This is a genomic window from Endozoicomonas sp. SCSIO W0465, from assembly GCF_023716865.1.
Taxonomy (GTDB): Bacteria; Pseudomonadota; Gammaproteobacteria; order Pseudomonadales; family Endozoicomonadaceae; genus Endozoicomonas.
Genome location: NZ_CP092417.1, coordinates 6,890,748 through 7,006,090, shown reverse-complemented (window position 1 = coordinate 7,006,090; position 115,343 = coordinate 6,890,748). Strand labels below are relative to the sequence as shown.

Annotated in this window: 85 protein-coding genes, 2 tRNA genes, 3 rRNA genes and 2 pseudogenes (2 of these 92 cut by a window edge); 51 read left to right on the top strand and 41 right to left on the bottom strand. The window is 48.5% G+C overall.

The features are described from left to right. Nucleotides 1-1,186, top strand: partial view of an ABC transporter permease gene (locus MJO57_RS31655; protein ID WP_252021563.1) — the 3' end only. Its footprint begins 1,358 nt before the window's first position; 1,186 of the gene's 2,544 nt are visible here — the last part of the coding sequence; its start codon lies off the left edge, out of view; its stop codon occupies nt 1,184-1,186. Between the two features lie 386 nt (nt 1,187-1,572). Here the strand turns inward: MJO57_RS31655 and fliO are convergent, their stop codons facing one another. Then, the gene (fliO, locus tag MJO57_RS31650; protein ID WP_252021562.1) at nt 1,573-1,962 is read right to left on the bottom strand and encodes a flagellar biosynthetic protein FliO; all 390 of its coding nucleotides are present in this window, start codon (nt 1,960-1,962) and stop codon (nt 1,573-1,575) included. A gap of 538 nt (nt 1,963-2,500) precedes the next feature. Here fliO and MJO57_RS31645 point away from each other — a divergent pair. After that, nucleotides 2,501-6,454 carry a hypothetical protein gene (locus MJO57_RS31645; RefSeq protein ID WP_252021561.1) on the top strand — a complete coding sequence of 1,318 codons (3,954 nt, stop codon included), beginning with the start codon at nt 2,501-2,503 and terminating at the stop codon, nt 6,452-6,454. A gap of 127 nt (nt 6,455-6,581) precedes the next feature. Here the strand turns inward: MJO57_RS31645 and MJO57_RS31640 are convergent, their stop codons facing one another. Then, complete coding sequence (locus MJO57_RS31640; RefSeq protein WP_252021560.1) at nt 6,582-6,977, bottom strand: phnA protein; 396 nt, start codon at nt 6,975-6,977, stop codon at nt 6,582-6,584. A 104-nt stretch (nt 6,978-7,081) separates the two neighbouring features. Between MJO57_RS31640 and MJO57_RS31635 the strand changes: the two genes are divergently transcribed. After that, the gene (locus MJO57_RS31635) at nt 7,082-7,753 is read left to right on the top strand and encodes an N-acetylmuramoyl-L-alanine amidase (protein ID WP_252021558.1); all 672 of its coding nucleotides are present in this window, start codon (nt 7,082-7,084) and stop codon (nt 7,751-7,753) included. Here MJO57_RS31635 and MJO57_RS31630 read toward each other — a convergent pair whose 3' ends face one another. After that, nucleotides 7,754-8,548, bottom strand: coding sequence for a phytanoyl-CoA dioxygenase family protein (locus MJO57_RS31630; protein WP_252021556.1), 795 nt, complete (start codon nt 8,546-8,548; stop codon nt 7,754-7,756). It lies immediately after the preceding gene. A 114-nt stretch (nt 8,549-8,662) separates the two neighbouring features. On the opposite strand from MJO57_RS31630, the gene MJO57_RS31625 reads away from it, so the two are divergent. Both MJO57_RS31625 and MJO57_RS31620 read left to right on the top strand, forming a co-directional pair. Then, on the top strand, nt 8,663-9,850 hold the full coding sequence (locus tag MJO57_RS31625) for a transposase (RefSeq protein WP_252021554.1): 1,188 nt from the start codon (nt 8,663-8,665) through the stop codon (nt 9,848-9,850). 93 nt (nt 9,851-9,943) lie between these two features. Beyond that, nucleotides 9,944-10,168 carry a hypothetical protein gene (locus MJO57_RS31620; protein ID WP_252021552.1) on the top strand — a complete coding sequence of 75 codons (225 nt, stop codon included), beginning with the start codon at nt 9,944-9,946 and terminating at the stop codon, nt 10,166-10,168. Between the two features lie 150 nt (nt 10,169-10,318). On the opposite strand, the gene MJO57_RS31615 is transcribed toward MJO57_RS31620, so the two are convergent. The 3 genes from MJO57_RS31615 to MJO57_RS31605 all read right to left on the bottom strand — a co-directional run bounded on the left by MJO57_RS31615 (nt 10,319) and on the right by MJO57_RS31605 (nt 12,535). Then, entirely contained in the window at nt 10,319-10,666 is a 348-nt protein-coding gene (locus MJO57_RS31615) for a hypothetical protein (protein ID WP_252021550.1), read from the bottom strand. A 402-nt stretch (nt 10,667-11,068) separates the two neighbouring features. Next, a complete protein-coding gene (locus MJO57_RS31610) occupies nt 11,069-11,704 on the bottom strand; it encodes a hypothetical protein (RefSeq protein WP_252021548.1) in 636 nt (211 codons plus the stop codon). A 174-nt stretch (nt 11,705-11,878) separates the two neighbouring features. Continuing rightward, nucleotides 11,879-12,535, bottom strand: a complete 657-nt coding sequence (locus MJO57_RS31605; RefSeq protein ID WP_252021546.1) for an HAD family phosphatase — start codon at nt 12,533-12,535, stop codon at nt 11,879-11,881. A 295-nt stretch (nt 12,536-12,830) separates the two neighbouring features. Here MJO57_RS31605 and rppH point away from each other — a divergent pair, with 295 nt between their 5' ends. After that, entirely contained in the window at nt 12,831-13,319 is a 489-nt protein-coding gene (rppH, locus tag MJO57_RS31600; protein WP_252021543.1) for an RNA pyrophosphohydrolase, read from the top strand. 174 nt (nt 13,320-13,493) lie between these two features. Next, nucleotides 13,494-15,770 (top strand): phosphoenolpyruvate--protein phosphotransferase, encoded by a 2,277-nt coding sequence (ptsP, locus tag MJO57_RS31595; protein WP_252027151.1) that lies wholly within the window; start codon nt 13,494-13,496, stop codon nt 15,768-15,770. A gap of 22 nt (nt 15,771-15,792) precedes the next feature. Here the strand turns inward: ptsP (MJO57_RS31595) and MJO57_RS31590 are convergent, their stop codons facing one another. Both MJO57_RS31590 and MJO57_RS31585 read right to left on the bottom strand, forming a co-directional pair. Continuing rightward, nucleotides 15,793-16,194, bottom strand: a complete 402-nt coding sequence (locus tag MJO57_RS31590) for a hypothetical protein (protein ID WP_252021541.1) — start codon at nt 16,192-16,194, stop codon at nt 15,793-15,795. 66 nt (nt 16,195-16,260) lie between these two features. After that, nucleotides 16,261-17,046, bottom strand: coding sequence for an NRDE family protein (locus tag MJO57_RS31585; protein ID WP_252021539.1), 786 nt, complete (start codon nt 17,044-17,046; stop codon nt 16,261-16,263). Nucleotides 17,047-17,128: 82 nt separating this feature from the next. On the opposite strand from MJO57_RS31585, the gene MJO57_RS31580 reads away from it, so the two are divergent. From MJO57_RS31580 to MJO57_RS31560, 5 genes are all read left to right on the top strand, one after another. Beyond that, on the top strand, nt 17,129-17,935 hold the full coding sequence (locus MJO57_RS31580; protein WP_252021537.1) for a carbon-nitrogen hydrolase family protein: 807 nt from the start codon (nt 17,129-17,131) through the stop codon (nt 17,933-17,935). A 784-nt stretch (nt 17,936-18,719) separates the two neighbouring features. Then, on the top strand, nt 18,720-19,208 hold the full coding sequence (locus tag MJO57_RS31575; protein WP_252018524.1) for a transposase: 489 nt from the start codon (nt 18,720-18,722) through the stop codon (nt 19,206-19,208). Continuing rightward, nucleotides 19,177-19,659 (top strand): IS1595 family transposase, encoded by a 483-nt coding sequence (locus MJO57_RS31570; RefSeq protein WP_252026893.1) that lies wholly within the window; start codon nt 19,177-19,179, stop codon nt 19,657-19,659. The genes MJO57_RS31575 and MJO57_RS31570 overlap by 32 nt, the downstream gene beginning before the upstream one ends. 118 nt (nt 19,660-19,777) lie before the next feature. After that, nucleotides 19,778-20,470 (top strand): hypothetical protein, encoded by a 693-nt coding sequence (locus MJO57_RS31565; protein ID WP_252021535.1) that lies wholly within the window; start codon nt 19,778-19,780, stop codon nt 20,468-20,470. Then, nucleotides 20,455-21,732, top strand: a complete 1,278-nt coding sequence (locus MJO57_RS31560; protein WP_252021533.1) for a hypothetical protein — start codon at nt 20,455-20,457, stop codon at nt 21,730-21,732. Before MJO57_RS31565 ends, MJO57_RS31560 begins: the two co-directional genes overlap by 16 nt. A gap of 220 nt (nt 21,733-21,952) precedes the next feature. Here MJO57_RS31560 and ppk1 read toward each other — a convergent pair whose 3' ends face one another. Continuing rightward, the gene (ppk1, locus tag MJO57_RS31555; RefSeq protein ID WP_252021530.1) at nt 21,953-24,142 is read right to left on the bottom strand and encodes a polyphosphate kinase 1; all 2,190 of its coding nucleotides are present in this window, start codon (nt 24,140-24,142) and stop codon (nt 21,953-21,955) included. A gap of 293 nt (nt 24,143-24,435) precedes the next feature. Here ppk1 and MJO57_RS31550 point away from each other — a divergent pair, with 293 nt between their 5' ends. Then, nucleotides 24,436-25,950, top strand: a complete 1,515-nt coding sequence (locus MJO57_RS31550) for an IS66 family transposase (RefSeq protein WP_252017330.1) — start codon at nt 24,436-24,438, stop codon at nt 25,948-25,950. A 27-nt stretch (nt 25,951-25,977) separates the two neighbouring features. On the opposite strand, the gene hemB is transcribed toward MJO57_RS31550, so the two are convergent. Beyond that, nucleotides 25,978-26,979, bottom strand: coding sequence for a porphobilinogen synthase (hemB, locus tag MJO57_RS31545; protein ID WP_252021520.1), 1,002 nt, complete (start codon nt 26,977-26,979; stop codon nt 25,978-25,980). A 153-nt stretch (nt 26,980-27,132) separates the two neighbouring features. Here hemB and MJO57_RS31540 point away from each other — a divergent pair, with 153 nt between their 5' ends. Both MJO57_RS31540 and MJO57_RS31535 read left to right on the top strand, forming a co-directional pair. Further along, nucleotides 27,133-29,271, top strand: a complete 2,139-nt coding sequence (locus MJO57_RS31540) for an FAD-dependent oxidoreductase (RefSeq protein WP_252021519.1) — start codon at nt 27,133-27,135, stop codon at nt 29,269-29,271. Between the two features lie 38 nt (nt 29,272-29,309). Beyond that, the gene (locus MJO57_RS31535; RefSeq protein WP_252021518.1) at nt 29,310-30,047 is read left to right on the top strand and encodes a hypothetical protein; all 738 of its coding nucleotides are present in this window, start codon (nt 29,310-29,312) and stop codon (nt 30,045-30,047) included. A gap of 54 nt (nt 30,048-30,101) precedes the next feature. On the opposite strand, the gene MJO57_RS31530 is transcribed toward MJO57_RS31535, so the two are convergent. Genes MJO57_RS31530 through nagB form a run of 3 tightly spaced genes read right to left on the bottom strand, consistent with a single transcriptional unit; the run spans nt 30,102 to nt 33,355 of the window. Further along, on the bottom strand, nt 30,102-31,319 hold the full coding sequence (locus MJO57_RS31530; RefSeq protein WP_252021517.1) for an ROK family transcriptional regulator: 1,218 nt from the start codon (nt 31,317-31,319) through the stop codon (nt 30,102-30,104). Nucleotides 31,320-31,362: 43 nt separating this feature from the next. Beyond that, the gene (nagA, locus tag MJO57_RS31525; RefSeq protein WP_252021516.1) at nt 31,363-32,553 is read right to left on the bottom strand and encodes an N-acetylglucosamine-6-phosphate deacetylase; all 1,191 of its coding nucleotides are present in this window, start codon (nt 32,551-32,553) and stop codon (nt 31,363-31,365) included. 1 nt (nt 32,554) lies between these two features. Beyond that, nucleotides 32,555-33,355, bottom strand: a complete 801-nt coding sequence (gene nagB, locus MJO57_RS31520; RefSeq protein ID WP_252021515.1) for a glucosamine-6-phosphate deaminase — start codon at nt 33,353-33,355, stop codon at nt 32,555-32,557. A gap of 250 nt (nt 33,356-33,605) precedes the next feature. Here nagB and nagE point away from each other — a divergent pair, with 250 nt between their 5' ends. The 5 genes from nagE (at nt 33,606) to MJO57_RS31495 (ending at nt 42,208) form a co-directional block, all read left to right on the top strand. Beyond that, nucleotides 33,606-35,420, top strand: coding sequence for an N-acetylglucosamine-specific PTS transporter subunit IIBC (gene nagE / locus MJO57_RS31515; RefSeq protein ID WP_252021513.1), 1,815 nt, complete (start codon nt 33,606-33,608; stop codon nt 35,418-35,420). Next, nucleotides 35,417-37,981: a phosphoenolpyruvate--protein phosphotransferase gene (ptsP, locus tag MJO57_RS31510; protein ID WP_252021511.1), complete on the top strand. Its 2,565-nt coding sequence runs from the start codon at nt 35,417-35,419 to the stop codon at nt 37,979-37,981. The genes nagE and ptsP (MJO57_RS31510) overlap by 4 nt, the downstream gene beginning before the upstream one ends. Before the next feature lie 281 nt (nt 37,982-38,262). Beyond that, entirely contained in the window at nt 38,263-40,701 is a 2,439-nt protein-coding gene (locus MJO57_RS31505; protein WP_252021509.1) for a DMSO/selenate family reductase complex A subunit, read from the top strand. Nucleotides 40,702-40,721: 20 nt separating this feature from the next. Beyond that, nucleotides 40,722-41,357, top strand: coding sequence for a DMSO/selenate family reductase complex B subunit (locus MJO57_RS31500; RefSeq protein ID WP_252021506.1), 636 nt, complete (start codon nt 40,722-40,724; stop codon nt 41,355-41,357). A gap of 2 nt (nt 41,358-41,359) precedes the next feature. Next, nucleotides 41,360-42,208, top strand: a complete 849-nt coding sequence (locus MJO57_RS31495) for a DmsC/YnfH family molybdoenzyme membrane anchor subunit (protein WP_256492923.1) — start codon at nt 41,360-41,362, stop codon at nt 42,206-42,208. 63 nt (nt 42,209-42,271) lie between these two features. Here MJO57_RS31495 and MJO57_RS31490 read toward each other — a convergent pair whose 3' ends face one another. Both MJO57_RS31490 and MJO57_RS31485 read right to left on the bottom strand, forming a co-directional pair. Continuing rightward, nucleotides 42,272-43,765 carry a hypothetical protein gene (locus tag MJO57_RS31490; protein WP_252021503.1) on the bottom strand — a complete coding sequence of 498 codons (1,494 nt, stop codon included), beginning with the start codon at nt 43,763-43,765 and terminating at the stop codon, nt 42,272-42,274. Nucleotides 43,766-44,278: 513 nt separating this feature from the next. After that, entirely contained in the window at nt 44,279-45,793 is a 1,515-nt protein-coding gene (locus MJO57_RS31485) for an IS66 family transposase (RefSeq protein ID WP_252017330.1), read from the bottom strand. Between the two features lie 94 nt (nt 45,794-45,887). On the opposite strand from MJO57_RS31485, the gene MJO57_RS31480 reads away from it, so the two are divergent. From MJO57_RS31480 to MJO57_RS31445, 8 genes are all read left to right on the top strand, one after another. Next, nucleotides 45,888-48,347 (top strand): DMSO/selenate family reductase complex A subunit, encoded by a 2,460-nt coding sequence (locus MJO57_RS31480; protein WP_252021501.1) that lies wholly within the window; start codon nt 45,888-45,890, stop codon nt 48,345-48,347. A 65-nt stretch (nt 48,348-48,412) separates the two neighbouring features. Beyond that, nucleotides 48,413-49,033, top strand: a complete 621-nt coding sequence (locus MJO57_RS31475) for a DMSO/selenate family reductase complex B subunit (protein ID WP_252021499.1) — start codon at nt 48,413-48,415, stop codon at nt 49,031-49,033. Nucleotides 49,034-49,035: 2 nt separating this feature from the next. After that, nucleotides 49,036-49,890, top strand: a complete 855-nt coding sequence (locus MJO57_RS31470) for a DmsC/YnfH family molybdoenzyme membrane anchor subunit (protein WP_252021496.1) — start codon at nt 49,036-49,038, stop codon at nt 49,888-49,890. A gap of 325 nt (nt 49,891-50,215) precedes the next feature. Continuing rightward, entirely contained in the window at nt 50,216-50,536 is a 321-nt protein-coding gene (locus MJO57_RS31465; protein ID WP_252021494.1) for a type I restriction-modification system subunit M N-terminal domain-containing protein, read from the top strand. 48 nt (nt 50,537-50,584) lie between these two features. Then, entirely contained in the window at nt 50,585-52,102 is a 1,518-nt protein-coding gene (locus MJO57_RS31460; RefSeq protein ID WP_252021492.1) for an IS66 family transposase, read from the top strand. Nucleotides 52,103-52,116: 14 nt separating this feature from the next. After that, nucleotides 52,117-53,475, top strand: coding sequence for an N-6 DNA methylase (locus MJO57_RS31455; RefSeq protein ID WP_252021490.1), 1,359 nt, complete (start codon nt 52,117-52,119; stop codon nt 53,473-53,475). Next, nucleotides 53,465-54,796, top strand: a complete 1,332-nt coding sequence (locus MJO57_RS31450; protein WP_252021488.1) for a restriction endonuclease subunit S — start codon at nt 53,465-53,467, stop codon at nt 54,794-54,796. Before MJO57_RS31455 ends, MJO57_RS31450 begins: the two co-directional genes overlap by 11 nt. Nucleotides 54,797-54,898: 102 nt before the next feature. After that, nucleotides 54,899-58,285 (top strand): type I restriction endonuclease subunit R, encoded by a 3,387-nt coding sequence (locus MJO57_RS31445; RefSeq protein ID WP_252021486.1) that lies wholly within the window; start codon nt 54,899-54,901, stop codon nt 58,283-58,285. 9 nt (nt 58,286-58,294) lie between these two features. Here the strand turns inward: MJO57_RS31445 and MJO57_RS31440 are convergent, their stop codons facing one another. Then, entirely contained in the window at nt 58,295-59,521 is a 1,227-nt protein-coding gene (locus MJO57_RS31440) for a hypothetical protein (protein ID WP_252021484.1), read from the bottom strand. 100 nt (nt 59,522-59,621) lie between these two features. Continuing rightward, the gene (locus MJO57_RS31435; RefSeq protein ID WP_252021482.1) at nt 59,622-61,139 is read right to left on the bottom strand and encodes a hypothetical protein; all 1,518 of its coding nucleotides are present in this window, start codon (nt 61,137-61,139) and stop codon (nt 59,622-59,624) included. A 112-nt stretch (nt 61,140-61,251) separates the two neighbouring features. Here MJO57_RS31435 and MJO57_RS31430 point away from each other — a divergent pair, with 112 nt between their 5' ends. After that, nucleotides 61,252-62,310, top strand: coding sequence for a hypothetical protein (locus MJO57_RS31430; protein ID WP_252021480.1), 1,059 nt, complete (start codon nt 61,252-61,254; stop codon nt 62,308-62,310). 446 nt (nt 62,311-62,756) lie between these two features. Further along, nucleotides 62,757-64,274 carry an IS1182 family transposase gene (locus MJO57_RS31425; protein WP_252017502.1) on the top strand — a complete coding sequence of 506 codons (1,518 nt, stop codon included), beginning with the start codon at nt 62,757-62,759 and terminating at the stop codon, nt 64,272-64,274. A gap of 150 nt (nt 64,275-64,424) precedes the next feature. Here the strand turns inward: MJO57_RS31425 and MJO57_RS31420 are convergent, their stop codons facing one another. The 5 genes and pseudogenes from MJO57_RS31420 to MJO57_RS31400 form a co-directional block, all read right to left on the bottom strand. Next, a complete protein-coding gene (locus MJO57_RS31420) occupies nt 64,425-64,802 on the bottom strand; it encodes a DUF2237 family protein (protein ID WP_252021478.1) in 378 nt (125 codons plus the stop codon). 117 nt (nt 64,803-64,919) lie between these two features. After that, entirely contained in the window at nt 64,920-65,459 is a 540-nt protein-coding gene (locus tag MJO57_RS31415) for a hypothetical protein (RefSeq protein WP_252021475.1), read from the bottom strand. 40 nt (nt 65,460-65,499) lie between these two features. Then, nucleotides 65,500-67,071 (bottom strand): annotated as a pseudogene (locus MJO57_RS31410) (IS3 family transposase). Between the two features lie 1,075 nt (nt 67,072-68,146). Further along, nucleotides 68,147-68,713 (bottom strand): transposase, encoded by a 567-nt coding sequence (locus MJO57_RS31405; RefSeq protein WP_371924936.1) that lies wholly within the window; start codon nt 68,711-68,713, stop codon nt 68,147-68,149. Between the two features lie 8 nt (nt 68,714-68,721). Beyond that, nucleotides 68,722-69,255 (bottom strand): hypothetical protein, encoded by a 534-nt coding sequence (locus tag MJO57_RS31400; protein ID WP_252021463.1) that lies wholly within the window; start codon nt 69,253-69,255, stop codon nt 68,722-68,724. 343 nt (nt 69,256-69,598) lie between these two features. Between MJO57_RS31400 and istA the strand changes: the two genes are divergently transcribed. Next, complete coding sequence (istA, locus tag MJO57_RS31395; protein ID WP_252017310.1) at nt 69,599-71,152, top strand: IS21 family transposase; 1,554 nt, start codon at nt 69,599-69,601, stop codon at nt 71,150-71,152. 12 nt (nt 71,153-71,164) lie between these two features. Continuing rightward, nucleotides 71,165-71,920, top strand: coding sequence for an IS21-like element helper ATPase IstB (istB, locus tag MJO57_RS31390; RefSeq protein WP_252017309.1), 756 nt, complete (start codon nt 71,165-71,167; stop codon nt 71,918-71,920). 194 nt (nt 71,921-72,114) lie between these two features. Here the strand turns inward: istB and MJO57_RS31385 are convergent, their stop codons facing one another. After that, nucleotides 72,115-72,747 carry a hypothetical protein gene (locus MJO57_RS31385; protein WP_252021461.1) on the bottom strand — a complete coding sequence of 211 codons (633 nt, stop codon included), beginning with the start codon at nt 72,745-72,747 and terminating at the stop codon, nt 72,115-72,117. A 973-nt stretch (nt 72,748-73,720) separates the two neighbouring features. Here MJO57_RS31385 and MJO57_RS31380 point away from each other — a divergent pair. Then, complete coding sequence (locus MJO57_RS31380) at nt 73,721-75,379, top strand: transposase (protein WP_252017470.1); 1,659 nt, start codon at nt 73,721-73,723, stop codon at nt 75,377-75,379. A gap of 7 nt (nt 75,380-75,386) precedes the next feature. On the opposite strand, the gene MJO57_RS31375 is transcribed toward MJO57_RS31380, so the two are convergent. Both MJO57_RS31375 and MJO57_RS31370 read right to left on the bottom strand, forming a co-directional pair. Next, entirely contained in the window at nt 75,387-76,271 is an 885-nt protein-coding gene (locus MJO57_RS31375) for an NADP-dependent oxidoreductase (protein WP_305881936.1), read from the bottom strand. A gap of 321 nt (nt 76,272-76,592) precedes the next feature. Further along, on the bottom strand, nt 76,593-78,107 hold the full coding sequence (locus tag MJO57_RS31370; protein WP_252017330.1) for an IS66 family transposase: 1,515 nt from the start codon (nt 78,105-78,107) through the stop codon (nt 76,593-76,595). Between MJO57_RS31370 and MJO57_RS32985 the strand changes: the two genes are divergently transcribed. Further along, complete coding sequence (locus MJO57_RS32985; protein ID WP_256492908.1) at nt 78,106-78,228, top strand: hypothetical protein; 123 nt, start codon at nt 78,106-78,108, stop codon at nt 78,226-78,228. The genes MJO57_RS31370 and MJO57_RS32985 overlap by 2 nt on opposite strands. Nucleotides 78,229-78,245: 17 nt before the next feature. Here the strand turns inward: MJO57_RS32985 and MJO57_RS31365 are convergent, their stop codons facing one another. Continuing rightward, a complete protein-coding gene (locus tag MJO57_RS31365) occupies nt 78,246-79,904 on the bottom strand; it encodes a transposase (RefSeq protein WP_252017470.1) in 1,659 nt (552 codons plus the stop codon). 210 nt (nt 79,905-80,114) lie between these two features. Here MJO57_RS31365 and MJO57_RS31360 point away from each other — a divergent pair, with 210 nt between their 5' ends. Further along, complete coding sequence (locus MJO57_RS31360; protein ID WP_252021459.1) at nt 80,115-82,007, top strand: hypothetical protein; 1,893 nt, start codon at nt 80,115-80,117, stop codon at nt 82,005-82,007. A gap of 17 nt (nt 82,008-82,024) precedes the next feature. Here MJO57_RS31360 and MJO57_RS31355 read toward each other — a convergent pair whose 3' ends face one another. The 4 genes from MJO57_RS31355 to MJO57_RS31340 form a co-directional block, all read right to left on the bottom strand. Continuing rightward, nucleotides 82,025-82,324: a type II toxin-antitoxin system RelE/ParE family toxin gene (locus tag MJO57_RS31355; protein ID WP_252021456.1), complete on the bottom strand. Its 300-nt coding sequence runs from the start codon at nt 82,322-82,324 to the stop codon at nt 82,025-82,027. 35 nt (nt 82,325-82,359) lie between these two features. Then, nucleotides 82,360-82,611 carry a type II toxin-antitoxin system Phd/YefM family antitoxin gene (locus MJO57_RS31350; RefSeq protein WP_066015816.1) on the bottom strand — a complete coding sequence of 84 codons (252 nt, stop codon included), beginning with the start codon at nt 82,609-82,611 and terminating at the stop codon, nt 82,360-82,362. A gap of 127 nt (nt 82,612-82,738) precedes the next feature. Then, complete coding sequence (locus MJO57_RS31345) at nt 82,739-84,799, bottom strand: DNA phosphorothioation-associated putative methyltransferase (RefSeq protein WP_252021454.1); 2,061 nt, start codon at nt 84,797-84,799, stop codon at nt 82,739-82,741. Between the two features lie 9 nt (nt 84,800-84,808). Next, nucleotides 84,809-85,381, bottom strand: a complete 573-nt coding sequence (locus tag MJO57_RS31340) for a hypothetical protein (RefSeq protein WP_252021452.1) — start codon at nt 85,379-85,381, stop codon at nt 84,809-84,811. Nucleotides 85,382-85,819: 438 nt separating this feature from the next. Here MJO57_RS31340 and MJO57_RS31335 point away from each other — a divergent pair, with 438 nt between their 5' ends. Continuing rightward, nucleotides 85,820-86,371 (top strand): hypothetical protein, encoded by a 552-nt coding sequence (locus MJO57_RS31335; RefSeq protein ID WP_252021450.1) that lies wholly within the window; start codon nt 85,820-85,822, stop codon nt 86,369-86,371. Nucleotides 86,372-86,419: 48 nt separating this feature from the next. After that, nucleotides 86,420-86,704: a hypothetical protein gene (locus tag MJO57_RS31330; RefSeq protein WP_252021447.1), complete on the top strand. Its 285-nt coding sequence runs from the start codon at nt 86,420-86,422 to the stop codon at nt 86,702-86,704. Between the two features lie 162 nt (nt 86,705-86,866). Here the strand turns inward: MJO57_RS31330 and MJO57_RS31325 are convergent, their stop codons facing one another. Continuing rightward, entirely contained in the window at nt 86,867-87,250 is a 384-nt protein-coding gene (locus MJO57_RS31325) for a hypothetical protein (RefSeq protein WP_252021445.1), read from the bottom strand. A gap of 1,057 nt (nt 87,251-88,307) precedes the next feature. Between MJO57_RS31325 and gmk the strand changes: the two genes are divergently transcribed. Both gmk and MJO57_RS31315 read left to right on the top strand, forming a co-directional pair. Beyond that, nucleotides 88,308-88,922, top strand: coding sequence for a guanylate kinase (gmk, locus tag MJO57_RS31320; protein ID WP_252021444.1), 615 nt, complete (start codon nt 88,308-88,310; stop codon nt 88,920-88,922). A 97-nt stretch (nt 88,923-89,019) separates the two neighbouring features. Continuing rightward, nucleotides 89,020-90,813: a hypothetical protein gene (locus MJO57_RS31315; protein WP_252021436.1), complete on the top strand. Its 1,794-nt coding sequence runs from the start codon at nt 89,020-89,022 to the stop codon at nt 90,811-90,813. Between the two features lie 65 nt (nt 90,814-90,878). On the opposite strand, the gene MJO57_RS31310 is transcribed toward MJO57_RS31315, so the two are convergent. Then, nucleotides 90,879-92,732, bottom strand: a complete 1,854-nt coding sequence (locus tag MJO57_RS31310) for an aminopeptidase P family protein (RefSeq protein WP_256492895.1) — start codon at nt 92,730-92,732, stop codon at nt 90,879-90,881. A gap of 224 nt (nt 92,733-92,956) precedes the next feature. Between MJO57_RS31310 and rpoZ the strand changes: the two genes are divergently transcribed. From rpoZ to MJO57_RS31295, 3 genes are all read left to right on the top strand, one after another. Next, nucleotides 92,957-93,208, top strand: coding sequence for a DNA-directed RNA polymerase subunit omega (gene rpoZ / locus MJO57_RS31305; RefSeq protein ID WP_066016900.1), 252 nt, complete (start codon nt 92,957-92,959; stop codon nt 93,206-93,208). An 86-nt stretch (nt 93,209-93,294) separates the two neighbouring features. Continuing rightward, on the top strand, nt 93,295-95,427 hold the full coding sequence (gene spoT / locus MJO57_RS31300; RefSeq protein ID WP_252021432.1) for a bifunctional GTP diphosphokinase/guanosine-3',5'-bis pyrophosphate 3'-pyrophosphohydrolase: 2,133 nt from the start codon (nt 93,295-93,297) through the stop codon (nt 95,425-95,427). 180 nt (nt 95,428-95,607) lie between these two features. Beyond that, on the top strand, nt 95,608-95,994 hold the full coding sequence (locus MJO57_RS31295) for a RidA family protein (RefSeq protein WP_252021430.1): 387 nt from the start codon (nt 95,608-95,610) through the stop codon (nt 95,992-95,994). A gap of 544 nt (nt 95,995-96,538) precedes the next feature. Here MJO57_RS31295 and MJO57_RS31290 read toward each other — a convergent pair. Continuing rightward, on the bottom strand, nt 96,539-97,402 hold the full coding sequence (locus MJO57_RS31290) for an SDR family oxidoreductase (protein ID WP_252021428.1): 864 nt from the start codon (nt 97,400-97,402) through the stop codon (nt 96,539-96,541). Between the two features lie 176 nt (nt 97,403-97,578). Here MJO57_RS31290 and MJO57_RS31285 point away from each other — a divergent pair, with 176 nt between their 5' ends. Together MJO57_RS31285 and recG are read left to right on the top strand one after the other, a co-directional pair. Then, nucleotides 97,579-98,490, top strand: coding sequence for a hydrogen peroxide-inducible genes activator (locus MJO57_RS31285; RefSeq protein ID WP_252021426.1), 912 nt, complete (start codon nt 97,579-97,581; stop codon nt 98,488-98,490). 20 nt (nt 98,491-98,510) lie between these two features. Continuing rightward, on the top strand, nt 98,511-100,595 hold the full coding sequence (gene recG, locus MJO57_RS31280; protein ID WP_252021424.1) for an ATP-dependent DNA helicase RecG: 2,085 nt from the start codon (nt 98,511-98,513) through the stop codon (nt 100,593-100,595). Nucleotides 100,596-100,674: 79 nt separating this feature from the next. On the opposite strand, the gene MJO57_RS31275 is transcribed toward recG, so the two are convergent. The 3 genes from MJO57_RS31275 to MJO57_RS31265 form a co-directional block, all read right to left on the bottom strand. After that, nucleotides 100,675-101,190, bottom strand: coding sequence for a DUF962 domain-containing protein (locus MJO57_RS31275; RefSeq protein WP_252021422.1), 516 nt, complete (start codon nt 101,188-101,190; stop codon nt 100,675-100,677). A 39-nt stretch (nt 101,191-101,229) separates the two neighbouring features. Beyond that, nucleotides 101,230-102,567: a transposase gene (locus tag MJO57_RS31270; protein WP_252017304.1), complete on the bottom strand. Its 1,338-nt coding sequence runs from the start codon at nt 102,565-102,567 to the stop codon at nt 101,230-101,232. Nucleotides 102,568-102,795: 228 nt separating this feature from the next. After that, the gene (locus tag MJO57_RS31265) at nt 102,796-104,019 is read right to left on the bottom strand and encodes a SulP family inorganic anion transporter (protein ID WP_252021420.1); all 1,224 of its coding nucleotides are present in this window, start codon (nt 104,017-104,019) and stop codon (nt 102,796-102,798) included. Between the two features lie 262 nt (nt 104,020-104,281). Here MJO57_RS31265 and MJO57_RS31260 point away from each other — a divergent pair, with 262 nt between their 5' ends. Together MJO57_RS31260 and MJO57_RS31255 are read left to right on the top strand one after the other, a co-directional pair. Beyond that, nucleotides 104,282-104,935: a DUF6444 domain-containing protein gene (locus MJO57_RS31260; protein ID WP_252021418.1), complete on the top strand. Its 654-nt coding sequence runs from the start codon at nt 104,282-104,284 to the stop codon at nt 104,933-104,935. After that, a complete protein-coding gene (locus MJO57_RS31255) occupies nt 104,857-105,795 on the top strand; it encodes an IS66 family transposase (RefSeq protein WP_252021416.1) in 939 nt (312 codons plus the stop codon). The genes MJO57_RS31260 and MJO57_RS31255 overlap by 79 nt, the downstream gene beginning before the upstream one ends. Nucleotide 105,796: 1 nt before the next feature. On the opposite strand, the pseudogene MJO57_RS31250 reads toward MJO57_RS31255, so the two are convergent. Beyond that, nucleotides 105,797-106,138: pseudogene (locus tag MJO57_RS31250) on the bottom strand (SulP family inorganic anion transporter); the annotation flags it as partial. Between the two features lie 876 nt (nt 106,139-107,014). Between MJO57_RS31250 and MJO57_RS31245 the strand changes: the two are divergent. The 5 genes from MJO57_RS31245 to rrf all read left to right on the top strand — a co-directional run bounded on the left by MJO57_RS31245 (nt 107,015) and on the right by rrf (nt 113,078). Continuing rightward, nucleotides 107,015-108,582: ribosomal RNA gene (locus MJO57_RS31245) — 16S ribosomal RNA — on the top strand. Nucleotides 108,583-108,739: 157 nt separating this feature from the next. Continuing rightward, nucleotides 108,740-108,816 (top strand) — tRNA-Ile (locus MJO57_RS31240). A 41-nt stretch (nt 108,817-108,857) separates the two neighbouring features. Next, a tRNA-Ala gene (locus MJO57_RS31235) sits at nt 108,858-108,933 on the top strand. 338 nt (nt 108,934-109,271) lie between these two features. Beyond that, nucleotides 109,272-112,774, top strand: a 23S ribosomal RNA gene (locus tag MJO57_RS31230). A 188-nt stretch (nt 112,775-112,962) separates the two neighbouring features. Beyond that, nucleotides 112,963-113,078: ribosomal RNA gene (gene rrf, locus MJO57_RS31225) — 5S ribosomal RNA — on the top strand. Together the 16S, 23S and 5S rRNA genes with 2 tRNA genes alongside form the textbook arrangement of a ribosomal RNA operon. Nucleotides 113,079-113,150: 72 nt before the next feature. Here the strand turns inward: rrf and MJO57_RS31220 are convergent. From MJO57_RS31220 to ssb, 4 genes are all read right to left on the bottom strand, one after another. Continuing rightward, nucleotides 113,151-113,411 carry a helix-turn-helix domain-containing protein gene (locus MJO57_RS31220; RefSeq protein ID WP_252021403.1) on the bottom strand — a complete coding sequence of 87 codons (261 nt, stop codon included), beginning with the start codon at nt 113,409-113,411 and terminating at the stop codon, nt 113,151-113,153. Nucleotides 113,412-113,518: 107 nt separating this feature from the next. Beyond that, nucleotides 113,519-114,784 carry a hypothetical protein gene (locus MJO57_RS31215; RefSeq protein WP_252021401.1) on the bottom strand — a complete coding sequence of 422 codons (1,266 nt, stop codon included), beginning with the start codon at nt 114,782-114,784 and terminating at the stop codon, nt 113,519-113,521. Nucleotides 114,785-114,842: 58 nt separating this feature from the next. Continuing rightward, nucleotides 114,843-115,166, bottom strand: coding sequence for a hypothetical protein (locus tag MJO57_RS31210; protein WP_252021399.1), 324 nt, complete (start codon nt 115,164-115,166; stop codon nt 114,843-114,845). 20 nt (nt 115,167-115,186) lie between these two features. Continuing rightward, nucleotides 115,187-115,343, bottom strand: the end of a protein-coding gene (gene ssb / locus MJO57_RS31205) for a single-stranded DNA-binding protein (protein ID WP_252021397.1). 368 nt of this gene lie beyond the right edge of the window; only the last 157 of its 525 coding nucleotides appear in the window; the start codon falls outside the window, past its right edge — the gene reads right to left on this strand; its stop codon occupies nt 115,187-115,189.

Sequence of the window (115,343 nt, the reverse complement as noted above, 5' to 3'; positions counted from 1 at the left end):
GCAACTACTGCTTGCCCATGTGGGCAACCGTCAGAGGCTTTCCTCGTTACCGGTATTCTGGCGCCCTGGCGTCAGCCGGATCATCCAGGGCAAAGGCAAGACATCCGCTCAGCTGCTGGCATTTACCCTGACGTTTATGGCCATGGCAGTGGTATTACTGCTCCGTACGGATTTGCTGGATCGTTGGCAGAATGAGTTGCCGAAAGAGACACCCAACTACTTTGCCATGAACATTCAGCCATCCGAAGTTGAGGCGTACTCGGCGTTTCTCACCGGGAATGATGTGGATACCAGCCAACTCTATCCGATTATTCGTGGTCGCCTGGTCGGTATTAATGATTTGCCGGTCAGGGAAGCAGTGTCCAAGGAGGAACAGAACCACAACGCTCTGAACCGTGAGTTGAACATGACCTGGTCAGAAACACTGCCGGAAAAAAACCGTCTTGAAGCGGGCGATTGGTGGGAACCCGGCAGTGAAGAAGGCCTTTCCATTGAGGCAGAAATTGCTGAAAAGCTCGGGGTTGGTCTGGGTGACCGGCTGACGTTTATTGTGTCAGGGCATGAGTTTACTGAAACGGTAAGCAGTATTCGCACGGTCCAATGGGAGTCTTTCCGGCCAAACTTCTATATGATTTTCCCTGAGGCCGTTCTGCAGGATTTACCCACAACCTGGCTGAACAGCTTCTACCTGGATATTGAGGACAAGCTGTTGCTCAACGCTTTAATCACTCAGTTTCCAACCATGACCTTACTGGACCTGGATGCGGTGATTAACCAGGTTCAGAAGATGTTGGCGCAATCGACCATTGCGGTAGAGGCGATGCTGGCTGCGCTGCTATTGGCAGGATTGCTGGTGATGATGTCGGTGATTGAATCCAGCATTGATGAACGCCTGCACGAGGGCGCATTAATTCGCTCACTGGGAGGAACCCGTCGACAGCTCTTAATGATGCAGGTTGGCGAGTTTGTGCTGTTTGGCATTCTGGCGGGTCTGCTGGCGGCTTGTGGTACCGAGCTTGCCAGCTATCTGCTCAATACCCGGGTTTTTGAGCTGAGTTGGCAGCCGGCCTGGTTTATCTGGTTTGCTTTGCCCCTGTTTGGTGCTCTTGTTCTCGGGTTTGCCGGATGGCTCGGCATTCGCCGGGTGCTCCGAGAGTCGCCGGCAAATATTTTGCAAGCAGGGTGAGTAAAAATGTCTCTGTGCAGAAAATATACAGATGTTGTTCTGCTCAGGAACAGCAGGGGGTAAAAGGTGTTATCCACAGATCATTCAGGGAGTTGATCAGGAAAACTGTGGAAATCTCTATCAAGCTACGCCGGGAAATATTGAGAGACACACTTGCAGTGCTGATTGATATACGGATGCGGTATGCCATGGAAACATAAACAGTCATTTACCGGTTGTATACAGGTTTTTGTGGATAACTTGTGCATGACCTGTATAACTCCTGTTCCCAGTAATGGATAAGTTGTTCATAACCGGGTGTGGAAAGCCCGAAAAACAGCAGCGGCACCCCGGAGATTACAATAGATGGGTCAGATTTGAAGTCCGGGGTTTTTACGAGGTCCCCATCAAACATCCGTTTTTTCAGATGCGTTATCACCATCCGATTTGGAGCGCAGGAGTTTTTTAAACTGCTCTGCCAGATCTGCCTGCCCTTTGATTTGACTTTTATCCACTACCGGGGCATCAAAATCTTTCAGCAGAGTAATTTGGTTTGGCGTTATGCCAATAAGAAGATCTTTACCACTCACCCGAACCAGAGTCAGGCGGGACTGATTCGAGATCGGGGCACTGGATAACAGTTCGATATCCTTTCCCATGGCCGGCAGCCTGGGATTAAACCGTTTGACCAGCCAGGCCAGCACAAAAATCAGGCTGACGACCATCACCATGGGCATGACAACCTGAAACAGGTCCAGTTCACTGACCGGATTGGCAGGTTCTGTTGTCTCTGCCATTAAGCGGGCGGGCAGAAGTAACAGGAAGGTATGATATTTGATTAGTTGTCTCATGCTAATGACTATAAAGCCCTCTTGGCGCAGAGTGCAAGCTTCTGATCTGGTATATTTATTTGTTTAATGAACTATTGTTCTTGCTATTGATCAAAAGGGTTAATAAGAATGCCCGTAAGCAGTTGACCCAATATAACCTGTTATTGCTGATCGGATAATCAGTAATCAAGTCTGAAATCTTGTGTAGCAGGGGATGCCGTGAACCTATAACAGCATTTCTGTATACATAACCTCCATTCCATGGAAGGGGCAAGTGCCGGGCCAAGGTGTTATCTTAACTAACTAACCAGTCAGTGATTGATGCAAAAGAAAATGGTTAGCTGTTCAAAATTTATTCAGACCGAAGATTTATTACCGGATGATTCCAATTATCATAAATTGAGGTAAGCGAAATATTAATTCCTTGTGGACAAGGGACGTTCAAACGCTGCTTTAAACCCCATAAGGTTAATTTGGTCTTTCCTGAGCATTTAAGGAGCTAAAAATGGATTATCGTATTAGACATTCAGGTTATGACACAACCAAGTCTCGTAGTATTGAACAGTCTGGTTCTACAGAACGTAAATATGGAGCTGGTACTGGTGAAAGCAATGAAAGTTATGGTAACCATGGTGGAACAGGAAAACCCGGACAACCGACGGAATTCGCAGGTCATCCATGTTCAAGGCCGTCAGGGTTTTCCAGAGTTATGGGCACTGATATCCGGCAGAATCCGGGATCTCAACGTGCTTCAGCAGCCTTTGCTTCCCGTCAAATAAGATACAAGTGTACCCCTCCTCAGTTACCCTCACCATGCAGCCGAAGTTCAGGCGTTCACTCACCGGAAGATTTTTTAGAGAACATTGCCAGGGCATGTGTTGATATCTTTCGGAATGAAAAAATTATTGAATTGCGTTTCATGAAAAATGTTACTTATCCAGAGATTAAGAATGTTCTGAATAAGTTAGGGATGAAATCAGGCATAGTGTGGAATTTAAAGGGGCTGAAAGCTGATGGGGATTTAAGTCAAGAACAACAACAGGCACTTCGTGATGTTGTCAGGCATTACGAGCTGTCGAAAGTAGGCCAGAAACTTAACGCTGAAAATGTTGAAAGAGCAAAGATGCCTGCGTCTGCCATTAACATAAACAGGCATTACGATAAGCTGACTCAGGCAGTTAAAAAAACTCGGAGGACTCATGAATCACACTCAGAGGCAACTCCTTCACCTCACTCATTACCAGTAAGACAAGGTATAAGCATTAAATCTCCAGTTCATATCCGAACTGAGCCAGCAAAAAGTGCCGAAATTCAAAGTAAGGATGCTTCTAAATTATCCAAAATCATTGCAAATATCAGAGCAGCCTATCCCACTATCGATGATGTGATTCTTTCCAGAATACAGAAAAACTTTAATTATTCCGACTTCGATGCTGAAACTGTTGAATACGCCCTTCACGGAGGAGGTAGCTGGAACGCAAGAGGAGCTCTCGAGGCCATTGTTACGCAATGCCAGATATTGGAAACCAGACTTTTACCCAGCTCAGCTGCGGAAATAAAGCAACATCCTGCTTTTGACTTCAGTGGGGTCGGCGATGATAGTGATGGAGCAGCTGCTGCATGCGTTTCTGGTCCTGTTCGACCAGAAACAAAGGAGAATGAAACTGGCACAATGCTCTCGGATGATGCAAAACAATTGCAATTGAAGATGAAGTTGATTGGTTTAGGAATCGATTTTACTAAAAGTTTTCAAATAATTGCATTAGAACCGGATAAAATGCAAATTGGGCAGCTGGATCATACGTTAAAATATGAAATCGGTTTGGATGATAAACAGGCTCATGGTGTTTTAGAGTGTGTATTCTCTCGTGATGAAATTGATCGTTTAATGAATACCCGTCATAAAGCAGATATGGAAGACCAGGCCATTAGAGCTGAACAAGCTGACCGGTTAAAGCAAGTAAAAGAAAAAGAGGCTAAGATCGCAAAGTTTGATTATGAGAATAATCTAACGCTTGCTTTGGAGTTCAGCCTTCGAGATATAAGCAAGCCCCAATATGATGTGTTGGCCATTGGCTCACAAATAGATGATAGAACGGGTAAATATTTTACAAAACAACGAACAGTCTTTGCCGATGCACAGGGGCATTCAGACCTGAATGGAGATATACACGTAACAGTAGACCAAATCCCACCGGGTAAAAAGTTTAAGGAGATACACTTTACCGGTCTTCCTGGGTATGTGTTTGATGACGCTTCTGCAAATCAATGTCTTTTTCAAAAACTTAACAATTTAATGGAAGATAATGGAAAGCTACTTATCACATTTGGTGAAGGTGCTCATCATAAGTACGATAATAAGAAGTTTATAGAAAGCATATTAATTCCAACAGGTTTTGGTCATTTCAATTACTCAAATAGATATTCTGCAATCCATAAGTATGGTGTCAGGTTGTCAGCATGCAAAGTGCAATCAATGAGTAGTTCGTCACCCAAAGTGGCAGAATCTTCACCTACAAATAGCCCACATACTTTGACAGCAGTGGGTGGTGATTCACGATCAGTTAAAGTGGCTGCTCCGCAAACACACGAAAAAGCTTCAGGCAATCAACTGCTTCAGGAGGTATACTCCTCCAGAAAAGAGCAGCTGATTCATATTATGCAAAGCAGGCATAGGTCTTTCGACCATGGTCTTGTAGAAGAGGTTTTACAAACTCCTCGTAAACCTGAGTTTGATTTGTCGGCTGAGGAGTTTGCCAATCTGAAGGTCAGGTATGACCAATGGAAGGCAGCAGATGGACAGTGTACCGGGCTGCCAGTACCCAGCGATATCACAAATTTTGATCAGCGGTTCCGGGAGGCAAAAAAATGGTTTGAAGCCGATGTTGGAAATGCATTGTTAACAAAACCAGTACCACCTTTAAAGTCTGCTCCTTCATTTAGTAATGGAGCTATTGACAGGCAAATTGATCAAATTGTTGGACATTTAAGTGGCCTGGACGTTGGCACTGAATCTCTTAAGAAGATTAAAACAATTTTCAGGCAACTTCCTATAGATAGAAAAATTATCCAGAATGCAGCATGTGGGAGTATTAGGGACCTGCATAAAATTCAAATGGCATATGCTAAGTTTGCATTCGGCTCTGTTCAATCTTCTCCTGCAGTGACCAGTCGGATGCCAGTTCACGCTGCAGCCAGTCCTACTCATCCCGGAGGCTCAGACGATGTTATTGATGGTGCCACTGCATCGCCACCCGCCAGGTCTGAACGACCAATAGCTCAAGCTCCTGTCCAATGGGACCAGCTACATGAACAGGTTTTTCGCTCGGGACTGAACGCTCTGCTTGCTGCACCGGATGATGAACTACCATTGGATGCAGCTCCCCCCTCCTTAATTGATGCCATAGAGGCCATTCGGGCTCAGAATCAGGCTGGCAGACAGGAAATAGACAGATTAGCTAATGCCGAGTCTTATCCGGTAAAAGGTTACGCCCATGGCCAGGTGTCCGTCATGCAGGGAGCTGGTATCCAGGCAGCCGGAAATAACTGCGCGATAGCTTCAGTATTAATGGGGATGTCACACCAGGGTAGCCTGAGGTTGCTTATTGGACAAATCCAGCAAGCAGTAAAAGAGACACAGCGTCAGTTAGCAAACTTACCTAAATATACGTTTGATGTTAAGGCTGAAAGAGATCACAGAATGGTTCTGGAGGCTCTTGGCAGACTGAAAGACCTGGATAGCGTTTTAGTACAGTACGATTCGCAACGACTTGGGGCGATTCGAGTAAATGATAACCTGAACGACATCCGTACAATCTTTGGTCTTGCCAAAGGAGTAAACCTTGAGCCAGATGAGTTTTTTGAACGGATGATAACCGACTTGAGAACCCTGCAATCTTTTACCCAAAGTAAAGGACTTATCGAAATATTCAACTTTCCTGTGCATAAGCAGAGAGAACTTGCAGGCAAGGATATGAACGACGCATTCAATCTTGTTTACCTGGACGAGATTGCTCGTGACTCTGGTGCACGTGTGGAAGACCCGGACGTTTTGCTACTTTCACCGCCGACATATGGCCGTGACCAGAGGAGTGGTATTTCCCTTTCAGATAAAGTTCAAAAATATCACAGCGATGGTACATGTACTGAATATCAGCTCGCTGGCTCAGTCAATATATCCGAAACACACTATGTCACCTTTCTCAGGGATGATAAGAACGGTCTTCTTTATCTTGCCAATTCGATGGGAATGCATTTGGGAAGTAATGATCATGAACCATTCACGGTACCCACCGTTATAACAATGCCAATAAACGGGACTGCACGTGCCCTGGATGAGGCAATATTAAATACTAAAAATGAAGCTGATGGTGCCCTTATGCGACAGACCAAAGAACAATGGGAAAATTTAAGTAATAATTGTCGTTTAGCTATTTATACGAAAGTTAAACAACACTAAAGCCAGCTTTTGGAATAATGGTAATATCAGGCCCGGATGCTTCCCAACAAGAATCCGGGCTTTTTTGATGAAAAGCTTTCTTGACTGTTAAGTAGCTGGCCATATGGAATCGAATATTTCTGGCTACTTACTCTGAGCCTGCCCACTGCTCAATGTCAGGCTCAATGTATGCCTGTTCCAGTGCTTCAATCGCCCAATCCTGTTTTGCCGATAATTTCCTCAACTGCCTGAGAGAAACCACCTGAACGGCGGGTATCTGGCTCCAGATACTTTTGGTCAGGCAGCGCCAGTGGTTAGGCTCCAGGTGCTTTGGATTCTCCAGTTGCGTTTTACAGGTTTCACAAAGCATCAGACAATGGTCGTAGTCTGGCTCGCCGGGAACGGGCTCTACCTCATAGATGGACAGCGGAACTCCGGAGGCTTCACACAGTTCACATTTTGATTTTGCCCGGCGCGCCAGATCTTTTCCCAACAGACTCAGGGCACTCTGTCGCTCCCGGTGCTTTAATAGCCCTTTGGCCATTGTGTATCCTCCAATAATTTCTTTCTCGTTACGTTGTGACAGCTTGCAGTCTCTGGAGAATCAGACAATGATAAATTGATCGATACCTATCTGGCTGCTTGCTTATGACTTTGAATGTCAACAGGGTAAAAACTGCGAACAGGGATGACTGGTTAATTCCTGTGGATTATCTGGTAATTCATTATACAGCGGTAGACCTGAAAGATACTCTGGCTATATTTACGAACCCCGAATCCTGTGTGTCTTCACATCTGGTGATCGATACTGATGGTGAGATTTATGAGCTGGTAGACTGCCTGAATGGCCATGTACATCGCGGCTGGCATGCGGGGGTTAGTGAATGGGAAGGGGTTCATGGGTTAAATGATTGCTCTATTGGCATTGAGTTGGTGAATTATAACGGCAATGTATTTCCGTTTACTGACGAGCAATATCATTCTCTGCATGGGGTGATGGCCAGATTTAAAGAACATTATCCGAATCTCCGGCACCCTGAGAGAGTCGTTGGCCATGAGCATATTGCTGGCTTTCGTGGCAAAGCGGACCCCGGAATGCTCTTTGACTGGCACCGTTTTTATCGGGAGAACTACCCGGGGTATGAGGCTCCCTTGCGTCCGGCGGTCTGCCCGAAAGCACTGCAAGAGCGTTTGATGCAACTGAAAGCGAGTGAGCCTGAGTCGATAGAAGCCAAAAGCCACTTCTGGCACTCGGTAAGCTTGCTGACAGAAACGACGGTGCGCCTTATTGAAGAGGCTAAGGGAACGGTGGGTTCCTGATCACTGGCTCAGACCCAGAAGCTGTTCTCCCAGTGGCGTCAGTTTAGCAGGCAGACCAGGTTCCGGATCCTGTTGGTAAGGAAGGTTGCGCCAGCGTTCAGGTGCTCTTTTTTCACGCCATAACTGAATACGCGCCTCCCGATTATCTTCGGTACCCGCCGGGAACATAGAGATATATTGAGTAAGACGCGGCTTGGCGTGATGGTTCAGGCTGCTGGCATGGGGGAGTCGTGAGTCCCAGAGAAGGAAGGTTCCGGCCTTTCCCGCCAGGTGGACAATGTCATGACCTTTCAGGTCTTCATCCGTGAAACGTAGAGAGCTGCGATTCAGCGTTGTTTGTTTTCCGCTATAGAGACTGGGAACACAACAGAATGCCCCCTGATTTTCCGCTGTGTCCGTCAGGTAGAGCATGCCCTGGTATCTTGGCTGGAACACCCTTTCCGGGTAACTATCCAGATGGATCTGACTGTCGTCTTTGTCATCCGGATGCTCTGGGCGCCAGGGAGGTTTGAAGGAGGCCCGATCCAATCTTACCCAGAGATCATCTGTCTTGAACAGATCCGCATACAATCGATAAACAGGCTCATACTGGCGGATATTCCAGAGTGCCTGATGGTGATGAATGGGGACAATGCCATTGCTCCCCAGGTTCTTCTGATACCAGGTCGTGGGATCATCCAGATTAACATCCAGAAAGTCGGTAATGGCGTTGATGGCGGGCTGGAGTAACTGCTCAGGAACCAGGTCAGGAACGATGAGGTAACCTTTTTCCTGCAGTTCACTCGGGTCGATCATTATTCAATTACCCCATTCAGTGGTTTTTGATGCGGTTTTGATGCAGTGCTCGACTTTAGAGTTTTAAGAGCACAATAGTTCCGGCGCATAATCTGCTAAAAGCAACCATCCCCAATGACGAAATTCGAGATGGTTGCCATGCTCACTTCAGATCATCAAGTAATCCTCAGGGAGCTCGCTTCATATACAACCTTTCTTGCTGGAGCGCTATCATCAACTGCAGTACCAACGTTCTGCGAACTGCTGTTCGGTTGCATGCTTTCAGCCGACGGCTTTGTTACACAGGCGTTGTTAACAATTGATTTTCATTGTGTGTGGAGCAGCTACCACCACTGGCTATCTCAGGGCAAGTGGCAATGGAAGAACTTGGCACGCCACTTGATCCGTCTGGTCTGCTCCAAAGCTCCTGAGAATCAACCTGTGGTCCTGGGGCTTGATGACTGGGTAATCGAACGGTTTTCCGACAAAGCCCCTGCTTGTCGTACACATCATCAACACAGCAAGAAACGCAATCGGCCGACGTACATCTGGGGGCAGTGTTGGGTTTCCCTGGCCATCATATTTGAGCGGGCTGCAGATGAAGTATTTACCGCCATACCGGTGATCTCATTTCCGACACCAGCTTCAGGTAACACCAGCAAACTGAAAATTGCCGTGGCCATGCTCAGGGTGGTACGCAATGAAGTGAAGGATCGAGTGCTACGCCTGCTAACCGATTGCTGGTATATGAACTGGACACTGATAAAGCCAGCTCTGGAAATGAACATAGAAGTTGTTGGTCAGATACCTTCAAATCGGGCCCTCTATGCTTTGCCGCCAGCACCCACCGTAAAGAAGCGAGGGCGCCCAAAAAAGTACGGCATCAAGATGACGACAGAACAGGTTAAGAAACTGCCGGAAGAAAAAGCAACAGTATGGATGTACGGCAAATTTCGCAAAATACGTTATCGTACCCTGATCTGTCGCGCCAGATTCCTTAAAGGTCGTGAAGTACGCGTCGTCTGGAGTCGCTTTGAAAATGACAAAGGTCTGACCGAAAGCAGAATATTCATCTCGACCAATCCGGAACTTGAGGGACTGGAGGTGCTTCGTGCCTATTCCCGGAGATGGCCGGTAGAGCCAATGTTTCACCAACTCAAACATGCTTTTGGCTGTTGCCATTTATGGCAGCAGAAATTGCGAACACTGCTTCGATGGATGCATTTGAAAATGGCAGGCTATGCATTATTGCAGTGGCTCTATTTGATTTCCGAACTGCTCTGCAGTGAAAATTGGATGTGGACCACGCAATGTAAGGCTTGAGGGCAAATTGCCGAGCAAAGCTCTGAGAGCCTTTAATGATAAGTGCTTCAGCCAGGTTCAATCTGGGAACAGTCTGTAATCCAATAAGAGCCATTGCAGTTATTAACCGTTTGTAAAAATCAGGCATGTCTGAATATTTCTCGGATACCCTGGAGAAGCCCGGATACAACCACTGCAGGCATGATGAAAATTGCTCTTTCAGGAATTATTCCGAGGTTCTCTATTCGCAAGGGCTGGAACAGATATAAGCAAAAATATGAGTTCAATTTTCGCGATCTGATCGACCAGTTAATACCGGATAATTCAGAAGCAGCATAACTAAAGGCTTTTAGGCAAAAAACGGAAGTAATAACGAACTTGGAAAAACAGTTCACTGATTTCGGCTTGCTTCACTATAAAAAGCTGACCGAATTATCGTTTTATACAGACTCTAAAGTCGAGGATGCAGTGGATTTTGATAGAAGGTTGTCAGTGCAGCGTTGTCTCCAGTGTCTGGGCATCATAAGTCTCTGGATGTAGGCTATCTTCAAGGCTATCCAGCAAGGCCAGTACGGTTTTGCGAATAATATCCGTGTTCTTGTTCAGCTCATGATATTTGACAATGCTGACCAGAATTTGTGCCAGGGGGTAAATCCGCAGATTATTTTTAATATCGGCTGGCAACATGTTTCCTGTTGCCAGTTCGACAAAGTCATTGGCTCCCCGGGAAAAGCCTTTATGGGCTGACTCGAGAAGATCCATCATTGAGCGATTATCGGTGCTATCCATCAATGATTGGAGCAGGGTGTTCAGCTGTTCTTCGTTGTAGTGAGACATCGCTACAGCTCCTCGTCATGTACTTTAGTATTAAGCTTGTTAGAGACTAAAGTTCCATCTTTAAGGAGTGTATCCGTATATGCACTGAAGTCATATTAAAAAGTAGCCGACTGGTGTTCGTGATCTTTATGATTAAAGGGCAAAGTTAACGATATCTGCATGGGAGTGGCAGATTTCTTGGAATAGACTGCACGTGTCGATTGTTAATTGGCATCAATAGAACACTAAACTGCATTTCGACAGGCGATATAGATAGGGAATGATCAGCAGATATGAGCCTTATCTTTCAGATAAAGTTTTGCTACCTGCTGCCACTGTAAAGAAACAATTGTTTACAACAGAAGCTCCTCTTTTACCAATAGAGCCCACTATACGGAAGAGATAAGAGCCATGTTTTATTACTCACTTGTGGGAAGCAAAAAAATCCATAAAGTGTTCTAAATTAATGAAATATCCAGCGCGCGGGTTATTTGCCCAAAGGTTGTATCCTTCCATTTCCCATCCAGCAACCTGCCCAATGCCCATTAGAGACGCATCTAATTGATTCATCGCATCGTGCGTGAAGGGGGCATGACTAACCAACAGATTTTCCGGGGAATGGCCGGGACAACCCTGAACCATTCCATGATCGCCTGAATTCCCTCTTTCTCGGGCAGTAAACGACTTTTGCCGGGCGTCTACCGGGAATAATTTGATGTGAACACCATGATCATCAACTGATAGCACCTTGAATCTGCGGTCACCCGTATCTGAGGAATATCTATAGATACCTCCGGGTAGCCAAATGCCTTGAGTTCCGGGCGCTTCAACGGTTAGTACGCTTCTTGCTGCAATTTCTGTATTTACAGCATCTTGTCGGGCATTGTTTCCGGGAAATCCGGTAGTACTATTGTCGGCAGTGGACACCGACGCGCCCTGGAAGGTCACACTTGCACTGCCTCCGGAGCCGGTTGCCGATGGTTCTTCTGTCTGAAGTCGATAGGTATTGTCAACTGATGAATGACTATGGGACAAACCGTACTGCCCACTGTTATCCATAAAATTCTCCAGATCATTGTTATGAAAAAAGAAGCCCAATTAACCTAGCTGATTTTTTATAGCCTTAAAAAGAATCATTCTTCCTATTAACAAGTCAACAGCAGAACAAATGAAGATTTATTGAATTTGTCAACATCTCTCAAAGCGATTGTTGGCCGGTTAACTTTTCCGTGATTAGCGGAAACTGATTATTTTCCAGCCCTGTTTCTCGGCGAATCTTTTGAGTTCCGGATCTGGGTCTACGGCGACAGGGTTATCGACCTTTTTCAGCAGCGGCAGGTCATTTTGTGAGTCACTGTAAAAGTAGCTACCTGCCATAGAGTGTTCAGGATGCTGGTTGAGCCACTCCTGCAGGCGGAGTACTTTCCCCTGCTGGTAGGTGGGAGTTCCGGTAACCTTGCCGGTATAGTGGCTATCGCTGACCTCAAGATCAATGGCCAGCAGGGTATCCACCTTGAATTGTTCAGCTATGCGTTCGGTCACAAAACGGTTGGTCGCAGTGATCATCATAATGTGATCTCCCTGCTGACGATGTTTTGCAATCCGGGTAAGGCCTTTATCCAAAAGGATGGGAATTATTACCTGCTCCATAAACTGGCCATGCCAGCTTTCCAACGCTTCAAGGGGATATTGCGTCAATGGCTTAAGGCAGAAATCCAGATACTCCCAAATGTCCATAACGCCCTGTTTGTACTGTTCATAGAAGCGGTTGTTATCTGCCCTGAAACTTTCAGTATCAACCAGACCGTTGGCGACCATAAACTCTCCCCACAGGGCATCACTGTCGCCAGCAATCAGGGTGTTATCCAGATCAAAGATTGCCAGTGCCATTCTTACTCCAGTTTATTATTCAGGCTGAACTTGAGGATATTATACAGATTTGACCTGCCTGGCTTAAATTGAGAATCACCCCCCTGGTGAAAAGCCGGTTTGCTGTGTTGTATTCGTTTGTGAAACAATGCGTGATAAGTAATAGTTTAAGTGGCCACCGAAAAGTGACTGCGTCTAATCCTATGGTTTCCGGAATAGTCAGCTGCATGCTCCATTTTAGTGTGTGGCTATGGTTATGTTCCCGGATGAGGGGGTATTCGTAACACAGTATGGTGGCCCTAAGGTAGCCATATACGTGATTGACATCGATGGATTCAGGCCAAATGTAGGCATTATCCTGGCGAATCATCACGGTCAGGTATTGTGGGCTCGGCGGATCAGGCAGGATGCCTGGCAATTTCCCCAGGGTGGTATCAACGATGGGGAAACGCCGGAAGATGCGATGTACAGAGAGCTGTTTGAGGAGATTGGTCTCCATCCAGAGGATGTAGAAATCCTTGGCTGTACCCGGGGGTGGTTACGTTATCGTCTGCCGAGACGACTCGTTCGCCGGGATCAGCAACCGCTGTGCATCGGGCAGAAACAGAAGTGGTTTCTGCTGAAGCTGCTGAGCAATGATGACCGTATTCGGGTTGACCACACGAGGTCCCCGGAATTTGATGGCTGGCGCTGGGTGAGTTACTGGTATCCTCTTGGCCAGGTGGTTTCGTTTAAACGGGAAGTATACAGACGGGCACTGAAAGAGTTGGTGCCCAGAATCGGGAAGTTACAGTCCAACGACTGATAACGATGTACTGCTTGTCAGTCAGTGATCCTGTGTTGACATATGGATATATGTTCAAACTGGTGGGCTGCGATAGAAAGAAGGATGTTACAAGACAATATAATTTGCCATGGATTGCTATTGTACTGTTAAAGTAGTTGCAGCAAGTATTATCAGACCGGGGATGTGATAGATATGCTAAACACCCTGCGCAATATCGTACAGGAAGTCAGTTCTGCCTCTGATCTACAGGTGGCACTGCAGATTATTGTGCAGCGGGTTCGTGGTGCCATGAAAACCGAGGTGTGCTCAGTCTATCTATATGACTCTGAGAGTGCCTTTTATACGCTGATGGCTTCAGAAGGTTTGAATCCTTCTGCTGTGGGGCAGGTTACTCTCTCTCACTCCGAAGGTCTTGTTGGCCAGGTCGGGCTGCGTGAAGAGCCCATAAATCTTGAAGAGGCTGCTTCTCATCCGAAGTTTCACTACATCCGTGAAACTGGGGAAGAGCGCTTTACCTCTTTTCTGGGTGTCCCCATCATCCATCATCGCAACACGCTTGGTGTCCTGGTGGTTCAGCAGGTTGAGCAGCGGCGCTTTGATGAGCATGAAGAAGCCTTTCTGGTCACTATGTCTGCTCAATTGGCCGGGGTTATTGCCCATGCTCAGGCAACCGGCTCCATCAATAATGTCGCCACGCCGACCCGAAAAAAACGAATTGCGCGCTTTCAGGGGAGTGCAGGTGCCACAGGGGTAGCGATTGGTGATGCGGTGGTTATTACGCCTCCGGCTGATCTTGGCGCAGTGCCTGAGCGAGCCTGTAAGGATATGGATCTTGAGCTTGCGTTGCTTGACCGCGCGCTGGCTGCAGTGCGGGAAGAAATGAAAGACACCGCTGAGCGGCTTTCTGATCGTTTGCCTGCTGAAGAACAGGCGCTCTTTGACGTCTATCTGAGAATGCTCGATGACCGGGCCCTTGGGCAGGAGATAAGAGAGCGGATTCGGTGCGGTGCCTGGGCGCAAGGTGCCTTGCGGCAGGTTATTGAAGAGCATATCCGCAATTTCGAAATGATGGACGATCATTATCTCCGTGAACGGGCTACTGATGTGAGGGATCTCGGACGCAGAGTACTGTCTCATCTCCAGCAGGGAGAGCATGCGAGAGTTGAATACCCGCAGAAAACGATTCTGATCAGTGAGGAGCTTTCTCCGGTCATGCTGGGTGAGGTTCCGGAGGAGTCCCTGGCGGGTCTGGTTTCCATGCAGGGTTCCAGTAACTCTCATGTCGCTATTCTTGCCCGTGCTTTAGGTGTACCCACCGTAATGGGAGTGGTTGACCTTCCTTTTCATAAGCTTTCCGGTAAAAAACTGATTGTGGATGGCAATCTCGGTCTGGTGTACTCCTCTCCAGCCAAGGAGCTGCTGGATTATTACACTGAAGTACTCGAAGAGGAGAATCAGTTCAGCAAGGGTTTGGAAGCCATCCGGGATCTGCCTTGTGAGACCCCGGATAATTACCGTATTCCGCTATGGGTCAATACGGGCCTGATGACCGATACTATCCGCTCACTGGATCGTGGGGCGGAAGGTGTTGGCCTTTACCGGACAGAAGTCCCTTTCATGGTTCGGGATCGTTTTCCCAGTGAATCAGAGCAGGAAAAAATCTATCGTCATCAGCTTGAAGCGTTTGCCCCGCGACCGGTTACCATGAGAACACTGGATATTGGAGGGGATAAGTCTCTGAGCTATTTTCCTATCAAGGAAGATAATCCTTTTCTTGGATGGCGGGGTATTCGGGTAACACTGGATCATCCGGAAATCTTTCTGGTGCAGGTCAGGGCTATGTTGAAAGCCAGTGCAGGTCTGGGTAATCTCCGGATTATGTTGCCTATGGTGTCCAGTGTTTTTGAAGTCGAGGAAGCGCAACACCTGATTCATCGTGCCCATGCAGAAGTACTTGCCGAAGGTTTACCGGTATCGATGCCACCGGTGGGTGTGATGGTCGAAGTGCCTGCAGCCGTTTATATGGTTAAAGATCTTGCACAACGCGTTGACTTTCTTTCCATCGGGTCTAATGATCTTGTTCAATACCTGCTGGCCGTAGACCGCAACAATCCCCGGGTTTCAGATCTTTATCACTCCTTTCATCCCGCCGTTCTGCATGCCTTGCAAAAGGTTGTGGATGATGCCCATCAGGAAGGAAAGACGGTCAGCATCTGCGGTGAAATGGCTGGAGATCCTGCGGCTGCAGTGCTGTTAATGGCGATGGGCTTCGACATGCTGTCTATGAGCGCAGTTAACCTGTTAAAGGTAAAGTGGGTATTACGGCGCATCGGTATGGATCGTGCCAAGAAGATATTGTCGGATTTAATGAAGCACGATAATGCTCAGGTTATCCGTAGTTCCCTGGAACTATCCCTTTGTAAAGAAGGAATGGGAAAGGTTCTTGGTATCAAGAGTCGCCGCTTCTAGCTGGTCAACGTTAAGCAGACGGCTAGTTTGCAGGAACGCCAAGCAATTCAATAGTGACTGGCCTGGATGCTACCTGCTGTTTTTTAAATTTATAAAATACTTTGATTTTCTTTATGGGACTTTGCTGTGAGACTGTCAGTGGAATTGCTCTGGAGTAATCCTGTCCATCATCGCCATTCTTTTTGCCTTTAATCGTTTTCTGCAGATTGACATTAAATACATCGCCCTTGTTCAGATAGATGTGAGCCTGGTGCAAGATGATATCCCCATGAACGATATGGAAACGAAGTTTGCTGTATGCATCTTCAGTCCGGGGAAAAATCATCAAGGTATTTTCACTGACCCTTGCTTTGGCTGAACCGATTTCTACCCAGCTATCGTCAGCCCAAATACAGGTCAATGGTACCAACAAAGAGAGAAGCATGGCATAGCACAAGCGGGCAAGCATAAGCGAGGTCTCGGTTCTGGCAACTGCTGTTTGAGTGCTTCCCTAGCTTAGCTGATTCTGCTGCAGTTTGATCTTGAACTGACGACTTTCACTGGTGACTCCTTCTTGTAGATAGCCCTGTTCAGCCCATTGCAGCTGATTTTGGTGATCAATCATCAATACGCTGGTATTTCGGGTACCATAGTCTTTGCTGGCAATAAAACAGCTGGAAAGCCGTTTTTCCACTTCTTTACTGACCCCGGTATCCGGTAACTGTTCCTCCGGTGGTTGATAACTATCCTGCATTAGCTCAACAAGCCGTTTACTGTCTGGGGGAATTGATTCTTGCATTGCTCTTGTAAAGCGATGGCGTGCTCTCAACAGCTTTGGCCAGGGTGTGTCCAGCAGATGGTTACTTAAACCATATATCCCGGAAGATAAGGGCGAAATCTTTTGCTCTTTTGCTCGGTTGCTAAAGTAATAAAGACCTGTTGAGTCCTTAACCAGGAGATTGAAGCCAGCCCATTTATCAGTCTGTTGCTGAAGAGTGTGCAGATAGTCAAATGCAGGCTGGGAGCCTGTGACAAAGTTGGCGACCAGGGCACCTCTGGAATATAAGCCAGCAGGGTTGGGGGTTTCCCGGTAGTTGGTCACGGCAGCAAAGCGCCCATTTCGGTTAATGGCCATCCAGCTACCGCCTGCTTCAAGGTCCCGGCCACCAAATACATCGGGCCAGTCTTTCCAGAAGTCAACTGCCTGCGTTGGGCGCCGGTAAAATTCATCTCGATTGGCAGCCAGAATAAGCGGATACTGACTATCGGGCTGCCATGAAAAAACAATAAGACACATGTTTTTTATTATCTGGTAGCTTTATCAGATTCAGCAAAAATAAATTACCATCCATTATGCGAAAAAGCATGGGGAAATAATAATGAGTAGGCTTAAAGCAGCAGTGATTCAGGTTTGCTCGGGACTTGTTGTTTCTGAAAATCTTGCGGTAATTGAACGTCTATTAATGGCTCATCAACAAGAGCAAATAGATATTTTTGTTCTGCCGGAATGCTTTGCCATGCTGGGCGGCCCCCAGGCTGAAGTGGCTTTACAAGCGGATGAGATAAGAGAGTGGATGGCATCAACGGCAAAAACACTGGCTGCCTGGTTTATTGGCGGTGCAGTGCCTATTCGGGATAGTTGTGATGGGCGTCACCATGCTTCCTGTCTTGTTTATAACCCTGAAGGAAAGGAAGTCGCCTGTTACCAGAAAATGCATTTGTTTGATGCAGAGGTATCCGATGGTAAAGGACGGTATAGGGAGTCTGATGATTTTATCCCCGGAGCAGGACCTGAGCTGGTCGATATTGGCCAGGCAAAGGTTGGTCTCTCTATTTGCTATGATCTCCGCTTTCCTGAGCTGTACCGCTATCTGGTGGCGCAGGGGGCAACCGTATTCACCGTACCTTCTGCCTTCACCAAAGTAACCGGTGAAGCGCATTGGGAAGTGTTGCTAAGAGCCAGGGCCATTGAAAGTCAGTGCTATGTATTGGCAGCCAATCAGGCGGGTACACATGCTGATGGCCGGCAGACCTATGGGCGCAGCATGATCATTTCACCCTGGGGGGATATTCTTGCTGAAGCCCCTGCTGAAGGAGCTGGGGTGATTATCGCGGAACTGGATCTGGCAGAGCTGGTGCGAGTTCGCCAGCAAATGCCCTGCCTGAAGTATGTCCTCAAAAACTAATATTTTGAGGAAAATACCGTCTCTACAGTCTACCTTTCAGTTTCATGAATACATTGCCTGATAACCTTTCTACTGAAAAGCTGCTTGCTTTCATAACTCAGCAGCTACAGCACATTGTTCAGCTTCACCAGACACAAACCCGTTGCTCAGATCTACAGGAGGCGCTGGCAGGTCTTGCTGTAATTGAACAGGAATTGTTGATGGTTCTGGATAACCCGGTACTGTCTCTTCATAACAACCTCAGCGAAAGCCGGATAAGAGAACACGTCAAACGGCGTAAAATCAGTGGTGGCACCAAAAGTGAGAGCGGCCGACGGAGCCGGGATAGCTTTGCAAGCCTCAGGAAAACCTGCCGACAATATGGGCTTTCATTCTGGCACTATTTAACTGATAGTCATGCAGGTAGCGGGCATCCCCGAGATTGGCTCAGAAAATCGAGAGTGCTGCACAATGGTTGTCGTGTGAATCAAGTATCGCTTTTTGAGTGCATACTTTTTGAGTGCATACAATGATCCCACTCTATAATCAATCAAGTCTGGCGACGGGGAATGCGAATTCCACAGGATTAACTTCTGGTAGTGATCACACAACATCATCAAGACCATCAAGCTCTTTCTATTCAGGTTGGCACGTATCAAGACAAGAACCCATTGGGAGCAGTCTCCCAACCATCGATAATTATGAGCCCTCTAAAGAAAAAATATCTTTAAAGAGAGGCTCTTTTCGAATTCCGAACTGCTGAACTATCCTTGGTGGATATAATTAGCCATCGCCAGCATTGACCATGAATATAGGCCGAATCTCAGATATCATCAGTAATGACACCTGCTTTGAGATGATCCGTGAGAACCGCTGGCCAGATGGCACTGTTCTCTGTCCGCACTGTGATTCTGAGAATGTCAAAAAGAATGGACACGACAATGTGCAGGTAGAGTGCCAGCACTATTACTGTAAGTCCTGTAAGCGCTACTTCGATGACCTGACAAATACGGTTTTCGCAGGACACCACCGACCACTCAAAGTCTGGATTGCCTGTCTCTATTTAATGGGGCTGAACGTCTCCAACAGCCAGATAGCTCAGGAACTTGATCTGTGTGTCAGTGATGCACACCATATGACCACAGTCTTACGAAATGGTGTTGTTGACCGAAAGCCTGAAGTGATTCTTGATGGCGAAGTTGAATTCGACGAGGTCTACATTGTAGCTGGTCACAAGGGACACCCTGAAGCATTAAAAAAATCTGGATCGTCCACCGAGAAAAAGAAGGCTTAAAGGCGCTCCGGGCCGTGGGACTCTTGAAAAAGACAAACCGCCGGTATTGGGAATGATTCAAAGGGGAGGTCAGGTCATTATCAACATGCTGTCGAACGTTAAGAAGGCGACAATCGAACCATTTATCAAGAAACACGTAGCCCCACAGAGCCAGATTTATACCGATGAATACAACATCTATGATGACCTTGAAAGCTGGGGCTTCAGACATAAAACGGTCTGTCACGGCAAAGGTGAGTATGCTCGTGATGATGACAAAGACGGTATTTACGAGGTGCATGTTAATACTATGGAGGGGTTTTGGTCACTTCTACGCTCGTGGCTAAGGCCTCACAGGGGAATATCCCAAGAGGCTTTACCCCTTTACCTTGGCTTTTTTGAGTTTTTGCATAATATTGGCCGAAGAGGCAAAAGTCTTCTTCAGCCCTTAGTCAACTTGCTGGTTACATAGCAGTCTGGAATTGGAAAAGAGCCTAAAGAGAAATGTTTCTCACATTGAAGATGCAGTACAGGATGAAAAATTAAAAAGAAAACGACCGGTTCGTGGAAATGAGTATCAACAAGATTCATTGATAGCGAATTTAGATCAATTAAAGAGCTTTTGCCAGGAACGCAAAATCACCGTCAAACCAACGCTGGATAAGCTGGTTAATTCTTGCCCGAATGAGTCGAAAGTCCAACTGATATCCAAGCTTGGCATTTATTTTAGCAGTGTGGAAAGAACCGTTAAAAACACGGGTACGATTACCAGCATGCTCTTGAAGGGCGAAGGAAGCTCAAGAACAAAGAAAAACATTAACGAGTTTCTGAGTATTGAAGACCGTGATGTACAAGCAATAGCATGTTATCCATTTATTACATCCATTGCTTCCATCTGTAATGGTAAAGGCTTCCCCAAAGCCGGGGACGTGGACACGCTGCTGAAGCTACCGAGCCTCCAGAAGGATGGCCAGCCTGACCGGCAACTGCTGAGCTCCATTTCTTCCATGATGAGTAGGGGCTTTCCCAAAGCCGGGGACGTGGACGCGCTACTGAAGCTACCGAGCCTCCAGAAGGATGGCCAGCCTGACCGGCAACTGCTGAGCTCCATTTCTTCCATCTGTAGTGGTAAAGGTTTTCCCAAAGCCGGGGACGTGGACACGCTGCTGAAGCTACCGAGCCTCCAGAAGGAGGGCCAGCTTGACCGGCAACTGCTGAGCTCCATTTCTTCATCTGTAGTGGTAAAGGTTTTCCCAAAGCCGGGGACGTGGACACGCTGCTGAAGCTACCGAGCCTCCAGAAGATGGCCAGCCTTGACCGGCAACTGCTGAGTTCCATTTCTTCCGTGATGAGTAGCCGGGGCTTTCCCAAAGCCGGGGACGTGGACACGCTGCTGAAGCTACCGAGCCTCCAGAAGAATGGCCAGCCTGACCGGCAACTGCTGAGGTCCATTTCTTCCATCTGTCATGGTAAAGGCTTTCCCGAAGCCGGGGACGTGGACACGCTGCTGGAGCTACCGAGCCTCCAGAAGGATGGCCAGCTTGACCGGCAACTGCTGAGCTCCATTTCTTCCATATGTCATGGTAAAGGCTTTCCCAAAGCCGAGGACGTGGACACGCTGCTGAAGCTACCGAGCCTCCAGAAGGATGGCCAGCTCGACCGGCAACTGCTGAGCTCTATTTCTTCCATCTGTAATGGAAAAGGCTTTCCCAAAGCCAGGGACGTGGACACGCTGTTGAAGCTACCAAGCCTCCAGAAGGATGGCCAGCTTGACCGGCAACTGCTGAGTTCCATTTCTTCTATCCGTAATGGTAAAGGCTTTCCCAAAGCCGCGGACGTGAACACGCTGCTGAAGCTACCGAGCCTCCAAAAGGACGGCCAGCTTGACCGGCAACTGCTGAGCTCCATTTCTTCCATGATGAGTAGCCGGGGCTTTCCCAAAGCCGGGGACGTTGACACGCTGCTGAAGCTACCGAGCCTCCGGAAGGATGGCCAGCTTGACCGGCAATTGTTGAACTCCATTTCTTCCATGATGAGTAGCCGGGGCTTTCCCAAAGCCGGGGAAGTGGACATGCTGCTGAAGCTTCCGAGCCTCCGGAAGGATGGTCAGCTTGACCGGCAACTGCTGAGTTCCATTTCTTCCATGATGAGTAGCCGGGGCTTTCCCAAAGCCGGGGATGTGGACACGCTGCTGGAGCTACCGAGCCTCTGGAAGGATAGCCAGCTTGACCAGCGACTGCTGAGCTCCATTTCTTCCATGATGAGTAGCCGGGGCTTTCCCAAAGCCGGGGAAGTGGACATGCTGCTGAAGCTACCAAACCTCCAGAAGGATGGCCAGCTTGACCGGCAACTGCTGAGATCCATTTCTTCCATCTGTCATGGTAAAGGCTTTCCGAACGAGAATTTAATTTCACGAATTATAGAAACTATAGGTCTCAAGAATCTGGAACTACCAGGGTATATTGATGAACTCCTCTCATCAGAGAATTTTGATTTATTCGATGAAAACTTTTGGGCGTCACTTTCAATAGACGAAATACCCTGACTCTTATCAAAAATCATCTATTGAGAGTGCATTTAAAATTCTTCCAAAATCGAGCCTGCCACCTATCCATGCAGACCTATCCATGCAGAACAATTGATTAAAGATCAACACCTTCCTTCCACATAAACACCAATGAAAGCTATGATAGACGACTGACCGAAATTATCCTGCTTCCAGCGCTTTTCGAGAACTTACTGCCTGAACCACCGCAGATTATAAGTTAGTCAGTCAACGGTTTGTTGGCGATAATTGCCAGTGTATCCATCAACCGTTCCTGGGCATTACGTCGACGCTGACTCCGAACAGGCCGGTTCTTCTCGTATTCGCCGTCACTTTGCAGCTGCCAGCTCCGGGTGTTATCGGTGAGGTAGTAGTCCAACTCTTTTTTGATCCGGGCGGCCAGTTTTGGGTCTTCTATGGGGAAGCAGGTTTCGATACGCATATCCAGGTTTCGGATCATGGCATCTGCGCTTGAGCAATAGACCAGTGCATCATCGTCGCCATTTTCAAAATAATAGACGCGGGTATGCTCAAGAAACCGTCCGACAATGGAGCGCACACGGATGTTCTCCGAGAGCCCTTCAATGCCGGGTCTGAGGCAGCAGATGCCACGCACGATCAGATCAACTTCGACACCGGCCTGGGAAGCTTTGAACAACGCTTTAATCATGTGAGACTCGGTGAGCGAGTTAATTTTGATGATGATTCGGGCCGGTTTGCCTTCTTTGGCATTACTGGTTTCCTGATTGATCAGATCAATCAGGTTCTTTTTCAGCGTAAAGGGCGCATGGAACAGCTTGCGAACACGAACTGCACGCCCCATGCCCGTCAGCTGCTGGAAGATTTTATGAACGTCGTTGGTCAGTGTCTTGTCACAGGTCAGCAGGCTGTAATCGGTATAGAGACGGGCATTGGCGGCATGATAGTTACCCGTACCAAGATGGGCATAACGCTGAATATGCCGCCCTTCACGGCGAACAATCAACATCATCTTGGCATGTGTCTTATAGCCAACGACACCGTATACGACGACGGCTCCTGCTTCCTGCAGGCGACGGGCCAGCGCCAGGTTTTCCTCCTCATCAAACCGGGCACGGATTTCGACAACAACCGTCACCTCTTTACCCTGCCTGGCGGCTTCTACCAGGGCATCCACCATTTCGGAATGAGCACCTGTGCGATAAAGGGTTTGCCGAATGGCCAGCACATCAGGGTCCTTGGCGGCCTGGCGAAGCATATCCACCACTGGCGTGAAGGATTCGAAGGGGTGGTGCAGCAGGATGTCCTGTTTGGCGACCAGATCAAGCACATTGTTGCTGTGTTTGCGTTTACTGTGTAGCCCTTTTGGATACCCCGGGGTAAAGGGAGGAAACACCAGGTCCGGTTTGTTATTGGTATCGCAAATGGACATCATGCGGGTCAGGTTTACCGGACCACTGACCTGATAAACGTCTTCATTGGTCAGGCCAAACTCATTGAGCAGGAAATCAACCAGTGGTTGTGGACAGTTGTCGGCTACCTCCAGCCGTACCGCTTTACCGTAGCGACGGGAAAGCAGTTCGCCCTGCAGTGCCTTGGCCAGGTCTTCAACCTCATCTTCAAGATCCAGGTCGCTGTTACGGGTCAGGCGGAACTGATAACAGCCTTTGATATCCATGCCCGGGAACAGGTCGCTGACATGACGATGGATGATTGACGAGAGAAATACGTAGTCATTCCCCCGACCATCGCAGATATCTTCCGGCAGTTTGACGATCCGTGGTAAAGACCGTGGTGCCGGGATGATGGCCATGCCGGTATCACGGCCAAAAGCATCTTTTCCTTCCAGGGAGACGATAAAGCAAAGCAGCTTGTTTGCCAGCCTTGGGAACGGGTGGGCAGGGTCCAGTCCAATGGGGCTGATAATGGGCATCACTTCATGGTAAAAGAAGCGCTTGATCCATGCCTTTTGTTTTTCCGTCAGCTCATTGCGGCGCAGAAAGCGAATGCCCTCTTTTCTGAGCGAAGGTAACAGACTGTCATTCAGTATCTGATACTGAAGCTCAACGTATTCTTTGGCCTTCTGGCTGATCTCTTTCAGGACCTGCTGTGGTCCCATGCCATCGAGTCCCACTTGCTCACGGGAGAAGTCGACCTGCTGCATCAGACCCGCAACCCGGATTTCAAAATATTCATCGAGGTTGGAGCTGAAAATCAGCAGAAAACGGAAGCGTTCCAGCAGCGGGTACTCTTCATTTAATGCCTGCTGCAAAACCCGGAAATTAAACGCCAGATGGCTGAGTTCACGATTGATGTAATAGTCCGGGTTCTGGTAGTCACTGACCTTTGGGGGTTTGTTGGCTATTGGCTCGGCAAGCTCAGATGGTTGGGCCTGGGTGTCCTGAACATCCGACTGTTGGGGATTATCCATATGACCTCATTTCTCAGCAAAAATAGCAGCAGTCAGGCTTATGATGACCGGTTTCAGTGGCTTTTGTCATGGATCTTGTGAGAGATTCAACCAATGGCCCGGAAAACAGGCGACTCTCGGAACGGTAATTTAAGTGGCAGGGAGAGTGTCGCATTATTCATTTAATTCTAACAGAAAATAATTAAAGGCCACTCTTCCGGCATAGTAACTGTTCAGCACCCCCACATAAATCTGGAATTTTCTGATTTTTATACCATCCTCTTAAGCACCATTTTTCCACAATATTCGCCAGCATGATTCCAGAACTACCCGCAACTATGTCGGCTGAGATTCTCTTGAAAGAGAATGCAGAGCTGCGGATGAGAGTTGCCTGTCTGGAAGAGCGATGTCGAGAATTGGAAGAAAAGGTTGGCAAGAACAGTCAAAACAGCAGCAAGCCGCCATCGTCTGATGGTTATCAAAAACCTTGTAAAAACAGTAATTCTCCAGATCATTCTGACGACCTTTCCGCAGATAAAGGTACCGATCCATCGGATGAAAAACCCAATCCTAAAAGTCTGAGACAGTCTTCTGGTAATAAAGCCGGTGGAAAGAAAGGGCATCAGGGCACTTGTCTTAAACAGGTCGATATCCCTGACTATATTGAGTACCTTCCGGTTAAAGAATGCAATAAATGTCAGGCGTCTCTTCTTGATAGTGAGCCGGTCAAATATATTGAACGACAGGTGTTTGAACCAGGGAGACCGGGTGAATTTGAAGTAACGGCCCATAGAGCTGAAGTAAAAATCTGCACTTGTGGTTGTCGGAATCAGGCTGAATTCCCGGAAGGTGTTACCGCTGCCGCACAATATGGCTCAGCCACACAGGCTATGGCCGTCTATCTTAACCAATACCATTTCCTGCCTTTTAAGCGCGTGTCAGAGTATTTTAATACTCTCTATAAAATGAGTGTAAGTGCAGGCACTGTCGCCAATTTTGTGGCCAGAACCTATGAAAATCTGGCTTCTACTGAAGAGGTTATTCGTGACGCCTTGCGGGAATCGTCTGTTGCCGGAGCCGATGAAACGGGTATGCGGGCCGAGGGCTCTTTGCACTGGCTACACGTTATGCGGGATGAACAATGGACGCTCTACTACTTGTCTGAAAAGCGAGGTCGTGAGGCCATGGACACGATGGGCATACTGCTAACATTTGCAGGCGTTCTGGTTCATGATCATTGGAAATCCTATTTTGCATATGCGGCAACTCACGTACTTTGCAATGCCCATCACCTGAGGGAGCTTTTGGGTGTTGTTGATAGGGACAGCAATCAACTGGCGTTGCGATTGATGAAGCTACTGAGGCTTTCCTGGCATTACTGCAAGGGCTTTAAGACCATAGGTATGCTACAGATGCCAAGTGTTGTCTGTGAACGAATCGAGAAGATTTATGACCGGTTGCTTCAGCGGGCTCTAATGAAAGAAGTCGTCTATATGGAGAAGCAACGAGAGGAGCTTAAGCGCAAGAAAGTCAAGAATACTAAAGCTTACAATCTCTTCAAACGACTCACTGAGTTCAAGGCTGAGACACTGCGCTTCATGTCAGATTTTACCATTCCCTTCGATAACAATGGCAGTGAGCGGGATGTTCGAATGGCCAAGTTAAAGCAGAAAATCTCAGGCTGCTTCAGGAGTGCAGACGGTGGTTCTATGTTTGCACGGATTCGCAGCTATTTGTCGTCTGCCAGAAAACAGGGAATGGACATATATCAATCACTTCATAGAGCTGTTCGGAATTACTGTAATATGCCTTTGCTCAGTGCTGAATAGTTACCCGGCATGAACGTTTATCTATTGCTATGAAGCGGCCAAAAGCCTGGCGGCATCTTTTGCAAAGTAAGTCAGAATGGCGTCAGCTCCGGCTCTGCGAAAACAGATCAACGATTCCATCATAACGGCATCGCCATCGAGCCAGCCATTGGCAGCTGCGGCCTTATGCATGGCGTATTCGCCACTGACCTGGTAGGCAAAGACGGGCACCTTGAACGCCTCTTTAACGCGATGAACGACATCCAGGTAGGGCATGCCTGGTTTGACCATCACCATATCCGCACCTTCTGCCAGATCTGCAGCGACCTCGTGCAGCGCTTCATCACCATTGGCAATGTCCATCTGGAAGCTGAATTTATTGCTTTTGCCAAGGTTGCCGGCTGAGTCCACAGCGTCCCGGAAGGGGCCGTAGTAGTTGGAGGCGTATTTGGCAGAGTAAGCCAGAATACGGGTATTGATGTGGCCTTCCGCTTCCAGTCGTTGGCGGATGGCACCAATCCGACCATCCATCATGTCCGATGGGGCAACAATATCGGCGCCTGCCTCTGCATGAGACAGTGCCTGACGGACAAGGGCTGCAACCGTTTCATCATTGATCACATAACCATCCTCATTGGTCAGGCCATCAAGACCATGGGAGGTAAATGGATCCAGCGCAACATCGGTAATCACACCCAGCTCCGGGAACTGGTTTTTCAGTGCCCGAACCGCGCTCTGGGCAAGGCCTTCCGGGTTCCAGGCCTCTTCCGCCAGCGCGGATTTCTTGTCAGCCGGGGTGACCGGAAACAGTGCTATCGCTGGAATACCCAGCTCGACCAGCTCAGCGGCTTCCTCAAGAAGCAAATCAATGCTGAGGCGTTCAACACCCGGCATGGATGCAACCGGTTGACGCTGCTGGTTACCGTCAACGATAAACAGTGGGTAGATGAGGTTGTCGACGGAAAGTTGACTTTCGCGCATCAGGCGGCGGGAAAAGTCGTTGTAACGCATACGCCTTGGGCGGGCAGCAGGAAAAGGGCGCTGAATCATAGGGGTTATCCTTCAGAGCTGTTAAAAAACAGCCCCGTTTTCAAATTTGACGATTTTTCTTTCTGCAATGGCGGTGGCATTATACGGGAAAGAACGTATGAGTTTGCAGGAATTGTCGTATCCAACTCAAGGTGTTAGCTACTGGAAGGCGTTATGAATAAAAAGAAATGGCTGTTACTGGCAGTGCTTGTCGCAGTAATTGGTGCGTTTTACCTCCTGAACGGCCAGCAATATCTGACCCGTGATTTCTTTCAGGGCCTTTATCGTGATGATCCGGTACTGACGGCTGCCGCTTTCTTTGTTATTTACGTTGCTGTGACCGGCCTTTCACTGCCGGGAGCGGCGCTGCTTACGGTGGTGTCCGGTGCCATTTTTGGCCTGTTCCAGGGGCTTTTGCTGGCCTCTTTTGCCAGCACACTCGGTGCTACTCTGGCTTTTCTGTTGTCAAGAACCTTATTAAGAGACTGGGCCACACAAAAGTTTGCTGGCTATCTGGACACCATTAACCAGGGGGTAAAAAAGGATGGTGCCTTCTATCTTGTCACGCTCAGGCTGATTCCGGCGGTCCCTTTCTTCGTCATCAATCTGGTGATGGGGCTGACCGCTATGCGGGTCCGAACATTCAGCTGGGTTAGTCAGTTGGGGATGCTGCCGGGAACGGCCGTTTACGTCAATGCCGGTGCCCAGCTTGGGTTGGTGGAAGAGCTCTCTCTCAAGGGTATTTTAACGCTGCCATTGATCGCCTCTTTCATTCTTTTGGGTATTTTTCCCTGGATTGCCAGAATGTTAATGGAATGGCTGAGACGACGCCGGTTATACGGTCGCTACCAGCGGCCGGCACGGTTTGATAATAATCTGACAGTGATTGGTGCTGGCTCTGCCGGACTGGTCAGCAGCTATATTGCTGCAGCGGTTAAGGCCAGGGTATCGCTGATTGAAAAGCATAAAATGGGGGGAGATTGCCTGAATACGGGTTGTGTGCCCAGTAAAGCCCTGATTCGCTCAGCCAAAATGGCGCATTACCTCAAGCGGGCCGATGAGTTTGGTATTGACCAGGTATCCGGGAAGGTCAATTTCTCCGTGGTGATGGAGCGGGTTCAGGAGGTGGTTCGCAAGGTTGAGCCACACGATTCTGTAGAGCGCTATTCCGGTCTGGGGGTTAACTGCATCAGTGGCTCTGCGCAGCTGATCAGCCCCTGGGAGGTGGAGGTCGATGGTAAAGTAATCACCTCCCGAAATATTGTCATTGCCAGTGGCGGTCGACCCTATGTTCCCCCTCTGGCGGGTCTTGATAAAATCGAATACTACACATCGGACACCATTTGGGATTTACGAAATAAGCCCGGTCGGATGTTGGTGATTGGCGGTGGCCCTATTGGCTGTGAGCTGACTCAGGCTTTCACCAGGCTGGGTATCCAGGTCATTCAGGTGGATCATGGGGCCCGGCTGTTGCATCGTGAAGATGAAGATGTCTCGACAGTGGTGATGGATCAGTTTATCAAGGATGGAGTCGACTTGAGGTTGAAACACGAAGTCCGCTCGTTCCAGAAGCTTCAGGATCCAGACACCGGAGCCGAACGCCAATTTCTGGAAGCTGGCTTTAACGGTCAGAAAGTAGAAATTGATTTTGATGTTGCCCTGTTTGCCACGGGCCGAAAAGCCAATACGGCCAATCTTGGCCTGGAAGCACTGGGTATCGGGTTAACTGAGCGGGGAACCATTGAGGTGAATGACTATCTGCAGACCCGTTACCCCAATATCTATGCCTGTGGTGATGTAGCGGGACCTTACCAGTTTACCCATACGGCGGCACATCAGGCCTGGTACTGCGCCGTGAATGCACTGTTTGGCCGATTCAAAAAGTTCAAAGTGGATTATTCAGTAATTCCCTGGTGCACATTTACTGATCCTGAGGTGGCCAGAGTGGGGCTGAATGAGCGGGAGGCACGGGAGCAGGGTATTGCCTGTGAAGTGACTAAATATGGTATTGATGACCTGGATAGAGCCATTGCTGATGAAGAAGCCCGGGGCTTTGTGAAGGTACTTACCGTGCCGGGAAAAGATAAGATCCTGGGAGTCACCATTGTGGGTTATCACGCCGGGGAGCTGATTACCGAATATGTCAGTGCGATGAAGCATGGTCTGGGGCTTAATAAAATTCTGGGTACCATTCATATCTATCCAACACTGAGCGAGGCCAACAAGTATGCCGCTGGTGAGTGGAAGAAAGCCCATGCCCCCCGGGGGCTATTGTCACTTGTGGAAAAATACCACACATGGATGCGCCATTGACTATCCTTACTGGATCATAATAGACCTAAGGATGCTTAATGAGTGACCCGGACCCGTCTGATGGTGGCCCGATAGAGGATTTATCAGATCCTGTAAAGAGACCGGTAAGTAACTGTTCACAGTTTGAGTCGGCTGCCATCAGTGAAGATAAGAAGCTCTTTAAAGAGCTGAAAAAAATCCTTGAAAATCGCAGTGTCATATTGGCTGAGCCCTCTTCTCGCCAGAGTCTCAAGATCAATAACAAGAGCTTTAGAGCCAGAATAAAAAACTTCCTGCCGACGTTCATCTATAAGATGGTTTCCCGTCTCAAACCCATTCATAAGCTGAAAAAAATTGGTGCAATGATTGCGCTGGTTCAGCAGAAAAATCAAATGGCTTGGCAGCGCCTGGGAGAAGGTAAAGCGGAGGGCGCCTGTAATCAGGCGTTGAGAAAGCTGCAACTGGAGTGCGAGCAATCGCAGCTCTGGCTGGACCTTCTGGAGGGCAGAGAGCAATCGAGGGTTACCGAAGGCCGGGCGCGGGTTGTGGACTGCCTCAAAGACTGTGTTGCTGCAGAGGTTACCGGTGACTTCAAGCAGGCTGATAAAGCCTACGTTGAGGCTGTTCACGAACTGAAGTTATCGATCATCCATGAAAATGACCTGAAAATTGAACTGCAAACCCCCAAAGTGTCATCTCCTCTGGAAGGGGAGCGTAAGCAGTTTGAGAAAATGCTGGTGGATGAAGCTTTGGCCCTGGAAGCCTACCGGCTCTATGGTCATAATCGGCAGCTATGAACTGGTCACATTTTGCACTGGATCCAGAAAACAACCACAAAGAAGCAAAGGCGTTCAGTGTATAAGCTTCAGCAGCAGGCCTTCTTCCAGTAGCGCCCTTCTCACTAAAGTAAAGCCCCCATACCATGGGCTGTCATAAAGCGTTGAATAAACGACTATGGTTTCAAGGTTTTCATTAACTGAAACTGTCTGTGTTTTCAGGCAGTGCTTGATTACAGGGTGGATTATCTTTGCAGCCCCACAGATTTCACCAGCAAGCACTACCCGATCTGGCCGAAGCAAATTGACACTCATGGCAATGGCCCTGCCGAGATTACCTGCGGCTTCTTTCAATAGGTCATTTGCCAGCTGATCACCATCGTTAGCGGCACTGCAGATTGCAGTGATATCCACCTTTTCGTTAGGGCTCTTATTTAAAAGACTGGGAACACCCGACGCCAGCAGCTTATGACAGCGCTTTTCCAGGACCGGATTACAGACCAGTGTTTCCAGGCAACCAAAGTTACCGCAGTAACAGCGTTCTCCCAGCGGGTCGATCTGAATATGCCCAATCTCTCCAACGGCGAGGGTGCTGCCTTCATAGAGCTTGCCGTCCAGAATCATGCCTGCACCCACACCGTTATGGATGCTGACAAAGAGGCTGTTGTTAAATCCACGGCTGGCGCCAAAGTGTGACTCGGCCAGCGCCATGGACGAAATAAAGTTGTTGATAAAGCAGGGAATCCCCAGGGCGTCAGACACCTGCTCTGCCAGAGGGAGATTACTGACAGATAGGTGAGGCATGAAAGAAATAATCCCTTTGGCTGAATTAACCAGGCCTGGTGTCGTTATTCCTACACCGGCAAGACACCGAATATGCTTTTTATGTGTTTTAAGGAATTTTCTGAGGGTTGAAATCAGCTGTTCGGTAAATTCAACCTGATTCAAAGGTTGAACAGGCTCTGAGTATTTTGCCAGCAGCGTTCCTGACAGGTCACACAAGCCAAGGTGCAGCCTGGTTCTGCCTGCCCTTGCTGCCAGAACCTGGATCTGTCCCTGCCCGGGAGCCAGCGATGTAGCCCGACGCCCACGTTCAGAGGTCTGTTGCTCCTGCTCAACAATCAGACCGGCTTCCATCAGTTGCCGGGTGATACGGGTAACGCTACCGGCAGCCAGACGACATTGTCTGGCTATCTGAATTCTCGAGATGGAGCCATGGTCAACAATCGCTTTGTAAACCGCAGAAATGTTCCGCTCTTTTACGAAGTCCAGATTGGCAATTACAGTGGTCATTAAGTTTCGTTCTCACGCTCTGGGAGAGTCGTATAAGGTAGAGTTATTGTTTAAGTTTCAATTCTCCGCCGCTGACCGTACCCTGCAGGGTAAAGCTGTCATCAAAGATGGCGAAGTTGGCAAATTGCCCAACGGCAATGCTCCCCATCTTATTGTCAACATGAATGGCTTTTGCTGCATTGACGGTAGCCATGCGAATCACAGACTGGGGCTCAATTCCTGCGCGAATGCTATTGGCCACCGCTTCAATCATGGTGAGTGCGGAGCCGGCAAGGGTGCCATCAGCATTGGAGCACTTGCCATCCTTGTGGTAGATGGTTTGTCCCGAGAAGACAAAGGTTGCCATATCAGTGCCAGCCGGTGTGGTCGCATCGGTCACCAGCACCAGTCGGTCCAGCATCAGGCGGTGGGCGATGCGCAGGTTCTCCCATGACAGGTGATGACCATCAGCAATGATACCGGCTCCGATGGAATGACTATCAAAAATGGCACCTACCACACCAGGCTCGCGGCTGCCCAGGGGACTCATGGCGTTATGCAGGTGAGTGGCAAAGGTTGCACCGGCCTTTTCTGCCGCTTTGGCCTGCGCACAGGTGGCATTGCTGTGGCCGATGGAAACAATAATGCCCGCGTTACTCAGCCTTTCAATGGTTCCTTCCGGGCAGACTTCCGGTGCCAGTGTCACCATGGCAATGGCATCTGCATTGTCACAGAAAAAGTCGATCATTGCAGAAGATGGCTCACGGATGTAGTCCGGATCATGAATGCCTTTGCGCTGAAGATTCAGGTAAGGACCTTCCAGGTGAACACCGGGTACACGATCCGGATGCATGGCCATGTAGTCACGGGTGATATTAACTGCTTGTCGTATATCCTCATCACTGCTGGTAATTAGCGTAGGAAGAAATGCAGTGCAACCTGAGCGGAGATTGGTTTCATGCATGATATCAAGCGTATTAATGGAGATATCACTGTTAAAAAGCACACCGCCACAGCCGTTTAATTGCAAGTCGATAAAACCGGGGCTTAACGTAAGACCACTGATGTCTACTTTTTCCAGACTGTCATCACCCTGATGATCACCGGCAATATCCTCTGCCCTGCCAATGGCCGAAATTCGGCCATTCTCTATGATGATGGTATCAATCGACGCCTGCCCCGGATTAACGGTTAACGGTTTGAAATTAACCAGGGCATAAGTCTTTTCCGGGCTGATGATAAGCTCCGCAGACATATCAAAAGTCCTTGATATTCTCAGATTCGATATCCTGGAAGTAGCGCAGAGTGCGAACTTTCAGGTCCAGAGTTGCAGGATCATCACAGATCATCATCGCTTTTGGATGAAGCTGGAGGGCTGAGATCGTCCACATATGGTTCACTGATCCCTCAACCGAGGCCTGAACCGCACGGGATTTATCAGAACCCGTGGCAAGAATCATCAGCTCACGGGAGTCCAGAACCGTTCCCACGCCCACGGTAAGCGCCAGTTTTGGTACGTGGCTGATGTCCTGATCAAAGAAGCGAGCGTTCGCTTCACGGGTTTCAGTGGTCAGCGTCTTCAGGCGGGTACGGGAGGCGAGTGAAGAACCGGGTTCATTAAATGCGATGTGCCCATCGTGTCCGACACCACCCATAAACAGCTCAATGCCGCCATAACCTTTAATCGCTTCTTCATAGCGCAGACACTCAGCTTCCAGGTTGTCTGCATTACCATCCAGAAAGTTGATGTTCGCTGCCGGGATATCCACATGATCAAAGAGGTTGCGGTGCATGAACATCCGGTAGCATTCAGGGTGATTGGCTGGCAGGCCAACGTATTCGTCCATGTTGAAGGTAACAACATTGGCAAAGCTTACTTCCCCTTCCTGATGCAGACGAACCAGTTCCTGGTAAGTCGGGATTGGCGTACCGCCGGTAGGCAGACCAAGCACAAAGGGTTGCTCAGGCGTCGGATTAAATGCCTTGATACGGTTGACGATGTATCGGGCAGCCCAACGGCCAACTGCGGGTTTGTCTTTCAGAGGTATAAAGCGCATGTCGTAAACTCCGGGCTTCTCTCAATCTGCTCAGGAGGAATTGTGATGTTTTAGATCATAGCTTATTTATTTTTTGATGAAAAATAACTGCAATTGGCAAGGCGGTAAATGGGCAGAAAATGTCTTGAAATAATGATCTGGATCAACTTTCCCAGGGTTTTTATTTTGTTTAAAAAAATAAATCAGTAAGATTTAGCGGCACACAGAACTAGACATACTCTCACTATAAAGAATTAATGGTTGATCAATCATGAACATCCTTGGTTACTTGCAGAAACTCGGTAAGGCGCTGATGCTGCCTATTGCCGTTCTTCCTGTCGCAGCCTTGCTGCTTCGTCTGGGCCAGCCTGATTTGCTGGATATTCCCTTTATGGCGCAGGCGGGGAACGCGATTTTCAGTAATCTGGCACTTTTGTTTTCTATGGGTATAGCGGTAGGCCTGGCGTTTGATGGTGCCGGCGCTGCAGCCATTGCCGGTGCTGTTGGCTTTTTCATTCTGAAAGCAACGACGGCAACCATTAATCCTGACATCGATATGTCCTTCTTCGGTGGTATCATCAGCGGTATGGTTGCCGGTCATTCCTATAACCGTTTTCATGCGGTGTCGTTGCCGACTTACCTTGGCTTCTTCGGTGGCCAGCGTCTGGTACCGATCATGACCGGTCTGTTCATGCTGGCAATCGGCTGGGCATGTGGTCACATCTGGCCTGCCATTCAAAATGGTATTGATGTTTTTGGTCACGGTGTTGCTGATTCTGGTCCTGTTGGCCAGTTTGTTTACGGTACTCTGAACCGTGGCCTGATTCCTTTCGGACTTCATCACGTTCTGAACTCTTACTTCTGGTTTGGTCTGGGTGACTTTACCAATGCTGCCGGTGAAGTCGTCAACGGTGATCTGCATCGTTTCTTTGCTGGTGATCCAACGGCCGGGATGTTCATGACCGGTTTCTTCCCGGTCATGATGTTTGGTCTGCCTGCAGCAGCTCTGGCCATGTACCTGACTGCCCATAAGAGCCGTCGTACACAGGTGGGTGGTGTGCTTTTCTCGGTTGCCCTGACGGCGTTCCTGACCGGTATTACCGAGCCTCTGGAATTCATGTTCATGTTCCTGGCTCCTGGCCTGTATGCTGCTCACGCTGTGCTGACCGGTGCTTCTCTGGTGGTTACCAATGCCCTGGGCGTTCTGAGTGGTTTTGGTTTCTCCGCCGGTCTGTTTGACATGGTGCTAAACTGGGGACTGGCAACTAAACCATGGACCCTGATTGTTATTGGTCTGGCATTTGCCGCCATCTACTTCTGCGTTTTTTACTTTGCCATCAAACTATTCAACCTGAAAACGCCTGGTCGTGAAGATGAAGACGGTTCTTTGGCAGAGAGTGCTTCAGAAGTGTCGGCAGTGGACAAACAGGGCATGAGCGACAACGCTTATCAGGCTCGTCAGTTCACCAGGGCGATTGGTGGTCTGGATAACGTCACCAACATCGACGCCTGTATCACCCGTCTGCGTCTGACACTGAAAGACCCCTCTGTTGCTGATGAGAGTGTCATCAAGGCTCTGGGTGCCAGCGGTATGATTCGTGTAGGTGAGAAAAACCTGCAGATTATTCTTGGTCCACAGGCAGAAATCATTGCTGGTGAAATGAAGGAAATTGCCGCTGATGAAGATCTGAATGCTATCCAGTTGCCTGGTCAGGCCCGGGAATTAGCAGCTGCTGTTTCCCGGGAGGCTGTTTCCCCGGAAACAGTGAAGAAAGAAATGGACGTAAATTCTGTTGAACCGGTGAATAGCGCACTGTTCGCTCGTCAGTGCCTGAAAGTGCTGGGTGGACATCAGAACGTTACTCAGATTGATGCCTGCATCACTCGCTTGCGTCTGACGCTGAAAGATGCTGTCGGCGTCAGTGATGACAGCATTAAGGCCCTGGGGGCAGCCGCGGTGGTACGTGTGGGCGAGAAGAACCTGCAAATTGTCGTCGGTCCCCAGGCTGAGATGATTGCTGAAGAAATGAAAAAGATTCCGGTGACGGATGATCTTTCCTGTAATGTAGTTGAGGTTTCTGAATGACGCTCTCCGATCGAGATGTCAAAAAAGAGGGCAAGTTTTGCCAACTGTCACTTGTTGCTCCTTTGTCTGGAATGCTGTTGTCCATCGAGGAGTCGGCCGACCCGGTATTTGCCGGACGGTTGATTGGTGATGGTGTTGTGATCAACCCAACGGATTCTGTGGTTCTGGCGCCTTGCGCCGGGACCATCAGTCAACTCCATGACTCCAGGCATGCCGTGGCTATCAAAACAGATTCCGGCGTGGAAGTATTGATCCATGTAGGTATCGATACCGTTGTTCTGCGTGGTGAAGGCTTTGAGACCAATGTCAAAATAGGCGACAAAGTGTCTGTTGGTCAGGAGCTGCTGTCCTTTGATCCCGGGGTTGTGGGAGGGAGGGCAGCCAGTCTGCAGACAGCGATGATGATCACTACCGGTGAGACCGGTATGGTTGTTAATCCCAGTACCGAAGTCAAGGCGGGGCAGGATACCGTATTTGCCATTGGTGCCGAACCCGAAAAGGTCATGTCCACCCAGAGCAAGTACAGTCGTCAGGACAGCGTAACCCTGACAGAAGGTTTTGTGCTGAAGAATCCACTGGGTCTGCATGCACGTCCTTCTGCCACTCTGATTCAGATCATCAAGCGCTTCAATTCGGAAGTCATGATTCTGAACAAGGACAATGGCAAGGAAAGCAAAGCCAACAGCCTGACTGCTTTGATGGGGTTGCAGACCGTACTGGGCTCTAACCTGCAAATCACCGTTACCGGCCCTGATGCCAAAGACGCGATGGCAGCAATCCTTGATGGTTTCCGCAGTGGCCTGGGTGAAGCCGTTGTCGATGTTCTTCCGGGCACAGATGACGTCATGGAAGAAGAAGCACCACTGCTTGGCCCGGTAGAAGGCTCAGATGGTCGTTTACCCGGTGTTAAAGCGGCACCGGGTATGGCCATTGGTAAGCTGTACCATCTGGTTCATGAGCTGCCCAGCTACCCGGAAGAGGGGGTTGGTGTCTGTGACGAACTGGGTCAGCTTGACTACGGTATTCAGAAAGCCCGGGAATCCCTGCAGCAGCTGGTTGCCAAAATGGAAGCGGATCAGGTGGGTGGTCATGCTGAGGTATTTGTTGCCCATCAGCAGCTGCTGGATGATCCGGCAATCAGTGAGCGTGCCCGTGAACTGATTGAAGCTGGCAAGAGTGCCATGTGGGCATGGCACCGGAGCTTTCTGGCTGAAGCGGATGAAATGCGCAAGCTGGATAACCCGATGCTGGCGGCCCGGGCCATCGATGTAGAAGACGTTGGTCTTCGGGTTTTGCGCTACTTGATGGGCATTCAGGGCGGTACCGATCAGCTGCCGGAAAACACCATCCTCTGTCTGGAAGACATTACACCTTCTGAAGTGGTTACTCTGGATCGCCAGCGCGTGATTGGTATCGTGACCCTGCATGGTGGCGCTACCTCCCATGCGGCGATCCTGGCAGGCTCCTTGGGAATTCCTTACCTGGTCAACGTACCGGCCAGCGTTCGTCAGTACGAGAACGGTACCGATGTCATCCTGAACGCCAACAAGGGGTACGTGCTGGTGAATCCTACTCAGGAAGAGATTGCCAGAACGATTGCCCGGCAGGAGCGTGCGGCGGCTGAACAGGAAGCTGCGCTGAAAGTGGCGGATCAGCCTGCGGTGACTATAGATGGTCACCATGTTGAGATTGCTGCCAATATCGCCAACCAGGACGACGCTGAAAAAGCAGTCAAAATGGGTGCTGAAGCAGTCGGTCTGCTGCGTTCCGAGTTCCTTTATATGGAGCGGGCCACCGAGCCAACCATGGATGAGCAGGTAAAGGCTTATGAAGGCATCCTGGGCGCTATGGGTAAAGATCGTCCGGTCATTATCCGTACGTTGGACGTAGGTGGTGACAAGCCTCTGGCTTATCTGCCGCTGCCAAGAGAAGAGAACCCATTCCTGGGTGAGCGTGGTGTGCGCATCGGCATTAACCGTCCGGCCATGCTGCGCAAGCAGATTCGTGCAATCCTGAAGGCGGCTCATGCCGGTCATGCCCGCATCATGTTTCCGATGATCAGCTCGCTGGATGAATTCCGTGCCGTGAAAAAGCTGGTGCTGGAAGAGCAGGAGAAGGCGGGCGTAACCGTTGACGTGGGCATCATGATTGAGGTGCCTTCTGCGGCGCTGCTGGCTGATCATTTTGCCAGGGAAGTGGATTTCTTCTCCATCGGTACCAATGACCTGACCCAGTACACACTGGCCGTTGATCGTGGTCATCCAAAATTGGCGGCACGTATTGATGGTCTTCATCCTGCGGTATTACGCCTGATTGATATGACGGTGAAAGCAGCCAACAGAGAAGGCAAGTGGACGGGGATCTGTGGCAGCCTGGCCAGTGACCCGAATGCAGTGCCTATTCTGGTTGGCCTGGGTGTTCAGGAACTGTCCATCAGTGTGCCTGCCATTCCGATTGTTAAAGCCCGTGTTCGCAGCCTGAACTATGAGCATTGCCAGAGTCTGGCTCGTGAAGCGCTGACACTGGATTCAGTAGAAGACGTAAGACGTTTGACTGACTGATCGAAGGCAGTGGTTTTCTGATAGCCTCCTGGTTTTGGCCAGGAGGCTTTTTTATTGCCATTTGACTATGTAGATTTCCCATACTGATCAGTAATTGAACGTAAAGTACGCGCTTCTTGATTCCAGTCATCCACTGGATGATTAATACCCAGCTATCATGCCCGCCATTTGGCTGGTGATACTTTTTGTTCACACCGATATGAATGCCGAGAAAGCAGAATTTGATAATTGTTTGAGCAGCCTGTGATCACGGCCAGCATTTATGATGGGACTGGATATCGATGAAAGAGACTGTGGATAAAGTGCTTGTTTCTGCGGTGAAGCGAAGAACGTTTATGAAGTGGGGAACCGCTGCGGGCAGTGCGGCAGCGGTTGCTGCGCACACACTGCCTGTGAAAGCTTCTGCGACAGAGGCCAAACCTGCGGTTGAAGAGATCAAGTCAGTGTGGTCTGCCTGTACGGTCAACTGTGGCTCCCGCTGTGCACTGCGTCATCAGGTAAAAGACGGTGTGATCATTCATACCGAAACCGATAACACCGGTGACGATACCTATGGTGACCACCAGGTTCGGGCCTGTCTCCGTGGTCGTTCATTTCGCAAGCGCGTCTACAATCCTGACCGTCTGAAATACCCGATGAAGCGTGTGGGTATGCGTGGTGAAGGTCGATTTGAGCGCATCAGCTGGGATGAAGCGTTTGACACCATCGCTGATAACCTGAAGCGCATCAAAAAAGAGTATGGCAATGAAGCCATCTATCTCAACTATTGTACTGGTACGCTGGGAGGCACGGTTTCCAAATCCTGGCCGCCAGCCGCCACACCGATCGCCCGTCTGATGAACTGCTGGGGCGGTTATCTTAACCACTATGGTGATTACAGTACGGCCCAGATTGCTGTGAGTTTACCGTATTTGTACGGCGGCAGCTGGGTAGATAATAACTGCACGTCAGATGTTGTGAATACCAGGCTGGTGGTCAATTTTGGCAACAATCCGGCGGAAACCCGGATGAGTGGTGCCGGTATTGTTTATCAGCTGTCCGAAGCCCGACAGCGCAGTAACGCACGTATGATCACCTTTGATCCGCGCATGACCGATACGGTCCTGGGTGCCAACGATGAGTGGGTTCCTCTACGACCGGGCACCGATGCCGCACTGATAGCCGGTATGGCGTGGGTGATGATTACCGAAAACCTGGTGGATAATGAATTCCTGGGCAAGTACACCATCGGCTACGATGAAAACTCACTGCCTGCCAGCGCACTGAAAGGTGCTTCCTGGAAATCCTATATTCTGGGCAAAGGCGATGATGGCGTTGCAAAGACCCCGCAATGGGCGGCAAAAATTACCGGTGTTCCGGCAGACACCATCATCCGTCTGGCCCGTGAAATTGCCATGACCAAACCCTGCAACATTATGCAGGGCTGGGGTCTGCAGCGCACCGCCAATGGTGAGCAGGCCAGTCGGGCGATCTGCATGCTGGCGGTGATGACCGGTAATGTGGGTATTCCCGGTGGTGGTACCGGTGCCCGTGAAGGCAGCTACTCCATGCCCTTTGCGGTCTTTCCGACACTGACCAACCCGGTATCAACGTCCATTCCCATGTTCCTCTGGACCGATGCCATTTACCGTCATGAAGAAATGACTGCGTTAACTGCTGGTATTCGTGGTGCCGAAAAACTGACCCAGCCCATCAAGTTTATCTGGAACTACGCGGGTAACTGCATTATCAACCAGCATTCGGACACCAATCGCACCCATGACATTCTTCAGAATGACAGCCAGTGTGAAATGATTGTGGTGATCGACAACCACATGACGCCCAGTGCCCGCTATGCGGATATTCTGTTGCCCGATTTGACCGCGGCTGAACAACCGGATTTCGCCCCTAACGGGTTCTGCGGCAATATGGGTTACACCATTTTCTGTGATACTGCGGTTGAGCCGTTGTATGAATGCCGTTCGGTTTACGACATGTGCACAGGTATTGCAAAACGCCTTGGGGTAGAGGCGCAGTTCACCGAAGGTCGGGACCAGGAAGCCTGGTTGCGTCATATTTATGCAGAATCCCAGAGAATGAACCCGACACTGGTGGACTTGGACTTTGCAACCTTCCGTGAGCAGGGCATTGTCAAGCAGAAGAACCCCGGTGAACCCCATGTTCAATTCCGTGAGTTCCGGGAAAACCCTGAAAACCATCCACTGGATACCCCCTCCGGTAAAATTGAGATCTATTCTGAACGCCTGGCAAATATTGCCTCCAGCTGGACACTGGGAGAGAACGATATTATTCGGGCACTGCCTGAATACGTCTCTTCCTGGGAGGGGCATGAGGCAGATCATGCGCAGCAGTATCCGCTGCAGATGTTTGGTTTCCACTTTAAGGCCCGTACTCACTCCACTTATGGCAACGTGGATGTGCTGCGGGAAACCAACCGTCAGGAAGTGTGGATCAACCCGGTTGATGCCAACAAGCGCAAGATAAAAGACGGTGACATGCTGAAGGTCTGGAATGACCGTGGCGAGATCCGTGTTGCTGCGAAAGTGACCGAGCGCATTATGCCTGGCGTGGTCGCCATGGGGCAGGGCAGCTGGTACGCACCAGACCGCAGTGGTGTGGATCGTGGCGCGTGTATGAATACCCTGACCACCCAGCGCCCATCGCCACTGGCCAAGGGTAATCCCCAGCACAGTAACCTGGTTGACATTGCCAGGGCATAACAGGACAGGAATAAAGTTCGATGAAGCAACCCTCGATAAAACAACTGGGATTTTACGTCGACACGGCCAAGTGTACGGGCTGCAAAACCTGTCAACTGTCGTGCAAAGATAAGAATGACCTGAAAGTAGGCGTGAACTGGCGCCGGGTCTATGAATACGGCGGTGGTAGCTGGATTCAAAATGAAGACGACACCTACGTCCAGGACGTGTTTGCCTATTACACCTCCATCAGCTGTAACCACTGCGCTAAACCCGCCTGTGCCAAGGCGTGCCCAACCGGTGCCATGCATAAGCGTGACATGGACGGCCTGGTGCTGGTCAATGCCGACGTCTGTGTGGGCTGCCGCTACTGTGAAATGGCCTGCCCCTACGGCGCGCCGCAGTTTGATGCAGAGAAGAAAGTCATGACCAAGTGTGATGGCTGTTTCGACCGCGTTGAACAGGGCAAGAAGCCAATCTGTATCGAATCCTGCCCGATGCGGGCCTTGGATTTTGGCCCGATGGAAGAGCTGCGTGCCAAATACGGCACCGAAGCGGATCTCGCCCCACTGCCGGACTCGTCCTTGACTGAACCTTCGCTGGTGCTCAAGGCGAACCGTCATGCCAAACCTTCCGGTGACCGGACCGGACGCATTATGAATACACGGGAGGTATAACCATGCACGAGTTGCCACTGGTCTTTTTTACGGTGCTGGCCCAGGGAACCGTTGGCCTTTTCCTGGTAATGGCCTGCCTGCTGATGGCGAACAGCGATGCCAACCGTCAGCAGCTGCTGAATAAACTGCTGATCGTCGTTCTGGTGCTGCTGGGTATCTCCGGCGCTGCAGCCATGACTCACCTGGGTCAGCCATTGCGTGCCATAAACGTGATCTTTGGCCTGGAACATCTGTCGGCACTGAGCGTTGAGATCATCACCACTTCTCTATTCGGTGGTGCAGTTTTCACCTACATGGCTATGGTGCATTTCGGCATCCTGGTCAGGCTGCAAAAGCTGGTACTGGCGGGAGCCATGGGTCTGGGCGTGCTGTTACTGCTGGCCATTGCCAACGTTTACACCCTGTCGACGGTACCGGCCTGGAACAGCGGCTGGACCATCTTCCAGTTTGTCATGACTGCTTTTGTGGTGGGAGTCCCGGCGGCGGCGTTGCTGTTGAGATGTCAGTCGGTCACTCTGGGCACATTCCAGAAAAACACTGATCGTGCACTGGCCACTCTGGGCTTTATCACTCTGGGTCTGGTGCTGGTGGGTTACCCGCTGTACCTGTTCTGGTTGGGTCAGGTTGACCTGCCTGCTAACCCGCTGGGTCTGTTTGACTACCACAGTCGTCTGATGCTGGCCCGTCTCGGTCTGCTGTTTGCCGGTTTGGGCGTTTGGGTGATGGCTGCCACTCGTGGAAATAACTCAGCGGTAGGTCTGGCAGGGGTGAGTACCATCATGGCGCTCACGGCTGAGCTGTGTGGTCGTATCTTCTTCTATGACATGCATATGTTTGCAGGTGGCATGTAAATAAGTATGAAGTTCCTCCTTCGCAAATGAAAGGAGGAACTATTCAGAATGATATGGGTCCTGTTATTCAGTTAATAGATCCGTTGCGGGCGGCGTCGGGGAGGGCTTGTCAACGCGCTCAATACCCCATTGTGCGAGCTTCTCTTTCCAGATTTTCCGAAAATCAGATGAAACTTTGATCTTTCCCAGTGTCAATACCGGTTCAGGCATTCCTTTTCTCAGACACTCACCAACCAGATTCATAAACCATGCTGAGTTTTCAGCGGCTTTTGCAAGGGTTTCAAACCCGGCAAGACTTGTGCCGAGGTCCTGCAGATACTGAAGATCATCCAAAGTTGAGTCCCTCATTATTTGCTCCTGCGCATACCGGGAAGAAAACAGTAGTGACTTGACTAACCTAAAGGATATACGGGAATGTTGTGCTGGCTGACCCAATATTTCATCCGCTTCAGTTTTTACCTGTGCCACGGAATAACGGTTATTAAACCGAACCAATGGACGCTGATCCAATAGACTGGGAAAACTCTCCCATAATATCGCTATGTATTCCTGCAACTTGCGATTCTTAAACTTAAGCGATTCCTCCTCAGCTGAGAGCATTTCCAAACTGAGTGTTGCAAGATTATCAGCGGAGCTATCAACCTGAAACTCCCTGTAATCCTGAACTCTCTCAGGCTTTTGCCAACATGAATCAAAACGAAAATGCGCCTCAGCAACACGTTTGGTTATTGTGCATTTATCAAATGCGAGCCCATTTTCCTGACGTAGCTTCTTAATGTTATCCATCAAACCCTTTTTCAATTTTTCTTCTTCTATTTTGTTGTTTTCTATCTTTTTATTTCTTATTGCCTCATCGCTGCCTGAGCGTTGAAAGTAACGTTTTCCTGGCTGGGTTTTTGCTTCACAAGCAGCCTCAGGCTGCACTGCGGAATCAGCAGTCTCTGGCGCTTTCATATGCACTGACCAAGTTCTGTTTATCATTGTTGGGGACAGCGACAAACCCAAGGGCCCAAGACTTTTTATTAACGCCTTTCCCAACGTTCCGCCCGGTCCATGCCCCTTCAGTAAACTGGCTATTTCATCTGCAAATTGTTTAAATGTTGGCTGCATTTCTGTCACTATAACGGACAGCACACCCTCAGGACTTTCCTGCAATTTGAAGACAAAACCAGCCGGATTTTCGGCCAGGTAGCCTTGAAGGTATCGGTAATGCTTGCAGTCTTGCTTCACGTAGACATTCAAGGCTGCTTGATAGCCCCGGCAAAAATCACTGATTAATTTCTTATATAAACGGTCAGCAGCTGCCGGATCCAGGTAACCCTTGTTATAAAGCTTCTTTAGTCCGTGTTTACCCATTGACCGGGATTGTTTCAGTGCTGATAGTTCTATATTGCCATTATCTTGTGTCCGCTTCCTGGCACGGGACATTGCTTTTGCAACCTTTCCTTTAAATCTCCCTTTACCCTGTTTAGCCTTCTCTCCTGATTGAGCATCCAGTATCTGTGTAGAGGTATTGGTACTTGATGCCGCCTGCTGGCTTTGTGATAGGTTATTCATAAACTCCGGATTCGTTAACACACAAGAAACGAAACCAGCTTTTGTTGCCAGCTTCGCCTGTTTAGGCCCTGATGATGAATACCTAAGATAGTCAGGAAAAAAGAAGACGTCCATATTTCCCAGGAAGAAACAGGAGGAGCTTTATTTTTTGGAATCAATGTAAGAAAAAACACAAAAATCACAAGGTTCTGGCACCATAACCACGGTGATTGTCAACCATGGTGATTGTCAACATAGTTGCCACGCTCCTTAACTCAACAAAGAATCATTATCAATTGCACAGTGCGCCTTGCTATGAAGCGTGCTCGATAAGTTCCTAACCGCTTCAGTAATTGCCCCAAACCCTACCAAAAATTGACCCGGGTCAATCGGTTGTTTATTGACCAGTGCGTATCATCGGCACTTTTTCACCAGTTCATTATTTGTACAAAAGTACATTTTAAAGGGGTATTTAAAACTACCTGGTTGAGTACTGGTTTCCGGTTTTAGTGATAACGGTAAGATAAATGGTAACTATTCAGCACTGAGCAAAGGCATATTACAGTAATTCCGAACAGCTCTATGAAGTGATTGATATATGTCCATTCCCTGTTTTCTGGCAGACGACAAATAGCTGCGAATCCGTGCAAACATAGAACCACCGTCTGCACTCCTGAAGCAGCCTGAGATTTTCTGCTTTAACTTGGCCATTCGAACATCCCGCTCACTGCCATTGTTATCGAAGGGAATGGTAAAATCTGACATGAAGCGCAGTGTCTCAGCCTTGAACTCAGTGAGTCGTTTGAAGAGATTGTAAGCTTTAGTATTCTTGACTTTCTTGCGCTTAAGCTCCTCTCGTTGCTTCTCCATATAGACGACTTCTTTCATTAGAGCCCGCTGAAGCAACCGGTCATAAATCTTCTCGATTCGTTCACAGACAACACTTGGCATCTGTAGCATACCTATGGTCTTAAAGCCCTTGCAGTAATGCCAGGAAAGCCTCAGTAGCTTCATCAATCGCAACGCCAGTTGATTGCTGTCCCTATCAACAACACCCAAAAGCTCCCTCAGGTGATGGGCATTGCAAAGTACGTGAGTTGCCGCATATGCAAAATAGGATTTCCAATGATCATGAACCAGAACGCCTGCAAATGTTAGCAGTATGCCCATCGTGTCCATGGCCTCACGACCTCGCTTTTCAGACAAGTAGTAGAGCGTCCATTGTTCATCCCGCATAACGTGTAGCCAGTGCAAAGAGCCCTCGGCCCGCATACCCGTTTCATCGGCTCCGGCAACAGACGATTCCCGCAAGGCGTCACGAATAACCTCTTCAGTAGAAGCCAGATTTTCATAGGTTCTGGCCACAAAATTGGCGACAGTGCCTGCACTTACACTCATTTTATAGAGAGTATTAAAATACTCTGACACGCGCTTAAAAGGCAGGAAATGGTATTGGTTAAGATAGACGGCCATAGCCTGTGTGGCTGAGCCATATTGTGCGGCAGCGGTAACACCTTCCGGGAATTCAGCCTGATTCCGACAACCACAAGTGCAGATTTTTACTTCAGCTCTATGGGCCGTTACTTCAAATTCACCCGGTCTCCCTGGTTCAAACACCTGTCGTTCAATATATTTGACCGGCTCACTATCAAGAAGAGACGCCTGACATTTATTGCATTCTTTAACCGGAAGGTACTCAATATAGTCAGGGATATCGACCTGTTTAAGACAAGTGCCCTGATGCCCTTTCTTTCCACCGGCTTTATTACCAGAAGACTGTCTCAGACTTTTAGGATTGGGTTTTTCATCCGATGGATCGGTACCTTTATCTGCGGAAAGGTCGTCAGAATGATCTGGAGAATTACTGTTTTTACAAGGTTTTTGATAACCATCAGACGATGGCGGCTTGCTGCTGTTTTGACTGTTCTTGCCAACCTTTTCTTCCAATTCTCGACATCGCTCTTCCAGACAGGCAACTCTCATCCGCAGCTCTGCATTCTCTTTCAAGAGAATCTCAGCCGACATAGTTGCGGGTAGTTCTGGAATCATGCTGGCGAATATTGTGGAAAAATGGTGCTTAAGAGGATGGTATAAAAATCAGAAAATTCCAGATTTATGTGGGGGTGCTGAACAGTTACGATAAATGAAGAAACTTCTCGATAGTGCGCTGTCGTCTGCTATCAAACGCAGAACCTTTATGAAGTGGGGGACTGCTGCCGGCAGTGCCGCTGTCGTCGCTGGCAATGTACTTCCTCTGAAAGCCATGGCAGCGGATTCAGTGCAGGCAAAAGCCTCTGATGAGGGCTCTGATGAAAAGGTGACCTGGTCCGCCTGTATGGTGAACTGTGGCAGTCGCTGTCCTGTCCAGGTTCATACCAGAGATGGTGTTATCACCCATGTTGAGTCCGATAACCGGGGTGATGACATATACGGTGATCATCAGATCCGGGCCTGCCTGCGTGGTCGTTCCATCAAGCAGCGGGTATACAATCCTGATCGTCTGAAATACCCAATGAAGCGGGTGGGTAAGCGTGGAGAAGGCCGCTTTGAACGTATCAGCTGGGACGAGGCGCTGGACACCATTGCCAGACAATTGAAGTACACCATTGATACATACGGTAACGATGCGATCTATTACCAATACGGTTCGGGTACCCAGGGTTATAAAACCGATGGCCCTTTTGCCTCCAAGCGCCTGCTGAATATGTTGGGTGGTTTTCTTCCTTATTATGGTAACTACAGCTGGGGACAGATTCAGTTCGCTCTGCCGTTTACTTATGGTGGAGGACGCCCAGCGGCATTCGGCAGTTTCACCAGCGAAATTGCCAACGCTGAATTGCTGGTTATGTTTGGTTACAACCCGGCAGAAACCCGCATGAGTGGTGGTGGTGAAATCTATGAGCACATTAATGCTGTGAACAGCAAGAATATTCGCACGATCATCATTGACCCTCGTTATACCGACACCATGCTGGGCAAAGAGTCTGAGTGGATTCCAATCCGCCCGGGTACGGATGCTGCCCTGGTAGAAGCCATGGCATGGGTGCTGATCAACGAGAAGATGGTGGATGAAGCATTCCTCGAGAAGTTCTGCGTTGGTTATGATGAAAAAACACTGCCAGCCAGTGCGCCGAAGAATGGCCACTACAAAGCACACATTCTTGGACAGGGTGCTGATGGCATTGAGAAAACCCCGGAGTGGGCGGCAAAAATCACCGGTATTCCAGCGAAAAAAATCATTCAGCTGGCCCGGGAAATTGGCAGGGCAAAACCGGCTTACATTATTCAGGGTACCGGTATTCAGCGTCAGGCCAATGGTGAGCAAGCGAGTCGTGCCATCTGCATGTTGCCAATTCTGACCGGTAATATTGGCCTTGCCGGCACTAATACCGGAGAGATGCCAGGAAACTACGGCTTCCCGGTGAAAACCCTGCCGATTGGCACCAACCCGATCAAGACGGCCATTCCATTCTTCAAATGGACGGATGCAATTCACCGTCATCATGAAATGACGGATAAGACGGATGGCCTGCAGGGCGGTAGTTCGCTGAAAAATCCGATCAAGTTTATCTGGCAATATGCGGGCAACATCACGGTTAATCAGCATTCGGATATCAACCGGACAAAAGAGATCCTGTCGGATGAGAGCCTGTGTGAGTTCATCCTGGTATTCGAAAACCATATGACGCCTACCGCACGTTTTGCTGACATTCTGCTGCCGGATATCACCACCATCGAAAACCATGAAGTGGCCAGCAACGGTTATGCCTCCGGAAGCATGGGAGCCGTGATTCCGCTGGTGCCCGCTATTGCCCCGATGTACGAGTGCCGCAGTGCATACGACATCTGTACAGGTATTGCCAGACGCTTTGGCCTGGAAGAACAGTACACAGAAGGCAAGACCCATGAGCAGTGGGTGGCGGAACTGTATGAGCAGATGCGCAAAGAACAGCCTCAGGTCCCAACGCTGGAAGATCTGCGTCGCGACGGTCCCTACAAGCAGCTGGCACCGAAAAATATTCGTATCGCCCTGGAAGATTTCCGCAAAGATTCTGTGAAGAACCCGCTGGGCACACCATCCGGTAAAATAGAGATTTACTCCGAACAACTGGCGACCATTGCCGCTGAATGGGAACTGCCAGAAGGTGATGTGGTGACCCCGCTGCCACAGTACGTGACCACCTGGGAAAGCCATCTGGACCCGTTGACGGCAAAATATCCCCTGCAGTTAATTGGCTTTCACACCAAGGGCCGTGTGCACTCCACATACCATAACGTCGCTTTGCTGCGTGAAGCCGTAACGGATGCGGTGTGGATGAACCCGGCTGATGCCGAAGCCCGGGGAATCAAAGATGGTGACATGCTGAAAGTCTGGAATGACCGTGGCGAGACCCGGGTTCCGGCTAAAGTTAGCCCCCGGATTATGCCCGGTGTCGCCGCCCTGGCGGAAGGTGCCTGGTACACACCGGGTAAAGACGGTGTTGACCGTGGTGGTTCATTCAACGTACTGACCACTCAGCGTAATACGCCACTGTCCAAGGGTAACCCGATGCACACCAATCTGGTTGAAATTGCCAAATGCCATAGCGGTAAGAAAGCATAACAGGACAGGAATAACGCTCGATGAAGCGACCCTCGATAAAACAACCGTCGATAAAACAACGCTCGATGCAACAGTTGGGATTTTACGTCGACACGGCCAAGTGTACCGGCTGTAAAACCTGTCAACTGTCGTGCAAAGATGAAAATGACCTGAAAGTCGGCGTGAACTGGCGCCGGGTCTATGAATACGGCGGTGGTAGCTGGTTTCAGAATGAAGATGGTACCTACGCCCAGGACGTGTTTGCCTATTACACCTCCATCAGCTGTAACCACTGTGCCAGGCCAGCCTGTACCAGGGCCTGCCCAACCGGTGCCATGCACAAGCGTGACCAGGATGGCCTGGTGGTTGTGGACGCTAACGTCTGTGTTGGCTGCCGTTACTGTGAAATGGCCTGCCCGTACGGTGCACCGCAGTTTGATGCCGAGAAGAAAGTCATGACCAAGTGTGATGGCTGCTTCGACCGGGTTGAGCAGGGCAAGCAGCCGATCTGTATCGAATCCTGCCCGCTGCGTGCCCTGGATTTTGGTCCGATCGAAGAACTGCGTGCCAAATACGGAACAGAGGCGGATATTGCGCCACTGCCAGACTCTTCACTGACCGGACCTTCGCTGGTGATGAAGGCGAGCCGTCATGCCAAACCTTCCGGTGACAAGACCGGACGCATTATGAACACACGGGAGGTGTAACCATGCAAGAGTTGTCACTGGTATTTTTTACGGTTCTGGCACAGGGAACCGTTGGCCTGTTCCTGGTACTGGCCTGCCTATTGATGGCGAACAGCGAAACCAATCGTCAGCAGTTGCTGAATAAACTGCTGATGGTGGTTCTGGTGCTGCTGGGTATCGCCGGCGCTGCAGCCATGACCCACCTGGGCCAGCCACTGCATGCCATAAACGTAATCTTTGGTCTGCAACACCTGTCTGCACTGAGTGTTGAGATCATGACCACTGCTCTGTTTGGTGGTGCGGTCTTCACCTATGTGGCCATGGTGCATTTCGGCATCCTGGCAAAGCTGCAGAAGCTGGTACTGGCGGGAGCCATGGGGTTGGGTGTTCTGTTACTGCTGGCCATTGCCAATGTTTACACCCTGGCTACGGTGCCCGCCTGGAACAGTGGCTGGACCATCTTCCAGTTTGTTATGACCGCTTTTGTGGTGGGTATCCCGGCGGCGGCACTGATGCTGAGAAGTCAGTCGGCCACTTTGGGTGCTTTCCAGAAAGCTTATCAGGAGAGAGTCGATCGTGCATTGGCCACCCTGGGCTTTATCACCCTGGGCCTGGTGCTGGTGTGTTACCCGCTGTACCTGTTCTGGCTGGGTCAGGTTGACCTGCCTGCCAACCCGCTGGGCCTGTTTGACTACCACGGTAGTTTGATGTTGGCTCGGCTTGGTCTGCTGTTTGCTGGTCTGGGTATCTGGGTGATTGCGGCTACCCGTGGCAATAACTCGGCGGTGGGTCTGGCAGCGGTTAGTACCGTACTGGTGCTGACGGCTGAGCTGTGTGGGCGTATCTTCTTCTACGACCTGCATCTGTTGCCAATGTGATCAATATAATTATTTAATAAACATCTAATTATAGGACAACTGCAGCTATATGCATTATAGCCTGAAAGTCCCTGTATACAGGGACTTTCAGGCTCTCTGTTGATTCCTTTTACCTCTATGTTACCCACTGAAAAATCCCGTCTCCTGGGAGCAACGTAACTGAAAAAGTGGACTTTGGTTGCCCTGTTTTTTCGCCATTATTGGCTCAAGCGTTGAGAAAATTATTCGATGCCAATTATTTATCTAAACCAAGGTAATACAAAGCCATGGTCTTACGTGGTACGATGACTCGGTTTTCATGTCTCACCTGTCGTACCTATCTCCTATGGCCACCTCTCCAAAAACGAAGCCCGCAGCCAAAGCCTCAAAAAAAGGCTTTGAAGAAACCCTCTGGGACTCCGCCAACAAGCTGCGTGGCAGCGTTGAATCCTCGGAGTACAAGCACATTGTCTTGAGTCTGATCTTCCTGAAATTCATCAGCGACAAGTTTGAAGTGCAGAAGGCGAAAATAGCGGAGCAGTACGGCGCTGATTTTGTGGATATGGTGGATTTCTACACCCAGGACAACGTCTTTTATCTGCCAGAAGAAAGTCGCTGGTCCTATGGTAACTGTTCAGCACCCCCACATAAATCTGGAATTTTCTGATTTTTATACCATCCTCTTAAGCACCATTTTTCCACAATATTCGCCAGCATGATTCCAGAACTACCCGCAACTATGTCGGCTGAGATTCTCTTGAAAGAGAATGCAGAGCTGCGGATGAGAGTTGCCTGTCTGGAAGAGCGATGTCGAGAATTGGAAGAAAAGGTTGGCAAGAACAGTCAAAACAGCAGCAAGCCGCCATCGTCTGATGGTTATCAAAAACCTTGTAAAAACAGTAATTCTCCAGATCATTCTGACGACCTTTCCGCAGATAAAGGTACCGATCCATCGGATGAAAAACCCAATCCTAAAAGTCTGAGACAGTCTTCTGGTAATAAAGCCGGTGGAAAGAAAGGGCATCAGGGCACTTGTCTTAAACAGGTCGATATCCCTGACTATATTGAGTACCTTCCGGTTAAAGAATGCAATAAATGTCAGGCGTCTCTTCTTGATAGTGAGCCGGTCAAATATATTGAACGACAGGTGTTTGAACCAGGGAGACCGGGTGAATTTGAAGTAACGGCCCATAGAGCTGAAGTAAAAATCTGCACTTGTGGTTGTCGGAATCAGGCTGAATTCCCGGAAGGTGTTACCGCTGCCGCACAATATGGCTCAGCCACACAGGCTATGGCCGTCTATCTTAACCAATACCATTTCCTGCCTTTTTTTAAGCGCGTGTCAGAGTATTTTAATACTCTCTATAAAATGAGTGTAAGTGCAGGCACTGTCGCCAATTTTGTGGCCAGAACCTATGAAAATCTGGCTTCTACTGAAGAGGTTATTCGTGACGCCTTGCGGGAATCGTCTGTTGCCGGAGCCGATGAAACGGGTATGCGGGCCGAGGGCTCTTTGCACTGGCTACACGTTATGCGGGATGAACAATGGACGCTCTACTACTTGTCTGAAAAGCGAGGTCGTGAGGCCATGGACACGATGGGCATACTGCTAACATTTGCAGGCGTTCTGGTTCATGATCATTGGAAATCCTATTTTGCATATGCGGCAACTCACGTACTTTGCAATGCCCATCACCTGAGGGAGCTTTTGGGTGTTGTTGATAGGGACAGCAATCAACTGGCGTTGCGATTGATGAAGCTACTGAGGCTTTCCTGGCATTACTGCAAGGGCTTTAAGACCATAGGTATGCTACAGATGCCAAGTGTTGTCTGTGAACGAATCGAGAAGATTTATGACCGGTTGCTTCAGCGGGCTCTAATGAAAGAAGTCGTCTATATGGAGAAGCAACGAGAGGAGCTTAAGCGCAAGAAAGTCAAGAATACTAAAGCTTACAATCTCTTCAAACGACTCACTGAGTTCAAGGCTGAGACACTGCGCTTCATGTCAGATTTTACCATTCCCTTCGATAACAATGGCAGTGAGCGGGATGTTCGAATGGCCAAGTTAAAGCAGAAAATCTCAGGCTGCTTCAGGAGTGCAGACGGTGGTTCTATGTTTGCACGGATTCGCAGCTATTTGTCGTCTGCCAGAAAACAGGGAATGGACATATATCAATCACTTCATAGAGCTGTTCGGAATTACTGTAATATGCCTTTGCTCAGTGCTGAATAGTTACGTCCTATGTATTGCAACACGCCAAGCAGAACGATATCGCCATCAAGATTGATTCGGCGCTGCACGATATTGAGAAGAACAACCCGTCCCTGGCCGGTGCCTTGCCGGATAACTATTTCTCCCGCCTGGGGCTGGATGCCTCCAAGCTGTCGGCGCTGATTGATACCATCAACAATATCGACACCATCGCCAACGAATGCCATATGACCGAGCAGGATGTGGTGGGCCGGGTGTATGAGTACTTCCTTGGTCGATATGCGGCCACGGAGGGCAAAGGCGGTGGTGAGTTCTATACGCCCAAGTGTGTGGTAACGCTGATTGCCGAGATGATTGAGCCCTACAAGGGCAAAATCTACGACCCCTGTTGTGGTTCTGGCGGTATGTTTGTGCAGTCCGTCAAGTTTGTGGACAGCCATAAGGGCAACCGTAAAGACATCTCCATCTACGGGCAGGAATACACCAGCACCACCTACAAGCTGGCCAAGATGAACCTGGCCATCCGGGGCATCTCGGCCAACTTTGGCGATGTGCCCGCCAACACCTTTTTTAAGGATCAGCACCCGGACCTGAAGGCCGACTTTATTATGGCCAACCCGCCCTTTAACCAGAAACAGTGGCGGCAGGAAAACGAACTCTCCGATGACCCACGTTGGGATGGTTACGAAACCCCGCCCACCGGCAACGCCAACTACGCCTGGATTATGCATATGATCAGCAAGCTGTCGGATAACGGCACTGCCGGTTTTGTGCTGGCCAACGGTTCCATGAGTTCCAATACCAGTGGTGAAGGGGCCATTCGTCGCAAGATGATCGAGAACGATCTGGTGGATTGCATGATCGCTCTGCCGGGGCAGCTGTTTTATACGACGCAGATTCCGGTCTGTCTCTGGTTCCTGACCAAGAATAAGTCTGCGACTTATTCTAAGGATGGTGAGCAGCTGCATAAGGGGCGTGAAGGGGAAACGCTGTTTATTGATGCCCGTCAGATGGGCTCTATGGTAAGCCGTACCACCAAAGAACTGACCACCGACGATATTGCCGAGATTGCCCGTACTTATCATGCCTTTCGTGGTGCGACCGCCATGGATGGCGGAAGGATCGGAAATGCAGGAGCATTTTCCGATCAGGAACTTGAATATAAAGACATACCTGGCTTCTGCAAAGCAGCCAATATCGAAGAGATTGCTGCTAACGACTTTGTGCTGACTCCGGGGCGTTATGTGGGCACTGCCGAGCTGGAAGACGACGGTGTACTGTTTGAAACCAAAATGCAGGAGTTGAGCCAGACCCTTTATCAGCAGATGCAGGATGCGGAAAAACTAGATGCTGTTATTCGTCGGAATCTGAAGGTGTTGGGTTATGGCAGCTGATTTTTTCGATACAACCATCGGTGAACAAATAACCCTCCAGCGTGGATTCGACATCACTAAAAAACAACAACAACCAGGAGATGTGCCTGTTGTCTCTTCTGGTGGCATATCCAGCTTTCATAATGAGTCAAAAGTCCAAGCTCCTGGCGTTGTTCTGGGTCGAAAAGGAAGCCTTGGCACTGTCTTTTATCTTGATGAAGACTACTGGCCGCATGATACGACTCTTTGGGTAAAGGATTTCAAAGGAAATAACCCAAGATTCGTTTATTATTTCTTCAGAAATATGGCAGAAGCTCTGAAGAAAATGGATGTTGGTGCTGCAAACCCTGCTCTTAACCGAAATCATGTTCATTTATTGCCTACAAAGTGGCCAAAGCGAAAAATTCAAGATCATATTGATGATTTAATTTCTGTTCTTGACAACAAAATCCAACTCAACCGCCAAACCAACCAAACCCTCGAAGCCATGGCGCAAGCCCTGTTTAAAAGCTGGTTTGTGGATTTTGATCCGGTGATCGATAACGCACTGGCGGCGGGGCATGAGATTCCCCCCGAGCTGCAAGCCCGGGCAGAAGCCAGAAAGTCTTTGCAGGCTCGTGCTGAACAGCGCAAAGCCTCCCTTTCGGGCGACAGCCCGGAACAAGAGAGCGGTGACATTTTACCGGAGTCTATCCGTCAGCTATTCCCCAACCGCTTTGTGCTGGATGCCCAGATGGGGTGGATTCCGGAGGGGTGGGAGTATGTCCCATTTGGTAAAGTAGCTCAGTGTTTTGATAAACACAGAGTACCGCTCTCAAAGAGAGAGCGAGAAGAAAAGCAACCTGGAAATATCCCTTATTACGGTGCAACATCCGTTAATGATTACATTAACGAATGGATTTTTGATGATATTTTTTTGCTCATTGGAGAAGATGGCTCGGTCATGAAAGAGGACGGAAGTCCATTCGTTCAATATATCTGGGGTAAAGCATGGGTCAATAATCATGCCCATGTATTACAAGGAGTGAATGGAGTCTCGACTGAGCATCTAATGCTCTTTATGCAAGCCCAAAACATTACTGCTTATGTTACCGGTGCTGTGCAGATGAAGATTAACCAGAAAAATATGAATAGTATCGCTTTCTTGAAGGCTGGTGATGAAATTAACAAATGCTTTGCAGACTTTATCAGACCTTTTTATGAGAGCTACCGGTCCTATAGTGAGGCGAACGATTCTTTAACCAAACTCCGAGACACCCTACTCCCCAAACTCATCTCCGGCGAACTACGCCTGCCAGAAAGCACCAGCGCAGCCCCCCAACAGGAGACAGCAGCCGCCTGATTTCGGTACGCCACAAAGCCCACGAAGCCCACAAAGGCAAAGCTGTTAAACCTTTGTGCTCTTCGTGCCCTTCGTGGTTCAAAAAAGGATGGTAGAGACAAGATGAAGTTCACAGAAGAACAACTGGAAAAAGCCATTATTCAACTGCTGGGCCAACAGGGTTACCCCCACTTTCCCGGCGATGCCATCACTCGCCAGCCCGAACAGGTGCTGATCAAAGACGACCTGCGGCAATACCTGGCCAACCGCTATCAGTCCCACGATATCACCGAGGGCGAAATAGAGTCCGTTATCCGCCAGCTGGAAACCCTGCCCGCCAGCGATCTGTACGACAGCAATAAACAGTTCTGTGAATGGCTATCCGATGGTTTCAACCTCAAGCGGGACTCTTTTTCTGACAAGACGGGCAAAGATGGCGTTAAAAAACAAGACGTCCATATTCATCTGATCGACTTCCCGGCTCAAAACGCCGTTCGCACTGAGCCTGTCGAAGTGCGTGAACACCAAGGTCCGGAGTATGCACCCTTCGACTCCGCTCAGGGTGAACGGGGTTCGGATCAGAATAAACGGGGCGTGGCTCAGGGTGAACGGGGTTCGGACCAGAATAAACGGGGTGGGATTCAGGATGAACGGGAGCAAGACCACAATATCTACAAACTGGTCAACCAGCTGGAAATCGAAGGCCGGGAGACCAGCCGCATTCCCGATGCCATTCTCTATATCAACGGTCTGCCCCTGGTGGTATTTGAATTTAAAAGCGCCATCCGTGAGGATGAGGCCACCATTTACGACGCCTACCGCCAGCTCACCGTGCGCTACCGGCGGGATATCCCCCAACTGATGGTGTTTAACGCCCTGTGCATTATCAGCGACGGGGTGAATAACAAGATGGGCAGCCTGTTTGCCCCCTATGAGTTCTTCTACGCCTGGCGCAAGATCACCGGCGATGAATCAGTAGAAAAAGAGGGCATAGACTCCCTGCACACCATGGTCAACGGCCTGTTTGACCGGGAACGACTGCGCCGTGTATTGCGGGACTTTATCTTCTTCCCCGACACCTCCGGCAAAGAGGTCAAAGTGGTCTGCCGCTATCCGCAGTTTTACGCCACCAACAAGTTATACGACAACATACTTATCCACAGAAAACCGGAAGGCGACGGTAAGGGCGGCACCTACTTTGGTGCCACCGGCTGCGGCAAAAGTTTTACCATGCAGTTTCTGGCACGGCGACTGATGACCAGCCTGGCGCTATCCAGCCCCACCATCGTGATGATTACCGACCGCAATGAGCTGGATGATCAGCTGTCAAAGCAGATTCTCAATGCCAAAAAGTACATGCACGATGACAACATTGTCTCGGTAACCAGCCGGGCTGAACTGCGTACCCTGCTCCGGGGGCACACCAGCGGTGGCATATTCCTCACCACCATTCACAAGTTTACCGAAGATACCGAGCTGCTCACCGACCGCACCAATGTGATCTGCATCTCCGATGAGGCCCACCGCAGCCAGGTCAATAAAGAGCAGAAAGTCAGAATCACTGACAACGGTGTTCGCAAGACGTACGGCTTCGCCTACCACCTGCACCAGTCCCTGCCCAATGCCACCTACGTTGGTTTTACCGGCACCCCCATTGATGCCACCCTGGATGTCTTTGGCCAACCGGTGGACACCTACACCATGAACGAAGCGGTGAAAGATGAGATCACCGTGCGGATTGTCTACGAAGGCCGTGCCGCCAAAGTGATTCTGGATAACAGCAAACTGGCGGAGATCGAAAAGTATTACGACCAGTGCGCCGAGGCCGGTGCCAGTGAATACCAGATCGAAGAGAGCAAGAAAGCCACCGCCAGCATGAACAGCATTCTCGGTGACCCGGACCGGATTCGGGCACTGGCCAGGGATTTTGTCCAGCACTATGAAAACCGGGTAGCGGAGGGCTCCACCATCAAGGGCAAGGCAATATTTGTCGCCAGCGAGCGCAAGGTGGCCTGGGCCTTTTATCAGCAACTGCGGGAGCTGAAACCCGAATGGTTTGAGCGGCTGGCCTGTGAGTCGGTCTCCACCCTGACGGAGCAGGAGAAAAAAGAGATCGAACCCATGGAACGGGTCAAACTGGTGATGACCCGCAATAAAGACGACGATGACGAGCTTTATAACCTGCTGGGCAGCAAGGATTATCGCAAGAAGCTGGATAAGCAGTTCAAAAATGAAAAATCCAACTTCAAAATCGCCATTGTGGTGGATATGTGGCTCACCGGCTTTGATGTACCCTGCCTTGACACCATCTACATTGACAAGCCCATTCAGAAGCACAGCCTGATCCAGACCATCTCCCGGGTAAACCGCAAATACGAAGGTAAGGAGAAGGGGCTGGTGGTGGATTACATCGGCATCAAGTCCCGCATGAATCAGGCCCTGAAGCAGTTCTCCAAGGCGGATGAAGCCAATTTTGAAGAGATTGAACAATCCATCGTGGCGGTAAAAGATCATCTGGACCTGCTGCGCCAGATATTCCACACGTTTGATGCTGCTCCTTACTTTACTGGCCAGCCTGTTGAACAGTTGAATTGCCTGAATAATGCCGCTGAGTTTGTGCTGCAAACCGAAAAGCTGGAAAAGCGGTTTATGGCCTTGGTGAAGCGGCTGAAGGCAGCCTATGACGTGTGCTGTGGCAGTGACCGGCTCTCTCAGGATGAGAAGGATCATATTCACTTCTATATGGCGGTGCGTTCTATTGTCTTCAAACTCACCAAAGGGGATGCGCCGGATACCGCCCTGATGAATGCCCGTGTGAAGGAGATGCTGGCCGAGGCCATCAAGAGCGACGGGGTTGAGGAAATTTTTAAGCTTGGAGAGGATGGTGCGACCGAAATTGATCTTTTCGATGATGACTATCTGGAGCGCATCGACAAGATCAAACTGCCCAACACCAAAATCCAGCTGCTGAAAAAGCTGCTGGCCAAGGCGTTGTCGGAGTTTAAAAAGACCAACAAGGTCAAGGCGGTGGATTTCTCCAAACGCTTCCAGTCCCTGGTGGAAAAGTACAACGAGCGCAAGGAAGAGGATGCCTTTACCACCGCCGTACACGATGAAGCCATCAACGGCCTGTTCGACCTGATGGCGGATTTGCAAACAGAAATGGGCTCCTTTGAAGCGCTGGGCATCTCCCTGGAAGAGAAAGCGTTTTACGACATTTTGAAAAAGGTGGCAGAAAAATACGAGTTCACCTACGAGGAAGACCGCCTGCTGGACCTGGCCACCAAGGTAAAAGCCGTAGTGGATGACAAGGCGCAATTCCCGGACTGGAACCATCGGGGGGATATCAAGGCCTCACTGCGGGTTGAGTTGATTATGTTGCTCTCAAAGCATGGCTATCCGCCGGTTACCTTTAACGAGGTTTATCAGGATGTGTTTGAGCAGGCGGAGCATTTTAAGGCGGGGCGGGGGGGAGTAGCAGCCAATTTCACCGGGGCGGACCATATATGACCCATTTTTTCATTTTTTCTGACCCATTTTTTCTCTATTGACTTTTTGAAATAACTTAAAAAAATCGAGATGACCAATTTTAAATCTATTATCAACCCTAAAAGCTCTGGGCCCCTGGAATTTTTTTAATGGGTTTCTTGCGATGACTGCTGGTACAATAATGTCGTAGTCAGAAATAATCCGCATATAGTTAGTTGCGCTAATTCTTCCAGCTTCGTCTTTGGTGTTCCTGATAACCTGAGCGTTAAACCATTCAGCGTGTAACTGATTTCCTATTGCAAACCCACCGGTAGTGGCCACACCCAGATTTTTCTTAAGTGCTTCGGTTTCAGCAGGAGAAAAACCCGGAAGCCCATTGGGGGAATATAATTTGGTCAGAAGCCCGTCAACAAATGCCCCTCCAAAACTTTCTCCCTGTATTTTAAACTTTCTATTATCGCCAAGACTTTCCTTTGCAAATTGTTTTAAGCGTTGATTTAATTGTTGCCCCTCTTGAGTATGGTGCTCAACAGCTCGTTTGATTCCGGCATGAATTCTTGGGATTTTATTTGCGCTATTTCTGCAAAACCCCCATGTCTCCAGACTCGCTTTGGAGTTGCTGGCAAGCACCTTTAGCTTGTCGCAATTGGCCCGTGCCCCGGGGATGGAGAGATAAGTAGTTCTTACGCCATTGTTTTGGTGATCTGCCCATAGCAAATACGGTACGTTATCAGGGTCGCTGTAACTACCAAAATTTGAAAAGGAAGATGGAATATCATTTCTCAGATAATCTTTGCTTCTGTGCACCTGGAGAGAGGTGGCAACATCTTTGATATTGTCGTCTGTAATGCGGTTTCTGTTATGTAAAAAAGCTCTATACATAGCTCTTGTTATCGAAATAGTCTCATTTGCTTCGTCATAGCTTTGGGGGGATCTTGCCGCAAATTCGATGAAATCTTCATCCATAGCAGACAAGGATTCATTAACTGGCAAGATAAGCCTTGAATTTAATGGCTCCTTATGTTTTAGCTGTTTTTCCGTATCTTCAGCCCATTCATCTAAATTCTGAGGATGATAAGGGAGCTTTCCGTCTTTAAGTGTTACGACAGAACGACCATTATATTCAGCTCTTCTTTCTTCTTTAAGGGCGAGGTTGTCGCCCAGACAAGCAGGGCAATCCTGTCCAGAGAGAGCACGAGCGCTGCTCTGAGCAGTAGAAACCGGTGAAGGGTTGTTATTTATTGGTGGTAAAGCCATTGTGTGTTTTCGATTATTTCTCTTCGTTGTTTAAAAAATGGTATTTTTTAATTACCGCTACCAGAACTAACCAGATTGTTGGTTAATATTTATTTTTTGTTCATTTTCCTATGCAGCAACTTAAATAATTATTTTCTTCCTTATCGAATTGTCCTCTGTTAATTCTTTGGAAGAATTTAAAAAAATCGTCATGGCCAACTTTATATCCCTTCTCAATCTTAAAAGTACGAGGGCCAAAGAAATTTTTAAGTGGATTTCTTGGTCTGAGCCTTTTTGCAACACGGTCATAGTCTGAAGTAATCCGCATATAATTGGTTGCTATAATATTTCCTTTTTCGTCTTTGGTGTCCTTGATTACCTCAGATTTAAACCATTCAGCGTGTGTCTGGTTTCCTACTGAAACCCCACCTGTAGTGACTATATCCAGATTTTTCTTGAGTGCGTCGGTTTCAGCGGGAGTAAAACCCGGAAGCCCATTGGGTGAGTATAATTTGGTCAGAAATGCATCTGTAAATCCCCCTGCAAAAGAATGAGCGAGTATTTTAATTTTTCTATTCTCGCTAAGGCTATCTATTGCGAATTTTTTTAAGACTTTATTGAATGGTTTCCCCATTTGAGTTTGCCGATCAACAGCTCTTTTTATTCCAGCATGAATTCTTGGGATTTTATTCGCACTATTTGGGTGTAATCCCCAGGTTTCCAGACTTTCTTTGGAATTTTTGACAGCTATCTTTAGCTTCTCCAGACTTCCCTTTGCTCCGGGGATAAAGATATAGGTAGTTATTGCACCATCGTTCACATGATCTGCCCATACTATCTCTGGTAAGTTCTTGGGGTCTGCGTAACCACCAACATTTGAAAAAGAAGGTGGAATGTTATTTTTAAGATAATCTCTGTCTTTATGCGCTTGGATACAGCTACAAATATCGTAAATGTTTTCGTCTGTGATGCTCTTTTTGTTATGCAAAAAGACTCTATACATAGCTCTTGATATTGAAATAGCCTCATTTATTTCGTTATAGCTTTGGGATGACCCTGCCGCGAAATCGACAAAATCTTCATCAATGGCAAATGCAGATTCATCTGTACACAGGCGATGATAAAGGGGCTTACCGCCTTTAAGTGTTACCACTGAACGTGCGTTATGTGTAGCCCTTCCTTCTTCTTTAAGGGCGAGGGAACCCGTAGCATATTGTTTGGAGGGACTGAGAAAACCGCTTCCAGTGGCAGAAAGCAGCGAAGGATTATTATTTATTGTTGAGGGATTCATACGGTATTCATTATTATTTTTCCTTTGTTGTAGTTTCAGACTGCATTTTTGAACAAAAGTTCCGTTAACCTGACCTGAAAGCTTCACACAACGGGATGGGTAACTGCGGTAATGCGAATAAACTGGGTCGTTAAACCATCTGGTGTCGTTGTTATCGGTGCTGATCCCGATAAACGCCTTTCGCAAGGCTACATCACCAATGGTGCGGTCGATCCGGGAAATATCCTGAAAGAGATTGTTGATGTTGCCATCAATGACCTCGTTTCCGGTTACCCGACCGTCACCGTTTTCCCCATCCGTGAGGCGCTGACTTTCAAAGAGTTTTACGTTGCTATTAGTAATAGCCATAGCAATTATTTATGCATGGTTGGCATAAATAAATGGTGAATAAGTGGCGAAAGGGAGGAACTTTTATAAGAAAGTGTGGTCTTAATTTGTAATTCAATAGTTCCATAATTCAATGGATAGACCAACTTGTTCTCAATTAAGTCCAGCCCCTAGCGGCCTTTCCAATATTCAAGGCATGTCTTTAGCTGAATCTGGTGCAACAGGTCATGCTTTCTCCCGAATGGTTACTGAATTCGGACAACCTGTAACTAGCTATGACAATACTGACCAATCTACAAGTTCAGATAATCAAGAGTATTTAAATCCTAAAATAAAATGGTTGAAAGATTTCGCTGTACAAAATCAAACTGGCTATAAAGATTCTCCTGCAATTCCAGTAGCTATACCGCTGGAAAATTATCAGGTTGTAGAACATGACCCTGGAAATAATACTTTTTCGATATACTCCTTAACAAAGCGTGTTCAATCAACCTCGCAAAGCTCGACAGAGGTTGATACTAAACCTAATCCACCTATCCAAATTCCTAATCAAGACGGTATTGGTAATTACTCTAAATCTACAGTGCCGATTGCGATTTTTAACCCACGATTGAAAAGTGAACATCATCAACAATATACATCTCCTGCGATTCAAGCCGAAGAAGCTATTGTTGAAAATCCTTCACATATTGAATGCAAAAGGGAGCTTCGCGAAGATTCCGCTTACGCCGAGCGCAATAGGGTGCGCAATAGGGAGCTCAAAAGGGAGCTTCGCAAAGATCCCGCTCATGCCGAGCGCGAAAGGGTGCGCAATAGGGAGCGCCAAAGGGAGCGTCGCAAAGATCCCGCTTTCGCCGAGCGCGAAAGGGTGCGCAATAGGGAGCGCCAAAGGGAGCTTCGCAAAGATCCCGCTCACGCCAAGCGCGAAAGGGAGCGCAAAAGGGAGCGCCACAGGAAGCGCTACCAGACAGATCCCGCTTACGCCGAGCGCGAAAGGGAGCGCAAAAAGCGGTATCGTCAGTCAGTCAATTCAGCTAAAAACTCAGGTGATTTACCACTGACTTCTAATTTAACTGAAAGGACCCGGAGTTCCAGTAAAAATTTAGAAGGTACTGCCCCCCCGTTTTCAGTCGTCAAGCTGAAGGAATATTTACAGTCCCCCGATCAACCGAGAGAGCAAACAGACTCTTGACTGTTTTACATACGAACATGATTTTTCAATCTCTCCAGGTGCTCCGCTTTGACTGATTCTGTCAAACGTGGCATTTGCTCAGAAAAGTGATCTTTGCCCCACTGGTCAAGTACTTGCGATTCATTAAGTCTGTTGTGTAAGTAAAGTATACCGGGGGCGCTTAACTGCACATTATGGTTGGTCCCATCAGCGAGGTACATTAAACACCTATGCTCGCAGGGGAGCGTCGACCAAAGACAACTCGAACCAACTTTGAACAGGGTAATATCCGTTATGGATGGGGTGTTATCAATAAGACCGGGCATTTAGTTGATTTCCTGAGTGATATTCTGTTGATTAATTGGTTTGTGACTTTCCTTAAGGACTCCAGTCTAGGAGGCTGTCCGAGAATAGCCTGATTAAGTATAATCAGGCATCTTCTGCCCACTTTGTTGTTGCCGAAACGGATGTCATCAATCAAATTCAAAGATAACCCTGCTGATTTTGACCAGCACCTGATGTTCCCATCGAACATCTTCGACCTGCTGCCACCAGATCATGATTGCTTCGTTTTTGAAGATATCTTCAAGCATATCGACACCTCTGAAGTGGAAAAGCAGTATCACCATCTTGGCCAGAATGCCTACCACCCACGACTGATTATATCGATCCTGATCTATGCCTATAGCCATGGTGTGTTCAGCTCCAGGGAGATTGAACGGCGCTGCAATCAGGACTTGGCTTTCATGTATATCGCCAAACAGCACTGCCCAAATTTCCGGGTGCTCAGTGACTTTCGTAAAAACCAGGCCACCTTTTTTAAAAGCAGTTTCAAACAGAGCGTGCTGCTCGCCCGGGAACTACAGATGGCCTCGCTGGGCCACATCGCTCTTGATGGTTCCAAATTCAAAGCCGACTCATCAAAGCATAAGGCCATGAGCTACGCACGACTTAAGGCCAAAGAAGCTGAATTAATGGCTGAAGTTGAGGCCCTGATTAAAAAAGCCGAAACCAGTGACAGTGAAGAGGACGATGCTTATCAGCAGGAGACTGGCTACAGCATTCCTGAAGACTTGCAATTCAAGCAGGAACGGTTAGAGAAAATCCAGGAGGCCAAAAAAGCGCTTGAAGAACGGGAACAGGCCCTGAATCCCGATAAGCCGATAGACGACAAAAAGCAAATCAGCTTTGCTGATCATGATGCCAGGATCATGGGTAAAAAAGGCAGTGGCTATCAGTACAGTTATAACGCCCAGATCAGCGTCGACAGCGATAATGGTATCATTGTTGGCCAGCACATCAGCCAGCATGCCAATGACAAGCAGGAAGTAAAGCCTGCACTTGAAGCCATTGCAGAAGCAACAGATAACGCGTCCATTGGCAAAATGAGTGAGGATAATGGCTATTACTCAGGGCCCAACCTGCAAGCGTTTGATGATGCGAACATTGACGCTTACATGGCTACGGATCGACAGGAGAAGCCTGCAACAGAGGGACTGGAAGACTCTGACAGAAAGTTTGTCAAAGCGGATTTTATTTACCATGAAGCAGACGACAGCTTTACCTGCCCTGCCGGTGAGAAGCTGATTTATAACACGGCTAGCAAAGCAAAACACAAAAGCTACCGCGTCAGTAAAGATATCTGCCGGGATTGCCCGTTACGTAAAAGGTGCAGTGGTGACAACAAAGACCCGGGGAAAGTGATTCGCACAGACCGCCACGAAGCCATACGCCAGGCGATGAACCGCAAAATGGAAACCAAAGAGGCCAAAGCGGTTTATGAGCGTCGCAAGGTGATTGCGGAACCGCCTTTTGGCCAAATCAAGAACTCAGGATTCAGAGGGTTCAGTGTCCGGGGTAAGGAAAAAGTGGCTGGAGAATTTTCACTGGTCTGCAGTGCTTATAATTTCAAAAAAATTGTCAAATCGGTTTCAACGGGATCAATCCGTCTTGAAGAAGCAAAAAGGCTTAAAATGGCAGCATAAAGGCAAGCAAAAGGGTAAAAAACGCAATTTTTACCCCAAAACAGGCTAAATTTAGGTCAATATTTGATCAGCCAAGAAAATGCTGAAGCTTTCGTTTTTTCAATAGCTAGTTCTCGGACAGCCTCCTAGACCAATTTGCTGCTACTAATATCAATCCAATGCCATCTGCTTCAGCGTAGCCAGCTCAACAATTTCAAGCGCTGCCATATTGGTCGCATTCAGGTAAACCGGTGGGGCAACACCTGCCTTATTAGCCTCTACCCAGCGAGTTGCGCACAGACACCAGCGGTCACCGGCTTTCAGGCCGGGAAAACCAAACTCAGGGTTGGGTGTGATGAGGTCATTACCTTTGGACAGGGAAAACTGTAGAAACTCATCGGTCATCCTGGCGCAGACGGTATGACTGCCGGAATCCTCCAGGCAGGTATGGCAAAATCCGTCCCGGAAGAAGCCAGTCACTGGACTTTGGCAGCAAGTCTCTAACTCAGTGCCGAGCACATTGGGCTGTTCAAATACCAGTTCTACCATGTGAAACCCTCCCATGATTAACCCATGATCTACAGATAGAAGAAAAGTCATTTTCACAATGGATCCTGGTTTTATGAGTGCTAACAGTGCTGGAAGCAGCTACAAGCAACCGGATTGTCATGCTGGCAATATCTTTCGGGAGACCGAAGCAAAAGTAGGTTGGCTGGCAGAAGCAAGTTTTGCTTTTTTTGCATTAGCTGCCGACTCTCCTTTTTCCCTTGCTGCTTCTTCACTAAAGCCTTTTTTTATAGCTGACCTGTAAGCACTTGCTCTTGCATTTATTATGGCTATGCATAACTTGCCTTTCTCGGATGCCAGGTATTTGGATCTTCTCTCCTTGCCTTTATTCGATGCGTTGTATTTGGCGGAGCGTTTAGCACTGCTCGCCTTGCCTTTGTCGGATGCGTTGTATTTGGCTTGTATTGCTTTGCGTTTATCGCATGTGCTTACCTCTTTAAACCTGAGGGTCACAGGTTCGGAATGTGCTGTAAACTCAACAGATTTGGTGTGCACTTGCTGTTGTGCGTTGTTATTCAATGGATCAAATGCAGCAACGGGTGGTGGTGATGATGATGGCTGAAAAAAATTAACGAATGAATCTTCAGGGGGTGGGGTTTGAGCTGTTATAAGGGAGTTTGTTAAGGTTGTATTTTTCAATGTTAGATCCGGTGTTTGTCAACATAGTTGTCGCCTCAACTTAAGCGGCTTTGCTTAGTTGATCATCAGCAGGTCTGTCGGGATTCAACCAGACTTCATCAGCCAGATCCCAGTTCCTTGTTGACCTCTTTCCCCAGCGCTCTGGGTGACGTTCTTTGGCTTGTTCATAAACCTTTCTGCGGTTAGCCATAAGCACCTTGGTTTCACCACGATGCCTTTGCCCGGGTGTCAGAAATTTCAGCCCACTGTGCTTGTGCTCTTCGTTGTACCATTGGGCAAAACCATGCACCCAGCTACGTGCTGCTTCAAGATCAGCAAATGGCGTGCGCGGATAACCAGGGCGGTATTTCAGGGTTCTGAATATGGCCTCGGAAAAGGGGTTATCATCACTGACCCGGGGACGACTGAATGAGCTCACGACCCCAAGACGCTGCAGTGTTGACAGCATAGTGCCACCCTTCATGGGACTACCATTATCTGAGTGCAGAACCAGTGGCCACTCCAAGGCTGCAATTCCCTGTTTGATACAGGCTTTAGTGATCATTTCTGATGCATGCTCAGCTGATTCGGTTTCATGAATTTCCCATGTAACAATCATACGACTAAAGATGTCTATCACCAGGTACAGGTAATAAAACTGCCCCCGTATCGGAGAGCGCAGATAGGTAATATCCCAGGACCAGACCTGGTTGGGTCCGGTAGCACACCAGGACGTTGGCTTATACCTGTTTGGCTTGGCAGCACTGCCCCGATGATGCTGTTGCCCTGTTTCCTCCAACACCCGGTAAAATGTCCTTTCAGACCCCATATAGAGACCTTCATCTAACAATGTGGGCACAATCTGGCTGGGCGGAAGGCTTTTGAACCGCTCGCTGTTACAGACGTCAACAATCGCCTGTCGCTCAGCTTCAGAAAACTTGTTAACCGGTTCTGGCCTGTCAGCATTTTTGCGATTATCTGCGCGCACGTCATCACCCTGCATCCAGCGTTGTACAGTTCTTTCTGTAAGACCAAGGGCTTTGCAGGCTTTTGACTGACGAGCCCCATCTTTAACTGCCTGTTTAATCAGGCTAACAGCATTTTGTCGATCCGGGAGAGAGACTAATCGTCCTCTGGCGCCCCCCAGATCTCTTGGGCCTTTTTTGTGAGTACCAGCAAGGCAGCAGTTTCTGCTAACGCCTTGTCCTTGCGATTGAGTTCACGCTCAAGCTTTTTTGATGGTTTTCTTATCTTTTTTGTGTTCGTCAGACAGCGCCTTACGCTGTTTTGACTGACTTTCAGGCTGGACAGAAACACTGTTAATAAAGGCAGCCTTCCACTGCTGAATTTGTTCAGCAAACAGACCTTTTTTACGACAGTATTCAGCCATTTCTGCTTCATTTAACGCAGCCGTTTCAATGATTACGGCTAACTTGTTTTCAGTTGTCCATTGATCTGGATTCTTTCCGTCGCCCGGCACAGGCACTCCTTTAGATACTGCTTTCTTTCGCCAAGTGTACAGGGTCACATCAGAGATACCAGTCTCACGTACCAACTGCGAAACTGGCACATTATTGGGTGGCATCATCTTCTGAATGATGGACTCTTTGAACTCTTCTGAATAGCGGGCCATTGATTACTCATAGACCGCCCCCTGTTGAGATTTCTAATTTCAGGAGAGGCGACAACTATGCTGACACAGGGGGGATCATTATTAACAGGTTCACTGGCAGAATAACAAGGTACAATTGCATCAAGATCTTCTTGCAAATAAAATTCGGGAAACACTGATTTATTTTCATTGGATGATAAATGAGAAACTAAGAAATTATTCAGTGTGTGTGAAGCAACGGATGCATCCTGATTTTTATTTTAAAAGTTCCCCTCGAACACTACAATTTAGCTGAACAGATTCTGACTACCCGAATGACTTTCCAGTTCTCCCTGTTACTATTGGCCCGGATTACCTGGAGTCTTTTGAAGAAAAAGAAAACACGCAATCAGACGCAATCAGTGAACATTTTGCAACTGTAATTGTCTAATTATTTCAGGACACTTGTGTTGATGACATGGCAGCCAGAATGAAACGCCTTCGAGAATATCTGGCAAATGTCATGACCCGATAAACATTAAAGGGATTTTAATGATGTTTAATGCACCCTCAGACTTTAGTAGATACCCTGACACAGAGCCTGGTTTCACAGTTTTGCCTGATACCAGAGCTGCTGATATCCCCAACCGTGAAACGTTGCCATCGGGCATCTCTGATATTAAAGCTTTAACAAGAAAGTGCCGGGTTACCGAGAGAGATACGACGGTAATGCCTGGCTGTGCCAACCACGAAATCAATGCAACGTTATTAAAAACCAGACGCTGTAGCGAATCCCAGTTGGACGGCCATTCCCAAAATATCCCAAGCCGGGAAGGGTTGGGTGGGAAAGGGATGTTCCTGACCCTGATGCAGAACGCAGGATTACCCGTTCCGCCATTTCGCTGCATTAAGACGGACACCGTACAGGCCCTTGAAAATGTTCAGCTTGATGTCCGCCCATTACTGGCGACGCTGGAGGATGGCCATGAGTTTCCCGATGAAACGGCCAAAACGGCCAGTCTGGCGGCCATGAAACGGTGGATAGCCAGAATGGACCCATCGGAACAACAGCAGCGTTGGCTTGAAGCACTCTATTCATTTGTTCTTAAGGTAGACATTAAGCTCCACCCACTGCACAGAAGCCTAATCTTGTACGCCCTGAACAACCATCCCGTGCAGGGTGTTCTCGTTTCGCATTATTTCCCCAGAAGTCCAGTAGCTTTTTAATGCATGAGACCAATGACTTTCCTGCATTCATCAACGATGAAATCACATTACCAAACAGGTGAGTCCCACTTTTCATCACCTTGTGCGTCGAGATTTCCTCAATGCTCCCACTTTCACAGAGGTTCGCCTGTGCAGCATGGGCAAGGTACCTTTTCAACGTCACAACCACAAAGGACATCAGAATCAGGCTAAACACCAGTGTCGCTGATTTGGTGTTAAAACGATGCCACCCTGAATAGGATTTGATCTCTTTGAAAATCAGCTCTATCTGCCACCGTAGACGATAGGCCTGGAGCACATCACTCAAGGTGAACTCCACCCGGTTCAGGTTGGTCACAACGAAAACCCACTTCTGTTTTTTGTCATTCCAGCGGACAACCAAGCGGAATGGCCAGGCTTTGAATCCCGGCCATTCTACATCCAGGTCGAGGCACTGGTCTTTGGGGAAGCCAGACAGTACATCCTTCAGTTTTTGTCCTTTGTAGCGATTGAGATTCTTGCCATCCTCCCGTACCGCGCTGAGTATCGTCGGGTTGATACTCTGAGGTGCCTTGCAGATAAAGAACCCTCCCTGTCATCAATAGCGGCAAAGAGTTCCAGCTCAAAATAACCGGCATCCATTAGCATCAGGATATAGGCCATGGATGTTGGCAGTGGTGGCAGACAGTCTCTTTCTGAACGGGTATCTTCAGTCAGCTGCACCCGCACCAGGTTGTTGGTGAGAAGATCCATTGTCGTATGAAGCTCGACGGCAGCAGGACTGACCGTTGAGAACCTGCCGGGAAATGCTTCTTTCAGGGCATCATAGACAGCTTGTGACGAACCGTCCTGAATCAGAATGTGCTCAAACTCTGAAAATGGACTGTCTTCATCAAACGCCATGACTTTGCGGGAAAATATTTCCAGACACTGCACCCATAGCCACAGGATAAGAGTAGGCAGCGCGTCCTTTTTAGCTTGATTTGCCCAAGAACGATAAGAGACATTCAGCCCCGTCAACTCGTTAACTGAAGTTACGCAGCTAACAGCTCTCTCAGCTGCCCCAACGAAGCTTTCAGCCCTGCCATATAGATTTTGGCTCTGAGCTGAAAGTGATGCATATTCTGGTAACTCTTGAACACTCATTCTGGTAACACTTGAACACCCATTCTGGTAACACTTGAACACCTATTCTGGTTTCTTTTGAACACTTTTTGATGATTTCCAGAATCACCGTTCAAGCTTCCAGAAACGCTGTTCAACAGACCATAAACCGGTCTAATACAGCTAACAAATATCTTCTTATGCATTGATTTTCCATAACTTTGGCCGTTCTTATCTGTACCAAGAGAGGGAACCGGCCATGACAGAAAACAGGATTACCATGCGTAAGCTACTAGAAATACTCCGGATGCGGTTTGGCAGCCAACTCAGCTTCCGACAAATTTCCCGCAGTGTACGGGTCAGTGTGGGGACGGTATCCAACTACGTTAAGGCCTTTCAGGAATCGGAATTAAGCTGGCCCCTGGCAGAGGATATATCTGAGCCTGAGCTTATTCAGGCGCTGTTTCCCGATGCCTCGATAGCCAATCGAAAAGGGTTGATTGATCCTGACTGGGCTGAGGTGCATCAGGAACTGAAGCGCAAGGAAGTGACCAAACAACGACTCTGGGAAGAATACTGTCAGGCCCACCCCCTCAATGCCTACAGCTATGCCCAGTACTGTCACCGTTACAATCAGTGGCGTGGTTGTCAAAAGCGATCTATGCGACAGCTGCACAATGCAGGTGAAAAGTTATTTGTTGATTATGCCGGGCCAACCATGCCAATCATCAACCCGGACACCGGCGAAATTGCCCACAATGCCCAGATATTTGTGGCAGTGCTGGGAGCGTCCAACTATACCTACGCTGAAGCGACTCTGTCACAAAAAACAGAGGACTGGCTGGGGTCTCATGAACGGGCCTTTGAGTTCTTTGGTGGGGTGCCAGAAATTGTTGTGCCAGACAACCCAAAGTGCGCAGTTATCAAAGCCTGTCGGTACGAGCCGGATCTCAACCCATCATACCAGCACCTGGCTTGTCACTACCAGGTGGCAGTCATTCCGGCACGCCCCTACAAACCCAAAGACAAGGCCAAAGCAGAAGTCGGTGTACAGGTAGTGGAGCGGTGGATACTGGCCAGGCTTCGTCATGAAATGTTCTTTACCCTGGCAGAGCTGAACCTGCGGATACGTGAGCTGTTAATCGAACTGAACCTGAAGCCCTTTAAGCAGTTGCCAGGAACGCGACGTAGTGCGTTTGAACAACTGGATGAACCAGCCCTCAAGCCACTGCCGAAGCAATCTTTTGTGTTCGCTGAGTTTATCAAGGCCCGGGTGAATGTGGATTATCATATTATCTGCAAGGGGCACGCCTACTCGGTTCCCCATCAGCTTGCCAGGCAGGAAGTAGAAGTACAGGCGACTGAGCACTGCGTCACGATCTACGCTAACGGTAAAGTGGTGGCCAGCCACGCTCGCAAGCACACACGTGGATTTACGACGTTAGCAGTTCATATGCCGGAACGACATCGTCACCATCAGGATTGGACGCCTGAGCGTTTACTTAACTGGGCTAACGACATTGGTCAGGAAGTCTATTGTTTTATTCAATCACTGCTGGATAGCAAGGAGCATCCTGAACAAGCCTATCGAGCTTCATTGGGGCTGCTAAACCTGCAGCGGGAATATGGAACTGAACGACTCAACAACGCCTGCGCCCATGCCAGGAACATCGGGGGTTATCGGTTAAAAAATGTCCGATCAATCCTCCAGTCAGGCAAAGACCTGATGCCATTGGAGCCACAGTTAAAACAAACGACAGGTCCCTTGCATGATGATCACGAAAATATTCGTGGCGCTATTTGCTATCAATAACCGGAGGCGAACATGATCAATGAAACACTGGCTCGCCTTAGGTCACTGCGACTGACCGGAATGGCAGATGCCCTCAATCAACAGCTGGACCAGCCGGGCACCTACAGTAGCCTTAGCTTTGAAGAACGACTGTCGTTGCTTACTGAGCAGGAAGAAACAGAGCGAAACAATAAACGTCTGGCTCGGCTGCTCAGAAGCGCCCGGTTTAAACTGGCTGCCCGGATACACGACATTGACTATGAACACCCCAGAGGTCTCAAACAGAACCAGATGGCCAGCCTGTCTGGAGGAGGCTGGCTTGACCGGTACAGGAACCTGTTGATCACCGGACCTTGTGGTTCCGGTAAGAGCTACCTGGCCTGCGCCCTTGGGCACATGGCTTGTCTGAAAGGCTACAGTGTCCGGTACTATCGGATGTCCAGGCTACTGGATGAACTGATCCTTGCCCACGGTGATGGCAGCTACAGCAGGCAGTTGAAACAACTGGCAAAAGTAGACTTGCTGATTCTGGACGACTGGGGCCTGGAACCACTGACGCAGCAACAAAGGAACGATCTGCTGGAAGTCATGGATGACAGGCACGAGCAAGGTTCCACGTTGGTTACCAGTCAATTGCCCACCCGGAAGTGGCATGCCAGCATTGGTGATGAAACTCTGGCCGACGCCATTCTTGACCGGCTTATGCACAATGCCCACCGGATTGAACTCAAAGGCGAATCCATGCGCAAAAAGCTTGGAAAATTGGACGCAGTTGAACACCTGGTCTAAAAATCACACTGGGCAATGTGTAAGGAGTTCAGGGTGTTCAAATGAAACAGAATAGGTGTTCAAGTTAACCAGAATACGCAATCAGTTAGCCTTCAGCAAATATTTCCGTTATACCGCCAAAAGGAAAGCCCTGCTTCTGGTTTATCATGACCCTGTGCAGAGCCTTATAAGCCGTAGACCTGATGGCTCAAACATCACAAATCATCCCGATGTGTCGCCATTGGCTGCCTCTTCCTAGTGAAGAACCCTACAAGCTTTCGCTTTAAAAGCATTCTTTGTTTCCGGCGCTCTTCGACCTTCCGCTCTTTTTTCCACTTTTCTTTTTCCGCTTTGATCAGGGCTTGCCGCTCTTCTGCATACTGGTCCGAGACATCCGTTATCTGCTGAATTTTGCCTTTTGAGAACACAACCTTCTTGATCTCGTTGTACTCAACTGTCCGGGGAGTGGCATGATGGCCAGGCCCCAATCTGCCAACCCAGTCATTGCCAAGAAGTACCTCGCCCGTATATTCAAGAGGAAGCCACACATCGGTGTAACAGCGGCCAAACATTAAAGCCAGCGTCAGATCATCACACTCCGGCAGTGGATCCGGTTTCATGCCATTGACTAATGGTTCATCTTGAAACACGCCTAAATTCATTGACCTGGCAAATAGCTGACCCTCTTTGCATTCATAAGTGACGATATAGCCAGCCCAACAAAAGGTACCCATGGGCGATACGTCGATGCCCAGCATGTTTGGATGAAATATTGGATAAGGCTCTGCATCGGTAACGTTGTATGACACATCATCAAGCGTAAGATGGCTGGAGAATTGAGCGGTCATCGTTATTACTCTCCCTGACCCATAAGCCAGTGGATCATGACATGGTTTAGCGTTTTAATGAAAGATAGTAATAACGGTTATCGGCAGGGCCGCGTACTCTACTCTGGTTTTCCACGGAATTTTTCAGGGGTGTCTCACATATAGAGACAGTCCCGGAAGATCCAGAAATTATAACTATCGAATATCAGGATTTAACCGGATCTGCTTTGGGTAGTGATTCTTTTTCTCAAGCAGGATATTTGAGAATCGGGTTTTCTCTTACAAGAATTCAAGAATCAAGACCCGACCCCGGTTTTCCGACCCCGGTTTTCTATGAATTCAAGAATCAAGACCCGATCCCGTTTTCCCGACCCCGGTTTCCTAGTTCAGAACTGAGCATTCGGAACTTCATCGCACAACTGAATTACCGTTTTGCCAAAATTACTGCCTTTGAGCATACCAATGAAAGCATTAGGTACAGAGTCAATTCCGTAGAACATGTGCTCAAGATATTTTATTTCTGGCTCTTGTAGGATTTCAGACTGCTACTGGGTTGAACATTGCTGAAGCCCTTTATCTACAAAGGTTGTCAGCATATTGTCCGGTAATGTTGCTCAATCCTTGTTGGCTCTTGTAGGATTTCAGACTGCTACTGGGTTGAACATTGCTGAAGCCCTTTATCTACAAAGGTTGTCAGCATATTGTCCGGTAATGTTGCTCAATCCTTGTTGGCTCTTGTAGGATTTCAGACTGCTACTGGGTTGAACATTGCTGAAGCCCTTTATCTACAAAGGTTGTCAGCATATTGTCCGGTAATGTTGCTCAATCCTTGTTTTTCGTGACCTACAGTCAGTTTTCACTGTAGAGCAGTTCGTAATCAAAATAGAGCCTCCTTGTTTTTCGTGACCTACAGTCAGTTTTCACTGTAGAGCAGGTAATTTCTCAAAAAGTGCTGGAAGCAGGATAATTTCGGTCAGTCGTCTATCCTCTCACCATGGCTTTTCTAGAACACCAGCAGTTACAACCTGAAGATCTACTGAGATTCATCACTCAGCAGCAAGAGCAGATCATTCAGCTCAAAGAGCAGATAGAATTGCTTGAAGCAGAGATTCGTCGTCTAAAAAAACTGCCCGCAAAGCCTGACATCAAACCAAACACCAAACCTCCCGATGATGACACCGGCAGCCCTGATGGAGATCCATCCGCTCCTGAGGGTAACGATGGAGCCAGCCCAGACACCTCGTCAAAGCAGAAGGTTAAGAAGCCCAACGAGAAAACCAGAAAGCAGCGTAAACAGCCCCGAAAGCCATCGGCGGAAAAATCCATACCCATTGCTGCCACTGATGTTCCGGAGGGATCAATCAGGAATGGAACCACCCCTTTTCATGTTCAGGAACTGACAATACAAACATCCAGTATTGAATATCTTTTAGAGCAATGGGTGACACCCGATGGACAAACCATTACGGCCAAACCGCCAGCCAGCCTTCATGGACATCATTACGGGCCAATGCTGCAGGCCTACGTTCTGCACCAGTATCATGGTTGCTCCGTTACCCAGCCAGAACTGCTGGACTGGCTATGGGACATTGGAATCTCTATTTCCAGCGGGGAACTCAGCCAGCTTCTGACGAAAGGACACGAGCAGTTCCATGCTGAGAAAGATGAGCTGTTGACTACAGGTATTCGCTGTTCAAGTTATATCCAGACAGACGACACGGGAACAAGGCATAAGGGGAAGAACGGTTACTGCACCATCATCAATAACGAGTCCTTTGCCTGGTTCGAGAGCACAGACAGCAAAAGCCGGGAAAATTTCGTAAGCCTACTGCACCGCCCATGGTCAACTTACACGTTCACCGACGATGCCTTGATCTATCTGGAAAAACTGGATTACCCCAAAAAGTGGCTACGCGTTCTTAATCCATACAGAGGCGTCACCTTCCTGAGCCATGAAGCCTGGGAAGAATGTATGAAAGACCTGAGACTAACTGGTAGACGGCGCCAGCAGGCCAGTGAAGCCATGATTTATGGCAGCCTGATACAGCATGGAGCAGGACATCTTACCACCTTCAGTGATGGGGCAAGGCAGTTCGACGTTTTCAAACACAGCCAGTGCTGGATACATGCAGAGCGAGGGCTGGCAAAAGTTCATCCGGTCAATGATCAGCAGGCCATGGCTCAGAAATGGCTTCGGACATGGTTCTGGGCCATTTACGATGACCTTAAAGACTTCAAGACAGAGCCAACTGAAAAAAAGGCAATAAAAGTACGACAGGGGTTCCAGGCGCTGATCCAAACCCAAACGTGCAGTGGGCTTCTTCAGGATGCTCTGTCAGGGTTGGCTGTAATCAAGGAAGAGCTATTACTGGTTCTGGATGACCCGAGCTTACCGCTGCACAACAACCTGAGCGAGAGTCAGATACGAGAATATGTTAAACGACGAAAGATCAGTAGTGGGACGCGAAGCGATTTGGGGCGGCAATGTCGCGACACCTTTGCCAGCCTGAAAAAAACGTGTCGCCTGTATGGTCTCTCTTTTTGGGATTATCTGAAAAGCCGACTAATGGGCGATGGGTTATTTCCGAGATTGAGTAACCTGATTGAGGAGGCTTCACGTCATCTTCCGTGTGGTGCTGCCAGCAGTTTTTGAGAAATTACTAGAGCAGTTCGTAATCAAAATAGAGCCTTATTTCTTTATTATCAACCCAACGATACATATCATTTATAAATTCGTTGTAGCGGTGACCAAAACTGTCATCAATAATGAATCCTTCAACTCTAAGTTTTTTTACCAGAATGGATCTCATAAATTGCGCTAGCCTGTCAGGACCATCAGGCATTCCAATCAGATTATTTTGGGATACGGTGCCGCACAGAGGGATGCGAGCAAAGTCATTAAGATTTGGCCAGACAGCGTCAAACACTTCTCCACCCACGCTCTCAAAATAAACATCAATTCCATCAGGGACTGCCTGCTTGAGTTGAGATGGAAAATTTGGATCAGTTCTGTCGATGCAGGCATCAAACCCAAGTACTTCGGTTGCATATTGGCACTTCCTGTTACCACTGGCTACTCCGACCACTCTACAGCCTTTTAGTTTTGCAATTTGTCCAACAGTCGCACCAACAGGACCAGCGGCGGCGGCAACCACAACAGTTTCACCCTCTTTAGGATTTCCTATAAACAAAAGCCCAGCATAGGCTGTAAACCCCGGCATCCCGAGAATTCCAAGAAACCATGATGGATTAACGGGGTGTTGACCAAGATTCTTTATTGGACTTCCCCACAGCGTACCATCTGAAATCGCATATTCTTGCCAGCCGCTATAGCAAAGAACCCAGTCTCCTTCTTGATATCCTGAGTGATTAGATTTTACAACTTTGGAAATAGTCCCCCCTCCCATAACAGCTCCCAACTCTGTTGGTGCAGCATAAGAAGCGGAGCTGCTCATCCTTCCTCTTTGGTAAGGGTCAAGTGACAGAAATATGCTTTTCAGAAGCATTTGACCTTCGCCTGGTTCAGGAATGGTAGATTCTTCTATTTGGAAATGGCTCTATTTTGATTACGAACTGCTCTACAGTGAAAACTGACTGTAGGTCACGAAAAACAAGGATTGGGCAACATTACCGGACAATATGCTGACAACCTTTGTAGATAAAGGGCTTCAGCAATGTTCAACCCAGTAGCAGTCTGAAATCCTACAAGAGCCTTGGAAATTATCGTGTGTTGGCATTCCGGTAGGGCGGCTAACAAGAACAATGCTTCTATTTCTATTAATAGTCATAAATTCCACTGCTTTCAAACCAGGCAAAATAAAGGTGGTTAATAATTATGACACAATCTTTATTGAGAATATTTGTAACTATTCAGCACTGAGCAAAGGCATATTACAGTAATTCCGAACAGCTCTATGAAGTGATTGATATATGTCCATTCCCTGTTTTCTGGCAGACGACAAATAGCTGCGAATCCGTGCAAACATAGAACCACCGTCTGCACTCCTGAAGCAGCCTGAGATTTTCTGCTTTAACTTGGCCATTCGAACATCCCGCTCACTGCCATTGTTATCGAAGGGAATGGTAAAATCTGACATGAAGCGCAGTGTCTCAGCCTTGAACTCAGTGAGTCGTTTGAAGAGATTGTAAGCTTTAGTATTCTTGACTTTCTTGCGCTTAAGCTCCTCTCGTTGCTTCTCCATATAGACGACTTCTTTCATTAGAGCCCGCTGAAGCAACCGGTCATAAATCTTCTCGATTCGTTCACAGACAACACTTGGCATCTGTAGCATACCTATGGTCTTAAAGCCCTTGCAGTAATGCCAGGAAAGCCTCAGTAGCTTCATCAATCGCAACGCCAGTTGATTGCTGTCCCTATCAACAACACCCAAAAGCTCCCTCAGGTGATGGGCATTGCAAAGTACGTGAGTTGCCGCATATGCAAAATAGGATTTCCAATGATCATGAACCAGAACGCCTGCAAATGTTAGCAGTATGCCCATCGTGTCCATGGCCTCACGACCTCGCTTTTCAGACAAGTAGTAGAGCGTCCATTGTTCATCCCGCATAACGTGTAGCCAGTGCAAAGAGCCCTCGGCCCGCATACCCGTTTCATCGGCTCCGGCAACAGACGATTCCCGCAAGGCGTCACGAATAACCTCTTCAGTAGAAGCCAGATTTTCATAGGTTCTGGCCACAAAATTGGCGACAGTGCCTGCACTTACACTCATTTTATAGAGAGTATTAAAATACTCTGACACGCGCTTAAAAGGCAGGAAATGGTATTGGTTAAGATAGACGGCCATAGCCTGTGTGGCTGAGCCATATTGTGCGGCAGCGGTAACACCTTCCGGGAATTCAGCCTGATTCCGACAACCACAAGTGCAGATTTTTACTTCAGCTCTATGGGCCGTTACTTCAAATTCACCCGGTCTCCCTGGTTCAAACACCTGTCGTTCAATATATTTGACCGGCTCACTATCAAGAAGAGACGCCTGACATTTATTGCATTCTTTAACCGGAAGGTACTCAATATAGTCAGGGATATCGACCTGTTTAAGACAAGTGCCCTGATGCCCTTTCTTTCCACCGGCTTTATTACCAGAAGACTGTCTCAGACTTTTAGGATTGGGTTTTTCATCCGATGGATCGGTACCTTTATCTGCGGAAAGGTCGTCAGAATGATCTGGAGAATTACTGTTTTTACAAGGTTTTTGATAACCATCAGACGATGGCGGCTTGCTGCTGTTTTGACTGTTCTTGCCAACCTTTTCTTCCAATTCTCGACATCGCTCTTCCAGACAGGCAACTCTCATCCGCAGCTCTGCATTCTCTTTCAAGAGAATCTCAGCCGACATAGTTGCGGGTAGTTCTGGAATCATGCTGGCGAATATTGTGGAAAAATGGTGCTTAAGAGGATGGTATAAAAATCAGAAAATTCCAGATTTATGTGGGGGTGCTGAACAGTTACGAATATTTTTCAAATATCAGAATTATTATTAATCTTGACTTGTAATTTCTCAAAAACTGCTGGCAGCACCACACGGAAGATGACGTGAAGCCTCCTCAATCAGGTTACTCAATCTCGGAAATAACCCATCGCCCATTAGTCGGCTTTTCAGATAATCCCAAAAAGAGAGACCATACAGGCGACACGTTTTTTTCAGGCTGGCAAAGGTGTCGCGACATTGCCGCCCCAAATCGCTTCGCGTCCCACTACTGATCTTTCGTCGTTTAACATATTCTCGTATCTGACTCTCGCTCAGGTTGTTGTGCAGCGGTAAGCTCGGGTCATCCAGAACCAGTAATAGCTCTTCCTTGATTACAGCCAACCCTGACAGAGCATCCTGAAGAAGCCCACTGCACGTTTGGGTTTGGATCAGCGCCTGGAACCCCTGTCGTACTTTTATTGCCTTTTTTTCAGTTGGCTCTGTCTTGAAGTCTTTAAGGTCATCGTAAATGGCCCAGAACCATGTCCGAAGCCATTTCTGAGCCATGGCCTGCTGATCATTGACCGGATGAACTTTTGCCAGCCCTCGCTCTGCATGTATCCAGCACTGGCTGTGTTTGAAAACGTCGAACTGCCTTGCCCCATCACTGAAGGTGGTAAGATGTCCTGCTCCATGCTGTATCAGGCTGCCATAAATCATGGCTTCACTGGCCTGCTGGCGCCGTCTACCAGTTAGTCTCAGGTCTTTCATACATTCTTCCCAGGCTTCATGGCTCAGGAAGGTGACGCCTCTGTATGGATTAAGAACGCGTAGCCACTTTTTGGGGTAATCCAGTTTTTCCAGATAGATCAAGGCATCGTCGGTGAACGTGTAAGTTGACCATGGGCGGTGCAGTAGGCTTACGAAATTTTCCCGGCTTTTGCTGTCTGTGCTCTCGAACCAGGCAAAGGACTCGTTATTGATGATGGTGCAGTAACCGTTCTTCCCCTTATGCCTTGTTCCCGTGTCGTCTGTCTGGATATAACTTGAACAGCGAATACCTGTAGTCAACAGCTCATCTTTCTCAGCATGGAACTGCTCGTGTCCTTTCGTCAGAAGCTGGCTGAGTTCCCCGCTGGAAATAGAGATTCCAATGTCCCATAGCCAGTCCAGCAGTTCTGGCTGGGTAACGGAGCAACCATGATACTGGTGCAGAACGTAGGCCTGCAGCATTGGCCCGTAATGATGTCCATGAAGGCTGGCTGGCGGTTTGGCCGTAATGGTTTGTCCATCGGGTGTCACCCATTGCTCTAAAAGATATTCAATACTGGATGTTTGTATTGTCAGTTCCTGAACATGAAAAGGGGTGGTTCCATTCCTGATTGATCCCTCCGGAACATCAGTGGCAGCAATGGGTATGGATTTTTCCGCCGATGGCTTTCGGGGCTGTTTACGCTGCTTTCTGGTTTTCTCGTTGGGCTTCTTAACCTTCTGCTTTGACGAGGTGTCTGGGCTGGCTCCATCGTTACCCTCAGGAGCGGATGGATCTCCATCAGGGCTGCCGGTGTCATCATCGGGAGGTTTGGTGTTTGGTTTGATGTCAGGCTTTGCGGGCAGTTTTTTTAGACGACGAATCTCTGCTTCAAGCAATTCTATCTGCTCTTTGAGCTGAATGATCTGCTCTTGCTGCTGAGTGATGAATCTCAGTAGATCTTCAGGTTGTAACTGCTGGTGTTCTAGAAAAGCCATGGTGAGAGGATAGACGACTGACCGAAATTATCCTGCTTCCAGCACTTTTTGAGAAATTACAAAAATATCTCATACAATGAGGAAAATATTGGATAGTTAGCTTGAGTTGATGGTCTTGTAGGAAAGATGTTTTCTCATGAACGCTATCTGAATTAGTCGTATTTTCCAGAGCTGTAATGCCTTGGGTGATGAAGTGCAAAAGTAAAATTCATGGATCTCAAAACGCAGTACCAACAATCAATAAAATTTGAAAAAGAATATTCCATTTTCTTCCTGGAAACTTCACAGCCAGGCTGGGGCTCCATTCTGGAAGAGCATCACAACAGACAAATGCCGTTCATTATGGATGGTGATGGTTTTATGCTGTTTGCCTCCGGAGAGGCAAAGTCACTCTATGATGGTTTGGATGATGCCATCAGGGCTGGTATTCGTCATAATCCCGAGTCCTTAAAGCTACATGCACCTTCCTGCTTAAAGTCAGCAACTGTGGTTGGTACTGAGTGTCAAACTGAAGTGCCTTCTTCTATCCCCAGCTCTTTCGCTGGTATCAGTGAATTCGATCTGCTATCTCACTATCACCGTGGGATAAGCAATATAGAGACACTTGAACAGTTGCGAGATGAGCTTCAAAGCCGATCATCTTCTGGTTCGGGCTTACTGAAACAGATGGTTGATATTCGTTTAGCAGACTTGCACGCTCGCGAAAATACAAAAAAGGCGGCTGCGATCCAGGAACCAGAAGAAACAAGCGAGTCGATTGCAGAGCAGAAACCATCGCGCCCTTTCCTTAATAAAACCATCCAGGATCTTGAGGAACTCTATTGGCAGGCATTTCAGAATAGAGGAACGCTTCAACAACTATATAAAGAGTTACAATGCAGGTCTTCTGTTAAAAGCATCCGCTTGTGTGAGCGTGTACGCAAGCGGTTGAATAGCATGCCAGATGTTGAGTTTGAAAAAGGTGCTGTGACGCCTGAGGTTACCAAGCCTTCTGGTGCTGCTGCAGAGTATCAAAAAACCAAAACGCGCCCCTATATTGATCGCACTGCGCTCCAGTTAAAGACACTGCACTTGTCCGGAGACTCAGGTCTGGATGTTCAGCAAGCTATTCTCGCAGAATTGGAGTTTCGTTTTACGACCGAAGCCATTCGATTAAAAGCGCTGGTCTGTCATAAAATAGAGGCATTGCGTTCGACGGCTCAGACTACAGATGAGCAGGCGGATAGTGAAAGCCAACGCAAGCTGGAAGAGCAGGCTCTGCTGGCCACCTACAAAAAACGCCTTTTAGAAGGGCGTGCACCAACACAGGGGCAGTTAGCTGCATTTTATAATTTGGATAGTGCAGCTAAAGCAGATTTTTTGGCCAAAGTTGAGCTGGAAAAACAACGTCTGATTCAGCAGGAAGAGAATAATATTACCTGCGACGATAGGGATGAGGAGGAAGCTGAGTATGAGCTTTCAACTCCCAAGCCAACCATGGTTGATCTGCTTACAAAACGGGCCAATGTATTTGAGCTGGCCAAGAAAGTTAAAGAGCAGGCTTCAGCCCTGAAATTCTCTTTTTCTTCGGCCTCCCGGACCGTTGAGAGTAAATCGTATGACCGTGGTAATTCGTTAGATGACGATTATATTGCCGAGGATTCTCCTGAGGATTATCCGCCGCCGGTGTTGGAAGAGCCTGTAAAGCCCCTTGAGCTGGTGGCTGATTTCACCCGGCCTTATGCCAGGGTTCAGGCAATGATCCAGAAAGAACTCGATCGACAGGATTTCCAGATTTTGCTGAAGCTGAGCGTGCAGGATCGTAGGCTCAATGATGTTGGCAATGAGCTGGGAATGAGTCGCCGGGATGTAAAGCGCCGAGTTACAGAACTGGTAGAGCGAATTGGCGAACAATATGCGGAGCCCTTGAAAGCCTTTGCGGAACCGATGGATGCGCTGCTGGATGAAGAGGGTGATGAAGTCCTGCTGGAACAAGCCGCTGAGAAGCTGGGTTTGACCCTGGCCCGTATGAAATTTCTGGTGATGGTTGCTGGTTCTCATTTCCGGCAGCCATGTAAAATTCACCAGGATCGGGCATATCGTCCAACCCGTTTGCTGGATTGACTGTTGTTAATAATTGATCACTGCCGGAAAACAAACTGTTCCAATAACCGGCTGGTCTTTTGAAACTGGCTCATAAAGATAAAGGTCACGATGACGGCTTTCGAGTCATCAACCCGGTAGAGAATCCTGTAGCCATCTTTATGGTATTCGCGAAACTGCATGCCAAAATAACGTTCGAGGTCGTAATTGACGGGGCATGATTTTGGGTTCTCAGTAACTTGCGTTTCAAAAGTCGCCTGGATTTCAGCGAGTTTGTCGATATGGCCTGGCAGGTTTTCAGGATGTCTGGATGCATTGTGTTCTATCACCAGCTCCATAGAGAGCTGATAGGACTCAAGGTAGATAACCCGCATCATTTATTATCCAGATACTTTGCCCTGATATTGTTCAGCACCTGGTCACCCGACAGTGTTTTGCCCTCTGCCTCGTCTTTGGCACCAAAAGACAATAGCTTCAGCAACGCGGTGGCTTCTTGCCTGCGCTCTCTATCCTCAAAGGATTCAATGACATAGACTGGCTTGCCATTTTGTGTCACCACGATCGGTTCTTCCAGGTCCAGGTTAGCCGCATTCTTTTTTACGAAGCTGATCGGTTCAATTCTCATCACTCTGTCTCCTGTTTATGGCCTAAATATAGTCCATATATAGATCTTTTGCTATCGGGCTGTGGCTGGTCACTCTTGTCGGCTTTTACGGTTTTGATCATCGGCATTGTTCTGGTCGTGCTGTGCATTATGAGGGTTCGATGGCGCTCTGTGCTTTGAAGAACCGGTAACCTTTAATCGTGAGTCCGTGATTTATACGAAGCAGGGCTGTCAGATTCTCTAGTGAAGGGCCATGCCCTTCAGCCAGCTCAGAAATGTTCAAGCCGGAAAGGCGTTTATCGAATGACTGCTGCTTGTCATAATCGGGGAAACTGGCGTCGATCAGCCGGGACTTCCAGTAGAGTGGTTGTGGGTCGTAGTCGCCATAGCCGTAGTCAAAGAAATCGACAGTACGCTGGCGCAGATTGATTTTGACCCGTTCACGAAGCATGGGAATGGGCTGGGTTTCAAAACCCTCGTAGGTCATCAGGGTCAGTTTGCCGGAACGGATATGAATTTTTACCAGGTCCACTCCATCGGTTTCTGAAAAGAGCTGTGTGGCACAACCGGCATAGATTCTTAACGGGGGCGGCAGGTCATTAATAAAACGACTATGGATGATCAGTGAGTGGCTGTCGTTAAGGATACTGGCTGGTAACTGCTGATGGGCCAGTTCGCACATCTGGTCAATAAGGTTGGGTTCTGCCAGAGAGAACAGCAGCTCACGAGCCTCTGCAACTGCAGTTTTGTAATCGCCAAAGAAGGCTTTGATATCTCTTTTCAGCGGGTCTGGCATGTGTTTGTAAATACGTTTTTTATTGAATTGCTGCAGGGCGAAGTAGACCTGTAAATCTTCCGTTCTCTCTTTTGCCGCCTGATCCAATGCATGGATATCAGCCTCACCCTTTAACAGATTAAAGGCCTGTTTGGGGGAGCCTATCTGTTCTGCCAGCAGCTTGGATTCCTCAAACTCGTCGGCGGTGGGTAACCGGCCCAGTTCAAGGCAACGTTGCCAGTAATTTTCTAATAGAAGGCGGTTTTCTTCTCTTAGCCGTTTTTTGTTGGAGGTGGGTCTGCTCTTATGAACCAGCTGTTTCCATTGTGGTCTTCGGCGTTGCTTGTTGGCCAGGTAGAGCTGTTCTTCGTCTTTGTCTTTGAAAATATAAAAGATCCCCGGTGCTACCGGGATGGGTTCTTCATCCAGAATCTGTTCGATAAAAATCTGGAGTTCAGTCTGGCTGAAGTATTTTTGAAACGTATTTCTGCTGGTGAGTACACCGTCTTTAAAGGGCTTGAATTTGCGGATGTGCTGTTCGCTGGCAATCATGGCGGATACCACCAGTAATTTACCGGTCAGGCGCCAGGCCCCGAGTACTGCATCAACCCTTTCTTCCAGGTCTTCGATCACATTAATGACATAGCCAAGGTTGACCAGGTCCCCTTCTGTTTTTTCGCCCTCGGGTCGCCAGTTTGGATCCCAGCCACTGGCGGTGATGCCATGGGCCTGTAATTCCGACAGGTCATCGCCATGGCCGCAGCCGTAGTCAAACACGTTGTATTGCCCTTTCAGGTAGCCATTATTGGCCAGTGTTTTCATGGGGCTTGAAAGGCTGTCCCGGCTCAGTGCGGTTTTGTGGCGGTCGACCTTGTGTTGTGTTTGTGGGTCGGCTAAGCCGATGGCAGCCCTTCGGAATAGACGACCATCCAGTAGTTCGTAGCCTTTTTCTTTGATCAGGGTTTCCCAGCTGTTACGGAACCCAATGATGCGTGTGTTTTCATAAAGCCCTGCCGTTTCTCCTTCCCGGGTAATCTCACAAAAGTCGGCGTGGTTAGGGTCTGAGGGGAGGATCATGTGTTCTTTGCGATGGAGGATTGGCGGATTGGTGGAGCTGGTAAAGTCAGTGGGTTTTATTTTCTCGCTGGCGAAGTCTAACCCATAACTGAAGTGCAGTGATGGATAGGCTTCGTCGTAGAAATCCGGATAGTAGAGCAGGGTGACTTTGAAACAGTCTTTATGGAGGCGAACGATATTCCAGTGCTGTTCCGGTATGCCTGAGTTTGTGGCTTGCTGGTGAATCCATGAGAAAAAATCCGGTGCGGTTTCACTCAGCGCCGAACGGTGGAGATAGAGTGCTTTAGGCAGTTTTTTGCCAAGCTCTTTATGCCTGGAAAGTTGTGCAACCGTTTCATACCATTCTTGTTCATTCATGGCTTTTATTTATAGCTGAAATTGTTCAAGAAAACGCTCAGGGGTGAGGTTTCTGGGAATGTAGCCTTGGCCGTTGGCTTTGGGTGTCATTATGCAGATGGCTGCATTTTGAGCGTCGCTGTTATAGCTAACGTGAATGGGCTTGTTATGTCCATAAAAATAGAGCCTGTCGAAAGTGAGCTGTTTGACGATCCAGGTGGTTACCTCCAGTGATGAGGTGTCCGGCACATGAAAATCACAGGCGGATCCTCCCCGGGAGCAGATGATGTCTCCTTTCCTGTTTTTTTCAAAGCAGCTGTGCTGATCCAGTTTGGGATATATAGAAGGCAGTACGCCCTGTTCTTTGGCCAGTTTTTTTCTTGCCGTCGCCAATGTGGGGGAGCAAAAGCCGTAGGTGATTTCCAGGGCACCAAACTGCTCATAAACCGGATCGAGTATATGGGTCGCCAAATCGGCAAGGGCCTGCCAGCTCTGGTCAGCCAGCGGAAGGTTATCAATAGACGATGATTGCCAAGTTTCACCGCACTCAATCAGTTGCCGGTAGGTGAAGTGTTTGCTGCAGGGTTGGTTCAGCTGGGGCATGTTAAGGGTCGGTTTTTCTTTTATATCAGAGTAATAAAAATACAGTGGGATTCCAATGACTATCAATTCATATAAGGGAGCGAATTTTCTGTCAGGTTGAGCATGGATCCCCATTCAGTCAGGGCTAATCTGAACGATTGAGCAATATCGTGGCCTGTGCCAGTGAAGGCTTCACCCGACAGTCATTTTGCTGAATTATAGGGTGTGTACCGTGCAGAATATCTATGAAAAGGAATTCATATGAACCCAATAATCCGCGAGTATGTTTATGCCTATGCTGTGGAGGTGGACTGGGGGGATTTATTTCCAGTGCGATCAAAAGTAGCGGCAGCACTGAACAGTATATTCCCGGCCGTTGTTGGCAACCAGGTTTCTTGTCATGGTTATATTCGCAGAGATCACGATTGTATCCTGAGTTATCAGGAAGCGCTTAAACGGATGAAAAAGGTGCGGGTGTCTGCGCCGGTGAGAACGAAAATTATCCAGGTGGCCCAGAGTATGGATTACTATTTTGCCGACGAAGCGCCGGTATTGGATGTTTATGTGACGCTTGATGGCAGCCCAGTGACCGTCATCAATGATGATGGCGAGTGCTGTTTTCCGACCCCATTTCCCCTGACCACCTGGAAGCGAATTACGGAGACGATGCAGCCAGAGGCGTATGCCCGGGCGAACTGGCCCAAACGGCGCAGGATGATTTTGAACACCATCAGGCACAATCTTGGATTTTATGATTGTTATTCAGAGATGATGGGCAATGAGAGTGCCATGCGTCTTTTTGTGGATTATATAAAGCGGTTTTTTCCAGAGCTGGTGACGGGGCTCTCTGATTTTCTGGACAAAAAAGCGCATCATGGTCTTGTGCCTGCCAAATCTGTGAAAAATACTGAGGTTGATGATGATGCCTGTGACGCAGTTGTAAGACGGCACATCCATCAGGTTGATTTGTACGATATGACTGATGGTGCGTTTTCTGATGTGTTTGAATAATGCGACTCTTCTATAATCCTGGTTCCCGAGGATCCAGGAGTTACTCCGGTGTTTAGCAATATCGTTTTGGTTGTTTTTATACTAATCGACCTTTGGCTATGGCTGGGCATTATTTCATCGGCACGGGAATCTGGCATGGTTATTCCACCGATGGTCGCAGTAGCGCTGTGTATGCTGATGCTTCTTGTTGGAGTGCTCCTGTCAGGGATTGCTTATTACCATCTGCTTTGGCTGTCGCTACTGATTATTCCCGGTAGTTTTCTATTGCTGACAACCCGGAATGGGCTTTCTTTATTGATGGCTTTGTCGGTTCTTTTTATGAAGAAACAATGATACTCATTGATCAATTTATGGTGTGAGGCCGAACGTCTACCTGTATGACTCTGAGGCGTCACCTTGCTTCTGAGGGTCGGTTTATTGATTGACCTATTTCAAATAGCAGATGATGCCCGGCAGTGAGCTGATCTTTATCTCACCGGAGTGCTGGCAGGTCTTTTACAGCTGATGGATATGATCCACCAGAGCCTGAGTATCTTCACTGAGCATCGAAAACTCATCATCAGTGATAAGAGCATGATTTTTCCACGCCAATACAATCAGGGTGGCTTTGCTTCGGGTCAGGCCATCGAAAAGATCCCTCATGGCCTTGTTTCGGTTATGTACCAGATCATAAAGCTCCTGATAGGCATCATGGTAATCACATTCATCATCTTTTGTTAATGCCTGAACATCTTCAAAGACCTGCTGGCAATACCGTTGCAGTATAATCGGGTGGAGCTTTTTGACGACTTTCCAGTCAGGTTCCGGGATCTTGTGCATGTTGGTGTTCTTATCGTAGCGGGTTAATGAGTGAGAGCAGAGTGACAGAGTATTGTACATCGTAAGGTTTCAGTCCATCTGCTCGGTGCGGTGCTTGCCCTTGGCGCTCGAAGACGTCGAGATCAGGAGGGCATAATGGGTGGAGATAAAGCCAGTCCGCCGTGATAAGGTGAAACCAAAGTCTATTACCCAAGCGGCAAAGTGGGGCTAATAACAACCGCAGTCAGAGCTGAGAGCAAATCCATTGGTATAACCGGCTGACCTATGATCCTTGGTGTGGTGGGATGAGGAACGAAGTTGGGATAGTTTTGCTATATCAAAAACAATAGACTCAGTGATCTGATCGACTCGCCTCCGTAAGAGGCCTCTCATTCAGGGAAGAAATAATGAGCCGGAATTAAGGCTGGGAGATCGAGAACAAGGAACATCCCCTTCAAATCCAGGTTGAAAGCTACAGATCTATCGGTCAACCTTGGGCGTGAGTGGCTGACCTGACTTGAGCCTGTATGATCAACCGTTACGTTGTGATTTAGTACTATCGGCTGAAAAAAAGCAGGTCAACGATGCCAATATCTATTGGCTCTGACTGTTGCCGGATGGTTTTTACCAAAAGGCTGGCGAGTGCCACCATCAACAGATGGTAAACTTGTATAACCGATCTGAAGTTATGTTTTAAGTGTTCGCCATTAATCGTGGTTATAAAGTAAATTTGGTGACAGAATGGTGACAGAAATCAAGAGTTCTAAAGATTAACTTCTTAAAAATCAGTGGGTAAGCGTTACAATGAGAGAACAGGTCCAAAACATAGAATAGGGCAGTCTGTTCTCGGTCAGCCTCCTAGCCCGGATATTTCATAAACTGCCCCGAATCTCGCGCAGGACTTTGTCGCTCTAAGGGATTTTGCGAGGGAGCGCCGTACCGGGGAGTACGGTCGACTGAGCAAAACTCCCTTAGAGCGGCAAAGGACAAGCGAGAGCGGGAGCACGTTTATGAAATATCCGGGCTAGTATAATCAACGAGTTATTTTGGTTTTGCGGTAAATAATAGGGCTTATTCTCTAGCCTGACTTATTCTATAAAATATAGGCTTAAATCAGGGAGCCTTCCCTGGAGTGTTCATGAATATTGGCAAACTTTACATTATTGCTGCCCCTTCCGGCGCTGGAAAGACCAGCCTGGTAAAGGCGATGGTTGAATCCACGCCACATGTGCGGGTCTCTGTTTCTCATACAACCCGCAATATCCGGTCTGGTGAACAGGATGGAGTAAACTACCACTTTACTTCAATAGAGGGCTTCCGGGACATGTTGAACAAAGGCATGTTTCTGGAGCATGCGGAAGTGTTTGGTAATTATTATGGGACCTCAGCACACTGGGTTCGTGAACAGCTGAACAAAGGTGAAGATGTTATTCTGGAGATTGACTGGCAGGGGGCACAACAGGTACGTCGTTTGATGTCGGATGCTGTTTCAATTTTTATTCTGCCGCCTTCCCTTGAGGCTCTAAGGGAGCGGTTGATCGGGCGGGCTACCGATGACCTTTCGATCATTGAAAGGCGAATGTCTCAGGCGGTCAGTGAAATGTCACATTATGGTGAGTTTGACTATCTGGTGATCAATGATGAGTTTGATCTCGCCTTACGGGATCTGCAAACCATCATTCGAAGTCAGCGGTTATCCATTAATTGGATGCAGCACTATAAAGAAGATCTGATTAAAGGCCTCATCGGCTAAACACTTTAGGCCGATAGCCTGTTTTTGGGGTTATTGGCTGAAAATTTAAATTAATCACTCTAGTGTTAATAACAGGGTTTCCATGGAGAGGATGATTATGCCTGAATTCAGAAGGATAAATGATGTTAGCTCAGCGAGCCCAATAAAATTATCATATAGACATAACGTTACTACTCCATCTGAAGGAAAGCTAAAAAAGTTCTTGATAAAAGTATTATCAATTAAAAAACGTATACCTTTGGCAATAGGATTATCGAAACAAAGAACCAAGAGTGTTCTTGAATTTGATTCTATTGTGGCAATAACTTCCAGTCAGGGACACTTAATAAAACATACGCCAAATACTGATGTAATTTCTACGCCCTCTCAATCCAAAAAATCTGTTTCAAAGGATGAAGAGATTCATAATGCTATTCTGGCATCTCGCTTAGTGGATAAAGAGGCAGTAGATTTACAAATCAAATCTGGTAGAAAGACCAGAAGTTGGAAAAAGCTTGAAAAAATTTCCAATCCAAAAAATAAAAAAGTAATTAGTGATAAAGGATTTTCTCGTCTAATTTCAGATTTAAAACAAAAAAATATCAGCCGTAATAATGATTTGAAATTAATGGTTTTGTTTGCTGCTGATAACTTTGAAAATAAAAAAATATCACCCGATCAAATGAAGCAGTATATGAATATTCTTGTTGACAAATACACTACTGCAAAAGCAGAAGAGCAAATGAAAGCTTCCGTTTTCGCATTGGCACCAACAGGTTCTGAAAGACAGGGGTTTGGCGGTGATAGATCCTTGAGAGCCAGTGAATCTGTACAGGTTGCAGAACTGCTTGCTACCGCAGGTGATCGTTTGGCTGCCACTGATGCTACAGATGATAAGAGTAGTGTAGTTCACAACTATAAGAGAGATTTTCCTTTGAGCCTTTATGGTTGGGAGTTGGATTTTGGCAATATTTCAAAGACTGTAGATAGTAAACTATTAGGTCTGCTTTCCCTCCAGCTAAAAACCAGATTAACTCAGGAGGCTGGTGGTCAAGATTTTGTTGACAAGCCTGAGTTCGAAAATCAACTTGTTGAAGGTATTCATCGGTCTATAGATGAGTTTGCAGATAGTTTGTTGAGATCTGCCAGGGCCAGAGTTGATAGTCCGATAAACACAGATAAATCTGTACTAGAGAGCGCAGAGATAATTAAGGGTAAGTTAAGTAAACGAAGAGGGCAGTTGGTTTCCATCTTACAGGAGCAACTCGGTAAGGTATTTGTCAATCAAACGGTGGAAATACCTGTTGATAAGATAGTGGACCATAAATTAGCACTTTTGGTTAAGGAATATGAAAGCCAAGCTGATGAAAATTATCTTGTTAAAGGAATCACTCAATCTGAAAAAATACCAAGTGACGAAATTGTAGATGGTATCGGTTTAAAATCAATAGAGATCAATATCAAAGATTCTGAGCTCCCAGAAGATGAAAATGTAAAAGAATGGGCTGAATTGCTACTGTCCCCTTATCATGAGGATGAACAGAAGCTTGTAGATAAGGATAAGCTTACGACTGGATTGGCAAAAAAGGCCATTGAAATGGATATAAAAGAGGGTATGATCTTGCCGGAGGGTTCTGATTCCAAAATTCCTTTTGTTCGGGGCAGCTCATTGCGTAAAGCGAAGCGATGGAAGCGTCCTGATGTTTACAAGCTCCCTGTTCCAGTGACTGACATTTTAAAAGAGGCTCTAGCAAAGCAAGAGGTAAAAGCAAATACTGATATGGTGACCACTAAAATGGAAGAACTCAAAACACAAGGCAGGGTTAAAGTACTGATCAATCAGTTTGAAAAGCTTATTAAAGATCAAACAGAAGCTGCAAATAAAGGGGGCACCGGGGACTCATCGGCTTAACAATAACTACCTCACCGTTGACCATTTTATAAAGGTCAACGGTATTATAGTACTAATTCCTTATTTTACAGGGGGTTGGTTGCTTCTCTTAACCATTCAACATCTTCTCCTATGAGTTCTCGGGAAAGCTCTTCTCTAACCATTTTGTGGTATTCATTCAGCCACTGAATTTCTGTATCAGTCATTAGCTCTTTAACCAGAGGCCGAGTATCAAATGGAGCGATCGTCATAGGAATGAGCTTTAAAAACTTGCCAAACTCATTCTCGATATCGTCAGCGACCAGCATAATGTTCTCAAGCCTGACGCCGTGTTTGTTATCACGGTAAACACCGGGTTCGTTAGTCACCAGCATGCCGGGCTTAAGGGCAACATCAAACCATCTCGGGCTGATACTCTGGGGACCTTCATGGACATTCAGGAAGTAACCGACTCCATGGCCAGTACCATGATTAAAGTCGATACCTGCACTCCATAAAGGCTGTCGGGTAATGGCATCCAGCTGTATTCCCCGCGTGCCCTCCTTGAACCTGGCAGTCGCCAGGGCGATATGGCTTTTCATCACCAGGGTATAGTCTCTCTTCTCTTCATCAGTCATCTCACCACAGGCAAATGTGCGGGTGATATCCGTAGTGCCGTCGGGGTACTGAGCGCCTGAGTCGATGAGCAGCAAACCGTTACTTTTAACAGGATAAGCAGACGCCTCATCTGCCCGGTAGTGACAGATAGCACCATGTCCGGCATAGCCAACGATAGAGGGAAAGCTGACGCCTTTGAAATACTCAGACTCTGAGCGAAACTGAAGCAGTTGCTCATCAATATTGACTTCATTCAGCTGTCCTGTGGGAATGTTACGTTCCAGCCAATGCATAAAACGGACCATTGCTGCGCCATCACGACGATAGCAGTCCTTCATCCGTGAGATCTCTGTGCTGTTTTTAATGGCCTTCAGGTCAGTCGTTGGCAGCCGGTCTTCAACAAGGCTAATGGATGCAGGAATGGCTGAGGCAAGCTTATAACCGGTATTGACCGGATTGATCATCAGGCGGGTAGCATCCGGAAGTGCTGATAATCTGCGTGAAATCTCATCATAGTCAGCCAGTTCTACACCAGCCTTTGCCAGGGCTGCCAGTGCGCCAACTTCTATTCGTTCTTTGTTGATAAACAATATGATGCGTTCTGGTGAAATCAGGGTATAAGCAAGAAATACCGGGTTACACTCGATATCAGAGCCCCTTAGATTCAACAGCCAGGCAATATCATCCAGTGTGGTGATGAGGAGCTCTGTCGCTTTCCTTTCCTGGAGAATTTTCCGAACGTCAGCGACCTTTTCGGTGAGACTTCTGCCTGAATAGAAATCCTCATGAATAAATACAGGTTCAGCAGGCAGTGCGGGCCTGTCAGTCCAGATATCGTTCAGCAGATCGTGATCGAATTTCAACGTAACGGATTTATCTGCCAATTTCATTTTGAGATTTCTGACGTTGCTCAGACTCTGAGTGGCGCCATCGAAGCCAACGCAGCCCAGCTCAGAGACTTCTTCTGTTACCCATTCAGCCATTGATGGCACCCCGGGTTGGCCATCCTTCATAAGGGTGATTTCTGAGCCTGCGAGCTGTTCTGATGCCTGAATAAAGTAGCGGCCGTCTGTCCACAGGGCCGCTTTGTCCTGTGTTACCACCAGGGTGCCTGCTGAGCCCGTAAAACCAGAGAGCCAGGCTCGACCTTGCCAGTGAGGGGCTACGTATTCACTGTTATGGGCATCTGAAGATGGGATGATCCAGGCGTCAATGCGATGTGTTGCCATTGCTTCACGAAGATCTTGAAGCTTTTTGGCTCTCTCTGGGTTCTTGATTGAACCAGAGCTTTTTCCTGGCTCAGGGCTTTTTCCTGGCTCAGGGCTGTTCGGGATATCCACCATATATTTATTCCAGGCTTTTGGCTGTTCGGCGCGTTATTGTCGGGCAGGATTTTTTTCTGCTTGGATCATACTTACGAATACTATAATCCGCATTCCTTATGGAGCAAACACTAACCCTGCTAAAGCTTGTCTGGCTATAGGTCGTAAAGTACACTAAAGGGTCCGGCAAACCGGCATTAAGGTTCTGTTACCGGAACCTGATACTAAAATTGATGGAGTGGAATGTGGCTCGAGTAACGGTAGAAGATTGTCTGGATAATGTAGATAACCGCTTTGAACTGGTTATGGTTGCTTCCAAGCGTGCCCGCCAGCTGACCATTGGCGGCAAGGATCCCAAGGTAGATTGGGAAAATGATAAGGCAACGGTAGTTGCTCTGCGTGAGATTGCAGAAGGTCTGGTGACTCCGCTTTCCGTTGACGACCGCACGGTTGACGACGACGAAGCAGCAATGTTTCTGGCTGGTGTAGAACAATAAGCGTTTTACCTTCGTACTATCTTTTAGATCACAAGCTTCAGAAGATAAGAAGGTGCAATGGATGATCTGTGTGTAAGGAGCGGACTTTGCTGACCATCGATGAGTTTGCCGGCCGCTTGAAGTCCTATCTGAATCCCGAGCAGGTCAACCTGGTTCGTCGGGCTTACTATTATGCGGAGCAGGCCCATGACGGACAGACACGGCGAAGCGGCGACCCCTACATTATTCATCCTCTTGAAGTAGCCTCTATTCTTGCCGACATGCACATGGACCATCAGAGCCTGATGGCAGCCATGTTGCACGATGTTATTGAAGACACCGGTATCGAAAAGCAGGACATTGCCGGGCAATTTGGTGATGTGGTTGCGGACCTGGTGGATGGGGTCAGTAAGCTGACCCACATGAATTTTGAGAACAAAACGTTAGCCCAGGCCGAAAATTTCCAGAAAATGGCCCTGGCTATGGCCAAGGATATCCGGGTCATTCTGGTTAAGCTGTCGGACCGCCTCCATAACATGCGCACACTGGGTGTATTGAGGCCAGACAAGCGGCGCCGTATTGCCAAAGAAACCCTGGATATCTATGTGCCGATTGCCAATCGTCTTGGCATGCATACGCTGAGAATAGAGCTGGAGGATCTGGGCTTCTTTGCCATGTATCCTATGCGTGCCCGGCTGATTCGACAGGCAGTACGCAATGCCCGTGGCAACCGCAAAGACCTGGTCAGTCAGGTTCAGCAGGCCATTGCTGCCCGCCTGGAAGAAGAGGGTCTTAAAGGCCGGGTGGTTGGACGGGAAAAACACCTGTACAGCATCTATAGCAAGATGAAGAACCAGCGTAAGTCTTTTGATGACATCATGGACATGTTTGCGTTCCGCATCATTGTGGACAGAGTAGACAGCTGTTATCGCGCACTTGGTATTGTCCATAACTTCTACAAGCCCATTCCCGGCCGGTTCAAAGATTATATCGCCATTCCGAAGGCCAATGGTTACCAGTCGCTTCATACCACGTTGTTTGGTATGCATGGCGTGCCAATAGAGATCCAGATCCGGACGCAGGAAATGGAAGATATGGCCAATAACGGCATTGCTGCCCACTGGCTTTATAAGTCCGGAGAAGAAGCACTTTCGGGTAGCCATGCCAGAACCCGGCAGTGGCTCAAAGGTGTACTGGAGTTACAGAAAAATGCGGGAGACTCATTGGAGTTTATTGAGAACGTTAAAATCGATCTCTTTCCAGATGAGGTTTATGTCTTTACTCCCAAGGGGCATATTCTTGAGCTGCCCAAAGGTGCGACAGCGGTTGATTATGCCTACGCCGTTCACACCGATGTGGGCAACACCTGTGTAGCCTGTCGTATTAATAAACGTCTGGCGTCACTCAGTCAGCCGCTGCAGAGTGGCCAAACGGTTGAAGTCGTTACTGCTCCCGGAGCAAGACCGAATGCGGCCTGGTTGAATTTTGTTGTCACGGGCAAGGCCCGGTCGAATATTCGCCACTTCCTCAAGCATCAGCGCAGAAACGAGTCAATCGCCCTGGGTCGACGTTTGCTGAGCAAAGCCCTGGTCAGTTTTGACAGCAGCCTTGAGCAAATCAGCGAACAGGTTATTCGCAAGCAATTGTCCGTCTTTAGTCTGGATGACCTTGATGAGCTTCTGGAAGATATTGGCCTTGGTAACCGCATGGCCTATATCGTTGCCAAGATACTGGTTGAACCTGGTAGTCTGCCTGAGAATAAGAGTCAGCTGGATCTTTCCAATAGCGAAAAACCGCTCTCTATTCGTGGCTCGGAAGGGATGGTTATCAGCTTTGGCAAGTGTTGCTATCCAATCCCGGGAGATCCTGTTGTTGGTCATGTCAGCTCAGGGCGCGGCATCGTTATCCATACAGACTCCTGCCCAAATGTCTCTGAAATTCGCCATAACCCGGAGAAAGTTCTGGAGGTTGAGTGGGATAAGGACGTCTCTGGTGAATTCACAGTAGAGCTCAGTGTTGAGCTGGAGCATCATCGTGGCATGATTGCCTCTCTGGCTACGGCAATTACTGCGGTAGAAGGCAATATTGAGAAGATCAGCATGGTAGAGCAGGATTCTCGATGCAGCATCGTTCAGCTGCTACTCAGTGTCAGTGACCGTGTGCATCTGGCAAAAATAATTAAGCGACTTCGGGTTATTAAAGGCGTTCACTCCATTGTCAGGCGACGTCGCGACTCATAAGCTTTTTTTTATTAAACTCATCAATATAAAAAAATTGCAGCCACTATCCGGTAAATATTGCCCTTAATCCTTGAAAAATAATGTTTACCCCCTAGTATCGGGTGTCTTCTTTTTCGGTTTTTCTGTAGGGCTAAGGGCTTCCCCAAGGCTTCTGATTCCCAAGTTTAAGAGATTACATTGATGAGTAACCGACAGACGATTAATACTGATAAGGCGCCCAAGGCCATTGGCACCTATTCCCAGGCAGTAAAAGCAGGAACAACTGTTTATATCTCAGGGCAGATTCCGTTGGTTGCAGAAACCATGCAATTATTGGAGGGAAGTTTTAAGGAGAAAACCCGTCTCTGTTTTGAAAATCTCCAAGCCATTGCCATGGCTGCTGGCGGTACCCTTGATGATGCCGCCAAAGTAACCATTTTCCTGACCGATATGGCTAACTTTGCTGAAGTGAATGAGGTCATGGCTGAGTTCTTTAAGCAGCCTTATCCTGCCCGCGCAGCTGTTGGAGTCAAAGCGTTGCCAAAAGGTGTGCCGGTAGAGGTAGAGGCTATTCTGGAACTGAAGTAAGCTTCTTCAGCGATGAGCTCCTGATTACCTGATTATTTTCAGTCAGGGGCTCTGCGAATATCCTGCGACATACATTACTTTCTGGTTTGATTCGTTTGCAGCTTTCCGATGTGTTAATCATGACAATCGGTTGAGTAGTGCTGTCGATAACAGGTTTGGTTTGGAGTCTTAGACAGTGTGAACACTCGGAATAGAACTGACAATGGCTCTGCCATTGCATATCCATAATTTCTGAGTGATCTTTGCTCAATTCATTCTGTCTGAACCCTTCTCCTGTGGGTATTGAGCTCTTTGTTATATCACCTTGTTCCCCCGAAACTTCATTAACCGATCGGCCTGAGTGGAAATGTACCCGGGAAGTGCTTTTGTTGTTTTCTGAATCGAGGCTTTGCACCGGGTTGTATATTGATGCGACAAAAGTTGGTAGGGCCGAACTCACGATATTGCGCTCTTTTTGGTGGTTAAGAAATAAACAAATTAACCGTATAGAAAGATGTTTAACGTGATAGTTCAAAAATAATAGCCAGCATGGCTATCCGCTATTCTATCTGTCGCTTATCTTGTGGATAAGGCTTGAATAGCCACTTTTATAGTCAGGAAAGTAAAACCTGTAACCTGTCTCAATAATCCTCTGGTTGGAGCACCTTCGGTTCCCCCGTTGTGGTGATGGATAATGCTTATTATCTAATGGTACGTTCAGTTGTCTGCCAAGCCATTGCAATACATCGAATGTTGTCGCAGGGTTGCTGTCGACGCCAAGATACAGGTTATCGACAGGCATATTATCCATATCTCTTCGAATCAGGTGTGCAATGATACCAGCACAGTCTTTTCGATGAATGCGATTACTGTAGATTTCCGGTTCTGCCGGACAGCCTTCACCTTTTTGTACCCGGCTGATTAACCGGTTTCGGCCAGGTCCATAAATACCACCAAAGCGGATGGCAGTACCGGGGAAGGGAGCATGGTGTAACAGGCTTTCCGCTTCCAGCATGATTCGACCATTAAATTTCACAGGCTGGGTTGCCGACGTTTCATTCACCCATTCTCCCCTGTTCTGGTGGAAAGTGCTGGTGCTGGATGTGAAGAAAATACGGTTTGGCTGGTACCGTTCCTTCACCAAACGGCCAAGAACATTCTTCAGTCCGTCAATATAAGCTTGTTGGTAATGCTCTTCTGATCGGCCATTAGCTGCTGCTGCATAGACAACATAGTCAATCTGTGCAGGCCAGTCACCAAGTCCTTCAGTATTAAACAGGTCTCCCTGAATGGCGTTTACGCCACCGGGAAGCTTTGCGATATTGCGCCGAAGCCCCCAGACATTAAAGCACTTCATGGAAATCAGCTGGCGGGCGAGTTCGCAACCCACATCTCCACAGCCAGCAATCAATATATTGAGCTTATTCATAGCTATCATCTATTGGTTGGTATAATCTTCGGAAAAAACATAATGGCGATTTCATTTATATAGCTGTATGAATTTACAGTATTATAGGTGGCGCAAACATCCTTGCCAGTCTTCAGGGCTTTTTTGCGAGCAGGGCTGTTCATCGAGCTGTCTTTTTAAAACCGTTGAAAATCATTATGACACTGACAGAACTTCGCTACATTGTCACCCTTGCCCAGGAGCAGCACTTTGGCAAAGCGGCCAGTAAGTGCTTTGTCAGTCAGCCAACGCTGAGCGTTGGGGTCAAGAAACTGGAAGATGAGCTGGGTGTTGCCCTTTTTGAGCGTACCCGGAATGCAGTTCGTGTTACCCCAATGGGTGAGTTGATCATCAGTCAGGCTCAGAAAGTGCTGGAAGAGGCTGCGGCAATCAAGCAGCTGGCAAAAACCGGTCAGGATCAACTCAGCTCATCCTTGCGAGTTGGTGCTATCTATACCATTGGCCCCTATCTTTTTCCTCATCTGATTCCTCAGCTGGCGCAGGCCGCACCCAATATGCCGCTTTATATTGAGGAAAACTATACGGCGGTTTTACGCAGAAAGCTTCGTCTGGGTGAGCTGGACGCGATTATCGTTGCCCTGCCCTTTAATGAACCGGATGTGTTAACCAGGCCGCTTTATGATGAGCCTTTCAGGGTACTGCTGCCAGGTGGCCATCCCTGGGAACGTCAGAGAGAAATTGATCCCGCAGACCTGGTCAAAGAAGAGCTGCTGCTTCTGGGTGAAGGGCACTGTTTTCGAGATCAGGTGTTGGAGGCCTGTCCGATGCTGGCCAGTAAGAAAGAGGCTGGCAGTGCTCATGACGGGAGTGGTATTGAAGCCACCTCACTGGAAACCATTCGACATATGGTGGCATCCGGTATGGGCATCAGTGTTCTGCCACAGTCAGCCGTTGTGGATCATCATTACGCTCCCAATATTCTCAGTACCCGGCCATTTTGTTCACCCTCACCCAGTAGGACAGTGGCCCTGGCCTGGCGAGCCAGCTTTCCAAGGCCGAAGGCAATTGATGTACTTTCCGATGCCTTGAGACAGTGTTTGGTGAAGTGATAAGTAGGCCTATGGTGAGTATGAACAGGTCATTAAATACAATTCCGGTAACCACGTTAAAAGGCGTTGGTGATGCTCTGGCTGATAAGTTGGCCAGAATAGGTATTCACAACATTCAGGACCTGCTTTTTCATCTCCCTCTTCGATATCAGGACAGAACCAGAGTGACGCCGATCGGTCTCCTGCAACCCCATAGTGATGTGGTCATCCAGGGAAAGGTTCTGGCATCTGATATCGTTATGGGCAAACGTCGCAGCCTGCTTTGTCGACTGGGTGATGGGTCCGGATCAATCAGTTTGAGGTTCTTTCATTTTACTGCAGCACAGAAAAATAACTTCAGGCAAGGGACCGAGATTCGATGTTTCGGAGAACCCCGACGGGGAGCTACCGGGCTTGAGATGTACCACCCTGAATATCGGGTGATCAAATTGGATGCGCCTGTTGACGTTGAAGAAACATTAACGCCGGTCTATCCAGCAACAGAAGGACTGACACAACAGCGAATCCGCAGTTTGTGTGAGCAGGCATTAAAGTTGCTGGTCGATGAAAGCTCTCTCCAGGAACTTCTGCCTGTGGATATTCGGCAGAAATATCAGCTTGGTTCGCTGGTGGAAGCCGTTCGATTGCTGCACCAACCGTCGCCAGAAGAGTCGATGATGCTGCTCACTGAAGGACGGCATCCGGCCAGGCAACGCCTGGCTTTTGAGGAGTTATTGGCCCATAACCTCAGCCTCCGGCAGCTCAGAAGGCGAGTACAGTCTATCGGTGGTTTTGCCATGCCACCTGCAAAGCGGTTAACCCGACAGTTAATAGAGCAACTTCCCTTTTCCCTGACCTGTGCACAGCAAAGAGTGAGCGATGATGTCAGCCAGGATATGGCCACTGAACTGCCAATGCTACGACTTGTGCAGGGGGATGTCGGTTCAGGCAAAACCGTGGTCGCAGCACTGGCAGCACTGCAAGCGGTAGAAAATGGTTATCAGGCTGCAGTAATGGCACCAACGGAAATTCTGGCCGAGCAACATCAGCTCAACTTCTCAAACTGGCTTAAGCCGCTGGGCATTTCCATGGTTTTCCTTTCCGGAAAAACAAAAGGAAAAAAACGCCTGGAAATTTTAGATCAGATAGCTTCTGGCGAAGCCATGGTGGTGGTCGGAACCCATGCCCTGTTTCAGGATGAGGTGATTTTCCACAAGCTGGGCATGGCCGTTATCGATGAGCAACATCGATTTGGCGTCCATCAAAGAATGGCATTAAGGAAAAAAGGGGAGAAAAACGGAGGACTACCTGACCAGCTGATTATGACTGCTACACCAATCCCCAGAACATTGGCCATGAGTGCATACGCAGATCTTGATGTTTCAGTGATTGACGAGCTACCGCCCGGACGCACACCCATCAATACCGTTGTTATTGGTGACGATCGTCGTGAAGCCGTCATTAAACGACTCAAAACAGCGTGCCTTGAAGGGCGACAGGCGTATTGGGTCTGCACGCTGATCGAAGAGTCCGAAGCATTGCAATGTCAGGCAGCAGAGGTGACGGCTGGGCAATTAAGAGAAACACTTCCAGAGTTGTCCATCGGTCTGGTTCATGGCCGGATGAAAGCCAGCGAAAAGGCGGAGGTGATGAATGCTTTCAAGGAAGGTCATCTTCACCTGCTGGTGGCAACCACCGTTATTGAGGTGGGGGTTGATGTACCCAATGCCAGCCTGATGATCATTGAAAATCCTGAAAGGCTTGGGTTGGCTCAGTTGCACCAGCTCCGGGGGCGAGTGGGTCGTGGAACTATTGCCAGCCACTGTCTGCTGATGTACCACGCACCGCTATCCCGGCAAAGCAGGGAACGCTTGCAAGTGATGAGAGATTCCAATGATGGTTTTGTGATCGCAGAGAAAGACCTGGAGTTAAGAGGCCCTGGTGAGGTGTTAGGTACCCGGCAGACAGGTCTGGCACAATTTCGGGTGGCCGATCTGGAGCGGGATCGTGACTTGCTGATGGCTGTCCGCACTGCTGCCCAGGAGTTAATGCACCAGTCTCCAGAAGGTGTAGAGCCGTTGGTGAACCGCTGGCTCGGTAAGGGTGAAGAGTACGCAAATGTTTGACGAGTTATCAGGAATTGAGACAAAAGCTTCTCGCCCCGCAAAGCGCTGGTGAAAGAAGATTGGCCTGCCTGGAAGAGACTCAATAATTAATGTTGAGCTTTCTAAACAGGAATCCCAGGCACCACAATGGCCCAATCAGCAGAAACTGCAGATCCTCAAAGAAGGACGGCTTTTTCCCTTCTACCTTGTGACCAATAAACTGAAAGACCCAGGCGACAACAAAAATCGCAATGCTGGCCTGTAAGACATAAGCTCCAAGCGCTTGAGATATGGCTGCTGATGCCGCAAATACAGCAATCATTGCCAGCGACAGCTTGAATGAGAGTTTGAAATAGAACAGCAGGGTGACGCTCATCATCGCCCAGGTAACGACAGGGCTGAATGCCCATATGATACCGACAATACTGAAAAGGATGGATGGAACACAGATCCAGTGAATCAGTTTATTGGTGGGATTCTGGTGGCTTTCGCCATATTCATTGAACCATTGCTCGATGGTTTTCATCGCTATCTCGACTTTAGAGTCTGTATAAAACGATAATTCGGTCAGCTTTTTATAGTGAAGCAAGCCGAAATCAGTGAACTGTTTTTCCAAGTTCGTTATTACTTCCGTTTTTTGCCTAAAAGCCTTTAGTTATGCTGCTTCTGAATTATCCGGTATTAACTGGTCGATCAGATCGCGAAAATTGAACTCATATTTTTGCTTATATCTGTTCCAGCCCTTGCGAATAGAGAACCTCGGAATAATTCCTGAAAGAGCAATTTTCATCATGCCTGCAGTGGTTGTATCCGGGCTTCTCCAGGGTATCCGAGAAATATTCAGACATGCCTGATTTTTACAAACGGTTAATAACTGCAATAATGCATAGCCTGCCATTTTCAAATGCATCCATCGAAGCAGTGTTCGCAATTTCTGCTGCCATAAATGGCAACAGCCAAAAGCATGTTTGAGTTGGTGAAACATTGGCTCTACCGGCCATCTCCGGGAATAGGCACGAAGCACCTCCAGTCCCTCAAGTTCCGGATTGGTCGAGATGAATATTCTGCTTTCGGTCAGACCTTTGTCATTTTCAAAGCGACTCCAGACGACGCGTACTTCACGACCTTTAAGGAATCTGGCGCGACAGATCAGGGTACGATAACGTATTTTGCGAAATTTGCCGTACATCCATACTGTTGCTTTTTCTTCCGGCAGTTTCTTAACCTGTTCTGTCGTCATCTTGATGCCGTACTTTTTTGGGCGCCCTCGCTTCTTTACGGTGGGTGCTGGCGGCAAAGCATAGAGGGCCCGATTTGAAGGTATCTGACCAACAACTTCTATGTTCATTTCCAGAGCTGGCTTTATCAGTGTCCAGTTCATATACCAGCAATCGGTTAGCAGGCGTAGCACTCGATCCTTCACTTCATTGCGTACCACCCTGAGCATGGCCACGGCAATTTTCAGTTTGCTGGTGTTACCTGAAGCTGGTGTCGGAAATGAGATCACCGGTATGGCGGTAAATACTTCATCTGCAGCCCGCTCAAATATGATGGCCAGGGAAACCCAACACTGCCCCCAGATGTACGTCGGCCGATTGCGTTTCTTGCTGTGTTGATGATGTGTACGACAAGCAGGGGCTTTGTCGGAAAACCGTTCGATTACCCAGTCATCAAGCCCCAGGACCACAGGTTGATTCTCAGGAGCTTTGGAGCAGACCAGACGGATCAAGTGGCGTGCCAAGTTCTTCCATTGCCACTTGCCCTGAGATAGCCAGTGGTGGTAGCTGCTCCACACACAATGAAAATCAATTGTTAACAACGCCTGTGTAACAAAGCCGTCGGCTGAAAGCATGCAACCGAACAGCAGTTCGCAGAACGTTGGTACTGCAGTTGATGATAGCGCTCCAGCAAGAAAGGTTGTATATGAAGCGAGCTCCCTGAGGATTACTTGATGATCTGAAGTGAGCATGGCAACCATCTCGAATTTCGTCATTGGGGATGGTTGCTTTTAGCAGATTATGCGCCGGAACTATTGTGCTCTTAAAACTCTAAAGTCGAGATCGCTATGTCACCTCTTTATATTCTTATTATTGACATCAGTGGGTAATTTATCAGTTGAGACTATGGTTCGCAATTAGTGTCAGGTCAGCTATCCACAGTAAAGTGACATCGATAAAAAGCCCGGAGTTAAACCCGGGCTTTGAGCAATGATTGGCCGAAATCACGCGTTGGTAGCAACAAAGTACTTAGGATCTTCAATCACGTTCACTTCCACCAGGTTACCTGCCTTTTTCAGCAGCTTCCTGCAGTCATTACTGAGGTGAAGGAGGTGTAGCGTCTTGCCACTGTTGGTATAGCGCTCCGCCAACGTATCGATGGCTTCCAGCCCGGAATGATCACAAACCCTGGAGTCCCGGAAATCAATAATGACATCCTTGTTGTCATTCTTCGGAGAAAACTGCTCAAGGAAGTGTGTGGTGGAACCAAAGAACAGAGGGCCATGCACCTGATAAATAGTGGAACCGTTCCGGTCTTCCAGTTTCGCGATCTGAATATGCTTGGCGTGCTTCCAGGCAAAAATCAGGGCAGAAACAATAACGCCGACAATAACAGCCACAGCCAGGTCCGTCAGAACGGTCACTACGGATACCAGGACCAGCACAAAGGCATCACCCCTGGGTACTTTGTTCATGATTCGGAAGCTGCTCCACTCAAAGGTTCCGATAACAACGATAAACATGACACCAACCAGGGCAGCGACCGGAATCATTTCAATCAATGAAGAAGCAAAGAGAATAAAGGTCAGCAGGAATAACGCCGCAGAAATACCAGATAGGCGACCCCGGCCGCCAGAGTTGACGTTAATCATGCTCTGGCCAATCATCGCACAGCCGCCCATGCCGCCAAAGAAACCGGTAACCACATTAGCAAAGCCCTGCCCAACGCACTCACGGTTGCTACTGCCATGGGTTTCGGTGATTTCATCCACCATCCTCAGGGTCAGCAGCGACTCAATGATACCGATAGCCGCCAGAATCAGAGAGTAGGGGAAGATGATCATCAGCGTTTCAACGGTAAAAGGCACGGAAGGAATGCTGAATGCTGGCAGGCCACCCGCAATACCGGCAACGTCACCAACGGTTTTGGTTTCCAGATTCAGGCCAAGGGCGAGAGCGGTAACCACAATAATGGCAGCCAGTGAAGAAGGAATGGCCGTGGTCAGCCTGGGCAGGAAATGGATGATGGCCATGGTTAAGGCAACCAGCCCAAGCATCAAATAAAGCTCACTACCTTTCATCCAGGCTACATCAATAACACTGTTTTCCAGGAATGAGCCGGACAGCCATCCGGTTTCACCCTGCACGCCGAACTGGCTCAGTTGCGCCAGGAAAATCACAATGGCAAGGCCGTTGACAAAGCCGAGCATGACAGGATGGGGAACCATTCTTAGTAACTGTTCAGCACCCCCACATAAATCTGGAATTTTCTGAGGCTCTTGTAGGATTTCAGACTGCTACTGGGTTGAACATTGCTGAAGCCCTTTATCTACAAAGGTTGTCAGCATATTGTCCGGTAATGTTGCCCAATCCTTGTTTTTCGTGACCTACAGTCAGTTTTCACTGTAGAGCAGTTCGTAATCAAAATAGAGCCTTTTCTGATTTTTATACCATCCTCTTAAGCACCATTTTTCCACAATATTCGCCAGCATGATTCCAGAACTACCCGCAACTATGTCGGCTGAGATTCTCTTGAAAGAGAATGCAGAGCTGCGGATGAGAGTTGCCTGTCTGGAAGAGCGATGTCGAGAATTGGAAGAAAAGGTTGGCAAGAACAGTCAAAACAGCAGCAAGCCGCCATCGTCTGATGGTTATCAAAAACCTTGTAAAAACAGTAATTCTCCAGATCATTCTGACGACCTTTCCGCAGATAAAGGTACCGATCCATCGGATGAAAAACCCAATCCTAAAAGTCTGAGACAGTCTTCTGGTAATAAAGCCGGTGGAAAGAAAGGGCATCAGGGCACTTGTCTTAAACAGGTCGATATCCCTGACTATATTGAGTACCTTCCGGTTAAAGAATGCAATAAATGTCAGGCGTCTCTTCTTGATAGTGAGCCGGTCAAATATATTGAACGACAGGTGTTTGAACCAGGGAGACCGGGTGAATTTGAAGTAACGGCCCATAGAGCTGAAGTAAAAATCTGCACTTGTGGTTGTCGGAATCAGGCTGAATTCCGGAAGGTGTTACCGCTGCCGCACAATATGGCTCAGCCACACAGGCTATGGCCGTCTATCTTAACCAATACCATTTCCTGCCTTTTAAGCGCGTGTCAGAGTATTTTAATACTCTCTATAAAATGAGTGTAAGTGCAGGCACTGTCGCCAATTTTGTGGCCAGAACCTATGAAAATCTGGCTTCTACTGAAGAGGTTATTCGTGACGCCTTGCGGGAATCGTCTGTTGCCGGAGCCGATGAAACGGGTATGCGGGCCGAGGGCTCTTTGCACTGGCTACACGTTATGCGGGATGAACAATGGACGCTCTACTACTTGTCTGAAAAGCGAGGTCGTGAGGCCATGGACACGATGGGCATACTGCTAACATTTGCAGGCGTTCTGGTTCATGATCATTGGAAATCCTATTTTGCATATGCGGCAACTCACGTACTTTGCAATGCCCATCACCTGAGGGAGCTTTTGGGTGTTGTTGATAGGGACAGCAATCAACTGGCGTTGCGATTGATGAAGCTACTGAGGCTTTCCTGGCATTACTGCAAGGGCTTTAAGACCATAGGTATGCTACAGATGCCAAGTGTTGTCTGTGAACGAATCGAGAAGATTTATGACCGGTTGCTTCAGCGGGCTCTAATGAAAGAAGTCGTCTATATGGAGAAGCAACGAGAGGAGCTTAAGCGCAAGAAAGTCAAGAATACTAAAGCTTACAATCTCTTCAAACGACTCACTGAGTTCAAGGCTGAGACACTGCGCTTCATGTCAGATTTTACCATTCCCTTCGATAACAATGGCAGTGAGCGGGATGTTCGAATGGCCAAGTTAAAGCAGAAAATCTCAGGCTGCTTCAGGAGTGCAGACGGTGGTTCTATGTTTGCACGGATTCGCAGCTATTTGTCGTCTGCCAGAAAACAGGGAATGGACATATATCAATCACTTCATAGAGCTGTTCGGAATTACTGTAATATGCCTTTGCTCAGTGCTGAATAGTTACCATTCTTATAAACTTGCCGAGTTTGAATACTCCGGCAAGCACTTGAATAATACCCATCAGGACAACGGCTGCGAACAGGTATTGTACGCCGTGGCTGGCAACCAGACTGACCATAACCACGGCCAGGGCACCAGTCGCTCCAGATATCATGCCCGGGCGGCCACCAATGGCTGCGGTAATCAGACCAACAAGAAAGGCGGCATATAAGCCGACCAGCGGCTCGACCCCGGCAACGAAGGCAAAGGCAACCGCTTCTGGAACAAGAGCAAGCGCTACCGTTAAACCGGAAAGGAGATCATTCTTTATTGTGGCAACGTTTCTGGCGTGGGGTTCGAACAAGTGGCGTCTCCAGTAAGGTATGTACAAGTCTTGAAAGGTGTTAACGGCACACAGGCACCGGTATTGATCATTTGCTGTTGGTGAATAGTAGAGCTGCTGTATGCCTTACTGCCCGGTGGGTTATTGTGAAAAGAACCGGGAGCAAACGATCACAAGACATATTGAGTGTTGGCAAGCGGGTTGAGGCATTGCTTCCACTGCGGAACGACTGAGTATCTATTGTCTGTTTTGTGGAGAGCATTCTAAAGAACGGGGTTTGTAAAGGCAATGTCATGGCTCTCCCTCTTAATAAAAGTCAGTCTGGCTTTTAGTGGCCGCTCCTGCTTTGGCGCTTTACTTTTCTATAAGTATTGTTCTCGGGTTGTCACATGAAACATGTGCCGTATAATGCGCCCCACTTCCACGGACTGGCCCAAACGGTCACCCACAGATCAGTAGAATGAATCATCATCGCTGACCGGGAAGTACGGTTTGAAAACAGGTTGTTTGGATTGAATCAAAAACACCGGTTGACAAATCAAACTGGCGCGGTAAGATGCGCCTCCGCTGATAGGGCTTGAGAGCAACGTTAGCGAGTTGGAGAGCTTCTGAAAATGATTGCTTGACAACGAAAACCGCCACGGTAAGATAGGCGGCCTTGCTGATCGGCACTGACTGCTGAATCAGCGATTAAATCACCACGATTTAATCAGTTCTTTAACAAGATATCAGACAATTCGTGTGGGCGCTTGTGCGATGGCATCGGTAACAAAGCTTCGGCTTTGAACACTTTAAGATGCTTAATTGATCAAGCGAACATACCTGTAAATTCATGTACGTTTAATTGTGACATTGAGCCGTTGTTTTGTTCTTCGGAATAAAACGACAAAACGATTTAAACTGAAGAGTTTGATCATGGCTCAGATTGAACGCTGGCGGCAGGCCTAACACATGCAAGTCGAGCGGTAGCGGGAAGAGCTTGCTCTTTGCCGACGAGCGGCGGACGGGTGCGTAACACGTAGGAATCTGCCTGGTAGTGGGGGATAGCCCGGAGAAATCCGGATTAATACCGCATACGCACTAGCTCTTCAAGAGCGGTGGAAAGGAGGGGATCTTCGGACCTTTCGCTATCAGATGAGCCTGCGTCGGATTAGCTGGTTGGTGGGGTAAAGGCCTACCAAGGCGACGATCCGTAGCTGGTCTGAGAGGATGATCAGCCACACTGGGACTGAGACACGGCCCAGACTCCTACGGGAGGCAGCAGTGGGGAATATTGCACAATGGGCGAAAGCCTGATGCAGCCATGCCGCGTGTGTGAAGAAGGCCCTAGGGTTGTAAAGCACTTTCAGTGGGGAGGAAAGGCTGAAGGTTAATACCCTTCAGCTGTGACGTTACCCACAGAAGAAGCACCGGCTAACTCCGTGCCAGCAGCCGCGGTAATACGGAGGGTGCGAGCGTTAATCGGAATTACTGGGCGTAAAGCGTGCGTAGGCGGCTACCTAAGTTGGATGTGAAAGCCCCGGGCTCAACCTGGGAACTGCATCCAAAACTGGGTGGCTAGAGTACGGGAGAGGAGTGTGGAATTTCCTGTGTAGCGGTGAAATGCGTAGATATAGGAAGGAACACCAGTGGCGAAGGCGACACTCTGGCCTGATACTGACGCTGAGGTACGAAAGCGTGGGGAGCAAACAGGATTAGATACCCTGGTAGTCCACGCCGTAAACGATGTCTACTAGTTGTCGGTTGTCTTGTACGACTGGTAACGCAGCTAACGCGATAAGTAGACCGCCTGGGGAGTACGGCCGCAAGGTTAAAACTCAAATGAATTGACGGGGGCCCGCACAAGCGGTGGAGCATGTGGTTTAATTCGAAGCAACGCGAAGAACCTTACCTGGCCTTGACATCCTGCGAACTTTCTAGAGATAGATTGGTGCCTTCGGGAACGCAGAGACAGGTGCTGCATGGCTGTCGTCAGCTCGTGTCGTGAGATGTTGGGTTAAGTCCCGCAACGAGCGCAACCCTTGTCCTCAGTTACCAGCACGTGATGGTGGGCACTCTGGGGAGACTGCCGGTGACAAACCGGAGGAAGGTGGGGACGACGTCAAGTCATCATGGCCCTTACGGCCAGGGCTACACACGTGCTACAATGGTGCATACAGACGGTTGCCAAGCCGCGAGGTGGAGCTAATCTGAGAAAGTGCATCGTAGTCCGGATTGGAGTCTGCAACTCGACTCCATGAAGTCGGAATCGCTAGTAATCGTGAATCAGAATGTCACGGTGAATACGTTCCCGGGCCTTGTACACACCGCCCGTCACACCATGGGAGTGGGTTGCTCCAGAAGTAGTTAGTCTAACCCCTTTTCTTTCGGGATAGGGGAGGACGATTACCACGGAGTGATTCATGACTGGGGTGAAGTCGTAACAAGGTAGCCCTAGGGGAACCTGGGGCTGGATCACCTCCTTAATTGATACTAACCAACCGCCGTCCATAAGCGTTCACACGAATTGTTTGATTTAAAATTGCCTTGGCGATTTTATAACTTGTTAAGACAGCTTTGTCCTGAGGCTGTTCAGCTCTTTAATAGTGTGTTTAATGAATCCGTTATCTTGATTCAGATACCGGGTCTGTAGCTCAGTCGGTTAGAGCGCACCCCTGATAAGGGTGAGGTCGGCAGTTCGAATCTGCCCAGACCCACCAAGCTTTCAAGAGATGAAAGCCTGGTTCAACGGAAAGAATAGGGGGCTATAGCTCAGCTGGGAGAGCGCCTGCTTTGCACGCAGGAGGTCTGCGGTTCGATCCCGCATAGCTCCACCAAATCTTTTCACAAAGAGTTTGACGGAAAACCGATTCATTAAGCGTATTTGCTTTTCTTTCCTTTGTGAAAGAATGCTCTTTAACAATGTGGAATCCAAATTTAAGCTGAATTGATTTAGACAACTTCGGTTGTTTAATGAAAATTCTTGCTGAGACACTCTCAAGTTAATTACCGAAAGGTAATAGCTAATGTGTATGGCGTTCAGTTGTCAGTGGTCAGTTAACAGTGACCAGTTGATGACTGAAGATCGTAAAGGTAGTTATTTACCATTGCTTTTACGGGCCGCAGGTAGCGGGTGGCGGGAAGCGGACCTGAAACAGATTGCTTCGGGTTATATGGTCAAGTGACTAAGCGTGCACGGTGGATGCCTTGGCAGTCAGAGGCGATGAAGGACGTGGTAATCTGCGATAAGTCTTGGGGAGCTGATAAACAAGCTGTGATCCAGGAATTTCCGAATGGGGAAACCCAACGGCATAAGCCGTTATTCCTTAGCTGAATACATAGGCTTTGGAAGGCGAACCCGGGGAACTGAAACATCTAAGTACCCGGAGGAAAAGAAATCAATTGAGATTCCCCCAGTAGCGGCGAGCGAACGGGGACCAGCCCTTAAGCAATTTTTGGTTTAGTGGAAGACTCTGGAAAGTGTCGCCATAGTGGGTGATAGCCCCGTACACGAAAGGCCAATCATTGTGAAATCGAGTAGGACGGGACACGTGAAATCCTGTTTGAACATGGGGGGACCATCCTCCAAGGCTAAATACTCCTGACTGACCGATAGTGAACCAGTACCGTGAGGGAAAGGCGAAAAGAACCCCGTTGAGGGGAGTGAAATAGAACCTGAATCCGTGTACGTACAAGCAGTGGGAGTCGGTGGACAGTTGACAGTGGACAGTAGACAGTTAATGTGCAAAAGCACGGTTGACTGCAAGGCTGAAACACCGTCGCTGGATGATAGAACGTCGGAATGGAACAGGGAGCCAGAAACAGGCACTTCCTGAACCGTTCACCGTCTACTGTCAACTGTCCACTGATGACTGCGTACCTTTTGTATAATGGGTCAGCGACTTACTTTCAGTGGCAAGGTTAACCGCATAGGGGAGCCGTAGGGAAACCGAGTCTTAATAGGGCGTGTTCTTCGGAACAACAGTCGCTGGGAGTAGACCCGAAACCGGGCGATCTATCCATGGGCAGGTTGAAGGTTGAGTAACATCAACTGGAGGACCGAACCGACTATCGTTGAAAAGCTAGCGGATGACCTGTGGATAGGAGTGAAAGGCTAATCAAGCCCGGAGATAGCTGGTTCTCCTCGAAAGCTATTTAGGTAGCGCCTCGTGTCTCACCATCGGGGGTAGAGCACTGTTTGGGCTAGGGGGTCATCCCGACTTACCAACCCCATGCAAACTCCGAATACCGATGAGTGCAATCACGGGAGACACACGGCGGGTGCTAACGTCCGTCGTGGAAAGGGAAACAACCCAGACCGTCAGCTAAGGTCCCAAAGTAACAGTTAAGTGGGAAACGATGTGAGAAGGCCCAGACAGCCAGGAGGTTGGCTTAGAAGCAGCCACCCTTTAAAGAAAGCGTAATAGCTCACTGGTCGAGTCGGCTCGCGCGGAAGATTTAACGGGGCTCAAACTGTTCACCGAAGCTACGGGGTTCAGTGGGCAGTTGACAGTGGACAGTACACAGTTTGTTGAGTAAGTCATGCAAGGTTTTGAGCAATTGGAAGTTTTCAAAAAAGCGTATCGGACTTCACTTGAAGTTCATAAGCTAACATTTGACTTTCCAAAGCATGAACAAGTGCGTGGGCTTGCTGATCAAATGCGCAGAGCCAGTAAAGGCATATGCGCAAATGTTGCTGAAGGCTATGGCAAAATGAGTATTTCAAAAGCTGAATTTCGAAGGTTCTTATTAATGGCCATCGGATCAGCCGACGAAATGCGAGTATGGATCAGATACTCACTGGATCTCGGATACATCGAGAAAAATCAGTGGGAACACCTGAAAACTGAATACCAGACAATTGCCAAAATGCTAACGAATTTGCACAAAAGTCACCAATGACTCAAGGCAAAACCGTCCACCGTCTACTGTCAACTGTCTACTGAACCGGTAGAGGAGCGTTCTGTAAGCCGTTGAAGGTGCATCGGGAGGTGTGCTGGAGGTATCAGAAGTGCGAATGCTGACATGAGTAACGACAAGGGGAGTGAGAAGCTCCCCCGCCGGAAGACCAAGGGTTCCTGCGCAACGCTAATCGGCGCAGGGTGAGTCGGCCCCTAAGGTGAGGTCGAAAGACGTAATCGATGGGAAACAGGTCAATATTCCTGTACCCCTTCTGACTGCGACGGAGTGACGGAGAAGGCTAGGTCAGCGCAGCGTTGGTTGTCTGCGTTTAAGATAGTAGGCAAGGGATCCAGGCAAATCCGGATCGCTCTCTTAATTGAGAATGCCGAGAATTGATGACGAGGTTCTACGGAACTGAAGTGATTGATGCCATGCTTCCAGGAAAAACTTCTAAGCATCAGGTCAGAAGGGACCGTACCCCAAACCGACACAGGTGGTCAGGTAGAGAATACCAAGGCGCTTGAGAGAACTCGGGTGAAGGAACTAGGCAAAATGGCACCGTAACTTCGGGAGAAGGTGCGCCGGCTTTGGTGATCGGACTTGCTCCGTAAGCTGAGGCTGGTCGAAGATACCAGGTGGCTGCGACTGTTTATTAAAAACACAGCACTGTGCCAACACGAAAGTGGACGTATACGGTGTGACGCCTGCCCGGTGCCGGAAGGTTAATTGATGCTGTTATCGCAAGAGAAGCGGTTGATCGAAGCCCCGGTAAACGGCGGCCGTAACTATAACGGTCCTAAGGTAGCGAAATTCCTTGTCGGGTAAGTTCCGACCTGCACGAATGGCGTAACGATGGCCACGCTGTCTCCACCCGAGACTCAGTGAAATTGAAATCGCTGTTAAGATGCAGCGTATCCGCGGCTAGACGGAAAGACCCCGTGAACCTTTACTACAGCTTCACAGTGGATCTTGATGTTGCTTGTGTAGGATAGGTGGGAGGCTTTGAAGCGGTGACGCCAGTCATCGTGGAGCCAACCTTGAAATACCACCCTGGCAATATTGAGGTTCTAACCCGGGTCCCGAAACGGGATCGGGGACATTGTGTGGTGGGTAGTTTGACTGGGGCGGTCTCCTCCCAAAGAGTAACGGAGGAGCACGAAGGTGTGCTAAGTACGGTCGGACATCGTACGGTTAGTGTAAAGGCACAAGCACGCTTGACTGCGAGAGGTACATCTCGAGCAGGTACGAAAGTAGGTCTTAGTGATCCGGTGGTTCTGCATGGAAGGGCCATCGCTCAACGGATAAAAGGTACTCCGGGGATAACAGGCTGATACCGCCCAAGAGTTCACATCGACGGCGGTGTTTGGCACCTCGATGTCGGCTCATCACATCCTGGGGCTGAAGCCGGTCCCAAGGGTATGGCTGTTCGCCATTTAAAGTGGTACGCGAGCTGGGTTTAGAACGTCGTGAGACAGTTCGGTCCCTATCTGCCGTGGACGTTGGAAGTTTGAGAAGAGCTGCTCCTAGTACGAGAGGACCGGAGTGGACGGACCACTGGTGTTCGGGTTGTGTCGCCAGACGCATTGCCCGGTAGCTATGTTCGGACGGGATAACCGCTGAAAGCATCTAAGCGGGAAGCCCCCTTCAAGATGAGACTTCCCTGAGACTTTAAGTCTCCTAAAGAGCCGTTCAAGACCAGGACGTTGATAGGTTGGGTGTGTAAGCGCTGTGAGGCGTTGAGCTAACCAATACTAATGACTCGTGCGGCTTGACCATATAACGCCAAAGCGATCTCCAGTAAACAGTAGACAGTAGACAGTAGACAGTTTACTGTGAACAGTTAGAGCCATACATGTAGAGTGTTATGCAAGAATATAAAGCTTAAATAGTGGATTCCTGGTTAATAGTGATAACTGATAACAGTCAACTGTTCACTGTTCACTGTTAACCGACAACCAGATAAGCCTGGCGACCATAGAAAGTTAGAACCACCTGATCCCATCCCGAACTCAGCAGTGAAATGACTTATCGCCGATGGTAGTGTGGGGTTTCCCCATGTGAGAGTAGGTCATCGCCAGGCACCCAATTTTAAATGCAGTAAAAACAAAGGCTTCCGTATGGAAGCCTTTTTTGTATATAGGTCGATTCGGAATCAGTTCGGATTGTCGCCGAAATTTTTATCGGCCTCAGCCTGTGCCAGGGTTTCATAGGATTCCTGTTGCTCCAGCCATGCTTTCAGGTCTTCGACCCGGTAGCGGATGGAACGTCCCAGCTTGAGAAAAGGGGGCGGCGTTTGGCCAAACAGTACGCCGGATACCCTTGATTTATCCAGTGCACTTTTACATACCCCAATATACAACGCGGCTTCGCGGGTAGAGTAATTGATGCATTCTATGGGTGATTTCACGTCCATGCCATGGTCTCCTTTTCTGGCGATCGGGTAACAGGGTTCTGTTATCCCGTAAGATGCTTCAACTGCCATGAAGCGGGTTTGTCTGCTTCCTGTGTCTTGCTCTGGTATTAATGGAAAAATTTCAGGATGTCATATCCAAGAACTGGCTGGGCGTTACTGGTGGTCAGTCGTTTGCTGTTTCTGTTATGAAAGAGGGTTTCAGTTGGGTCGTACATCAGGCCGTACTGCCAGCCGTTTTCCGTGAGCAGGTACTTCCCTTTTTTTCCCTGTCCGGTCCATTTGATGATGCGGTTTTTCTCCAGCACCTCGACCACATGCTGGCGGCTTCGGCCAATAAATTCTCCCAGTTCCACCAGTGAGAAGTAATCGTCCAGCTCGTACCGGTTCCGTTTGCGCTTTTGTTTTCTTTGGACCGGATCGCTGTCTATGTCTGACCCACATACTACCGGGTCAGCTTTGCGGTCATTCTGATCTATTGATGTCTCTATGGATTCACCAGGGGGCTTGGGTGGTAAACGGTCCAGTACGGTCTGGTACCACTTTACCTGCTTCACCGGGGTGCCGCTGTGATGGGCTTTGCCGGTATCGAGGATTTCACAGAATGGCTGTCCCAGATCGGTAGGTACCCACTGGTTGTCGACTTTGACCTGCAGTCTTGCCGCTTCCAGCAGTCTGTTTACCTGACGAGGATCCTGGGGTGGGCTCATCATCTGCCCGAGCTGGGTTGGGGTAAATGTCATTTTCTGAACGGGCGCGATCAGTTGTCTTTGGCCCATGGCTTCCAGCGGGGAGAAACCGATCTGGCTTTTCAGCAGCCGGTCTGCGGAGAGCAGTTTCTGGTTTCCGGTAAAGCCCAGTGCTTCGGCAAAGGCAATGGCTTTCACGGAGGTGGTCATATTGATTTCGAGCAGGGTCTGAGCTGTGTAGACATCTCGTTTTTCAAGCGCCGGGTTTTCGGGTGCATGATGACTCTGGTTGTCATCAGTTAGCTGCTTTTCACGCTTATCATCAATCGCTTCCTGTCTGGCCTGTTTGCCTTCTTGCGTCATGGCGGACAGCAGGACATGGTTCGCCGCATTTACCGAAAAGTGATAAACCCTTCTGGGACGGCCTCCAGAACTTTGCAACATGGATGTTGTAAAGTCCTTTCCTTCAGCAAACTCATGCTTGGTGATCTGTCGCTTAATCGCCTGAGCCACGGTTTTGGACTCAAGGTTAAAGCCACATACTTTTTGCAGTAGCTCCTCACCTTCTACCTGTTCATACCCCTCAGGGTTAAGGCGAATAATTCCGGCACGTCGGATTTTGAGCTCTGCCTGATCCAGGCTGGTGATAAGGTCGGTGTTGTGGTTGGTAGGCACTGTGCTGTCCATAGTCAAAGTCCTCTGTCTTCCATGCTTCAAGCGTTGTGTGTTACTGAGTTGGTTTGTTTCAATGAATGTTTTCTGTTGGGCGGAGAGTCGGGTGCTGATCATTCTCCCGCAGACGCTGCAGGATCAGCCCGGTCACCAGCATGGCCTGATCCCTGGCCTGTGGGCTGTGGATACCCACGGTAATGGCGACGATCAGGGCGGTCATTTCAATCATCACGGTTTCAACATCCAACCGCTGGCCATCCATTTCGTCGCCGATCCGGTCGGCAATACTTACTTTTTTCGCCAGTTGGGTTTCCTCTTTTTCAGCACTGATGCCAGCCGCGTGTTTTTGTTGGATTTCCATGGCCAGGGCCAGGTCGTCTGCATCTAATCGATTCATGCTTTTGTCCCCGGTTATTGTCAGAAAGGAATCGAGTCATCAAAGTCGTCATAACCGCCGGTTGGCTGTGCTTCCTGCTGGGGCTGTGGGCTATTTGGCGGATTGTTGTATTGGTTTTGCTGAGGCTGATTGCCATTACCGGTATGTGATGGCGCTGGACTTTGTTCACGTGGCTGG

What these genes read in the sequence shown, in the direction of transcription:
- fliO (WP_252021562.1), bottom strand. Translation starts at nt 1,962, where the DNA reads ATGGCAGAGACAACAGAACCTGCCAATCCGGTCAGTGAACTGGACCTG.
- MJO57_RS31645 (WP_252021561.1), top strand. Translation starts at nt 2,501, where the DNA reads ATGGATTATCGTATTAGACATTCAGGTTATGACACAACCAAGTCTCGT.
- MJO57_RS31640 (WP_252021560.1), bottom strand. Translation starts at nt 6,977, where the DNA reads ATGGCCAAAGGGCTATTAAAGCACCGGGAGCGACAGAGTGCCCTGAGT.
- MJO57_RS31635 (WP_252021558.1), top strand. Translation starts at nt 7,082, where the DNA reads ATGACTTTGAATGTCAACAGGGTAAAAACTGCGAACAGGGATGACTGG.
- MJO57_RS31630 (WP_252021556.1), bottom strand. Translation starts at nt 8,548, where the DNA reads ATGATCGACCCGAGTGAACTGCAGGAAAAAGGTTACCTCATCGTTCCT.
- MJO57_RS31625 (WP_252021554.1), top strand. Translation starts at nt 8,663, where the DNA reads ATGACGAAATTCGAGATGGTTGCCATGCTCACTTCAGATCATCAAGTA.
- MJO57_RS31615 (WP_252021550.1), bottom strand. Translation starts at nt 10,666, where the DNA reads ATGTCTCACTACAACGAAGAACAGCTGAACACCCTGCTCCAATCATTG.
- MJO57_RS31610 (WP_252021548.1), bottom strand. Translation starts at nt 11,704, where the DNA reads ATGGATAACAGTGGGCAGTACGGTTTGTCCCATAGTCATTCATCAGTT.
- MJO57_RS31605 (WP_252021546.1), bottom strand. Translation starts at nt 12,535, where the DNA reads ATGGCACTGGCAATCTTTGATCTGGATAACACCCTGATTGCTGGCGAC.
- ptsP (WP_252027151.1), top strand. Translation starts at nt 13,494, where the DNA reads ATGCTAAACACCCTGCGCAATATCGTACAGGAAGTCAGTTCTGCCTCT.
- MJO57_RS31590 (WP_252021541.1), bottom strand. Translation starts at nt 16,194, where the DNA reads ATGCTTCTCTCTTTGTTGGTACCATTGACCTGTATTTGGGCTGACGAT.
- MJO57_RS31585 (WP_252021539.1), bottom strand. Translation starts at nt 17,046, where the DNA reads ATGTGTCTTATTGTTTTTTCATGGCAGCCCGATAGTCAGTATCCGCTT.
- MJO57_RS31580 (WP_252021537.1), top strand. Translation starts at nt 17,129, where the DNA reads ATGAGTAGGCTTAAAGCAGCAGTGATTCAGGTTTGCTCGGGACTTGTT.
- MJO57_RS31575 (WP_252018524.1), top strand. Translation starts at nt 18,720, where the DNA reads ATGAATATAGGCCGAATCTCAGATATCATCAGTAATGACACCTGCTTT.
- ppk1 (WP_252021530.1), bottom strand. Translation starts at nt 24,142, where the DNA reads ATGGATAATCCCCAACAGTCGGATGTTCAGGACACCCAGGCCCAACCA.
- MJO57_RS31550 (WP_252017330.1), top strand. Translation starts at nt 24,436, where the DNA reads ATGATTCCAGAACTACCCGCAACTATGTCGGCTGAGATTCTCTTGAAA.
- hemB (WP_252021520.1), bottom strand. Translation starts at nt 26,979, where the DNA reads ATGATTCAGCGCCCTTTTCCTGCTGCCCGCCCAAGGCGTATGCGTTAC.
- MJO57_RS31540 (WP_252021519.1), top strand. Translation starts at nt 27,133, where the DNA reads ATGAATAAAAAGAAATGGCTGTTACTGGCAGTGCTTGTCGCAGTAATT.
- MJO57_RS31535 (WP_252021518.1), top strand. Translation starts at nt 29,310, where the DNA reads ATGAGTGACCCGGACCCGTCTGATGGTGGCCCGATAGAGGATTTATCA.
- MJO57_RS31530 (WP_252021517.1), bottom strand. Translation starts at nt 31,319, where the DNA reads ATGACCACTGTAATTGCCAATCTGGACTTCGTAAAAGAGCGGAACATT.
- nagA (WP_252021516.1), bottom strand. Translation starts at nt 32,553, where the DNA reads ATGTCTGCGGAGCTTATCATCAGCCCGGAAAAGACTTATGCCCTGGTT.
- nagB (WP_252021515.1), bottom strand. Translation starts at nt 33,355, where the DNA reads ATGCGCTTTATACCTCTGAAAGACAAACCCGCAGTTGGCCGTTGGGCT.
- nagE (WP_252021513.1), top strand. Translation starts at nt 33,606, where the DNA reads ATGAACATCCTTGGTTACTTGCAGAAACTCGGTAAGGCGCTGATGCTG.
- ptsP (WP_252021511.1), top strand. Translation starts at nt 35,417, where the DNA reads ATGACGCTCTCCGATCGAGATGTCAAAAAAGAGGGCAAGTTTTGCCAA.
- MJO57_RS31505 (WP_252021509.1), top strand. Translation starts at nt 38,263, where the DNA reads ATGAAAGAGACTGTGGATAAAGTGCTTGTTTCTGCGGTGAAGCGAAGA.
- MJO57_RS31500 (WP_252021506.1), top strand. Translation starts at nt 40,722, where the DNA reads ATGAAGCAACCCTCGATAAAACAACTGGGATTTTACGTCGACACGGCC.
- MJO57_RS31495 (WP_256492923.1), top strand. Translation starts at nt 41,360, where the DNA reads ATGCACGAGTTGCCACTGGTCTTTTTTACGGTGCTGGCCCAGGGAACC.
- MJO57_RS31490 (WP_252021503.1), bottom strand. Translation starts at nt 43,765, where the DNA reads ATGAATAACCTATCACAAAGCCAGCAGGCGGCATCAAGTACCAATACC.
- MJO57_RS31485 (WP_252017330.1), bottom strand. Translation starts at nt 45,793, where the DNA reads ATGATTCCAGAACTACCCGCAACTATGTCGGCTGAGATTCTCTTGAAA.
- MJO57_RS31480 (WP_252021501.1), top strand. Translation starts at nt 45,888, where the DNA reads ATGAAGAAACTTCTCGATAGTGCGCTGTCGTCTGCTATCAAACGCAGA.
- MJO57_RS31475 (WP_252021499.1), top strand. Translation starts at nt 48,413, where the DNA reads ATGCAACAGTTGGGATTTTACGTCGACACGGCCAAGTGTACCGGCTGT.
- MJO57_RS31470 (WP_252021496.1), top strand. Translation starts at nt 49,036, where the DNA reads ATGCAAGAGTTGTCACTGGTATTTTTTACGGTTCTGGCACAGGGAACC.
- MJO57_RS31465 (WP_252021494.1), top strand. Translation starts at nt 50,216, where the DNA reads ATGGCCACCTCTCCAAAAACGAAGCCCGCAGCCAAAGCCTCAAAAAAA.
- MJO57_RS31460 (WP_252021492.1), top strand. Translation starts at nt 50,585, where the DNA reads ATGATTCCAGAACTACCCGCAACTATGTCGGCTGAGATTCTCTTGAAA.
- MJO57_RS31450 (WP_252021488.1), top strand. Translation starts at nt 53,465, where the DNA reads ATGGCAGCTGATTTTTTCGATACAACCATCGGTGAACAAATAACCCTC.
- MJO57_RS31445 (WP_252021486.1), top strand. Translation starts at nt 54,899, where the DNA reads ATGAAGTTCACAGAAGAACAACTGGAAAAAGCCATTATTCAACTGCTG.
- MJO57_RS31440 (WP_252021484.1), bottom strand. Translation starts at nt 59,521, where the DNA reads ATGGCTTTACCACCAATAAATAACAACCCTTCACCGGTTTCTACTGCT.
- MJO57_RS31435 (WP_252021482.1), bottom strand. Translation starts at nt 61,139, where the DNA reads ATGGCTATTACTAATAGCAACGTAAAACTCTTTGAAAGTCAGCGCCTC.
- MJO57_RS31430 (WP_252021480.1), top strand. Translation starts at nt 61,252, where the DNA reads ATGGATAGACCAACTTGTTCTCAATTAAGTCCAGCCCCTAGCGGCCTT.
- MJO57_RS31425 (WP_252017502.1), top strand. Translation starts at nt 62,757, where the DNA reads ATGTCATCAATCAAATTCAAAGATAACCCTGCTGATTTTGACCAGCAC.
- MJO57_RS31420 (WP_252021478.1), bottom strand. Translation starts at nt 64,802, where the DNA reads ATGGTAGAACTGGTATTTGAACAGCCCAATGTGCTCGGCACTGAGTTA.
- istA (WP_252017310.1), top strand. Translation starts at nt 69,599, where the DNA reads ATGACAGAAAACAGGATTACCATGCGTAAGCTACTAGAAATACTCCGG.
- istB (WP_252017309.1), top strand. Translation starts at nt 71,165, where the DNA reads ATGATCAATGAAACACTGGCTCGCCTTAGGTCACTGCGACTGACCGGA.
- MJO57_RS31385 (WP_252021461.1), bottom strand. Translation starts at nt 72,747, where the DNA reads ATGACCGCTCAATTCTCCAGCCATCTTACGCTTGATGATGTGTCATAC.
- MJO57_RS31380 (WP_252017470.1), top strand. Translation starts at nt 73,721, where the DNA reads ATGGCTTTTCTAGAACACCAGCAGTTACAACCTGAAGATCTACTGAGA.
- MJO57_RS32985 (WP_256492908.1), top strand. Translation starts at nt 78,106, where the DNA reads ATGCTGGCGAATATTGTGGAAAAATGGTGCTTAAGAGGATGGTATAAA.
- MJO57_RS31370 (WP_252017330.1), bottom strand. Translation starts at nt 78,107, where the DNA reads ATGATTCCAGAACTACCCGCAACTATGTCGGCTGAGATTCTCTTGAAA.
- MJO57_RS31365 (WP_252017470.1), bottom strand. Translation starts at nt 79,904, where the DNA reads ATGGCTTTTCTAGAACACCAGCAGTTACAACCTGAAGATCTACTGAGA.
- MJO57_RS31360 (WP_252021459.1), top strand. Translation starts at nt 80,115, where the DNA reads ATGGATCTCAAAACGCAGTACCAACAATCAATAAAATTTGAAAAAGAA.
- MJO57_RS31355 (WP_252021456.1), bottom strand. Translation starts at nt 82,324, where the DNA reads ATGGAGCTGGTGATAGAACACAATGCATCCAGACATCCTGAAAACCTG.
- MJO57_RS31350 (WP_066015816.1), bottom strand. Translation starts at nt 82,611, where the DNA reads ATGAGAATTGAACCGATCAGCTTCGTAAAAAAGAATGCGGCTAACCTG.
- MJO57_RS31345 (WP_252021454.1), bottom strand. Translation starts at nt 84,799, where the DNA reads ATGAATGAACAAGAATGGTATGAAACGGTTGCACAACTTTCCAGGCAT.
- MJO57_RS31340 (WP_252021452.1), bottom strand. Translation starts at nt 85,381, where the DNA reads ATGCCCCAGCTGAACCAACCCTGCAGCAAACACTTCACCTACCGGCAA.
- MJO57_RS31335 (WP_252021450.1), top strand. Translation starts at nt 85,820, where the DNA reads ATGAAAAAGGTGCGGGTGTCTGCGCCGGTGAGAACGAAAATTATCCAG.
- MJO57_RS31325 (WP_252021445.1), bottom strand. Translation starts at nt 87,250, where the DNA reads ATGTACAATACTCTGTCACTCTGCTCTCACTCATTAACCCGCTACGAT.
- gmk (WP_252021444.1), top strand. Translation starts at nt 88,308, where the DNA reads ATGAATATTGGCAAACTTTACATTATTGCTGCCCCTTCCGGCGCTGGA.
- MJO57_RS31315 (WP_252021436.1), top strand. Translation starts at nt 89,020, where the DNA reads ATGCCTGAATTCAGAAGGATAAATGATGTTAGCTCAGCGAGCCCAATA.
- MJO57_RS31310 (WP_256492895.1), bottom strand. Translation starts at nt 92,732, where the DNA reads ATGGTGGATATCCCGAACAGCCCTGAGCCAGGAAAAAGCCCTGAGCCA.
- MJO57_RS31295 (WP_252021430.1), top strand. Translation starts at nt 95,608, where the DNA reads ATGAGTAACCGACAGACGATTAATACTGATAAGGCGCCCAAGGCCATT.
- MJO57_RS31290 (WP_252021428.1), bottom strand. Translation starts at nt 97,402, where the DNA reads ATGAATAAGCTCAATATATTGATTGCTGGCTGTGGAGATGTGGGTTGC.
- MJO57_RS31285 (WP_252021426.1), top strand. Translation starts at nt 97,579, where the DNA reads ATGACACTGACAGAACTTCGCTACATTGTCACCCTTGCCCAGGAGCAG.
- recG (WP_252021424.1), top strand. Translation starts at nt 98,511, where the DNA reads ATGAACAGGTCATTAAATACAATTCCGGTAACCACGTTAAAAGGCGTT.
- MJO57_RS31270 (WP_252017304.1), bottom strand. Translation starts at nt 102,567, where the DNA reads ATGACGAAATTCGAGATGGTTGCCATGCTCACTTCAGATCATCAAGTA.
- MJO57_RS31265 (WP_252021420.1), bottom strand. Translation starts at nt 104,019, where the DNA reads ATGGTTCCCCATCCTGTCATGCTCGGCTTTGTCAACGGCCTTGCCATT.
- MJO57_RS31260 (WP_252021418.1), top strand. Translation starts at nt 104,282, where the DNA reads ATGATTCCAGAACTACCCGCAACTATGTCGGCTGAGATTCTCTTGAAA.
- MJO57_RS31255 (WP_252021416.1), top strand. Translation starts at nt 104,857, where the DNA reads ATGGCCGTCTATCTTAACCAATACCATTTCCTGCCTTTTAAGCGCGTG.
- MJO57_RS31220 (WP_252021403.1), bottom strand. Translation starts at nt 113,411, where the DNA reads ATGGACGTGAAATCACCCATAGAATGCATCAATTACTCTACCCGCGAA.
- MJO57_RS31215 (WP_252021401.1), bottom strand. Translation starts at nt 114,784, where the DNA reads ATGGACAGCACAGTGCCTACCAACCACAACACCGACCTTATCACCAGC.
- MJO57_RS31210 (WP_252021399.1), bottom strand. Translation starts at nt 115,166, where the DNA reads ATGAATCGATTAGATGCAGACGACCTGGCCCTGGCCATGGAAATCCAA.